The sequence below is a fragment of the Streptomyces sp. CBMA291 genome (assembly GCF_014596525.1).
In the GTDB taxonomy this organism is placed as follows: Bacteria; Actinomycetota; Actinomycetes; order Streptomycetales; family Streptomycetaceae; genus Streptomyces.
The window spans coordinates 55,151-170,493 of the sequence record NZ_MSJP01000022.1 but is presented as its reverse complement, the minus strand read 5'-3'; the positions used below and the strand labels follow the sequence as shown (position 1 = coordinate 170,493).

Here is a 115,343-nt window from a genome sequence, read left to right as displayed (position 1 = left end):
CGACGTGACCCTGCTCTACCGGGCGTCCGACGCGACGGGGCTCGTCCTGCGCGCCGAACTGGAAGACATCGCCCGGGAACGGCGGGCCGCGCTCCACTTCCTCCTGGGACCCTCGGACGGCCCCTACGACCCGCTGGCCCCGCGCGCCCTGCGCCATCTGGTGCCGGACCTCGCCGCCCACGACGTCTATCTGTGCGGGCCGCCCGCGATGGCACGGGCCGCCACCGCCGCCCTGATCCGGGCCGGGGTCCCGGCCTCCCGTATCCACAGCGAGGACTTCGACCATGCGTAGGCAACGCCGTACCCCGCCCGCTCCCGGCTCCGCCGTCGCCGTCGGGCGGGCCAGGCGGCGGCTCGCGGTCGCCCTCGCCGGTGCCGGGGCGCTCGCCGCGACCCTGCTCACCGCCTCCGTCAGCCCAGCCGCCCCACCGGCCCCGGACCGCGAAACGCACGCGACGAGCCCGGCGCCCGCGCCCTGACCCGACCCGCCCTGACCTGCCCTGATCCGGCACGGCCGGCTCGGACCTGACATGGCAAGCTCAGACCTAGCTCAACTCTCCCGAGATCGATGGACGGCGCCACAGGAGCCTCCCTAGGCTCACCGGCATGCCCGACATCTCGCTGACCGCACTCGTCCTGCTGTGCCTCGCCGCGCTGGTGGCGGGCTGGATCGACGCCGTGGTCGGCGGTGGAGGGCTGCTCCTGCTGCCCGCCCTGCTGCTCGGCCTCCCGCACGTCCCCGCCGCCCACATCCTCGGCACCAACAAGGCCGTCGCCATAGTGGGGACCACCGGCGCCGCCGTCACCTACGTCCGCAAGGCCCCGGTGCGGGTGGGCAGAGCCTTCCGCATCGGCCTCGCGGCCCTCGCGGGCTCCATGGCCGGTGCCTTCTTCGCGGCCGGGATCAGCAGTGACGTGCTGCGCCCGGTCATCATGGTGGTGCTGCTCGCGGTGGCGGGCTTCGTGGTGCTGCGGCCGTCCTTCGGGGCGCGGGCCGAGGGGGCCGAGCGGGCGCCGCTGACCCGGGCGCGGGTCGTGACCGCGATCGTCGTGGTGGGCGGCGGCATCGGTTTCTACGACGGCCTGTTCGGGCCCGGCACCGGCACCTTCCTGGTCCTCGCGCTGACCGCCGTACTCCATCTCGACCTGGTGACGGCCTCCGCGACCGCGAAGATCGTCAACGTCTGCACCAACGCGGGCGCGCTCGCCATGTTCGCCTACCAGGGCAGCGTGTTCTGGCAGCTGGCCGCCGTGATGGCCGTCTTCAACCTGGTCGGCGGGACCGTCGGGGCGCGGATGGCGCTGAGCAGGGGCGCCGAGTTCGTCCGCGGAGTGCTGCTGGTCGTGGTCCTGTCCCTGGTCGCGAAGCTCGCGTTCGACCAGTGGGGATGAGCCGCGGGGGCCGCGCCGCCGGGCGTCACCGGGCCAGGACCGGGGCCGTGCCGCGCCGCCGGGTGCCGGTCACCGCACCCCGATGAGGTGCCCGAAGGCGACCACGTTCCCCTGGTAGCCGTTCTTCTTCGAGAAGCCGCCGCCGCAGGTGATGAGCCGGATCTCGGCGCGGTCGGCCTCGTCGTACACCCGCCGGTCGGGGAAGTCCTCGTTCGCGTACACCTCGACCGCGTCGATCGTGAACACGGCCGTACGCCCGTCCCGCCGGTCCACCTCCACACGGTGCCCCTTGCGCAGCGCGCCGAGCGTGTAGAAGACGGCCGGTCCCTCGGCGTTGTCGACGTGCCCCGCGACGATCGCGGTGCCCTTGGCGCCGGGCGCCGTGCCGTCCCGGTACCAGCCGGCCAGGTTCCGGTTCCCGGCCGGTGGCACGTCGAGCGAACCGCCCGCCGAGAGCCCGAGCGGGGTCAGCGGGGTGTCCACGTCGGTCTCGGGGATGCGCAGCCGGACCGGCGGCGAAGGCGGCAGCGGGTCGGCGGCGGCGTCGGTGTGCACGCTGGGCCCGGCGGCGAAGGCCTGGGCCGCTGACGGTACGGGCGGGGTGACCTGCTCCGAGCCGTTCTGGACGAGCCAGAGCCCCACGCAGGCGGCGACGGCGAGACCCCACCCCTTGCTCCTGTTGCTCACCTGGCTCCCCTCGGTCGGCGCGTGGCTGTGGCCTGCCCCCGCCGGTCACGCACGGGGCCCGGCGGGGGCAGGGGGGCGGTCGGTCTCAGTGGCCCTGCGCGCCGCTCGCCCGGCGGCGCAGGAGCCAGACCCCGCCGACGGCGGTCGCGGCCAGCACCGCCGCACCCGCCGTGACCTGGGTGATGTCGGGGCCGACGCTGCCGCCGACTCCGGTCGGTACATGGCCGCTCGGACCCCGGCGGGCGACCTCCAGGTCACCCCGGGCCGTCTTGCCGTTGTCGCAGGCCACGCTGATGCCGTAGGTGCCGGGCCGGACGTGCTCCGGCACCCGGAACTCTCCGACCACGACTTCCTCGCGGCCGCTCGGGTGCAGCTGGAACTCGCCCGCGCCCAGCGCGTTCGCGTCGCCGACGCCGTGCCCGTGCTTGCCGCAGGCGCGGGTGTGGACGTTGACGGTGGTGCCGGGGGAGGCCGTGGCCGGGTAGATCTCCAGGGGCTCGGGACGCTCGTGCTCGTTGGCGTACGCCGTCGGGGCGGCGAACACCCCGAGCGCGACCACCGTCAGCGCGGTACCGGTGAGGAGACGGACGGGGGTGCGCATGGGGGCCTCCGGGGCGCGCGAGCGGTCATGCCGGTCGGTCCTCCCGGGCGGGACCGTCCCGGGAGCGACCTCATAGGACCGAGATAAGAGCCGCGCGCCGCGCCCCGCCTCCTGATGGAGCATCAGGAAGGGCCCGTGTGGCCCGGCCGGACCCCCGGAATTCGTGCGTTCGCGCAGGTGGGAGCCGGTACGGAGGCGGGGTGCGGGCGGCGCTGCCGAACGGGTGACCGGGGCGGGCGCGGCAGGGCGGGACGCCTGGTCTCAGACCGCCCCCACGTCCTCCGCCTCCACCCCCTCGTACGCCGCGTGCACCCGTGCCATCAGCGACTCGTCCACGGCGAAGGGGATCTCGTCGATCGCGGTCACCGGTGCGATGCCCCGCGCGTTGACGACCAGGGCGGCGCGGTAGTCCGGCAGGTCGGCCAGGGTGATCCGGCGCCGGACCGAGCCGAGGGGGCCCGCGAGGAGGGACATGGTGATCCCTTCGAGACAGGGGGCCGAAGGCCAGACCAGGGACGTGCCGTCCCAGAAGCCGATGTTGGCGACCGCGCCCTCGGAGATCTCGCCGTCCGGGAGGGTCAGCAGAGCCTCGTCGAATCCGGCCCGGTGGGCCGCCGCCCGGTGGTAGGCCTGCCCGAAGCCGCCCAAGTGCTTGAGGTGCGGTGCGGGGCGCGCGTAGTCGACGGCCGTCAGACGCTGCGGGGTGCCCGGGCCGTCGGGCGCGGGCGGGGCGACGGTCACGACGGTGCGGGCGCCCTCGTACACGTACACCCGGACCGAGGCGTCCTGTCGGCCGGTGGCCTTCAGGGCGCCCGCGACCTGTTCGCGGATCTGCTCGCCGGGCAGTTCCCGGCCGAAGAGTTCACGGGTGGCGCGGTCGAGCCGGGTGAGGTGCGCGCCGAGGCCCTTCACCCGTCCGCCCCTGACCTGCATCGCCGTGAAGTGGCCGTAGCCGCTCATGAGGGTGGCGAGCAGGGCGGGATCGGCGCTCGGGGTGCCGTCGATCGCGAGGTGTTCGGGCGGGGTCGTCATCCCCTCACCGTACGGCCGGGCCAAGGGGGCGGGAAAAGTCGTCCGGACTCGTGCTTGACCTCGACCAAGCTTGAGGTAGCACGCTTCTCTGCATGGACATCAATGACGCCAACAAGGCCTCCGCTTCCGCCTCTTCGGCCTCTCTCGCCTCTTCGACGGCTGCGGCTTCCTCCGAATCCACCGCCTCTTCCGAATCCACCGTCTCCTCCGAGTCTGCCGTCTCTTCCGAATCCGTCGTCTCTTCCGGCTCCGCCGCCGAGCCGCTTGCGCTCGCTCTCGTCGTGGGGAGCGACCGCGAGGGGCGGTTCGCCCCCGTCGTCGCGGACTGGCTCCGCTCCCGGCTCGCCGAGCGGGAGGACTTCGCCGTCACCGTCGTCGATCTCGCCGATCTCGACCTGCCCACCTCCCTCTCCTACGACCCGTCCCCGGCGGTCCGCGCCGAACTCGCCAAGGTCTCCCCGGTGCTGGCCGCCGCCGACGCCTTCGTCGTCCTCACCCCCGAGTACAACCACTCCTACCCCGCCTCCCTCAAGAACCTGATCGACCGGCACTACACGGAATGGCAGGCCAAGCCCGTCGGCTTCGTCTGCTACGGAGGCGTCTCCGGCGGTCTGCGGGCGGTCGAGCACCTGCGTCAGGTCTTCGCCGAGTTGCACGCCGTCACGGTCCGCGACACCGTCTCCTTCCACCATGCCCACGGGCAGTTCGACGAGGACGGGCGTCCCAAGGACCCGGCGGGGGCCGAGGGCGCCGCCAAGACCCTCTTCGACCAGCTGGCCTGGTGGGGCCGGGCCCTCAAGGACGCCAAGGCGGTCCGCCCGTACGGCTCGTGAGCGGCTGTCAGCCGGACTGATCCGGCGTCCGGCCGGGAGGGCTCACGGCCGGACGCCGGAGGGCAAGGCCAGTGCCTCGGTGACGCCCTCCTCGCGGGGGCCGAGGAAGTGCGGGTCGGGGCGCAGCCCGGCGTCGAGGGCGGCCTTTCCCGCGGCGAACATCTCCCGGGTGGTGCCGTAGTACCAGGTGCGGTCGTGCGGTTCGGGGACCCCGACCCCGTAGGCGTCGACGCCCGCCCGGCCGCAGAGCGCCACCGCCCGCTTGATGTGGAAGTCCTGGGTGACGAGCACGGCCCGGTCGACCCCGAAGACCTTCCGGGCGCGGACGCAGGAGTCCCAGGTGTCGAAGCCCGCGTAGTCGCTGACGATCCGCTCGTCGGGCACCCCGCGCGCGGTGAGGTAGGCGCGCATGGCGCTGGGCTCGTCGTACGAGGTCCGGCTGTTGTCCCCGGTGACGAGGAGGACCCGCACCTTGCCCGTCCGGTACAACTCGGCGGCGGCGTCGAGCCGGTGCGCGAGATACGGGGTGGGGCGCCCCTGCCACAACCCCGCGCCGAACACCACGCCGACGTCCCGGACGGGCGCGTCGGCGGTGGTACGGAGCTTCCCCGCGGCGGCGGTGTGCAGCCAGGTGACGGGGGCGAGGGCGAGGACGGCGCCCAGCATCACGGCCTGGACGGTACGGCGCTTGGCCCGGGTGGTGCGGGGGAACAGCCGGGGGAGCCGTGCCGGCATACGGGAGCCTCCTGGGGCGACGAATGGTCCGCTGTCACCCTCTCCGACGATTTTCGGCCGGATTTGGTTCACCTGTTCATTGGATTGTCCGGTTCCTTCCCTGTTCGGCTCTTTCCGTAGAGGGCCCCGGCGAGGGCGGTACCGGCCACCGCCCCGAGGAACTGCGCGAGGACGAAGGCGGGTACGGAGGAGGGGGCGATGCCGGTGAGGGAGTCGGTGAGGCTCCGGCCGAGGGTGGCCGCCGGATTGGCGAAGGAGCCGGACGAGGTGGACCAGATCGCCGCGCCGATGTACGCGCCGACCGCGACCGGGGCGAGGGAGGGGCGCCCGATGTGCCCGAGCCCCCGGACGACCAGGACGAGTCCGGCGGTGGCGACGGTCTCGCCGAGGAGCAGCGGGGGCGTCGCGAGCGGGGCGGAGCCCCAGTGACCGGGCGCCCGCCCGAACATCGCCTCGGCGAGCAGGGCGCCCGCGAGCGCCCCGGCGCACTGGGCGCCGAGATAGGCGGCGATCTCGCGCCCGCCGCCCCGGAGGTGGGCGGCGGCTTCGCGCCCGCCGCCCCGGGGACGTTCGGCCCACCACGTGGAGAGCGTCACGACGGGGTTGAGGTGGGCGCCGGAGATTGGTCCGAGGAGGGTGATGAGCAGCCCGAGCCCCAGCGCGGAGGCACCGGCGTTGGCGAGCAGCCGGACGCCGAGGTCCCGGCTCAGGGTGTCGGCGCGGATGCCGGAGCCGACGACGACGGCGACGAGGGCCCCGGTGCCGGTGAACTCGGCCAGGGCACGACGGGGGAGCGAGGGTGTTCCCTGGGGGGACGACGGCTGCAAAGGTATTCTCATGGCGGAAAAGATATTCCGCGCATCGGAAGTCTGGGGAGGGTCTTGCGCGGGAAAGGAGGGTCTCGCGCGGGAAACCGGGGAGGGTTCCGCGTGGAAACCGGAGACGGCCTCGCGCGGAGAGCCGGGGACGGTCTCGCGCGTGGAACGGGGACGCTCCCGCGCGTAAAACAGGGGGCGGGGGCGGCGCGCGGGCCCGTACGATCCGCGCGTGATCGAAGACGCCGTCCGTAACAACGCCGAGTGGTGCCAGGCGATGTGCGCCGCCCACGGGCACCCGGGCACCTTCGGGCCCCGCGCCTGGACCAGCGACCGCCGCACCCCGCCGTACTACCCGGACGCGGTGACCCTCACCGAGGACGCGACGGCCGAGGACGTCCTGACCGGCATCGACCGCGCCACCCCCGGCGCCTCGGTCAAGGACGGTCACGCCCGCCTCGACCTGGCCCCCCACGGCTTCCGCCTCCTCTTCGAGGCCACCTGGATCCACCGTCCCGCCGGGCCCCCGGCCGCCCCGGGTCCCGGGCGGTGGCGGCCCGTCCGCACCCCGGCGGAACTGGCCTCCTGGGCCCTGGCCTGGAGCGGCGGTGACCCGGCGGACGCGGCCCTGTTCCGCCCCGGGCTCCTCGCCGGCCCGACGACGACCGTGATCGCGGGGTACGGGCCCGGCGGGCGCCTCCTCGGCGGCGCCGTCCTCAGCGCGAGCGCCACCGTCACCGGCGTCTCCAACCTCTTCGCGGCGGAGGGGGCCGACCCGGCCGAGGTGTGGACCGGCTGCCTCGGCCTCGCGGACCCGACGAAACCGGTCGTCGGCTACGAGTCCGGCGACGACCTGCCCCCGGCCCTCATGGCGGGCTTCCGCACGACGGGCCCGCTCCGCGTCTGGCTGGATGCCTGAGCCCGACCGGCCCCCCGGCCCCGGGGCGAGGACCTTCCGCCGCACGAGCACGCCCACGACCGACACCGGACCCTCCCCCCTGCGAGCATGCCTGTGTCCGGACACGGGGCCTTCCCCCGTACGGGCAAGCCCGTGTCCGACCCGGGACCCTCCTCGCCCCCGAGCACGTCCACGACCGACACGGGACCTTCCCCCGTGCGGGCACGTCCACGCACACGTCCACGCACACGTCCACGTCCACGTCCGGCGGGCGGACCCCCGTCGTACGCGCGCGAGCCGTACCCCGCGCGGGAGCCCTCCTCCGTACGAGCGCTTCCGTCAGTCCCTCCGGTTACCTTCGGGGCATGGCAGGCAACGAGAACGGCACGGACCGCACCACCGGCGTCATCGGTCACGACACGGCCCCCGGCTCCACCCCCGAGGAGCCCGGTCACTACCCCGGCCACATCCCTTCGGGTGACCCCGGCCACCACCCCTCCGGCGCCCCCGGCTACGACTCCGCCGCCACCGAGCGCTGGGCCGTCGAGCCCGACAAGCGGCCGGGGCGGACCGCCTTCCAGCGCGACCGGGCCCGTGTCCTGCACTCCGCCGCGCTCCGCAGGCTCGCCGGGAAGACCCAGGTCGTCACGCCCGGCACCCGGGGCCAGGTCTGGGACGCCAGCCCCCGCACCCGGCTCACCCACTCCCTGGAGTGCGCCCAGGTCGGGCGGGAGCTGGGCGCCGCCCTCGGCTGCGACCCCGATCTCGTCGAGACCGCCTGCCTCTCCCACGACATGGGCCACCCGCCGTTCGGGCACAACGGCGAGCAGGCGCTCAACGACGTCGCCAAGGACTGCGGCGGCTTCGAGGGGAACGCCCAGTCGCTCCGCCTCCTCACCCGCATCGAGCCCAAGCGGTTCGTGAAGGACGCGGACGGCGAGCCCGTCAGCGTCGGGCTCAACCTCACCCGGGCCGCCCTCGACGCCGCCACCAAGTACCCGTGGACGCGCGGCGGACACCCCGGCGACCCCGGCTCGCCCAAGTTCGGCGTCTACGAGGACGACCTGCCGGTCTTCGACTGGATCCGGCGCGGCGCACCCGCCCACCGCAAGTGCTTCGAGGCCCAGGTCATGGACTGGGCCGACGACGTGGCCTACTCGGTGCACGACCTGGAGGACGGACTGCACGCCGGGCACATCGACCCCAACCTGCTCCTCGCCGAGCCCGAACGGGCCGACATCGCCGCCGTCGCCATCGGCCGTTACGTCCCCGAGGACACCGACCCGGCGGAGCTGGCCGAAGCCCTGGACCGGCTCCTCGACCAGGACTGGTGGCCGCACGGCTACGACGGCTCCGCCGTCGCCCAGGCCCGCCTCAAGGACGCCACCAGCCAGCTCATCGGCCGCTTCTGCCTCGCCGCAGAGACCGCCACCCGCCGCGCCTGGGGCCCCGGCCGGCTCACCCGCTACGCCGCCGAGCTGGTCGTCCCCCGCGAGACCCGCAACGAATGCGCCGTCCTCAAGGCCGTCGCCGACCGGTACGTCATGCAGCGCGCCGAGCAGGAGGCCCTCCGCGCCGACCAGCGGATCGTCGTCGCCGAACTCGCCGAGGCCATGACCCTCCGCGCCCCTGACGGGCTCGAACCCCAGTTCCGTTCCCTGTTCGACGCGGCCCCCGACGACCGGGCGCGCAAGCGGGTGATCGTCGACCAGATCGCCTCCCTCACCGACGCCTCCGCCCGCGCCCTGCACACCCGCCTGCGCCCCCACCACGGCTGAACCACCGACCGCCCCCCCGGCGCCCCCGGGCCGGGCACCGGGGGCCGATGGCCCTCTTCCGCCGCCCCTCTCCGTGCGGGACCCTCGCATGCGCACCCCCGGGGCGGTACGGCCCGAGGCCGTCGCGGGGGCGTAGGTTGGAACCGGTCGCAAAGAGGAGGAAAGACGTGGTCGACGCAGATCAGACCTTTGTCATCGTCGGCGGGGGCCTGGCAGGGGCCAAAGCGGCGGAGACCCTGCGCGCCGAAGGGTTCAACGGCCGGGTGATCCTCATCGGCGACGAACGCGAGCACCCCTACGAGCGCCCGCCCCTCTCCAAGGGCTATCTGACCGGCGGCGAGGACCGCGACAAGGTCTTCGTCCACGAAGCCGCCTGGTACGCGCGCAACGACGTCGAACTGCACCTCGGGCAGCCCGTCACCGCCGTCGACCGCGAAGCCCGCACCGTGCGGCTCGGCGACGGCACCGTCATCCGCTACGACAAGCTCCTCCTCGCCACCGGCGCCGAGCCCCGCCGCCTCGACGTCCCCGGCACCGACCTCGCGGGCGTCCACCACCTGCGCCGCCTCGCCCACGCCGACCGGCTCCGCCAGGTCCTCGCGGGACTCGGCCGGGACAACGGACACCTGGTCATCGCCGGAGCCGGGTGGATCGGCCTTGAGGTCGCCGCCGCCGCCCGCGGCTACGGCGCCGAGGTCACCGTCGTCGAATCCGACCCCACCCCGCTGCACCGGGTCCTCGGCCCCGAACTCGGCCAGATCTTCGCCGATCTGCACACCGCCCACGGCGTCCGCTTCCACTTCGGCGCCCGGCTCACCGAGATCGTCGGCCAGGACGGCATGGTCCTCGCGGTCCGCACCGACGACGGCGAGGAGCACCCGGCGCACGCGGTGCTCGCCGCGATCGGCGCCGCCCCCCGCACCGCCCTCGCCGAGAACTCCGGGCTCGCCCTCGTCGACCGGGCCGACGGCGGCGGCATCGCCGTCGACGAGTCGCTGCGCACCTCCGACCCCGACGTCTACGCCGCCGGGGACGTGGCCGCCGCCCACCACCCGCTGCTCCACACCCGCCTCCGCGTCGAGCACTGGGCCAACGCCCTCCACGGCGGACCCGCCGCCGCCCGCGCCATGCTCGGCCGGACGGTCTCCTACGACCGCGTCCCCTACTTCTTCACCGACCAGTACGACCTGGGCATGGAGTGCTCCGGCTGGGCGCCCCCGGGCTCGTACGACCAGGTCGTCGTCCGCGGCTCCACCGGCAAGCGCGAGTTCATCGCCTTCTGGCTGAAGGAAGGCCGGGTCCTCGCCGGGATGAACGTCAACGTGTGGGACGTCACAGACCCCGTCCAGCGCCTCATCCGCTCCCGTACCCCCGTGGACCCCGAGGCCCTCGGCGACTCCTCCGTCCCCCTGGAGAGCCTCGCCCGGTAGGTAGACTCTGTGCGTGGCAGGCAGGATCAACGATGACGACGTGAAGGCGGTACGGGACGCGGTCCCGATCGACGCCGTCGTGTCCGAGTACCTCCAGCTCCGCAACGCGGGCGGCGGGAACCTCAAGGGCCTCTGCCCCTTCCACGACGAGAAGTCGCCCTCCTTCCAGGTCAGCCCGAGCAAGGGCCTGTTCCACTGCTTCGGCTGCCAGGAGGGCGGCGACACCATCGCCTTCGTGATGAAGATCGACCACCTCTCCTTCTCGGAGACGGTCGAGCGCCTCGCCGCCAAGGCGGGCATCACCCTGCGGTACGAGGAAGGCGGCTACAACCCCGGCCACCAGCGCGGCGAGCGCATCCGCCTGATCGAGGCGCACCAGGCCGCCGCCCGGTTCTACATCGAACGACTCGACTCGCCCGAGGCCGAGATCGGCCGCAAGTTCCTCGCCGAGCGCGGCTTCGACCAGGCAGCCGCCGCCCACTTCGGCGTCGGCTACTCCCCGGCGGGCTGGGACCACCTCACCCGCTTCCTGCGCGGCAAGGGCTTCTCCGACAAGGAACTGATCCTCTCCGGACTCTCCCAGGACGGCCGCCGGGGCCCCATCGACCGCTTCCGGGGCCGCCTGATGTGGCCGATCAAGGACGTCGGCGGCGAGATCGTCGGCTTCGGCGCGCGCAAGCTCCGCGACGACGACAACGGCCCCAAGTACCTCAACACCCCCGAGACCCCGATCTACAAGAAGTCCCAGGTGCTCTACGGCATCGACCTGGCCAAGAAGGACATCGCCAAGGTCAGCCGCGCCGTCGTCGTCGAGGGCTACACCGACGTCATGGCCTGCCACCTCGCCGGGGTCACCACCGCCATCGCCACCTGCGGCACCGCCTTCGGCGGCGACCACATCAAGATCCTCCGCCGGCTCCTCATGGACAACGGCTCGGCCCGGGTCATCTTCACCTTCGACGGCGACGCCGCCGGACAGAAAGCCGCCCTGCGCGCCTTCGAGGACGACCAGAAGTTCGCCGCCGAGACGTACATCGCCGTCGCCCCCGACGGCATGGACCCCTGCGAACTGCGGCTCGCCAAGGGGGACGAGGCCGTCGCGGAGCTGGCGGAGCCTCGTACCCCGCTGTTCGAGTTCGCCCTCCGGCAGATCGTCAAGCGGTACGACCTGGACACCGCCGGAGGCCAGGCCGCCGCCCTGGACGAGGCCGCCCCGATCGTCGCCAAGCTCAAGAACCTGGCCGTGCGGCACGGCGTCGCGGTACAGCTCGCCGGCATGCTCGGCATCATGGACGAGCGGTTCGTGGTCCAGCGGGTGAGCCGGATCTCCCAATGGCAGCGCGACCGGGGCGGACGCGGACCGGCGTCCGCCGCACCGCGCCGCGAGATGGCGCAGATCCAGGCACCTACGGCACCCGCAGGACCCGCGCTCAACCTGCGCAGCCCCGCCCACCGCACCGAGCGGGAACTCCTCAAACTGGCCCTCCAGCGCCCCGAGTTGGTCTCGCCCTTCTTCGACGCGTACGGCATCGACGAGTTCACCGCGCCTCCGTACGCGGCCGTCCGGAAATGCGTGCAGGACGCGGGAGGGGCCGACGGGGCGCCCGCCGACTACCTCGACGCCGTCCGCGAGGCCGCGCCCGACGACACGGTCCGCTCCCTCGTCACGGAGCTGGCGGTGGAGGCCATCTTCGCCGCCAAGGCCGCCGACGAGGTCTACGCCGCCGATCAGCTCGTCGCCGTCCGGCTCCGCGCCGTCGACCGCCGCATCGACCAGCTGAACTCCGCCCTGAAGCGACTGGGCGCGGTGCCTCCGGAGCAGCAGGCGGCCGCACAGCAGGAGGTCTTCGTCCTCCAGCAGTACAAGACGGCCCTCAAGACGCACGGCGCCGCCGCCCTCTGACGCACCCGCGCACGGCCCCGCCCCCACCGCCGTACGTACCGTCACCCACCGGTCCCAAAAAGTCACCGCACGCCCCTCGTGGCGGAGATGTGTCGTACCCCACACTGGGTGACGGAGCCGTTCCGCCCCTCCCTGGAGGTCGCCCGCCGTGCAGACCCAGACCGTGTCGCAGGAACCGGCCGAACCCGAAGGGGACAGTACGGCGGAGGCGCAGGTACCGCCCCAGCGCCGCCGCACCGGAGACCTCGGCGGCAACGGGCCCTCCTCGGACCTGTTCCGCCAGTACCTCCGGGAGATCGGCCGCATCCCGCTGCTCACCGCGGCGGACGAGGTCGACCTCGCCCGCCGGATCGAGGCCGGTCTCTTCGCGGAGGAGAAACTCGCCGGGACCCCCGACCTCGATTCCCGGCTCGCGGGCGACCTGGACCGGCTCGTCGTCCTCGGCCGGATCGCCAAGCGCCGCCTCATCGAGGCCAATCTGCGGCTCGTCGTCTCCGTCGCCAAGCGGTACGTGGGCCGGGGCCTGACCATGCTGGACCTCGTCCAGGAGGGCAATCTCGGCCTCATCAGGGCCGTGGAGAAGTTCGACTACGCACGCGGCTACAAGTTCTCCACCTACGCCACCTGGTGGATCCGCCAGGCGATGTCCCGGGCCCTGGCCGACCAGGCGCGGACCATCCGGGTTCCGGTGCACGTCGTGGAGCTGATCAACCGGGTCGTCCGGGTCCAGCGCCGGATGCTCCAGGAACAGGGGCAGGAACCCACCGCCGAGGAGGTCGCCGCCCGGCTCGACCTGGCGCCCGAGCGGGTCGGCGAGGTGCTGCGGCTCGCCCAGGAACCCGTCTCGCTGCACGCCCCCGTCGGCGAGGAGGACGACGTCGCCCTCGGCGACCTCATCGAGGACGGCGACGCCGCCTCCCCGGTGGAGTCGGCCGCCTTCCTGCTGCTGCGCCGGCACCTGGAGGACGTCCTCTCCACCCTCGGCGAGCGCGAACGCAAGGTGGTCCAGCTCCGCTACGGCCTCGCCGACGGCCGCCCCCGCACCCTGGAGGAGATAGGCCGCATCTTCGGGGTCACCAGGGAACGCATCCGCCAGATCGAGTCCAAGACCCTCGCCAAGCTCCGCGACCACGCCTACGCGGACCAGTTACGCGGCTATCTCGACTAGACCGTGTCTTCTGGGTTTCCTGGGTCGCTTGGGTCGCTTGGGTCGCTTGGGTCGCTTGGGTCGCTTGGGTCGCTTGGGTCGCTTGGGTCGCTTGGGTTTCTTGGGCCGCTTGGGTCTTCCGGATCAGGCCGGGCTCGCGGCCGGACCGCTGAGCCGTGCCGTTCGGGCCCGACTCCCCCCGGCCGGTGCTACCCGGTCGGCCGGACACGCGGTCGCTCGTAAGGGCGAATTCACCTGGATCGATAGCTCAATGTGATAATGGGTCGCTCTCTGTGTCCATACCTCTGGCATGAAGAGAAGCGACTGCGGGCCTCCGGTCCCGCGTTCCCGGGCCCGCCGCCTCGTGGCCGCCGCCGCCACCCTCGGCCTGCTCGGCGCCGCCCTGACCCCGAGCGCCCTGGCCCGTGCCGCCGGTCCCGTCCCCCGCCCCGCCGCGCCCCGCGCCGGGGTCCCCCTGCTCGACGAGACCTTCACCGGAGCCACCGCCGACCCCCGGTTCACCACCGTCGGCGCCGCCTGCCTCACCGGCGCGGCCCCGGAGCCCGAAGGCCCCGGCAACCATCCGCTCGGCGGCTGCGCGACCCCCGGCACCGGCCCCGTACCCCCCATGGACGCCGCACCCCACGGCTACCTCCGGCTCACCGACTCCGGCAACGACAAGAGCGGCGCCGTCCTCTTCGACCAGGCACTCCCGGCCGGAAACGGCCTCGACGTCACCTTCGACCAGTGGCAGTACGGCAGCACCACGCCGAACACACCGGCCGACGGCATCTCCTTCTTCCTGGTCAACGGAGACGTCACCCTCACCCACCCCGGAGCCTTCGGCGGCAGCCTCGGCTACGCCCAGAAACTCCCCGACGACGATCCCGGTCTCGCGTTCCTGCCCGGCGTCGACCGCGGCTACCTCGGCGTCGGACTCGACGTCCTCGGCAACTACTTCGGAGACTGGGAGCACCGGGGCGACGGCTGCCCCACCCGCTCCCCGGCCGGTACCGGCATCCGCGTCCCGGCCCCCGGCGCCAACATGGTCACCCTGCGCGGGCCCGGCGACGGCACCGTCGGCTACTGCTTCATGACCGCCACCACTGGCAACCTCACCACCACCGGGCCCTGGCCCTCCACCCTGCCCGGCACCCTCCAGGGCCCGCTCACCCTGATGCCGCCCGGCGTCACCCCGGCCCAGGCGGAGACCCTGCTCGAACCCTCCCGGCGCCGGGTGAACGTCCACATGACCCCGGCCCCCGACCCGGTGCTCACCGTCTCCGTCGACTTCAACGACGGCCAGGGCTCGCGCCAGGTCCTCCAGACCCCGGCCCCCACCCCCGTGCCCGCCACCTACAAGTTCGGATTCGCCGGATCCACCGGCCTCTTCACCGACGTGCACCTGATCCGCAACCTCACGGTCGGCACCGACCAGCCGCTGCCCGAGCTGAACCTGGTCAAGCAGGTCCACGAGCCGAGGCCCGGCGAACTCGTCGTCGGCACCCCCGCCGCGTACGACTTCGTGGTCACCAACTCCGGCAACACCCCGGTCAACGACCTCGCCGTGCACGACCCGACGGTCGGAACCGTCGACTGCCCGGTCACCGTCCTGGCGCCGGGACAGACGGTCACCTGCACCGGCACCTACCGGATCACCGCCGCCGATGTCGCCCGGGGCCACGTCACCAACACCGCGCGCGCCACCGGCACCTCCGGCGGCGACCCGGTCGAGTCGCCCGACTCCACCGTCACCGTGCCCATCGACGCGCCCCCCGGCATCAGCGTCGTCAAGAGCGTCGACACCGAAGGACCGTTCGGCGTCGGCGACACCGTGCCCTACAGCTACCTCGTCACCAACGAGGGCGGCACCGAGATCACCGGCCTCGCCATCGTCGACGACCGCGTCACCGGCATCACCTGCGACGCCACCACCCTGGCCCCGTCCGGCAGCCCCGGCGACCACACCACCTGCCGGGGCGGCTACGTCGTGACCGCCGCCGACGCCCAGACCGGACACGTCACCAATACGGCCAAGGCCACCGGCACCTCCGGCGGCGGCCCCATCGAGTCCCCGCCGACCGACGCCACCGTCCCCATCGTCGGCACCTCCTCCCTCGGCCTCACCAAGAGCGCCGACACCCCCGGCCCGGTGAACGTCGGCCAGAGCGTCGCCTACACGTACACCGTGACCAACACCGGCCACACCACCCTCACCGGTCTCACCGTCACGGACGACCACGCCACCCACGTCACCTGCGACCCGACGACCCTGGCCCCCGGCGCGAGCGCCACCTGCCACGCGACCTACACGGTCACCCAGGCGGACCTCGCCCTCGGCCACCTCACCAACCAGGCACGCGCCACCGCCGCCGACCCGGGCGGCGAGCCCGTCCTCAGCCCCTTCGCCGAAGTCACCCTGGACGTCATCGGCACCTCCTCCCTCGGCCTCACCAAGCGGGCCGACACCCCGGGCCCGGTCAGCGTCGGCCAGAGCGTCGCCTACACGTACACCGTGACCAACACCGGCACCACGACCCTCACCGGCATCACGGTCGAGGACGACCACGCCACCGACGTCACCTGCGACCCGACGACCCTCGCTCCCGGCACGAGCGCCACCTGCCACGCGACCTACACGGTCACCGAGGCCGACGGCACCGCCGGACACGTCACCAACCAGGCACGGGCGAGCGGCACGGGACCGGGCGGCGAGGACGTCCGGAGCCCGGTCGCCGAGGTCACCCTCGACGTCACCGCCCCGACGTCCAGGCTGACCGTGACGAAGAGGGCCGACACCGCGGGACCCGTCGAACCGGGCGACCGGATCGCCTACACGTACACCGTGACCAACACCGGCACCACGACCCTCACCGGCATCACGGTCACCGACGACCGGGCCGACGACGTCGTCTGCGAGCCGACGACCCTGACTCCCGGCGCGAGCGCCACCTGCCACGCGAGCTACACGGTCACCGAAGCCGACGCAGTCGCCGGACACGTCACCAACACCGCCAAGGCCACCGGCACCGGACCCGGCGGCACCACCGTCGAAAGCCCCCCGGTCACCCTCCGCGTCCCCGCCGCCTGCCCGCCCGGGGAGTACGGCGAGGAAGGCTGCCCGAACGGCGACCACGGCTACGGCGACGGCTACGGCCACGACCGGGCCAAGAGCCCCGGCAAGGCGGCCCGCGGCTGACCTGAACCCACCCACCCGCACACAAGGAAACGGAAACGGGACCGGACCCGCCGCACACGCGGCCGGTCCGGTCCCGTCCCGTCGTACGGAAGGCCGACGCCCCCCGCCACCAGGAAGGCCGAGGCTCAGTCGACCTCCGCCACCGCCTGCGCGAACTGCGCCGCGTACAGCCGGGCGTACGCCCCGCCGGACGTCAGCAGCTCCTCGTGGGTGCCCTGCTCGACGATCGAACCGTTCTCCATCACCAGGATCACGTCCGCGTCCCGGATCGTGGAGAGCCGGTGCGCGATCACGAACGAGGTCCGCCCGTGCGCGAGCCGCGCCATCGCCTTCTGGATCAGGACCTCGGTCCGGGTGTCCACCGAACTGGTCGCCTCGTCGAGGACGAGGATCACCGGGTCGGACAGGAACGCGCGGGCGATCGTGATCAGCTGCTTCTCACCCGCGCTCACCCCCGCGCCGTCGTCGTCGATGACGGTGTCGTACCCCTCGGGCAGGGTCCGGACGAACCGGTCGGCGTGCGCCGCGCGCGCCGCCGCCTCGATCTCCTCCCGGGTCACCTCCCGGGTCGCGCCGTACGCGATGTTCTCCGCGATGGTCCCGCCGAACAGCCAGGTGTCCTGGAGGACCATGCCGATCCCGGACCGCAGCCCCTCCCTGGACATCCTCGCGATGTCCACCCCGTCCAGGGTGATCCGGCCGCCCGTCACCTCGTAGAACCGCATCAGCAGGTTCACCAGGGTCGTCTTGCCCGCACCCGTCGGGCCGACGATCGCGACCGTCTGGCCCGGCTCCACGACGAGCGACAGGTCCTCGATGAGCGGCTTGTCCTCCTCGTAGCGGAAGGACACCTTCTCCAGGGCCACCTTGCCCTTGAGGTCCACCGGCTTCTCGCTCGTCGGCGCGTCCGGCTCCTGCTCCTCGGCGTCGAGCAGCTCGAAGATCCGCTCGGCCGAGGCGACGCCCGACTGCACCAGGTTCGCCATCGAGGCGACCTGCGTCAGCGGCATCGAGAACTGGCGCGAGTACTGGATGAACGCCTGCACGTCACCGATGGAGAGCGTGCCGCTCGCCACCCGCAGACCGCCGACCACGGCCACCAGGACGTAGTTGAGGTTCGAGATGAAGAACATCACCGGCTGCATGACACCGCTGTTGAACTGGGCCTTGAACCCGGCCTCGTACAGCGCCTCGTTCTGCTCGCGGAAGTCCCGCGCGGACTCCTCCTGCCGGCCGAAGACCTTGACCAGGGCGTGTCCGCTGTACATCTCCTCCACGTGCGCGTTGAGCGTGCCCGTGGACTTCCACTGCTGGACGAAGTGCGGTTGCGAGCGCTTGCCGATCTTCGCCGCGACGAACACCGACACCGGCACCGTCACCAGGGCCACCAGGGCGAGCAGCGGCGAGATCCAGAACATCATCGCGAGGACGCCCACGATGGTGAGCAGCGAGTTGATCAGCTGCCCCATCGACTGCTGGAGCGTCTGCGAGATGTTGTCGATGTCGTTGGTCGCCCGTGAGAGCACCTCGCCGCGCTGCGCCTTGTCGAAGTACGACAGGGGGAGCCGCGCCAGCTTCGTCTGGACGTCCTCCCGCATCCGGTAGACCGTCCGGTTGATCACCTTGATCGACATGCGCGTCGAGACCAGCATGAGCAGGCCCGCCGCCACGTACACGCCGAGGACCACGAGCAGCACCGAACCGACGGCGCCGAAGTCGATCCCCTGCCCGGGGGTGAAGTCGACCCCGGACAGCATGTCCGCCATGCCGGAGTCGCCCGAAGCCCGCAGGCGTTCGATCGCCTCCGCCTTCGTGCCGCCCTGGATCTGACGTCCGAGCACCCCCGCGAAGACGAGGTCGGTCGCCTTGCCGAGCACCTTCGGACCGACCACCGAGGCGGCCACCGACAGCACACCGGCGATCAGCATCACCCAGAGCGCGCCGCGTTCGGGCGCCAGCTGCCGCAGCAGCCGCTTGCCCGACCCCTTGAAGTCCATCGACCGCTGGTCGGGGCCGCCACCGGCCATCATGCGTCCGCCAGGACCGGCCATCAGGCTGCCTCCGCCTCGGTGAGCTGGGAGAGGACGATCTCCCGGTACGTCTCGTTCTCCGCCATCAGCTCCCGGTGCCGCCCGGTGCCGACGACCCGGCCCTCGTCGAGGACGATGATCCGGTCGGCGTCACGGATGGTGGAGACCCGCTGGGCGACGATCACCACGGTCGCGTCCGCCGTCTCCTCGGAGAGCGCGGCGCGCAGCAGCGCGTCCGTCTCGTAGTCGAGGGCGGAGAACGAGTCGTCGAACAGATAGATCTCCGGCCGCTGCACCAGGGTCCGCGCGATGGCGAGGCGCTGGCGCTGGCCGCCGGAGACATTGGTGCCGCCCTGGGCGATCGGCGCGTCCAGACCGTTCTCCAGCTTCCGTACGAAGTCGGCCGCCTGGGCCACTTCGAGGGCGTGCCACAGTTCCTCGTCGGTGGCGTCCGGCTTGCCGTAGCGCAGGTTGGTGGCGACGGTCCCGGAGAAGAGGTACGGCTTCTGGGGGACGAGCCCGACGGTCCTCGCCATGAGGGCGGGGTCGAGCGAGCGGACGTCCACGCCGTCGACGAGGACCTCGCCGCCGGTCGCGTCGAAGAGCCTCGGGACGAGCCCCAGGAGGGTGGACTTGCCGCTGCCGGTGGAGCCGATCACGGCGGTGGTCTCACCGGGGCGCGCGACCAGCCCGACGTCCTTGAGGACGGACTCCTCGGCGCCGGGGTAGCGGAAGTCGGCGCCCTTGATCTCCAGATGGCCGCGCCGGTCGAGGGTGGTCACCGGCTTCGACGGCGGCACCACGCTGGACTCGGTCCCGAGGACCTCCTCGATGCGCTCGGCGCAGACCTCGGCGCGCGGCACCATCATGAACATGAAGGTGGCCATCATGACCGCCATCACGATCTGCATCAGATAGGCGAGGAACGCGGTCAGCGCGCCGATCTGCATCCCGCCGCTGTCGATGCGGTGCGCGCCGAACCAGACGACGGCGACGCTGGAGATGTTCACCACGGTCATCACCGTCGGGAACATCAGCGCCATCAGCCGGCCGGTGGCCATCGACACGTCGGTCAGCTCACCGTTGGCACCGCGGAACCGTTCCGCCTCGTAGTCGTCCCGGACGAAGGCACGGATGACCCGGTTGCCGGTGATCTGCTCGCGCAGCACCCGGTTCACCGTGTCGAGGCGCGTCTGCATGGTGCGGAACAGCGGGCGCATCCGCCGGACGATCAGGGAGACCGCGATCGCGAGCACCGGCACCACCGCGAGCAGCACGCCCGACAGCGGCACGTCCTGCCCGAGGGCCATCACGATGCCGCCGACGCACATGATCGGCGCGGAGACCATCAGCGTGAACGCCATCAGGACCAGCATCTGGACCTGCTGGACGTCGTTGGTCGTACGGGTGATCAGCGAGGGCGCGCCGAAGTTGCCCAGCTCTCGCGCGGAGAACGACTGCACCCGGTCGAAGACCGCGCCGCGTACGTCCCGCCCGAGCGCGGAGGCGGTCCGCGCGCCGTAGTACACGGCGCCGACGTTGCAGACGACCTGGACGACGGAGACGCCGATCATCAGGCCGCCGGCCCGCAGGATGTAACCGGTGTCCCCGGCGACGACGCCGTTGTCGATGATGTCCGCGTTCAGGGTCGGCAGGTAGAGGCTCGCGCAGGTCTGCAGGAATTGCAGCAGCACGAGCAGCGCTATCGGTTTTCGGTAGGGCCCGAGGTGGGTTCGGAGAAGTCTTGTGAGCACGGGTCCTACTATCGCCCGCACCGCCGGAGCGTTACGACCGGGTTTCGGGGCGGGAGCGCGACCCTGGGCAAGACTTTACGAACCGAAGGCGCCGGGGGGAGGGGGAGGCGCCCGGGTTCACCAGGGGAAGCCGGGCGGGCCCCGCGAGCCGGATCCGTCCGGTTTCCAGCGCCGATCCGTCCGGTTTCCACGCGCCGAGGCGTCCGGGGCGGCGGAGGGCGGCCGTCCGGTTCTACGAGCCGAAGGCCCCGGGGTGGAGCTGGTCGCGCGTCGCCGTGTACTGCTGCCGTACCGCGCGGCCCTCCGCCAGCTCGTCGCCGGGCTCCAGGAGCTGCGCGGCGGCGCCCTGCCAGGCCGGGGGAGCGGCCGGGGAGAGCGTGCCCCGGGCGACCCCGAGGGACCAGGCGGCCTGCCGGGCGGCGCCGAGGGCCGCGTAGTCGGCGGGCTGCGGGACGACGACCCGCACGCCGAGCAGGGCAGGCGCGAGTGCCTGTACGGCGGGGAGCGCGGCGGCGGCACCGAGCAGGAAGACCCGCCGGACCTCGACGCCCCGGCCGCGCAGGACGTCCATCGCGTCGGCGAGCGAGCAGATCATCCCCTCGAACGCGGCCCGCGCCAGGTGCTCGGGCTTCATCGAGGCCCTGCGCAGCCCGCTGAGGGTGCCGGCGGCGCCCGGCAGGTTCGGGGTCCGCTCGCCCTCCAGATAGGGCAGCAGGACGAGCCCGGAGGCACCCGGGGTGGACTTCAGGGCCAGTGCGGACAGCTCTTCGAGGGAGTCGGCGCCCAGCATCTCGGCGGTGCCGCGCAGGGCCCGCACCGCGTTGGAGGTGTGGACGACCGGCAGGTGCATGCCGGTGGCGTCGGCGAAGGCGGTGATCGTGCCGTCGGGGTCGGCGAGTGCCTCGTGGTGGACGGCCATCACGGAGCCGGAGGCGCCGAGCGAGACGACCGCGTCGCCGGGGCCGACCCCGAGGCCGAGGGCGGCGGCCATCGTCTCGCCGGTCCCGGCGGAGATGAGGAGGCCCTCGGGGGTGGTGCCGGCCGGGTCGGCGGGCCCGAGGACCTCGGGCAGCGCGGCCCGGTGCCCGAGGGCCAGTTCGACGAGGTCGGGGCGGTAGGTGCCGGTGCGGGCCGACCAGTAGCCGGTGCCGGAGGCCGCGCCCCGGTCGGTGGTGCGGCGGACGGGCCTGCCGAGGAGCTGCCAGACCAGCCAGTCGTGCGGCTGGAGGACCATGGCGATCCGGCGGGCCTGCTCGGGTTCGGTGCGGGCGAGCCAGCGGAGCTTGGCGACGGGCTGTCCGGAGGCGGGCACGGAGCCGACGGCCTCGGCCCAGGCCTGGCGCCCGCCGAGCGAGTCGACGAGGTCGGCGGCGGCGATCTGGGCTCGTTTGTCGTTGCGGACGAGCGCGGGCCGGACGAGCCCGCCCCGCGCGTCGAGCGGCACGACCCCGTGCTGCTGCGCGGAGACGCCGATGGCCTCCACGCCTTCCAGGAGGCCACCGGTGGCGGCCTCCCCGAGCGAGAGCAGCCAGTTCTGCGGGTCGACGTCCACTGCTTTCGGTTCGCCCGGATGGGGGGCGTACCCCTGTCTCAGTACGGCACCCGTGTCCGTGTCACAGACGACGATGCGTGTGAACTCCGCAGAGCTGTCGAGTCCGGCGACTATCCCCATGACATCCGATTCTGCCGCACGCCGGAAGGTTTCAGGTGTTGCTGGTGCCCCAGTCGTCGTCTTCGACCTTCCCGTTGCCCGCGCTCCGCTCGCGGAGTCCCTGGATCCGGTCGGTCACGGAGGACGGCAGCCGGTCGCCGACCTTGTCGCCCACGGCGTGCGCCGCCTTGCCCGCGACCTGCCGGCCCGTCTGGGCGGCGGACTCGGCCGCGTTGCGGACGGCCGGGTTCTGTGCCAGGTCCTTGGCGGACTTCTTCATCTGCTCGTAGCGCTCGCGTCCGGCCCGCGTGCCGATCACGTAACCGAGGGCAAGTCCCACGACGAACGTCAGCTTGTAGCGCACGGCCACCATCCTTCCTGGAGGTTCCTGATGGATCGCTGGTGCCCACGGCGATACCGATTGGCGGAGCACCCCCCTGCTTGCGCTAATGTATGTCTCGCAGCGAGCGAGCGCCCTCCCGGTTCAGCCGGACTGGGTACGATCGTTGCGACGCAGCAATCCCCTGTAGCTCAATTGGCAGAGCAGCCGGCTGTTAACCGGCAGGTTACTGGTTCGAGTCCAGTCGGGGGAGCGCGATCCCCTGTAGCTCAATTGGCAGAGCATTCGGCTGTTAACCGGAGGGTTACTGGTTCGAGTCCAGTCGGGGGAGCCAGACGGAAGAGGACCCTTCGGGGTCCTTTTTCGCGTCTACGGGAACCACGCGGGGCCCTGCGGGGTCTTCATGGGCGGCAGGGCCGATCACCCGAAGCAGTAGATCGTATGAGCGGCTATGCTGCGGCAGACGGCGCGCACACATGTACACGCTTCACCGTCCGGGGCGGTAGCTCAGCCGGTTAGAGCAGCGGACTCATAATCCGTCGGCCGTGGGTTCGAGTCCCACCCGCCCCACCGAAGAAAAACGTTCGGACCTGCGGAAACGCCCCTGGAGGGGTGTTTCCGCAGGCGACGCTCGCCCCTCATCGTCGTGGCGAAACGGACGCCTGTGGTCTGCCTCGCCGAACTCCAGCCGTCGTGACCTGGGGTTTTGGGTGGAGCGTCAGTGCGGAATCACGAAGATGATCCCACGGCGATCCCACGGCTCCCGGGTGTGACACGCCGCACATTGCGCCGAATATCCACGCCGCCCCTCGGGGTGCCGTCTCCGGCGTAGCGCTGCCGACAGGGTGGGCCGCGGAGTACACGACGTCAGCTGTTGTTCCCCCGGGCCCCTCCAGCGGCTGTCCGTGCCGGGCTTCCACGCCCCCACCAGCGCCACCTACGACTGGGCCGAGGCCGCCGACCTGTCCCTGACCGAGTTCCGCACCTACTTCGCCCTTCGGGCGCTGCGGAGCGACCCGCGAATGCGCGGGAACGACATCCGCACCATGGCAGCCGACGGGAGCGCCATCCGGGGCAACCCGACCTGCTGCCGGTGAACCAGGATCCGCTGGGCGCGGGCGGACGCAGGGTGCGCGACGACGGCAGCACCGAGGTGTTCGCCAAGCCCTGGCCGACGGCTCGGTCGCCGTGGGCCTGCTCAACAGGGGAGGGAGCATCACGACCGTCATCGCCACGGCCGCGCAGATCAGCCTCACCGGCGCGTCGTTCGCCCTCACCGACCCGTGAACCGGCGGCACATCGAGCACCTCCGGTCAGTTCTGCGCGAGCCACCGCGCGCCCGGTGCCGCCGTGTTGCGGGATCCGCGTCTACGGCGACAAGTTTCTGGAGGCCTGGCCAGGGCACCACGAAGGGCACGTCGGTCGTCATCTGGCCCTGCAACGGCCAGAAGACAACCAGAAGTGGACGCCTCGCGCCGACGGGTCGATCCGCGGCATCCACCTCGGTCCGTGCCTCGACGCGAACGGGGCCGGCACCGCCGACGGTACCCCCGCCGTACTGTGGACCTGCAACGACCGGAACAACCAGCAGTGGAACACGCTCCCGTGACGCGCCGCCCCTCCTCCACGTACGGCGACCAGCCGCGCCGATCCAGCAACCACTCGCTCAAGCAAGAGAGGGACGTCCCATGAGAAGGTCCTGGATTCGCCCCTTGGGCACGCTTGCCGCCGCCGTTCTCGCGATGACGGCGGCAGGGGCGATCCCCGCCTCCACAGCCTCCGACATGCCTTTGCGAGTCATGCCGTTGGGCGACTCGATCACCTGGGGCGTGGGAAGCAGTACGGGCAACGGCTACCGGGGGCCGCTGTGGGACAGGATCGTGGCGGATGGCCACCCGGTGGACTTCGTTGGTACGGGGCGGGCCGGCTCGATGTCCGACCCCGACAACGAAGGACACTCCGGATACCTCATCGAGCAGATCGACGCCCTCACCGACGCCTCACTCACGCGTTACCGTCCCAACGTCGTGACGCTGCACATCGGCACCAACGATCTCGACCGCTCCCACCAGGTCTCCACCGCCACCGCCCGGCTGAAGGCCTTGGTGGGGCGGATCACCGCCGCCGCCCCCGACGCCACCGTCCTCGTGGCCTCCCTGGTCGTGTCCACCAGCGCATCCGAGGAGCAGTACCGGGCGGCGTACAACCAGGCCATTCCTGGCATCGTGCGCGAGGCGCAGACCGCGGGCAAGCGTGTCGCGTACGTCGACATGAGCAGCCTGACCACGGCCGACCTGGCCGACGCCCTGCACCCCAACGACGCGGGCTACCGGAAGATGGCCGACGCCTTCCATGGCGGCATCCAGGCCGCGGACAGCGCCGGGTGGCTGAAGAACCCCGCTCCCGCCCCGGCGCGCGTACATTCCGGCATCGCCGGCAAGTGCCTGGACGTCAGCGGCGCCGGCAACGCCGACGGGACCGCCGTCCGGACGTGAAGCTGCGACGGCGGCGCCAACCAGTTCTGGTCCGCCTACACCGACGGCACCCTGCGCTCCGTGGGCAAGTGCCTCGACGCCCCGGGCCGGGGTACCGCCAACGGCACCAAGGTGCAGCTCTGGGCCTGTCACGGCGGTTCCAACCAGAAGTGGGCCGCCCAGACCGTCGGATGACCGCAGCTCCCGGGATCTGAGCGCCTTCCGGCCTCAGGTCCCGGGAGGAACTCGGTGGAGAGCAGCACGTCCCTGGTGGCGATCGTCAGCGTGTCCGCGCCGAAGCGACAGCCTCGCTACCTCGACGCAAGAGACTCAACCAGGGTCACGCGGGTTCGACGAGAAGTTGACCGCCACTGAAGTGGACCTGGGTCTTGGTACCGGTGTTGATGTTCCACTGCGGCGTGATGGTGACGCGTTCGCCGGGCTTCATACCGGTGAGCAGGTGGCGGCGGGAGGCGTAGACGCGGCTGGGGCCGTGGGCAGAGAGTCCACGGGCGGGGCTTGTGGGCGTGTATCCGCCGCTGGCCCGCCACAGCGCCCATACCGTGGCGGTGGGGCCGGCGGTGGTGTGGAGGGCCGCGGAGATGGTGACGTAGGCCGCACCGGACGACGGCACTGTGAAGGTGACAGGGGCCCAGGCGGCGGCGGGGAAGTCCACAGAGGTCTCCAGCCGGTCCAGGGCCGGGGCGGTCTGCTGGCTTGAGACCAACAGCGGGGGGCGGTGCGTTCCTTCGGTGAAGGGAGCATCGGCCTGCCGGCGCAGCTGTTCGGCGGGGTGCCCTGCGGGTATCCCGTGCACCTGGAAGCGTACGGTCGCGGGCTCGGAGTGGTTGCTCGCGACCCAGGCGACGGCTTCGATCTTGCGGGGACCGGGGGACCAGGTCTGGGGCGGGCTCCAGCTCCACTTGCCTTCGGCGTTCACCGGGGCTTCGCCGACACGGATGCCGTCGTCGAGGAGGTGGACGGCGCGCACGCCCTTCGGGGCAGTGCCGCGGAACTCGGGCCGGGGGTGTGTGTACGAGCTGTCCAACGGCGCTTCGATCACCGGGGGCTCGACGTGGGTGACCACGACGAAGGTGACGGTCGCGGTGTTGGTCAGGTCCTCGCCTCGGCCCGCGGCGACGAGCAGGGTGTTCTCACCGGCCGGCCAGCCGCTCTCGCGGCGCCAGTTCCAGACACCGTTCGGCCCGGGGCGGGTGGTGCCTATGCAGCGTGTACCGGCGAAGAAGTAGAGGGCGTCCGTGTCCGGCGGGCAGGCGCCGGACAGGGAGACGAGCGGGCCGACGATCGCCTGCGTGCGAGGGGCCGTGATCGTCACCGGCTGCTGCGGATCGGCGGGCTCCGGTTCAGGCTGGGCACGCCGCAGCCACTGCCGCTTGCGCTGCGGCACAGGCTTCTGCCCCAACCACGATCCGACCCGGACAAGGTGGGCTTCCTGCTCGGCGGCTGCGCTCTTCAGGGCGCCGACCTCGGCGTCGGTCAGGACGGCATCCAGCACTCGCTGCGGAATGTCGGCCGCGGTGAGCAGGTCGTGCTCCACGAGCTGGTTCAGCAGCCAGGCAGCAGTGGTCTCGGCGCCGCGGATGTTGAGATGGGTCCAGTCCCGTTTGCCCTGCGGGTGTTCAGAATGCTCGCCGGGTTCGAACCAGCCCAGCAGGCGTACGGCTGCAATCGGGCCGAGATCCTGCCACAGCTCCTCGGACCACCGGTTGAGGTCCACCAGCGGCACGTCCGCATCGGCGGCAGCCTTCACCATGAGGTCAGCGCGCTCGCGCAGACCGTTGGCGACCCGCCCGTCCGCGTGGAAGGTCCCACGGGCCAGCGACGTCACGAACACCGGCGACACCCCGAGCTCCTGCAGCGCCTCCGTGAACAGCTCCAGGTACGCCCGGTATTCCTCGGCACTCGTGTATTTGTCGGGCTCCATCATGTTCTGATCGTTGTGCCCGAAGGAGATGAGCGCGATGTCACCCGGCCGCGCTTCGTTGAGCACGCGAATGAAGGGATGGGTGTAGAAGCTTCGGCTTGAGGCGTTGTAGAGCGCGAAGTTGAGAACCTCGGTGTGCCCGGCGAGCACCTCGGTAAGCGCCTGACCCCATCCCTGCAAGGGACGCTGCTTGGGGTTCACCGCAGCCGTCGAGTCGCCCAGAACAAGAAGACGCGGCCTGCTCACACAGTGCGACGATGCATCACGAAGGGTTTCAGTCGCAGTAGTTGGCTCAGCGGCTTTCGCTTCAGAATTCGCCTTACTGGCAGCCGATATTCTGGAATCCTGCGCGGGGGTGGGGGCCATGACGAGAACGCTCCGATGTGAACAGGGGCATGTTGAGAACGAAACTGGCTCGACCGTTGACTTACAGGACGCGCGAACATACAGGCCGCGCTGGCGCTGAGCCGGTTCGTGCACGCTGCGACGCAGGTCACCCCGCCATGACCCGAGAATTTCAGGCTTCGACGTGGTTTCCAGAGCAGCTTCGGAGGCTCATCTGCACTGTTCCATCATCATGATTCGCCAATAGCGCCAGACCCTGGTACCGAATGGGATTCTTCTAGCTAGCGCGAGCACGTCTGAAAAAGATGCCATACCGATGTCGAATGGTCAAAGGAATCTCACAGGAATCTCGGATGCTCAATGGAGTCCAGGCCACCAATTCGAGGGAAAGGCGAAAAATGTCTTAATTTGCGCGGCACTTCACGCGAGCACAGGTGACCAAGGTCATGCCGTTGGTAGCCGCTGGCCTCAACGGAGTGGCTGCCGCGCACGCCGAGCTTCTTCGCGGAAGGCCCCATTGCCGGGAGACCGTCCTCGGCCATCTCCATTTCACGGTAGGTCGTGTCGCAATTGTGGACGAGGACGGGAGTGGCGCCCGCCAGCACATAGTGCGTGTGCTGGCTGACACATCCTCAACTGCGTATATGCAGGTGGGTGGGGGTTTGGCGTTCCGCTGGCGTCTGTCGTAGTGCGCGGGAATCCGTGGTCGTTGCCGTTGCTACTGCCGTCAGGATCCGTACGCCGCGTTGCATGTCGCGGTGCTTCCGGCGTCAGTCGCCTTCAATCGTCTCAGGCGGGTTCGGGATGTGTTTCCCACGCGATTCCGCGACCCTGAGCGCGTCGGCCAGTGCTTCGGTCAGCCGGTGGGCCAGCCAGCGGTACTCGACGGCTGACAGCTCCCGGGCTCCTGGGGCCACGGCCTTTCGGGCGTACTCCAGGAGCTCTTCGCCCATGTCGAGTTGGACCTCTTCGATGCTGTCGGCGAGGAAGGAGAGGCAGCCCCTGTCGTCGGTACTCAGGTAGCAAGGGTTCCCGTCCTGGGTGGTCCACGGCAGCGAGCGGGGTCCTGTCACCCCGGCCGCCGCGTCGTATAGATCCCTGCGACGCATGCGGTCCGCGTCCTCCTGGACGTGCTCACTGTGCACCCCCGCCTGGGTCGCCGATTGGGAACACGGAGACCGTAGGGGCCGGCGATCTGTCACTCCATCCATGGAACATGCCAGTTGGCAACGGAGGGCGTACGAACTATCGCGTTGCGTGGCAGCTATCCGACGACGGTCAGGTAGGCAGCCGTGTCGCGCATCTCGGCCGTGAGGGTCCGCTTGCGCTTCTTCAGGATCTCCTGCATGGTCTCGGCTGCCATCCGCCTGGTCCACTTCCACGCCGTGATCCGGCTCGACGGCCCAGACGGCAACACCCAGCCCCCACCGCCGTCCGCCACCGTCACCTTGCTTGCCGATGCCATCCGGGCTGCCGCCGCCCGCGTACGTGCAACCGTCGTGTCGGACGCGATCGGGGAACGCGAACTCGCCTGGGGAGAACAGCTCGACGTACGCGAGATCGCCGCCTTCGGCACCGACGACGAACTGACCGACCAGGCCGTCGCCGCCTACGTGGCCAAGTACGCCACCAAATCCGCAGACACCGGGGGCACCCTCGACCGCGCTCTGTTCTGCCGCCCCTGCCAAGGACGCGGCGCCATGCTCCTGCGTCACGGAACCCCGCTCCCGTGCACCGCCTGCAACGGCACCGGACAGGCCCGGCCCTTGCCCCGCCTCGCGGTCGCCCGGCATGTACGGCAGATGATCCGCTCCTGCTGGGAGCTCGGCAAGCTGCCAGAGTTCGCCGACCTCAAGCTGTGGAAGTGGGCGCACATGCGCGGCTTCCGCGGCCACTTCTCCACCAGGTCCCGCGCCTACTCCACCACCCTCAGCGCGCTCCGGACCGCCCGAGCCGCCTGGCATCGCCGCCACACCCCTCCGCCCTCACCGACCGCCCTCGTCCTCGCCCGCTGGGCCTACGACGGCACCGCCCTCACCCCCGACCTCGAACGCCTCGCCGCACTCATCCACGGCGGCCCGACGGGCGAACAGGAGGTAGCGACTCGTGCGTGACGACGAACTCCTCACCGTCCCCGAGGCAATGGCCCGCCTCAAGATCGGCCGCTCCGCCCTCTACGACCTCCTGCACACCCGCCGCCTGGCCTCCCTGACTATCGGTCGCGCCCGCCGCATCCCCGCCCACGCCCTCGCTGACTACGTCCAGCACCACCTGGAAGAGGCCGCCCGATGACCGCCCCCAAGCGCAAGAAGGCCCGCGCCAACGGCGAAGGCACCATCTACCAGCGCAAGGACGGCCGCTGGGAAGCCGCCGGCTACGTCCTCGCCGCCAACGGCACCCGCAAACGCGTCCGCGTCTACGGCAGCACACGGAGGGAAGCCGCCGACAAACTCGCCGAGAAGATCGCCAACAGCAACCGCGGCCTGCCCATCGCCACCGCCGACAGCACCGTCGGTGAATACCTCACCTACTGGCTCGGCAGTGTCGCCGTCCACCGGCTCCGCGAGAACACCCACACCCGCTACGCCACCTGCGTCCGTCTCCACCTCATCCCCGGCCTCGGCACCAAGAAGATCGCCCGCCTCACCGCCAAGGACGTGCGCACCTTCCTCGACCGGCTCCGCACCGCTTGCCAGTGCTGCGCCCAGGGGCTGGACATCGAACGGAAGCAGTGCTGTGCGGTCGGCGAGTGCTGCCAGAAGCATCTGTCCGCTTTGACCGTGGCCTACGTGCACTCCGTGCTCAAGTCGGCACTGGAGCACGCCGTCCGGGAGGACGAGCTGCCCCGGAACGTCGCGCGCAACGTCAAGACCACCACGCACCAGCCCAGGCGCTTCCGTCCGCTCACTGCGGCAGAGGCCCGCAAGTTCCTCGACGCGGCACGCGCCGACTGGCTCCACGCATTGTACGAACTCGCCCTCCGCACCGGACTCCGCAAAGGCGAACTCCTCGGCCTCCACTGGGAAGACCTCGACCTCACCACCGGAACGGCCAGCATCCGCCGCTCACTCCAGCGCACCCGCAGCGGCGGCCTCACCCACCTGCCCACCAAGACCCGCGCATCCGAACGCCGCATCGCCCTCCCCACCGAATGCCTCCGCTCCCTCAAGAAGCACCAGGAACGCCAGGACAAAGAGCGAGAGACAGCAGGATCGGCCTGGACAGACAGCGGCCTCGTCTTCGCCACGCCCACAGGGCGGCCTCTCGACCCGGCCAACCTCACCCGCCGCTTCCGCAGCTTCCTCGGCCGGGCCGGACTCCGCCGCATCCGCTTCCACGACCTCCGCCACTCGACCGCCACCCTGCTCCTGGAACAGGGAGTCGACCTCGTCGTCATCAAGGAACTCCTCGGCCACGCCCACATCGGCGTCACCGCCGGCGTCTACGCCCACGTACGCCTCCGCCTGCAACGCCAAGCCATCGACACCCTCGGCAACGCCCTCGGCCCCACCGAGGAAGACCCCGAAGACCCACCTGCCATGGCAGCCGTCCGCTGACGTTGCCGTCACCGTTGCCGTCAAGACGCCAAGAGGCCGCCATCGGGATTAGCCAATGGCGGCCTCTTGGCTTGCCGCACGCTTCCTACCCAAGGACTCTCTATTAATCCAGAGCCAAGGGCCGTCACCCGGAGAGGGCTAGCGCATCAGGAACGAAATTCGCGAGACCACGAATTCTCCGTAGGAAAATTCGTGACCCAGCTCTACGAATCTCGCATACAAATCATGGTCGATCTCACAAGAATACTCCATGAGGAATCTCAGGAGGACCCTAAAGGCGAGTTCTGGGCAAATATCCGAGGCGCACACCCTCAGCGCCGATACGGCGCCCGGGGTACTCGCCATTGGATTGTTTGCGATCGCCTCATCCAGAGCAGGCTCAAGCTCGTCGATTTCCGCAACAACCCTGCCCGTGAAGGCGCCGTACGCACTTTCGCCGACTTCGAGGTTTGCGTGCACGCCGGCTTGAGTGAGGCCCCTTTCGCAGATATCTGCAACTTCCCGGAACCAGCCCAATCCACTGACCGAATCACCGTTGAGGCGATGGTAGGAGCCAGTTGCACATTCCCAGAGGGTGGCAACAGTGTCAGCGTCACCGCTGGCTGCCATCCTGAGTGCATCCTCGGCGAGCGCTAGTACGAACGGGTCTGACGTTTGGGCGACGTAGCTCATGACCAACTCGCGCGCGCTCCCCGATAGCCTCCAGTCTTGATGGAACATAGAGGCTAGATGCGTGATACCGAAGTCATCCTCGGTAAATCTGATCCCCACAGAGAACACCTATCTCGGGTATGCGGTCGACACGTAATATCCCCCCGGGTGCCCAGCCGCACGCTGAAGGATTATTGTGTACGCGTTACTTGTGGGGGTAATATTTCCGCTCGCGTCAGCCCTCACTCCAATTGGGTTATTGGCGCCGAATCTCCCTTTGATTTCATGTGGCCCTACGCCACCACCTCGAAGCCAGTTGCCGATGCGCTTCTGATCTGACGCGATACCGTAGTCGACGACTTGCTGGGCAGTCTGGAGATCAGTAAAGCGAGACTTCACTTTCGAGGTTTGTGCCATCTGAATGAGTCGCTGATCACTTACATTCACATGCTCGTCGAGAACGTGCGCAGCAGGGAATCGAGCGTCATCAGCAGTCAGGTTGTTGCAGTTGTGCACCAGAACCGGCGTAGCCCCCGCCAGCACATAGTACGTGTGCAGTTTGTTGACCGTCAGGTTGTGGACCTTGGCGGTCTGGGTCCAGCGAGCTACTGACGTGACCTGGACGTACGTGCCGGCGGAGGTGCGGAGGGTGTCGCCGGGGCGGAGGTCGGTGGCGTCGGTCCAGTGGTTTGTGTTGGCCACCCAGAAGGGGTGGTTGTCCGTGGCCTTGATCTTGCCGGTCTTGTTGCCCTTGGCGCCGTCGAGGTCGATCGTGATCTCGACGAGGTGCTTCTCGCCCGTGCGGGCGATGGTGTGGGCGACTTCTTCCGACTTGGTCGTGTTGGTTTCCGGGTCGGTGGCCAGGACCTCGTCGCCATTGGCGACGTCCTCGATGGGCTTGGTCGTGCCGTCGGCCATCAGGACTGGGGTGCCTGGTGTGAAGCTGTTGTCGGTTTTGCAGGAGATGCCGTCCAAGGCGTCGTCCGAGACTTTGGCCTCGGCCGCGTCGTCGGCGAGCTTTGCTGCCTGGCGTTCCGCCGCCACCGCTTCGTCAGCTGCCGCGAAGGCCTTGCTGGCCGCCCGGACGTTGCCCCAGGCTTCGGAGAGGCGGCCCCAGGCCTTCCATGCCTTGTAGCCGGCCTGGGCGACCTTGAAGAGTTTGCCCCAGGGGACGAAACTCAGGCCGGTGTTGATGCAGGCCCATACGTCGCCCTTGGTGAAGCAGTCGCGGGCGTCGTTGTAGCCGATGAGATCGCCGATGATGTTGACGATCTCCTTCTTGATCTCCTCGACCGCCCGGTGTGCCGCTTCCTTCTGCTTGCGGGCCTTCTTCGCCTGCCGCTCTGCGTGCGTGGCGGTCGGCTTGTCGATGTCGTAGTAGTCGTAGTAGGTGTCGCTGACCTTGACGTCGAATCCGCCGTTGCCGGTGGGCTTGCAGCTGACGCCGACGAGAACGCAGTCGTCGGGCTTCAGGCCCGTCGGGTCCGAGAACGTCGCCGGGTTGTTGTTGCCGTAGCCGTAGGCGTCGCCGGTCTGGTCGAGCAGCGGGTCCACGGAGATGAAGGAGGCGATGGCCGGGTCGTAGAAGCGGGCGCCGGTGGCGATGAGGCCGGTGGAGTCGTCCTTGGGCTGTCCGAGGAAGTCCCGGTCGGTGGTGTCCTCCAGCTGGTTCTCGCCGCCGCGAGGTGCGCCGAACGGGGTGTAGCGCTGGCGCGTCACGGCCCCGGTGGACTGGTCGACGGCGACGGACGCACTGCCCTGGGCATCGCTGACCAGGATGCTGGTGGTGCTGGTTCCGGCGCCCGTGCTGATGCGGACGACGCCGCCGGCGTAGTACCGCGTGGCCTTCGTTCCGTCGGGGGAGGCGGTGACCTCCATGCCGTCGAGATACAGCGTTGAACCGGTGGGTTCGTTGCGTATGAGGCGCTGACCGTCGGGGCCGTAGACGAAGGAGGTCTCCTTGCCGTCGGCTGTGGCGACCTTGGTGAGCTGCTCGAACTCCCAGGTGAAGGTGTCCGTCTTGTTGTCGGTGGTGCGGCTGGTGAGCTGACCGGCCTTGTTGTACTGGTACGTCGCGCCGCCGACCTTGACGGGTGCGTGCGAGTGGGCCGCGGTATCGCCGGTGGCCCCGTAGGAGTGCGCGGTGGTGACGCCGTCCTTGACGGTGTTCAGGATCCGGCCGGACTCGTCGTACGTGTACTGCTCGTCGTAGGGCGCGGGTCCCCACGTGCTTGCCTGCGTGCAGCCGGTGCCGCCGGTGGGCCACATCTGGGTCCACGCTCTGGTCATCCGGTGGCCGAGGTCGTAGGCGTGGCACTGCTGCTGGGCGGTGAGGCCGTCGTTGACGGCGAGGACGTTGCCGACCTGGTCGTAGCGGTAGCTGACGTCTTGGACGAGGGCGCCGAAGGAGGCGGCGTTCATGTTGGTCAGGCGACCGGTGACTTCGTCGTACCGGTAGCCCCGGTCGACGCGGTGGTCGCCGGAGCCGGCGGTGCGGGTGGCGAGGCGGCCGAGGCCGTCGTAGGAGAGGGCCGAGGTGTAGTCGGCCAGGGGGCTGCGGACTCCGGTGACGAAGCCGAGGTCGTCGTAGCTGGTGTTGACGCGCTCTTCTGGGAGCCCTCCGGCGGCCGGGTAGACGATGGAGGTGGGTGCGCCGCCGGTGGTGTACTCGTAGGCGTAGGAGTAGGTGCCGGCGAGCGGGCCTTCCTCCGCGGGGACGACGGTCTGCTTGCCGGTGGGGCGCCCGTGCTCGTCGTAGCCGAGGATCCGTGTCGTGTACGCGCGCCCGTTGTGGAAGCGTGTGGATTCGACCGGCCTGCCCAGGCCGTTCGGCAGTGTGTCGTAGCTGAAGGAGGCGAGAGGGGTTTGGGTGCCGCCGCTGATCCGTTGGATGTCGAGCGGGCGGCCGAGTTCGTCGTAGGCGTAGACGGTCTCGCGGAGTTCAGCGTCGGTGCTGGACTTCAGCCGTCCCGCGAGGTCGTAGGAGAACCACTGTCGCCCGCGGTCGGGGTCGCTCGTTTCGAGCAGGCGGCCCTGCCAGTCGTGGGCGTACGTCGATGTGACGTTGAGGTTCTCGTCCTTCTTCGCAACCATCTCGCCGCGGATGTCGTACGCGAACGTGGTGGTGGAGGTCTTTCCGGTGTCGACCTGGCCGACCGTCTTGGTGGTCTGTCCCAGCGCGTTGACGTAAGTGGTGGCACTGCCGCCGGTCGGCGGGGTGACGGTGGCCTGGTCGGCGGCGTAGGAGCTGGTGCTCTTCCACTGGAAGACGCCCTTGGAGTACAGGGCGTTCTCGGTGGCGTTGCCGAGGGAGTCGTAGGTGGTTCGGGTCTCCGAGGGCCACTGGGCGGCGGGCGGCGAGGCCAGTCCGCTGCCGGCGGCGCCCGTCACGTAGAGCGGGCCGGAGGAGCTGATGCTGCGGCCCTGGTCGTCGGTTGCGACCGTGGTGACGATGCGTCCGCCGCGCGGTGAGGGGGACTGGGTCTCGACAGTGGTCCCGAGGGTGTCCAGATAGGCGTAGGAGGTGGCGAAGTAGGGCTGGAGGGAGCCGTCCTTCGTCTTGAGGCCAAGCAGCTGCCGTGTGGTGATGCGGGAGACCGCGTTGGCCGCCATCTGGTACTCGAACGCGTAGCTGGGCGGGTACTCGGCAGCGGTGGGGTCACCGGGGAGACGGGCCTCAGTGACTCGGCCGAGCGCGTCGTACGTGGTGGTCGTGGTGCCGCCGTTGCTGTCGACGACCTTGACGGGGCTTCCGCGCAGCGGATCCAGCTCCGTGTTGGTCGTGAAGCCCTTGGCGTTGACGACGTCGACCTGTGAGGGGTTCCCCGTGGTCGGGGTGTAGCGGGTGGAGGTCCTGCTGCCCTGGGGGTCGGTGGCGTCGAGGCTGCGGCCGTACACGTCGTAGGTGGTGTAGGCCCTGGAGGAGGTCTCGCCGTTGAACCAGACGTCGACGCGGGTCACGTCTGCCTGGGTGGCCGGCGCACCGAGGTCGGTCGGCCCGTGCTTCTTGTCGTAGTAGCTGTCGCTGCGCGAGTGGGGCGTGGTGCCACAGGTGGCGCCGGTGGCGTCCCGGAGTTCGACGCGGTACGGGGTGACGAGGAGGAACTTGGAGTTCGCGTTGTTGACGGCGAAGCTGGTCACGGTGCACTTGGCGTCGGTGCTTACGGCCAGATCGCCTTCGTCGACGACCTTCTCCGGCATGCCCCAGGTGCCGTTGTACGTGGTGGTGTTACGCGTGGTGCGGTACCCGCCTGCGGCGGTGCGCGCCTTGCTGGTGCTGGTCTGCGGGCGCACGAAGTACGCGTCGTGGTCGCCGGTGCCGTCGACGAGCCGCTTGTACCAGTGCTGTGTCTTCGTGGCCTTCAGGACGGTGGCGCCGTCGCTGGTGAGGTCCTCGGAGCTGCGGACCTGGCCTGCGAGATAGATGTAGTCGGTGAGGTCCTCGGCCGGATACAGGTCGGCGAAGAAGTCCGCCGCGACCTTGACCGACTTGGTGCCGCCCGTCGCCGTGCGGTCGCCGTTCATGCCGCGGTGGTAGCGGGAGCGGGAGAGCGCCGCGGAGCTGCCCGTGCCGGCTTTGACGAGGACCTCGGAGTAGCCGCGCCAGTCCGACCAGGACTGCTTGTCTACCGGGGTGAGCTGGTCATCACTCCAGTGCCAGGCGCCGCCGCCCAGATATTGGTAGGTGACGGGCCTCTCTCGGGTGACGCTGGCGCCGTCCTGGGTGGCGACCTTGAGGGTCAGGTACTTGTGGAACCAGCCAGTGGTCTCGGTGCCGCCATCGGGTACGTAGTGGACCTTGTAGCACAGTCGGGTGTTCGTCGACTCGTCGGTCGGCAGGGTAGTAGGGGTGCACCCCTCGGTGGCCTGGCCGTCGCCGTTGGCGTCGACGCCATACGTCACGCTTGTGCGTCCGCCGAGTTCGTTGGTGACGGTCTGGATCCGCCAGGAGTTCATCTTCGGCGTGCCGGCCGGTGGGTCCACCCTGTTGGGCAGGAGCGTGCCGTTGAAGTCCGTCGGGCGCAGCGCCAGTGTGGCGCCGTCGGCGGCGTAGCCCGTGCGTGTGACCTTCGACAGCCACAGGCTGGGGTCGAAGTTCGCCTCTTCCGTGGTCGGGAACTGGTGGACGAATGTGTACGCGTCCACCGTGCGGTGGGCCTTGCTGGGGTCGCGGTCGGCGACCTGGGCTTCGACGCGCGTCAGGAACCGGGTGTCGAAGAAGGCCGGCTGGAACTTGTCCGGGCAGGACGTGGCCGTGCAGATCAGGTCGACGGGCACGTCCGGGTACGAGGCCGCGGTGCTGCTCGCGGTAGGGGCGGCACACGTGCCGTCCAGTGCCTTGCAGCGATAGGCATAGGTGAAAGCGACACGTCCGGGAGCCTTGGCGGCCTCGCCTCCAGGGCGGTGCCCGTACTCGATCGCCTTGAGGTATCCGCCGCGGTCGTAGGGGACCGTGGAGGCGGTTCCGCTCTTCTGGTGGTAGCGGTTGGCGTCCTTGCCGTAGAAGTAGGTCGCCTCGGTGTCGTGGCGATCCTTCACCAGGGTGAGGTTCCAGCGCCATGCCTGGTTGCAGAACTGGCCCTCGCAGGGACTGCCAGGCTTCTTGCCGAAGACGGGGACCGTCCAGGTGGAGTTGGTGGCGGTGCCCGTGGTGGGCTGTGCGGCGAGACCGAAGTGGTAGCGGGACCCCTCAGGGGTGGAGACGATCCAGTACTCGCCGTTCTCGTCACCGTTGGCTTCGCCGTTCCAGCGCTCGATCTTCCAGCCCTGGTCGTTCTTGAGCCGCCAGTTGACGGCGTCGACCCTGATGAGCTCGCCCGAGACGCCGTTGAGCGAGATCGTCGCGTTGTCACTGGCCCAGCACAGGTCGCCCCAGGTGGGCTCGCCCTGCTCACTGCAGGACTGATACCGGCGCTCGATGTAACTCTGGCCGATCTCCCAGCCAGTACCGATCACGGAAGCCTGGTTGTTGCTGGCGGACGTACGGCCGTCGACGGCCTGGGACGAGTACGACAGGCCAAGCGCCGGGTCGGACCCACCAGGGACGTCCGGGAGCGTGAACGGGTAGGAATACGAGAAGTTGCCGGTGTTCCCGCCGGCCTGCCACGACCCCGAAGAGGGCAGGACAGAGGCCTTGAACGAGCCCGTGTCCCCGGAAGCCCCGGCGGAGAGCGCGTAGACCACTGGCTCGGTCGGCTTCGATGACACAGCGGACGTGGCCCCTGGGGACGAGGCAGAGGAAGTGGTGGGACCGAAGTCGACGTCGGCGACGAGTTCCCCCGCACGCCGGTCGTTGCGGGTGACCACGGGCTCGGCCTTGGCACACGTGGCGTCGTCCGGACGGGTCAGCACGCACCCGGGGTAGCGCACGAGACGGACGCGGTCGGAGAAGTTCGCTCCGGCGGCATCCTTGACGCCGTTGTAGTTCACGCGGATCCGCGCCCGCTGGTGCTCGCCGGGGTCCGCCTTCTTCACGCCGCCGACACGGGCCGACAACCCCATCGGCCCACCGGCCGCTGCGGGAACGTGGTCAGACGCCGGGGTGGCGTCAGCTTCCTGGGGGGTGAGGGTGAACGCGATGCCGCCCGCGCCGAGCCGGCGTGCTGCGGCGTGATCGAGGGTGCTGATCCGTACCTGCTCGGGTTCCGCACCTTCGGCCGGGACCACCGTCACCGGGTCGGCCGTGCTCGTCTTCTGCTCCGTTTGGGGTGCGACCGTCGTGGTGCGCGCCTTCGGCCAGACAGGAGCGGGTCTCACTGGCGAGTCGGGCAGCGCCTTGGGCGGGGCGAGCGGCTCAGGGGTTCGACCGGCGGCGATCACCTCGGTCGAACTACCGACGGCTCGCGCCTCGCCCCGAGGATCGGGCTGGAGTGCGGCCGCCGGCGTCAACGACACGGCGACGGCGAGCGCGGCGGCCCCGGCGACCACCTTGAAACGATGCTGAACTGCGCGCCCCCGGATTCGCATTCGGAGGCGGTGGCTTTTTCTTCTCACTTTTTCTCTCAATCCCCCCACGCGCCGGTTTCAGACGCAGGAAGATTGGAGGTATATCACTAATTCGATCACTTGAGAAGCTCCTTATCGAAGAATGAGTCACATAGGGGGATGTCCACTTTGCGGGCAATACACCCACCCTTTCCGTGGCCCTTGTTCGCGTACCAGGAGAATGGTGTACGAATTGGTGTGACGGGTTTCACGGTGTGGGGGATCTGGCCGGGATTTGCGCGTTGACGCACCGCTGACCTGTGGATACGGTGAGCTTGATCAATCGACTCTGCCAAGCTGGGGGGCCCACAGGAGTCGGGGGGGGATCGCCTTCACATCTATCGCCGCACCAGATTCCACGGGTGCGGCGCAATTTGGCAAGCTCATTCTTCCCTGCGTGGCACCGCCCTGCGCCTGGCTTTCAAGCTGGAGCATCGTATGGGTACAAATTCGCGCCGAAGAATAGGGCGCCGACTTATCTCAGGTTTCACTGGTGCCCTTCTCGTGGCCATCGGTGCGACCGCGACAGCAAGCCAGGCGACCGCCGACGACGGCCCCGATGTCACGCCGTACATCATCGGCGGGAACCCCACCGACATCGCCCAGGTGCCGTGGATGATGGCGGTCTACGAGAAGGTCGGCACCGGCTACGCCTTCCGGTGCGGAGGTGTCCTCGTCGGCCCGAGCCACGTTGCGACGGCGGCAAACTGCGTCGAGCTGCGAGCGGCGGGCGATCTGAAGATCGTTTCGGGACGTACCAATCTCCTGGACTCCGGGGGCCAGGAACGGTTCGTCACCAAGAAGTGGAAGCAGCCCGAGTACAAGAAGGCCGGCGACGGCTCATACGTCAACGACCTGGCCCTTCTGAGTCTGCACAAGCCCCTGCCGCAGGACGTCACTCCGCTGCCCATCGCCAGCAGCACCGCCGTCTACAGCCCGGGCACGATGGGCACCGTCTACGGCTGGGGCGGCACCTACAGCGGTGACGCCGACGGCAACAACTTCCTGCTGAGCACCCAGGTACCCATGGTCGCCGATTCCACCTGCTCTGATCAGTACCAGGCAAACGGGATCTCGCTCGACACGGCCAAGGCGGTCTGCGCGGGCCATCCGAACTCGCCCAACACCTTCTGCAGCCACGACGAAGGTGGTCCCTTGGTCGTGGGCGGTGTCCTCGCCGGCATCGCTTCCTTCAACCCCGGCTGCAAGAACTCGATCGGCTACGGCGTGTACACCCGGATGACCGAGTTCCGGACCGAGGTCAAGCACGAGACCATGGTCCGCTCCCAGGACGACCTGACGCGCGACGGCATCGCCGACCTGACGGCCGTGTGGAGCGAAGGCAGTCTGCACTCCTACCCCGGCGACGGTGCGGGCGGGCTTCTCGACGCCCGGACCAAGCTGACGGGGCTCAACTCGTGGCTCCACACCAAGCACTTGGCCAAGGGCGACTTCACCAACGACGGCATCGCCGATGTGATGTCGGTATGGGACGACGGCAGCCTCCACTACTACCGTGGCAAGGGTGACGGCACCATCGACGAGCAGAAAGCGATCGCTCTGAACGGGAAGACCTGGGGCAGCCTCCAGTACCTCACGGCCGCGGACCTCACGGGTGACGGCATCGCCGACCTCATCGCGGTCTGGCCCAACGGCACCCTGCACTACTACCGTGGCAGAGGCGACGGCACCGTCGACCCGGAGACCCCGATCGCTACCGGTGGCACCACCTGGGGCGACACCAAGCACCTGACGGCCGGCGACTACAACGGCGACGGCGTGGGGGACCTGATGGCGGTCTGGCCCAACGGCACCCTTCACTACTACCAGGGCCGCAACGACGGCACACTCAGCACGGAGGTCCCGGTCTCGACAGGTCTCGCCACATGGGGAAGCGTCCGGCATCTGGCCAGCGGCGACTACAACGGCGACGGCCTCGCGGACCTCATCGCGATCTGGGACGCGGGCAGCCTGAACAGCTACGCCAGCCAGGGCAACGGCCAACTCGACACGTACAAGCGGATCCCTCTGGGCGACCTCACCTGGAAGACCAACCTTCTGCTCGCATGAGCGATCCCAGCCCCCTCGTCACAGAGCCCGCCGGGCGCCCATGACCCGGCGCGCTTTTCCCTGGCTTCCTCACCTGCGCTCCGGCGCCGCGAAACCGGCCTCAGGCGCATGAGTACCAGCCCGCCACATCCTGACCCGCGGACACCCGGCATCGCGGTGAGAGACCCACACCACCCCTTGAAGGAAACACCGTTGAGAAGTCTCAAGGCACTCGCCGCGACCCTGGGAACAGCGACAGCGCTGCTGCTCACCACCCTCGCTTCCCCGACCCCCGCTGCCGCAGACACCGTCCCCGTCAACACCGCACAGGCGCTGCGGTTCATCAGCTACAACATGTGCGGCAACGTGTGTGCGGAAGGCAAGGGGCCGACCGGCTACAGCAACGCGGCCCGGATCAGCAGCATCGTGGCGGAGGCCAACTCCACCGGCTGGAAGGCCGACCAGCTATTCCTCCAAGAGGTGTGTCAGGACCAGTACACCGAGCTCAGCACCAAGCTTGCACCGCTGGGATTCAACGGCCGCTTCACAGCCTCCCTCACGGGACGAAGCGATGCCTGTGCCGGTGACCCCTACGGCAACGCCCTCTTCGTCAAGGGGGCCATCGTCCAGACCAAGACGCTGGACCTGACGCAGGGCACGGAGACCGAGCCGATCCGCGTTCCCTGCGTGAAGAGCTACCTCAGGGACAGGCTGAGCTGGGCCTGTTCGGTGCATCTTTTCTGGGGTGACACCGAGGGCAACAACCCCGAACGGGACGCCGAAACCGCCGACCTCCTCTGGCAGGTGGAGGCGTGGGAGCGGGCCGGCATCCCCGTCATCCTGGGCGGTGACTTCAACGGCTTCCCGAGCGACACGTTCATGGACGGGGTCTACAGCCCTGCTGCGGGAGGGAACTCGCACGGGGTCTTCACCGAGGCGGACCAGAGCGACACCGGCACCAACCCCAACGACATCCCGAACAGCGTCCTTCAGTGCCCGGAGGGATCCGTTGAGTGCCGTACCGGCGAGCCCACCTACTACAGCCAGGGCAAAGTCAACGTGCCGGGCGACGAGTACTGGTGCAAGATCGATTATCTGTTCTTCAGTACGCGTCACTTCAAGGACGTGGTCGGCGACTCACTCCCTGTCGACACCAAGGTCTCCGACCACCGCCTCCTGCGCGGAGCAGCCAACTGGGCCTCTTGAGCCCCGGTAGGTGCCGTGAGTAAGGCGACAGTGTGCGGTCTGTACGGTGGAGCAGCCCACCGCACAGACCGCATAACTGTTCGTCGGCACTGTCAATGAGGGCCCCTGGGTTCACAGGTGCAGCACTACGCAACGTAACTGCTGCCCGAGGTCGGCCACGCGCCCAGACGGGGCCGATCCGAGGCCCGATTCGCGCTTTTGGTGTGCCGAGCTTTCCTGCGCTTCGCAGCTGCGAGGAGGCCGGGCCGCAGAAAAGCCCGTGCAGCGAACGCTGCACGGTTCTCGATCGAAGGGGATCGAAGGGGGACGCAGCCGGATGGAGTCGGATGGTTTTGTCCGACCTTTCGGCATCGCCGCAGGTGAGACGCGTCACTGAAAGGGGTTCGAGTCCCACCCGCCCCACCCAGCAGCAACGTCGCAGCCAGGCGGGACACTGGTTGCACGGTAGCGCCGGAGTGGCACCCGATGCGGGGGTGCCACTCCGACACGTGACAGGTTCCCCCGGATGGCCCCGACCGGAATCGGCCACGAGTCGGGCGGGCCGGGCGATCCTGTGACCCTCGCCATATGCACGCTTCCTGACGAGGCGTCGAACGAGAGGCCACTGCGGATGACCGGGATTTTGATCGCGCAGACGACCGTCGACCACGAGAGCGCCGCGCACGCTCTGGCGAAGGGCGCGGTGGAGGCGAGGCTCGCCGCCTGCGCGCACATCGACCCGCCCGTCACCGCGGTCTACCGCTGGGAGGGCCGGATCGAGACGGCGACGGAGTGGCGGATCTCCTTCAAGACGACGGTCACACGACTGCCGGAACTCCAGGTATGGGTGCACGGGCGGCACCCGTACGAGGTCCCGGAGTGGATCACCCTGCCCGTCACCGGCGGCTCCGAGGCGTATCTGTCATGGGTGGCCGAGGAGGCGACTCCGAACACCTGAGCACCGAGGGGCGAACGCGACCTCGTAAGGTGAACCGGCATGCGATCCATAGGTGTTGCCGCCCTCGTTCTCGGTCTGGGGCTGCTGTCGTCGGCGTGTTCCGTGCCCTTGTCCGACAGGACACAGTCGTGTCTGACCGGGGAGCTTCCGGAGCGGTTGAGGGTGAAGTATTCGCTGGGTGAGCTTCCGGAGGTGACTTCCTTCAAGTTCTGCGAGAAGGAGGACAGAGATGGCTTTCTGGCGGATGTGTCGTTTGTCGCGGATACGAACGATGCTGCTTCTGCCTACATCTCTTCCATGGGGATGCATGTGGAAGATTTCGTTGCAGTCACGCCAAGGCAAATTGATCGATTCTACCACCCTAAGAGCAAGGTGTGGGAGCTGAACGATGATCAGCGCTATCTGACGAGCTCCGGCGGCCGGGACTGGAACGGGCAGTGTCTCTTGGACTACCGGGCCATCATTCCGGAGAAGAAGAAGTGGAAGGGTGAGGTCTACCTGGGGATGTATTGCATGCAGTGAGGGATAGCCGCTGGCGGGCATAGGGGTGGGGGAGTTCGATGCAGAGGTTCATGGGGTGGTCCGGCGTGCGGTTCAGGGGTGGTGTCGCCCTGCTGCTCAGCCTGGGCTTGTCGGCGTCGGCGTGTTCCGGGCTCTCGTCCGGCAGGGCGCAGTCGTGCCTGACCGGGGAGCTTCCGGAGCGGCTGAAAGTGAAGTATTCGCTGGGTGAGATTCCGGAGGTGACTTCCCTCAAGTTCTGCGAGAAAGAAGACAGGGACGGCTTCTCGGCAGAAATGTCGTTTGTCGCGGATTCGAGCGATGTCGCTGCTGCCTATCTCTCCTCGCTGGGGATGCGGTTGGAGAGGTTCGTTCAAGTCCCACCACGGCAAATCGATCAGCTCTACCACCCCAAAGGGAAGGGGTGGGATCTGAATGATAGTGATCGCTATCTGACGAGCTTTTCCGGCCGAGACTGGAACGGAGAGTGTCTCTTGACCTACCGGGCCATCATTCCGGAGGAGAAGAACTGGAAGGGCGAGGTCTACCTGGGGATGTACTGCATGCAGTGACAGGTGACCCCGGCCAAGGCGCGTCGAGCTTCTGGCCCTGACAGCCCGGCCCCCGGCAGTGGCGTGGCATCGCCATCTGCCGGGGGCCGGGGTCTGTGCCGCCCCGCGTCACCCGGGTCCCCTCACCCCGCCCCGAACACCAACGCCGCATTGTGCCCCCCGAACCCCACCGACGTGGACACCGCCAGACCGGGGCGGGTCGGGCCGGTGGCCGTCGGGATGTTCAGGGTGATGCCCTCGCCGGGTTCCGTGTGGTTCGCCGTCGGCGGGATCGTCGACTCCTCGACCGACAGGACCGTCAGGGCCGCCTCCACCGCGCCCGCCGCGCCCAGGAGATGGCCCGTCACGCCCTTCGTCGACGTCACCGGCGGGTGGTGCGGCAGCAGGGACGCCAGGACCTTCGCCTCCGCCGCGTCCCCCAGGGGCGTTCCCGTGCCGTGGGCGTTCACCAGGGTCACGTCGGACGGTGTCGCGCCCGCCTCCGACAGTGCGTTCAGGACCGCCTCCGACAGGCCCTCGCCGTCCGGGCGCGGTGCCACCAGATGGTGTGCGTCGGACGTCGCCCCGTACCCCCTGACCAGCGCCCGGACCCTCGCGCCCCGGGCCGCCGCGTCCGCCGGGCGCTCCAGGACCAGGAAGCCCGCGCCTTCCCCCATCACGAAGCCCGACCGGTCCACGTCGAACGGGCGCAGCCCGCCGCCCGGGTCGTGGAAACGGCGCGACAGCGCGCCCAGCCGGTCGAAGCCCGCGAGGTAGTACGGGCTCAACGGCGCGTCCGTACCGCCCGCGAGGACCACGTCGCAGCGGCCCAGCGTCAGCAGGTCCAGCGCCGTGCCGATCGCCGTCGCACCCGCCGCGCACGCCGTCGTCACCGTCATCGACGGGCCCCGCGCCCCGAACTCGACCGACAACTGCGCCGCCACCGCGTTCGGCAACGCCCCCGGCACCGCGTACGGCGACATCCCCCAGGGCCCGCCCCGCCCGAGCAGCCCGCGCTGCTCCTCGTACGTGAGGACGGGGCCCACCCCGATCCCGGCCACCACCCCGACCCGCGCCGGGTCCGCCGCGACACCCCACGGGCCTCCCGGGGAGCCGTGCGCGAATCCCGCGTCGGCGAGCGCCTCCCGCGCCGCGCACAGCGCGAGGCCCGCGCTGCGGTCCGGGCGTCGGGAGGCCGCGGGCCCTGCGGGGCTTCCCGGGAAGGCGGGCGCCCGGCACGTCAGGTACCGCAGCCCCTCCCACTCCTCGACCCCTGCCGTCTGCTTCCCCGCGCGGACGGTCTCCCAGGTCGTCTCCCGGTCGCCGCCCGCCGGGGTGAACAGGCCGATCCCGGTGACCGCCACCGCGCCCGCCATCAGACCGCTCCCGCGCGGGCCGCGACCCGCCGCCCGATCGGGGGCACGGTCGGCGCCGCGTACAGCTCCTCCTCGGGGACGGCCAAGCCCCGCCCCTCGCGTGGGAACAGCGGCAGGTCCGCGAGGGGCGGCGAGCCGAGCCCGGTTTCCTCCCGCGTCACGTCCGGGGTGGTCCCCTTCGGGCCCGGGGTGCTCCCTTTCGGGTCCGGGGTGCTCCCCGTCGGGTCCAGGACGAGCCGGTTCCTCACTTCCTCGAAGCTCATGACGTTCCTTGTCCGCAGGGGGTGGGCAGGGCGCGGGGCAGGGCGCGCGCGGCGGACGCGCGCGCCTGGTTCAGGCCGAGCAGGACGCAGATGTCGGTGAGCAGCGGCACGTGGTAGGCGAGCGGCCGGGGCCCCGCCTGGTCGGGACGGGAGACGAACCCGCCGTCGGGGCGCTGCCGGTCCAGCAGATGGCGTACCGCACGTTCCGCCGCGCCGACCGCCGAGGGCAGCGCGGGCGTCCGGGCGAGGACGATCAGCGCGTACGCGCTGCTGATCGGGTCGCTCGGGTCGCCGGGCACATGCCCCCACCCGCCGTCCGCGTGCTGCGTGTCGACGAGCCGCGCCACCGCCCGGGAACGGGCCCGCGCGACCCCGGCGCGTGCCGGGTGGCCGGGCGCCGCGACGGTCAGGAAGGAGTCGTAGGCGAGGACCGTACGGAAGAGCGCGTTGCTCTCGTTCAGGCTCCAGCTGCGCTCGAACGGCCCGGTCGCCTCCTGCCGCGCCACCAGGAACCCGATGGCGTCCGTCACCGCGGCGCGATGCGCGGGCTCGGGGGCCAGCGCGTTCACGGCCGCCGCCGTCATGGCGACCTCGGAGGCCGTGCCCCGCTCGAAGGTGGGGAAACCACCGTCCGCGCCCCGCCGCGCGAGCAGATACCGCTCACCCGCCGCCACCTCGGCCCCGCACCGCTCCGGAGCCGCCGTCCGCAGGAACTCCACGCAGTACGAGGTGTCGTCGACATCGCTCTGGGTGACATCCTGGTCGAAACCCCAGCCACCGTCCGTGTTCTGGTGGGTCGTCAGATCGGTGGCGAGCGCGCGGAGGGTGTGTGCGGGGGCCCCCGCGCCCGCCAGGGCCAGCCCGCCGGTCGCCGTCGCGAACACGTCCATGCCCGTGATGAACGGCAGCCCGCCGTCCGGACGCAGCCACCTCCGCAGCTCCCGCGCCCGCCCCCGTACGGCATCGGCGTACCGGGGCCGGTGCCGCAGCGCGAGCAGCGCGAGGATCCGGGCGAGATGATTGCCGTACGGGGGAGGGCCCGGCCGCGCGGAAGGGGCGAGCGTCCGCCAGTCGTCCTCGGTGACGAGCCGGGGCGAGCCGGTGCCGAAGGCGTACAGGACCTTCAGCGCGGCCATCTCCGTGACCAGCCAGCGCTGTTGGCCGTGTGCCGCGAACAGGCCGCAGGGGGAGGGGAGTTCGGGGAAGGGGTGGGCGCCGAGTTCGGCCAGGACGGTCTGGAACATCAGGTGCTTGCGCCCGGCGGTGAAGTGGTCGAAGCCGCCGAGCAGCCGGGTCAGCGCCGCCCGCCCGTCCACGTACTCGCCCATCGCCGCCCGCGCCGCCGCCTCCTGCACCGGGTCGGGCGCGCCCTCGTCCAGCGTGGTCTTGAGGAAGCGGATCAGACGTTCCTGGGCGTCCGGGTCGGTCCCGGTCACGGTGAGCAGCCGCAGGGCCAGCGCCGATTCCAGGAGACGGCTGTCGCAGGGCGCGCGGAGCAGCCCGTCGGGGCCAGTGTCCGCGAGGAGCCGGCCGGCGAGCCGGGCCCGCGCCCGGTCGAGCCGACCGGTGTCCGCCGCCGGTCCGGTCCGGGGGCCGGGGAGGGCGAGGGAGACCCCCGGTAAGGGCGGCGCGCAGTACGTCATGGTGCGGGTGTCCTTCATCAGGTGCGTGTTCAGGTGCGTGTTCAGGTGTGTCATCGGGTGGGTGTTCAGGTGCGTGGGACGGGGGAGTCGGAGGGGCGGGTGGTTCAGGGGGGGGCAGGAGAGGAAGGGGCAGGGGCAGGAGAGGAAGAGGCGGGTGGTTCAGGCGGGTCAGGAGAGGAAGAGGCGGCGTACGGCGTCGGCTCCTGCCGGGACCAGGGGGGTGTAGCCGCCCGCCGCGATCGTGAGGGGGGCGACGAAGCCGCACCAGGCGATCTCCTCCGGGTCGGGCCGGGGTGGACGGTCGGCCACCCAGCGGTGGACCGTCAGGAAGCAGGCGCCGTGAGGGTCGTCGACGCGCACCCGATAGGCCTCGACGAGCCCGGTGGCCGTCTCCCAGCCCAGTTCCTCCCGGAGTTCCCGCAGGGCGGCGGTCCGGTACTCCTCGCCGGTCCGCACCGCCCCGCCGACCAGCACGTCGTAGTGGTCCGGGTAGGTGTCGGCCAGCGGCGTACGGCGGTAGAGGAGGACCCTGCCCGCGTGGTCGGAGCAGACGGTGGCCGCGTACCGGCGGAGCAGCCCGGGAGGCAGTCCGGTGCGGCGCCCCTGGGCCACGACCCGGTCGCCGGGGTCGACGTAGTCGATCCACTCGTGCGCGTGGGCGTTCACGTCCGCTCCCGCACGCGCGCGTGCAGCGGTCCCTCCGTACGCAGGTTGACGCCGAAGACCGGCCTGCCCGCCGGGGCGGTGGTCTCGACGGTGAACCGTTCCAGGAGGGCGCCGAGCAGCGCCTCCATCTCGCGCATCGCGAACCGGGTGCCCAGACAGGCGCGCGGGCCGATGCCGAACGGCAGGTACGCGCCGGGCGGCAGCGGCGTCCCGAGGGGGAAACGCCCGGGACGGAAGGTGTCGGGCTCGGGCCACACCCGGGGGTCGCGGTGGGTCAGATAGGGGCAGACCAGGAGGTCCGTACCGGCGGGGACGAGGTGGCCGTCGAGCGGTTCGTCGGCCGGGCAGTGCCGGGGCAGCAGCCAGCCCGTCGGGTAGAGCCGTAGCGTCTCGTGGAGTACGGCCCCGACCAGCGACGGGTTCCCCGCCGCCTGCTCCATCACCTCGCGGTGCCCGTCGAGCAGGACGAAGGCCCAGGTCAGCGTGCGGGCGCTGCTCTCGTAACCGGCGACGAGCAGGGTGACAAGCTCGTCCCTGACAAGCCGGTCGGTGTACGCGGGGAGGGTGTCGGCCGCGTCGAGCAGCCGGGCGAGGACGCTCGTCCCGCCGGGGCGGTGCCGCGCCCGCGCCTCGGCGAGGGCGCGCAGTACCCGCTCGTCCAGGGCCGTCAGCGCCGCCTCCACCCGGGGCGGCAGCGTCTCGGCGCCGCCCACGTCGGCGGGGAGCGCGGCCACGATGTCCTGGACGGCCGCCAGATCGACGTAGGTCTCCCGCTCCAGCGGGCGGTCGGTCAGCACGCGCCAGATCGTGTCGACGGTGAAGAACTGCACGTCCTCCGCGATGTCCGTCGGCTCGTTCCGGCGGGCGAGCCCCGCCCAGCGGTCGACGACGGAGGCGGTCGCGCCGGTGATGTGATGATCCCAGCGCCGGATGCCCCGGCCCGTGAACATGCCCTGGAGCAGGCGCCGTTGGGAGCGCCAGGCCCCGCCGGTGGCGGTCAGCGTGCCGTCGCCGAGCAGCGGCCTCGCGCGGTGGGAGTGCTTCACGAACCGGTCGCCGCCCAGGCCCAGCACCTCGTGGACCTGCCGGGGCTCCGTGATCAGTACGGCGGGCCGCCCCGCCCGGCGGAAGCCGGTGAGCCGACCGGGGGTGCGGGCCAGGCGCAGCAGGTCGACGAGGGGGGCTCCGGAGGCGGCCCAGGTCGCCACGACGTCATCGTCGAGGAAGTCGGGAAGCGCACCGCTGATCACGCTTTGCGATTGCATGATGACGTATCGTAGTGCTCTGTGCGATCTTCAGACTCCCGCAAGACCGCCGGAGGCGGGCCCCGCGCGGTGCTCGGCAGACTCTCGCCGGGTGTGGCCGCGCCGCACTCCGAGACCTCCGCCCCGCGCCTCGGCGCGCTGGTCGTCTTCGAGGGTCAACCTCACTCCTCATCTGCGATGTTGACGCATCCGGCCCACCGGGTCGAAGCGCCGGCCGAACCGGCCCACCGGCTCGCCGGAAGCACCCGGAGGCCGAGCCGGGAACCTTGCCCTGGTTTCGACTCGAAACATCACCTGTACGAGCTAACCGGGCTCGGGGCGCTCGCGGAGACCGCCGCCGTCCTTCCCGCGTTCCGGCCGCCGCCCTGCGCCACCCGGCCGTCCGCCCTCGGCGTCCCGCCCGCAGGGACGTACGCCGCCGCCTTCGCCGACGCCGACGCCGACGCCGACACCGGGCGGCTTCGTGCCCTCGGGTGCCTGCCCGGAGCCGCCCCCGTCCGGCGTCTCGCCCCTCGCCGTCCTGCCCCTCGCCGTCTTGCCCCTCGTCTCCGCCGCGCCTTCCTCGCCGACCGCGCGCTGACGGGCGCCGACGCCGCTTCCCCACGGTGGCTCGCTACCTTGGGTGCCGCCGAACGTCGTTCCGGGGTCGGGGCGTTCGTGCGTACGGGGGTGGGCGCGTGAGGCGGGGGATCGGTTCGGGGGCGGGGCCGGAGCCGTCGGGGCCGGGGTCGGGGCTGGGGCCGGAGCCGGGACTGCCGGAGCCGGTGTCAGTGCCGGTGCCGGTGCCGGAGTCGGAGTCGGGGCCCGTCCCGGATGCCGGAGGCGGCCACGCCAGCCGGGAATCCGCCCCGGAGCGCGAGCCCGCCCCGGGCGCCGGGGGCGGGCGCGGGTGTCCGGTCGGCGCTTCAGGGGCCGAGCCCCCCCCCCCCCTCGCCACCCCTACCCCTCTCGCCCCCCTCACCACCCCCGCCCCCGTCACCACCCCCCTCACCGCCCCCGGTTCCTGGCCGTTGCTCGGGCATCTGCCGTATCTCTTCACCCGTCCCCTGGAGTTCCTCGACTCGCTGCCCGCGTACGGCGGTGTCGTCCGGGTCCGGATGGGGCCCCAGGTGCTCCATGTCGTGAGCGATCCCGCGCTCGTGCGGCGGGTCCTCACCGACCGGCGGAGTTTCGACCGGGACGGTGTCCTCTACGACAAGGTCCGGGCCGTCCTCGGCAACGGGCTCGCGACCTGCCCGCACGCCGAGCACCTCGGGCAGCGCAGGACCCTCCAGCCCGCCTTCCGCCCCGGGCTCATGGACCGCTACGCCGCCGTGATGACCGCCGAGAACCGGGCGCTCACCGAGCGCTGGCGGCCCGGAGAGGTCGTCGACGTCACCGAGGAGGCGTTCCGGCTCACCACCGCCGTTACCCTGCGCACCCTCTTCTCCGCCGGGCTCGACCCCGTCGCGGGCGAGGAACTGCGCGCCGCCCTCGACGTGCTGCTGCGCGGGGTCTACACCCGGGTCGTCGTCCCCGGCGTCGACCGGGTGCCGTCCCCGGCCCGCCGCCGCTACCGGCGCGCCCTCGCCGCCTGGCGGACCGGCGTCGGCGCGCTCGTCGCCGCCCACAGGGCCTCCGGCGCCGACCACGGCGACGCCCTCTCCCTGCTGCTCGCCGCCCGCGACGACCGGGGACGCCCGCTCCCGGACGGGGAACTGGGCGACCAGGCGGCGACGCTCGTCCTGGCGGGCGCCGAGACCACCTCCTCGGTCGTCGCCTGGGCCCTGCGGCTCCTCGCCGATCACCCCGGGGCCCTCGCCCGGCTGCACGCGGAGGTCGACACGGTCCTCGGCGGGCGCCCGCCCACCGGAGCCGACCTGCCCCGGCTGCCGTACACCGGGGACGTCGTCCGCGAGGTGCTCCGGCTCTACCCGCCCGCCTGGGCCGTCACCAGGACCGCCACCCGCCGGGCGGAACTCGCCCCCGGGCTCGCCGTCCCCGAGGGCGCCATGGTCGTCTGCTGCCTCTATCTGGTCCACCGGCGGCCCGACCTCCACCGGGACCCGGCGCGCTTCGACCCGGACCGGTGGGGCGCGGGCGAGGTGCCCCGCGAGGCCTTCCTGCCGTTCGGGCTCGGCGCCACCAAGTGCCTCGGCGACGTCTTCGGCACGATGGAGGCCACCCTCGCGCTCGCCGCCGTCGCCGCCCGCTGGCGGCTGACCCCGCTCTCCGCCCGCCCGCCCCGCCCCGTCCCGCGTATCGTGCTCTCCCCCGGCCCCCAGCGGATGCTGCTCGCCGCCCGGCAGGGCCCCGGGGGCGCCAGAAAAACGTAAGGACCGAGCAGGGCGGTCGCCCCTAGACTCGTCCCTATGTCCGAGTTCACCGTCCGGCGCGCCACCGCCGAAGACTCCCCCCGGCTCACCCGGCTCGTCCGCCGCTCCGGCGCCTACCGGGGCGACTACGCCGCCATGGTCGAGGGCTACCAGGTCGGCGGCGCCTACATCGAACACCACCCCGTCCACGTCGCCACCGACGCCGAAGGACGGGTGCTCGGCTTCTACGCGCTGCTCGTCGAGGACGCCGAACTCGACCTCGCGTTCGTCGCCGACAGCGCCCAGGGCCGAGGAATCGGACGGCTCCTCATGGAGCACATGACCGGACAGGCCAGGGCCGCCGGACTCCGCACCGTACGGGTCGTCTCCCACCCGCCCGCCGAGGAGTTCTATCTGCGTACCGGCGCCGTCCGCACCGGGACCGTCCAGCCCGCCGGGCACGTCCACTGGGCCCGCCCCGAGCTGCGGTACGACATCGCGTGACCGCCACCCAGCCACCCCCGCGCCCCGAAGGAGCCGTCACCCCCGAACCCCCCGAGGCCCCCGAGGAGGTTCCCGAACGCCGCAGGGTCTTCGCCGACCTCACCCCGCTGCGGACCTCCGCCGACTACCGGCGGCTCTGGTTCGGCGGCACCGTCTCCTGGGTCGGCCAGGGCATGACCGCCCTCGCCATCTCCCTCCAGGTCTACGACATCACCGGCTCGACGCTCTCCGTCGGGCTCGTCGGACTCTTCTCGCTCGTCCCGCTGATCGTCTTCGGGCTGTACGGCGGTGCCATCGCCGACACCGTCGACCGCCGCAAGCTCGGTCTGTACAGCTCCCTCGGCTCCGCCGTGCTCTCCATAGCCCTGGCCGTCGCCGCGTTCGCGGGCTACCACCGCGTCTGGTTCCTCTACGGCATCGTCGCCCTCCAAGCGGTCTGCGGCGCGCTCAACGGGCCCGCCCGCAGCTCGATGATCCCCCGGCTCCTGCCGCCCGAGCAGCTGCGCGCCGCCAGCGCCCTCAACTCGATGACCACCACCTTCGGCACCCTCGTAGGCCCCAGCCTCGGCGGTCTGATCGTCGGATTCGCCGGTTACCAGACCGCGTATCTCGTCGACGCCCTCGCCTTCACCGCGAGCCTCTACGCGATGTGGCGGCTGCCGTCGATGCTCCCCGAGCGGACCGGCGGCAAGCGTGCCTCCGTCCTCGACGGACTCCGCTTCCTCGCCACCCGCCCCAATCTGCGCATGACGTTCCTCTCCGACTTCTGCGCGATGATCCTCGCCCACCCCCGCGCCCTGTTCCCCGCCGTCGCCGTCCTCTGGTACGGCGGCGACGCGAAGACCACCGGACTCCTCGTCGCCGCGCCCGCGTTCGGCGCACTGCTCGGCGCGGTCCTCTCCGGCTGGCAGGGCCGCGTCCGCCACCACGGACAGGCGATCCTCCTCGCCGTCGCCTGCTGGGGCACCGCCATCGCCGTCTTCGGACTCACCCGGAACCTCTGGCTCGGGCTGCTCATGCTCACTCTCGCCGGATACTCCGACACCGTCTCGATGATCTTCCGCAACACGATGATGCAGGTCGCGGCGCCGGACGAGATGCGCGGACGGCTCCAAGGCGTCTTCATCGTGGTCGTCGCGGGCGGGCCCCGGCTCGGCGACTTCCTCGCCGGCTCCGTCGCCGACCTCACCTCGCCCACCGTGGCCGTCACCGGCGGCGGCATCGCCTGCGTCCTCGGGATCGGCGCCCTCGCCCTTCGCGGACGCTCCTTCCGCCGGTACGACGCACTCGACCCGACCCCCTGATATCCACCCCAACCACCCTTCACGGCATGGCGGTTGACCGCCACGGCGCATAACCGCCAGGGGCAACGGGAATCACTCCCGTCCCCCCGGCCAAGACTCCTCGCGGCACTCGGAAACATCCCGACCCCGTATCCCGCGAGGAGTTCGAAACGATGACGTCGAGGACCACCCCCTTCGGCAGAGGGAGGGCCGCCCTGCTCGCCGCCGGCGCCTCCCTCGCGATGCTCTCGGCCGGGCAGACCGCCGCCGCCGACACCCCGCCGCCCACCGGCCCGGCCGCCCCCGGGCCCACGGCCGCGCGGAGCACCACCACCCCCGGTCCCGCAGCCGCGAAAAGCCCCGCCACTCCCGCCGCGACCGGCACCACCAGCACCACCAGCACCACCGTCACCCTCGTCACCGGCGACCGCGTCACCCTCACCGACCTCGGGGGCGGGCAGCGGACCGTCACCGTCGACCGGGCCCGGGGCGCCACCGGAGCGGTCCGCAGCCGGACGACCGACGGCCGGGTCACCGTCGTCCCCGACGAGGCCCGCCCCTACCTCGCCTCCGGCGCGCTCGACCCGCGCCTCTTCGACGTCACCGGGCTCGTCGCCCAGGGCGTCACCGGCGACCTGCCCCTGATCGTCACCTACGGCAAGGGCGCCCGTACCCCCGCCCCGCGCGGCACCGCGACCGTCCGCCCGCTGCCCAGCATCGACGGCGCCGCCGTCACCGCCACCGACCCCGCCGCCTTCTGGCAGGACTTCACCCACCGCGCCGGAGCCCGGACCGCGACCCCCGGCAAGGTCTGGCTCGACGGCCGGGTCAAGGCCGCCCTGGCCGAGTCCAACGCCCAGATCGGCACCCCGAAGGCCTGGGAGGCCGGGATCACCGGCAAGGGCGTCAAGGTCGCCGTCCTCGACAGCGGCGCCGACCTCGGCCACCCCGACCTCGCGGGCCGGATCGCCGAGACCCGCTCCTTCATCGCGGGCGAGGAGGTCGCCGACCGCAACGGCCACGGCACCCACGTCACCTCCACCGTCGGCGGCAGCGGCAACGGCTCCGACGGACAGGAGAAGGGCGTCGCCCCCGGCGCCGACCTCGCCGTCGGCAAGGTCCTCAGCGACGAGGGCTCCGGCTCCGAGTCGGAGATCATCGCCGGGATGGAATGGGCCGCCCGGGACGTCGGCGCCCGCATCGTCTCCATGAGCCTCGGCTCCGAGGCACCCAGCGACGGCACCGACCCCATGGCCCAGGCCGTCGACGCGCTCTCCGCCGAGACCGGCGCCCTCTTCGTCATCGCCGCGGGGAACTCCGGCTACCCCGGCTCCATCGGCTCGCCCGGCGCCGCCGACTCCGCGCTCACCGTCGGCGCCGTCGACTCCGCCGACGAGGCCGCGTACTTCACCAGCCAGGGCCCCCGCTTCGGCGACCAGGCACTCAAGCCCGACCTCTCGGCCCCCGGCGTCGACATCCTCGCCGCCCGCTCCCGACTCCTCCCCGGCAGCGGCCTCTACACCACGATGAGCGGCACCTCCATGGCCACCCCGCACATCGCGGGCGCCGCCGCCCTCCTCGCCGAGCGGCACCCCGACTGGACCGGCGCCCGCCTCAAGGACGCGCTGATGTCCTCGTCGAAGACGCTCGACGCCTCCCCGTACGCCCTCGGCGCCGGGCGCGTCGACGTGGCCGCCGCGATCGCCGCGAACGTCACCGCGACCGGCTCCGCCGACCTCGGCTTCCTCGCCTGGCCCTACGAGGACGCCAAGCCGGTCGTCAAGACCGTCACCTACGCCAACGACTCGGCCGCGCCCGTCGTCCTCGACCTCGCCGTCGAGGGCATGCCCGCCGGGACCGCCACCCTCGCCGACACCACGCTCACCGTGCCCGCCCACGGCTCCGCGAGTACCACCGTCACCGGCGACGGCACCCGGGCCCCCGTCGGCCGGTCATCCGGCCGGATCACCGCGACCACGGCCGGAACCCCCGTCGCCCACACCGCCCTCGGCCTGGTCAAGGAAGAGGAACGCCACACCCTCACCGTCCACGTCAAGGACCGCGACGGCGCCCCCGCCACCACCACCCTCGGCGTCCAGGAGCTTGCCCCCGGCGTCGACCCCTTCCCGGCCGCCGTCGGCGACTCCGGCACCCTGCGCCTGCGCCTGAAGCCCGGCACGTACGCCGTCGACACCTTCCTCGACGTACGCGGCTCCCACGGCGCGGACTCCCTCGGCCTCGGCTTCCTCGCCGAACCGGAGATCACCCTCGACCGGGACCGCGAGATCACCCTTGACGCCCGGCGGCTGCACGAGATCCGCGCCGAGGTCCCCCGGAGCGCCGAGACCCGTCAGCTCCTCATGGAGTTCGCCCGGAACGCCAACGGAGCCTCGTACGGCGGAGCCGTCCAGGTCCCCGCCACCTACGACTCGGTCTTCGCCGCGCCCACCCGCAGGCCCGCCTCCGGCACCTTCGAGTACCGGACCGTCTGGCGCCTCGGCAAGCCGCTCCTGGAGGCGGGCGTCGACGGCGTCCGGCTCTCCGGCGCCACCCCGCAGGCGGGCACCGCCCTCCTGGAGGGCGAGCGGCGGCTCGGGCTCGTCGACGCGGGCACCGGCACCCCCGCCGAGTACACCGGGAAGAACGTCAAGGGGAAGGCCGTCCTCGTCCGGCTGGCCGGGGGCGCGGAGCCCACCGTCCTCGCCCAGACCGCGCAGGACGCGGGCGCCGCGATCCTCCTCGTCACCGACGACCGGCCCGGCCGGCTCATGGGCTGGTTCGGCACCGACGCCTACGAGGACCGGCCGCTTCCCGTCGCCACCGTCCCCGCCGCCGACGCCCGGCGGCTCGCGGCGGGCGCGACCCGGGGCAAGCGCGTCGACCTCACCGGCACCCGCTTCACCCCGTACACCTACGACCTCTCCGACGGGCACCCCGGCGCCATCGGCACCGACCTGGTCTTCCGCCCCCGCGCGGACGAACTCGCCACCATCAGCTCGACGTTCCGCATGCCGACCAAGCGGAAGGAACTGGGCGGCGAGTTCCGCTACTCGCTCACCGACGCCTTCCCCGTCGGCTTCGGCTTCAAGGAGTGGATCGCCTTCCCGACCCGCCGCACCGAGTACGTCTCCACCGGCACGGGACAGCGCTGGCACGAGTCCGTCGACCTCGGCGAGTCCCTTGAGGAACGCGGCGGCACCCCGTCCTACCGGGGCGGCGACAAGGTGGACCTCGACTGGTTCGGGCCGGTCTGGCACCCCTGGCTGGGCTCCGGTCTCGGCTGGGGCCAGGAGCGCACCGGCAACGACCTGCGGTTCAACACCCCCGGCTGGGGCGACTCGGGCACCGACCACACCGGCTTCGGCGATGTGTGGAACGACGACACGATGAGCCAGTTCACCGAGGTGTACGTGAACGGCGTCCGCGTCGACCGCAAGACCAGCTCCGGCGCCTACGCGTGGGACGCCCCGGCGGAGGAGGCCGCCTACAAGGTGGTCACCGACACCGCGCTCGACCCGGCGCGCTGGCGGCTCGCGGGCAAGGGCCACAGCGAGTGGACCTTCCGCTCCGCCGAGACCCCCGCCGACCGGAGCACGTACCTCCCGCTGATCAACCTCGGCTTCGACGTCGACACCGACCTGAACGGCGACGTCCGCGCCGGAAGCGGGCTGCCCGTCGGGATCTCCGCCGCGTACGTGAAGGGCGCCACCGGCACCGGCACGCTCGGCGGCGGCACCCTGGAGGTCTCCTACGACGAGGGCGTGACCTGGACCAAGGTGACCCTCAAGCCCGCCAAGCCCGCCAAGCCCGTCGCGGGGGCCGCCGTCGCCTGGACCGGCGAGCTGCGCGTCCCGTCCGGGGCGGGCTCCGTCTCGCTGCGGGCGGGGGCCACGGACGACCGGGGCGGCTCGGTGAAGCAGGAACTCATCCGGGCGGTCGGCGTGAAGTAGCGCCGCTCCACCGCCTGTTCGGGCCGGGCCCCTCCGTTGCGCCGGGGGCCCGGCTTCGTCCGTTCGGGGCGGGCGCGGGGGAGGGGCCCCGGCTCCTTCAGCCCCCGCCCGGAGCCTCGACCACCCCCGCCCGGAGTCTCAACCGGCCCGGCCCGGAGTCTCAACCGGCCCCGGGAAGTGCCTTCTTCAGGATCTTGCCCATGTCGTTGCGGGGGAGCGCGCTGAGGTGACGCACCACCCGGGGGCGCTTGTGCGGGGAGAGCAGCCTCGCCACATGGGCGGCGAGTTCCGCCTCCGTCGGCGGGCGCCCGGGGTCCGAGGGCACCACCCAGGCCACGATCCGCTCGCCCAGATCCGGGTCGGGCTCGCCGGTGACGGCGGCCTCCCGCACCCCGGGATGGTCGAGCAACGCGTTCTCGATCTCACCCGCCCCGATCTTGTAGCCGCCGCTCTTGATCAGGTCGGTGGCCCTGCGGCCCACCAGACGCACCGACCCGTCCGCCTCCAGGACCGCCATGTCCCCGGTGCGGAACCAGTCGCCGTCGAAGGCGTCCGCCGTCGCCTCCGGCCTGCCGAGGTACCCGGAGAACAGGTTCGGGCCGCGCACCTGCACCTCGCCCACCCCCTCCCCGTCGTCCCCGGCGAGCACCGAGCCGTCGTCGTCGACGAGGCGCAGCTCCACGCCCGCGAGCGGCACCCCCACGGTCCCGGGGCGCGGCTCGCCGCCCGGCAGGACGCTGGTGTTCATCAGCGTCTCCGTCATCCCGTACCGCTCCACGACCGTCCGGCCCGTCGCGGCGGTGATCCGCCGGTGGTCGTGGACCGGCAGCGCCGCCGACCCCGACACCAGGAGCCGGGCCCCCGACAGGGCCCCGGCCAGCTCCGGATCCGTGTCGAGCGCCTCCGCGAGCCGGTGGTACATGGTCGGTACGCCGAACAGCATCGTGCCGCCCCCGGCGCCCAGCTCCCGCCGCACGCCCTCGACGGAGAACGTGCCCAGGTGCCGCACCTCGCCGCCGCGCCGCAGCGGACCGAGGACGCCCAGGACGAGCCCGTGCACATGGAACAGCGGCAGGGCGTGCACGAGGACGTCGTCCGCCGTCCACGACCAGGCCCCGGCGAGCGCGTCGAGGGAGGCGGCGAGGGCCCGGTGGGAGAGCAGGACGCCCTTCGGGGGGCCGGTGGTCCCGGAGGTGTAGACGACGAGGGCGACGGCCTCGGGGTCGACGGGCGGTCCGGCCACCGGGACCGGGGACATCGGGCCCGGAGCGACCGGGCCGGCGGCGAGGGGGTCGCCTTCGGCGCCCGGCTCCTCGGCGCCCGGCTCCCCGTCGTCCGTGCGCACGTCGATCCGGGGCAGTCCGTCGAGCCCGGCGGGCAGGGGGTCGGCGGGACCGGCGAGGACGGCAGAGGGGCGGCTGTCGCCCAGGATGTGGGCGAGTTCCCGCTCTCCGGTGCGCGGATTGAGCGGTACGGCGGGCACGCCCGCGAGCAGCGCCGCGACCACCGCGACCACCGTGCGCGCGCTCGGCGTCGCCCAGACCGCGACCCGCTCGGCGCCGTCGAGCCGGGCGGCCAGGTTCCCGGCGGCCCGCGCGAGCCCGCCGTACGTCAGGGTGTCGGGACCGCACCGCACGGCGGTCCTGTCCGCATCGGCTCCGGCCGTCAGGGCGGGGAAGAAAGCACTCACCGTTCGCACTCCTCGGGGTCGTCGAGGCGAGGATCGCCGGGAGGCATTCTGCCGGTCGGACGGTCCCGGGGCGGGGCGGGGCGGGGCGAGGAGAGGAGGGGAGGAGAGGGGAGGAGAGGGGAGGAGAGGGGCAGGCCCCGGTCAGGTGCGGCCGGGCGGCGTGGGCGTGGGGGCCGCCGGGGGCTCCTCGCTCTCCGGGCGGATTCCGCGCATCCGCCCGTACGCGTACACACAGCCCGCGAGCGCCAGATCGGAGAGGAGCATGAAGCCGATCGAGTACGAGCCCTTGGCGCTGTAGATCGCGCCCATCACCAGCGGCGGCAGGAAGCCGCCGAGCCCGCCCATCGCACCCACGATGCCGGTCACGGAGCCCACCTTGGCCTGCGGGGTGACCTGGGAGACAAGGGCGAAGACCGAGCCGCTGGACGTGCCGAGTCCGGCCGCCATGATCAGCAGGGCGATCGTGCCGCCCGGGTTCAGCGGCGGGTCGAAGGCCTGGACGATGGCGAGCAGCGCGACCACGGCGAGCGCGACGGCCGTCACGAGCGCCGGGTGGAACCGGTCCGAAAGCCAGCCGCCGATCGGCCGGAAGACGACGGTGGCCAGCGCGAACCCGGCGGCCTTGGTGCCCGCGTCGGTGGGGTCCAGCTCGTACCAGGTCTTCAGATACGTCGGCAGGTAGACGCCGAAGGCGACGATGCCGCCGAAGCCGATCGCGTACAGCGCCGACAGCTCCCAGGTCACCCGCAGCCGTCCCGCCGCGCCCAGCCTGCTGCCCAGGGAAGCGGTGGGCACCGGACGGTCGGGCCGGTCGGTGACGAGGAACACGGCGAGGACGGCGTACACGGCGAGCGCGAGGGCCACCACGAAGAACGGCAGGTTCTCGCCGTGCTTGGCGATCCTGGGCGTGAAGTAGCCGGAGAGCGCGACCCCGCCCATGCCCATGCCGAACACCCCGAGCGCCAGGCCGCGTTTCGCGGGCGGGAACCAGGAGTTGACCAGTGGGATGCCGATGGCGAACGTGGTGCCGCCCAGGCCCAGGAGGAAGCCGACGACCAGCATCAGGGCGTAGTTGTCCTTGACCACGGTGAGCAGCAGGACGGGCACGATCGTCAGCGCCGACACCAGCGGGAACATCAGCTTGGCACCGTAGCGGTCGGTCAGCGCGCCCACCGGCACCCGGCCGAGCGAGCCGACGAGCACGGGGACCGCGACCAGCAGCGACTGCTGGAAGGAGCTGAGCGACAGCCGGTCGCCGTACCAGCTCGCCAGGGGCGCGATCAGGTTCCACGCCCAGAAGGTGAGCGCGAAGCCGAGGGTGGCCATCACCAGGTTGCGATAGGCCGCCGGGGACGCGGTCGGGGGCTTGGCTTCGGTGTCCATGGGTCCAGTCAAGGCCGGGAGCGGGGGAGGGGCGTGCGGGACTGCTCCGTCGGGGTGAGGCGCGTCGGGGTGAAGGCGCGCTCTCGTATGGTGACCGGGGCGGGGGTTCAGCGGAAGGCGCCGGCGTGCTCCTCGGCCCACTGCCGAAACGTTCTGGCGGGGGCGCCGGTGACCCGGGTCACCGTGTCGCGTACCGCGAGGAGTTCGGCGTTGACGTCGCCGCCCGTGACGTCGCCGCCCGTGACGTCAACGCCCGTGACGTCGAGCACCGCGTCGGCGGCGGCCTCCCCGAAGACGGCCGCCGACCGGTCGCGCGCCTCGGGGCGGCCGGTCTCGGCGAACGGCACCTCCCGCCGGAGGACCGTCGCGATGCCCGCGACCTGCTGCCGGGCGGACACCGGCGCCGGACCGGTCAGGGCCTACGTACGCCCCCCCGGCGGCCGGGCTCGGCGAGCGCCCCCCCGCGCCACCGCCGCGATGTCCGCGGGGTGGACCGTGGGCAGCGCGGTGTCGGCGTACGGAGCGAGCACCGACTCGCCCGTCGGAACACGCCGGGATCCCGACCGGACCTCAGGTCAACGCGCGGGCGTCCGCCGGGGCAGCCGTCGGCCAGGTCACCGTCGTCGGGGGCGCGCCGTCGTCCGTGACGCGGAGCCGGGCGCCCCCGGGGCCCGTCGAGACCTCGACCGTGATCGCGCCGATCCCGGGCCTCCGGTGCGCGGTGGCGAGCGCCCCGCGCAGCGCGGCGAGGAGTTTCCCCGCCTCCTCCTCGTCGATGAGCGTGTCCACCGCGCCCGAGAAGTGCACCGACGGCTTGAAGCCGAGCAGGGCGGCGGCCCCGCCGGTCTCCCGCAGCACCTTGCCCCGGAAGGAGGCCGGGGCGTCGGCGGGCGGCTGCTGGAGCGCGAAAATGGTCGTACGGACCTCCTGGATGGTCGAGTCCAGCTCGTCCACCGCCCGCCCGAGCAGTGCGTCGTCCTCGGCGGAGCCCGCCGCCCGCCGCCGGGTGGACTCCAGCATCATCTCGGTGGCGAAGAGCCGCTGCACCACCAGATCGTGCAGGTCACGGGCGATCCGGTCGCGGTCCTCGAAGACCGCGAGACGCTCCCGGTCCTGCCGCGCCCCCGCGAGGACGAGCGCGAGCGCCGCCTGCGAGGCGAACTGCGAGGCGAGGAGCCGGTCCACGGACGAGTACGCCGGGCCGCCGCGCCGCCGGGGGAGGGCGAGGGTGCCGATGAGCTTTCCGCCGCTCTGCAACGGCAGCATCATCGAGGGGCCGAACCGGGACCGTACGGGGGTGGTCATCCGGGGGTCCGTCGCCGAGTCCTCGATGAAGACGGGCTCCCCGCCGAGCAGTTGGACGAGGACGGGCGAGCCGGGCGCGATCGTGGTGCCGACCAGCTCCCCCGGGTCGTCCCGGGTGGAGGCGGCGACGATCTCCATGCCGCCGCCGGGGGTGGGCTGGAGGACCACTCCGGCCGAGGCGCCGGAGAGGATGCGGGCCTGTTCGGCGACGGTGGTCAGCGCCTCCTCGGCGGACTGGCCGGTCAGCAGGGCCGTGGTCACCGCCGCGGCGCCCTCGATCCAGCGCTCCCGCTGCCGGGCCGCCTCGTACACGCGCGCGTTGTCGATGGCGATGCCCGCCTGGGAGGCGAGGAGGCGCAGCAGGACGACGTCCTCCTCCGTGAAGCCGCCCGCCCGCTTCTCGGTGAGGTACAGATTGCCGAAGACCCGCTCCTGGACCCGGATCGGGACACCGAGGAAGGAACGCATCCCGGGATGCCCCTCGGGGACGCCCGAGGAACGCGGATCGGCGGTCAGATCGTCGAGGCGCAACGGCCGGGGGTCCTCGACGAGAACCCCGAGCAGCCCGCTGTGACTGTCGGGGAACCGCTCGATACGGCCGCGCTGCTCCTCCGTCAGACCGGAGGTGAAGAGTTCGGTGAGGCGGGGGTGCTCGGAGTCGACGACGCCGAGCGCCGCGTAGCGCGCCCCGGTCAGCTCGGCGGCGGAGTCCACGATGTGCTGGAGCGTGGCCCGCAGTTCGAGGTCCGTGCCGACGCTGAGGACGGCGTCGAGCAGGACGGGCAGACGGGGCTCGCCCGTTTCCGTACCCGTGTCCTCATCCGTGATCGTCATGCCCTCATTGTCGTATGAATCATGGTTTCTCGCCGAGGGAATCCCGGGGGGAGGACGCCGGGGAGCCGCTGGTCGGGGAGCCGCCGGCCGGGGAGCCGCCGGTTCGGGAGTCGCCGGTTCGAGGCCCGGTGGTGTCGTCCGTGTCGTCCGTGCCGTGCGGGTCGCCCGTGCCGTACGCGTGGAAGCCGTCCGCCGGGGTGTCGTGCTTCGTCGGCGGGTCGTCGTCGGCGAGCGGGTCCCGTACGGCCAGCGGGTCGAGGATCATCGGCTGGACCTTGCCCTCCAGCATCGCGCCGAGCCCGAGGACCGCGCAGACGTCGGGGCGTTCGGCGATGTGCACCGGCATGCCCGTCGCCTCGCGCAGCATCTGGTCGAGACCGGGCAGCAGGGCGCTGCCGCCGACCATCATGATGCCCCGGTCCGCGAGGTCGGCCACCAGATCGGGCGGGCAGTCCCGAAGGATCTTCCCGATGCCGTCGAGCACCGCCGTCAGCGGGGTGTGGATGGCCTCCCGTACGGCGGCGGTGTCGACCGTCACCGAGCGGGCGAGCCCGGTGGCGACGTCCCGGCCGTGGATCTCGGTGCGCGCCGGTCCGTGCGGGGTCAGACCGTTGCCGCTGAGGGCCAGTTGGAGCGGGCGGACCGACTGGCTCGGCAGCATCAGCTCGTGGTGGTGGCGCAGGTGCTGGATGACCGCGTGGTCGATGGCGTCGCCGCCGACCGGCAGCCGTACCGCCGTGACGATCGCGCCGAGCGAGAGCACCGCGACCTGTGTGGTCGCCGCCCCGCACACCATGATCATGGTGGCGGTGGGCTGCTCGACCGGCAGTCCGCAGCCCACCGCCGCCGCGATCAGGGTGTCGACCAGCTCGACCCGGCGCGCGCCGAGACCGACGAGGGTCTCCACGGCGGCGCGCTGGGCCAGTGGATCGCTGTCGTGCGGGGTGCAGGCGGCGGCCCGCAGCCGGGGCTTGCGGCGCAACTGCCGGCGCAGCTTCTCGCCGAGGAGGTGGCGGAGCATCCGCTGGGCCATCTCGATGTCGACGACCGTGCCGCCCGAGACGGGGCGGACGACCCGGATGTAGTCGGGGGTGCGGCCGGTCATCTTCTCGGCCAGCGCGCCGACGGCGATCAGCCCTCCGGTGCGGGTGTTGACGGCGGCGACGCTCGGCTCGTCGACGACGAGCCCGGCGCCCTTGACGAAGACCCGGGTGCGGGCGGCACCCAGATCGACGGCGACATGGCAGCGGCGCAGCTGTTCCAGGCTGACGGTCACGGCGGATCCTCCGGGGGCGGTGCTGGCACGGACCAGGTGCCGCGCGGTACGCGGTCTTGTTGGCATCGTCCGGCCGTCCGTGACGCGGCGCGCGCTGGGCTGAGCCGCCCGGGGGCCCGGTGCGCACGGGCCCGGTCCCCGTCGGGTCAGCGCGGACCCGGCTCCGGGACCTCGCCCAGCATCCGCTTCAGGAGGTCTCTCAGCAGGGCCCGCTCGACCTCCGTGAGGTCGCCGAGGGGCTCGCGGGCGAAGTGGAGGGATTCGCGGAGGTGGTGGGCGGTGGCCCGGCCCTCCTCCGTGGGGGCGGCCAGCTTCACGCGCCGGTCGGCCGGGTCGGGGCGGCGCTCGACCAGGCCGCGGGCCTCCAGACGGTCCACTATCCCGGTGATGTTGGACGGCTCGCACTTCAGCTTCTGGGCGATGCGGCGCATCGGCAGCGGGTCGATCGAGAGCAGACCGAGGACGCGAGCCTGGGCGCCGGTCAGCGAGTGCCGAGCGGCGGCCCGCTCGTACTCCTCGTAGTAGCGCGCGACGACCGTGCCGATCAGCTCGACGACTTCGAGGGTCAGGGGGTCCGTCCGTGGGGTGGGCATGGCTCCAGTCTACCCAGATACTTGACAACATGAAATATAGAGGCTCATGATTGTTTCAGTAAGTGAAACACCTGTGATCCGGAGCTTCCCCCGAAGCTTCGCCCTGGAGGCCGTGCCCATGTCCGTTCTTCCCGCGTCCAGCCGTGAGTGGCACCTCGTCGCCCGTCCGCACGGCTGGCCAGTGCCGTCGGACTTCGCCCTCCGCGAGACGCCGGTCGCCGAGCCCGCCGAGGGCCACGTCCTCGTGCGCAACCTGCACTTCTCCGTCGATCCGTACATGCGCGGCCGGATGAACGACGTGAAGTCCTACATGCCGCCCTTCGTGCTCGACCGCCCCATGGACGGCGGCGCCGTCGGCGAGGTCGTCGCCTCCCGCGCCGAGGGCTTCGCCGTCGGCGACCACGTCCTGCACGGTCTCGGCTGGCGCGAGTACGCGGAGGTCCCGGCGCGGCAGGCGGCCAAGGTCGATCCGGCGCTCGCGCCCCTCTCCGCCTATCTCGGCGTGCTCGGCATGACCGGTCTCACGGCCTACGCGGGCCTCTTCGAGGTCGCCTCCTTCAAGGAGGGCGACGCGGTCTTCGTCTCCGGCGCGGCGGGCGCCGTCGGCAGCCAGGTCGGCCAGATGGCGCGGCTCAAGGGCGCCTCCCGGGTCATCGGCTCGGCCGGCTCCGACGAGAAGGTGAAGTTCCTCGTCGAGGAACTCGGCTTCGACGCCGCGTTCAACTACCGGAACGGCCCGGTCGAGGAGCAGTTGCGCGCGGCCGCTCCCGACGGCATCGACGTCTACTTCGACAATGTGGGCGGCGAGCACCTCGAAGCGGCGATCTCCCTGCTGAACGTGCATGGCCGCGCCACCATCTGCGGCATGATCGCCCAGTACAACGTCACCGAGCCGACGCCGGGGCCGCGCAATATGGCGATGCTCATCGGCAAGCGGCTGCGGCTCCAGGGTGTCCTGGTCAGCGACCACTACGACCTGCGGCCCCGCTTCGTCGAGGAGGTCGGCGGCTGGCTCGCCTCGGGCGAGCTGAAGCACCGCGAGACCTTCGTCGAGGGCATCGAGAACGGGGTGGACGCCTTCCTCGGCATGCTGCGCGGGGAGAACACCGGAAAGATGATCGTCTCGCTGACCCGCTAGTCTTCCCCCAGCCGTCGCGGTCGTGGGCGCGAGTCGCGGCGAACTCCCGAAAGAAGCAACCGGCCATGCCGATCCAGCGTTCCGAAGTCCTCTACACCGCCGTCGCCACCGCCGAGAACGGGCGGGACGGCCGCGTCTCCACCGACGACGGCAAGATCGACGTCATCGTCAACCCGCCCAAGGCCATGGGTGGTTCCGGTACGGGCACCAACCCCGAGCAGCTCTTCGCGGCGGGCTACAGCGCCTGCTTCCAGGGCGCGCTCGGAGTCGTCGCCCGCAACGAGAAGGCCGACATCACCGGCTCGACGGTCACCGCCGAGGTCGGCATCGGCAAGAACGACGAGGGCTTCGGCATCATCGTCAGAATCACCGCGCGCATCCCCGGGATGGACCCGGAGAGGGCCCGAAACCTCGTCGAGAAGGCCCACCTGGTCTGCCCGTACTCCAAGGCGACCCGGGGCAACATCACGGTCGATCTGGCCGTCTGATCACGGCCCCGACGCACCTGGCGAGGACCGTACCCCCGCGCGGGGGTGCGGCCCCCGCCGCCCCGTCGCCTCCGGGCCCCAAGGGCCCGATCCCCGCCCGTCGGACGCCCCCCGACACCCCTGACCTCCACCGATACAGTGGCCCCCATGCGTGATCTCGGGGTGGGTTTCGGTTATCTGCTGCAAGGCCAGAAGTGGGTGGCGCGGCGCGGACGGTGGCTGGGAATCGGGCTGCTGCCCGGCCTCGTGACGCTGGTGCTGTACGCGGGGGCGCTCGTCGGTCTCGGCTACGGCGCCGACGACCTCACCATCTGGGCCACCCCGTTCGCCGACGACTGGTCCTCGCCCTGGCTCGGGATCTTCCGGGGCACCCTGACCGCCCTCGTCTTCGCCTTCGGTCTCTTCCTCGCGGTCATCACCTTCACCGCCGTGACCCTCCTCGTCGGCCAGCCCTTCTACGACGCGCTCTCCCAGGAAGTCGACCGGGGCGAGGGCGGCGAGGTCCCCGAGTCGGGGCTGCCGCTCTGGCGCGAGCTGTGGATCTCCGCCCGCGACAGCCTCCGCATCCTGCTGCGGGTGGCGCTCTACGGAGTCCTCCTCTTCGCCTGCGGGTTCATCCCGGTCGTCGGCCAGACCGTCGTGCCCGCCCTCGGCTTCTGCGTCTCCGGCTTCTTCCTCACCGAGGAGCTGACCGCCGTCGCCCTCCAGCGCAGGGACGTCGAACTGAAGGAGCGGCTGCGGCTGCTGAGGAGCCGCCGGGGGGCCGCGCTGGGCTTCGGCGTACCGCTGACCCTCGCCTTCCTGGTGCCCTTCGTCGCCGTCTTCCTGATGCCCGGCGCGGTCGCCGGAGCCACCCTGATGGCCCGAGACCTGCGAGGCGAGGCCTCCGCCGACGACCGGGAAAACCGCGCCGACGCCGACCGGACGACCGCTGCCGGGCCCACCGGCTCTACTGGGCCCACCGGCTCTACTGGGCTCACCGACTCCGTAGGCCCCACCTCGGCCTGACCGGAGCCCCTTCTCCAAGCCCCAGCCCCAAGCCCGGCCCCGCCGCCGACCCGGCAGGCACGGCCGACCCGGCCGACCCGGCGGTCCTCCCCGGCCCGCATCCCCTCCAGTCTCAGCCGCCCCGGCCCGAGTCGCCCCCGGCCTCACCCCCCCCGGACCCCCCCGGCCCCCCGGCCCCAGGCCGGGTCAGAATTCCAGCACCGGGTGGAGTTCCGGGCGGGCGTCCCACCAAGCCCGGTAGAAGGCGTTGTTGTCGACGTTCGCCAGGTAGGCGTGCACCGCCGCCCGGTACAGCAGCTCCGCGTGCCGGGCGGAGACCGCCGCCTTGTTCCAGGCCACCCGGATGCGGCCCAGGACCGGATCGCCCTCCAGTGGCCGCAGGACCGTGCCCTCGGCGTGCGGGGCCGTCGGCTGGGTCAGTGAGATGGCCCGGCCCGAGGCGATCAGGGCGTAGTGCATCTTCCGGTCGGGCACCCGGTGGCGCAGCGACGGGGTGAACCCGACCCGGGCGCACGCGGCGATCAGCGCCTCCGGCCCGCCGTCGTCCTCCTCCACGAGGCACATCCAGGACTCCCCGGCCAGGTCGGCGAGGTCGATCCGGTCCCGGCCCGCCAGCGGGTGCGCCTGCGAAAGGCGCACGCAGAACGGTTCCTTGGCGACCACGGTCCGCGCGGCGGTGCCCTCCGGCAGGGTCACCTCGTGCTCGTTGACCTCGCCGTACAGCACGGCGTCGTACCGTCCCGCGCCCAGCTGCCGGGTCAGCGTCGTCGCCGAGTGCTCCACGGTCACCGAGATGTCCTGCCCCGCCATGATCCGTTCCAGCTGTCCGAGAAGTCCGTCGACGAGGACCAGCAGGATGCACCCGAGGCGCAGCGCGGTGCCCGGATCGGCGGCTCGGGCACCGGCGGCGAGCGCGTCCATCTCGCCGAGCACGAGCCGCGCCTTCGACAGGACGAACTCGCCCAGCGGGGTGGGCTCCACGCCGTGCCTGCTGCGCAGGAACAGCTCGCCGCCCGCGACCCGTTCGATGCGCCGGAGCTGCGCGGACAGTGCGGGCTGCGAGACCCCGAGGCGCCCGGCGGCGCGCCCCAGACTGCCCGCTTCCGCTATCCGGCAGACGGCCTCCAGATGCCTCAACTCCAGCTGCATTTCAGCAGCGTAAGGGGCGCCGCGCGACCGCACCATAACCCGCGTCTTATGCCGCGTGAGATGTCCCGAACTAGCCATGTCCACGCCCATACTCGGCGCGACGATCCGTCTTCCCCCACCACGATCCCCACCCCGATCGGAGCAGACGTGCACCCCACCAGACTCACGGCGACCGTGGCCGCCCTGGCGCTGTCGGCGAGCCTCGCCACCGCCTTCGCCGGCACCGCCCACGCGGTCCCGCAGTCGCAGCCCGTGCCCCCGGGCCACGGCAAGTCCCTCGCCCTCGCCGCCGCCGACGACGCCGCCGCCAGCGGTCTCGACGAGCTGCGGCACGGCGCCGACGAGGAGCTGGTCCGCACGTCGGTCACCCCGTGGGCGAACGGCCTGTACTACGCCTCGTACGAGCGCACCTACCGGGGTCTGCCGGTCGTCGGCGGCGACGCGGTCGTCGTCTCGGACAGCTCGGGCAAGGTCCGCGAGGTCACCGGAGCCCCGGCGCCCGCGCTGCGGCTCTCCACCAAGGCGAAGGTGACCTCCGCCGCCGCCCTCGCCACCGCCCGCGCGCAGCTGGCGGCGGTGGAGAGCGCGAGCGCCCCCGAGCTGACCGTGCTGCTGAAGGGCGGCAAGGCGGTGCTGACCTGGCACACCCGGGTCGTGGGCCGGACCGCGAAGGACCTGCCGAGCGCGCTCGACACCTATGTGGACGCGCGGACCGGGGCCGTAGCCCAGGCCGTCGACAAGGTCCTGCACGCCGACGGACGCGGCTACCACAACGGCAATGTCACCATCGACACCGCCGCGAGCTCCATGACCGACACCACGCGCGGTTCCTTCAAGTGCGGCGGCCAGAACGGCAGCGCGTACACGGGCTCCTCGCCGTGGGGCAACAGCGGCGCCAACGACCTCGTGACCGCCTGCGTCGACATCATGTACGCGGCGCAGAAGGAACACTCCATGCTGAAGGAGTGGTTCGGCTACAACGGCCAGAACGGGCAGGGCGGTCTCGTCCCGGCGCGCGCCGGTCTGAGCGAGGTCAACGCGTACTACGACGGCACGAAGACCACGTACGGCCGCAACCAGAACGGCACGATGCAGCTCACCGGCATCGACGTGGTGGCGCACGAGTACGGTCACGAGATCTTCGACAAGACGCCGGGCAGCGCGGGCTCGTCCAACGAGAACGGCGGCATGAACGAGTCGACGGGCGACATCTTCGGCGCGCTCACCGAGCACTACGCCAACAACCCGAACGACACCCCGGACTACACCGTCGGCGAGAAGCTCAACTTCCTCGGCGACAACAAGCCGATCCGGTACATGTACAACCCGTCGCTCGCCGACAACGCCCCCAACTGTTACACCCAGTTGAGCTCCAACACCGAGGTGCACGCGGCGGCCGGCCCGCAGAACCACTGGTTCTACCTGCTGGCCGAGGGCTCCAACCCGGGCGGCGGCAAGCCCAACAGCCCCATATGCTCCGGCGGTCCGTCCTCGGTGACCGGTGTCGGCATCCAGAAGGCGGGCAAGATCTTCATGGGCGCGCTGCTCATGAAGACCTCCTCGTGGAACCACCTGGCGGCCCGCAAGGCGACCCTGACCAGCGCCAAGAACACCTACGGCAGCGTCGAGTGCAACGCGGTGAAGGCCGCCTGGAACGCGATCGGCGTACCGGCCCAGTCCGGTGAGACCGACTGCGGCGGCACCAGCACGCCGGACTTCTCGCTCGCCCTGAACCCGTCCTCGGGCTCGGTCCAGGCGGGTGCCTCCCTCACCTCCACGGTGAGCACCTCCACCACCGGCGGCAGCGCGCAGACCGTCCAGCTCTCCGCGAGCGGCGCCCCGAGCGGGGTCACGGTCTCCTTCAGCCCCTCCTCGGTGACCTCGGGCGCCTCGTCCACGATGACCGTCCAGGTCGCGGCGGGCACCGCCAACGGCACATACCCGATCACCGTCACCGGTACGGGCTCCGCCACCCACACCGTCACCTACCAGCTGTCGGTCGGCACCTCGAACCCGCCCACGGGCTGCAACAACACGCAGAACACCTACCAGGGTTCGCTGACCGCCGGTCAGGCCGTGGCGCAGCCGGACGGTTCGTACTACTACTCGGCGACCTCGGGCACCCACGTGGGCTGCCTGCGCGGCCCGGCCGGTGCGGACTTCGACCTGTACCTCCAGAAGTGGAACGGCGCGAGCTGGGTGGACGTGGCCGTGGGCGGCACGGCGACCGCCGACGAGAACACCAGCTACTACGGCACCGCGGGCTACTACCGGTACGTGGTCCACGCGTACAGCGGCTCCGGCGCCTACACGCTGGGTCTGACCGCCCCGTAACGGGGGCGGGACGGTGTCGCGGACCGGGGGTTCCGTGACACCTTCCCCGGAGCCGGGCGGCCGTATGTCCCACGGCCGCCCGGCTCCACCCGAAGCGCCCCGGGGCCGCCCCACACGGCCCCGGGGCGCTTCGCCGTACCGTGACCCGCCCCCGGGGGGACCCGATTCCAGGGGTACGACCTCCGGGGGCACGGGCCCGGCCTCGGGAGGCTCAGCCGATCCGGGCCAGCGCGAAGCCCACGTCCACGCCCCCCGCGTCCGCGAGGCGGGTGCCGTCCGGGCCCCAGACTCCGGAGAAGCCGATGCCCTCGCCCTCCTCGTTGGACCCCAGGGTGTTGCCGAGGACCACGTGCAGGCCGAAGTCCCGGGCGCGCACCGGGTAGACGTTCTCCAGGGAGTCGTTCCCGGTGACCAGGACGGAGCTGGCCAGATAGACGGCGCAGCCGTCGGCCGCGGCCCGCTCGGCCAGTGCGGGGAACCGGTTGTCGTAGCAGGTGGCGGTCGCGAACCGGAGGCCGTCGAGAGCGAACCGGCCGTCCTCGGAGCCCGCGACGAAGACCTCCCGCTCGGTGCCGTGGAGGTGCTGCTTGTCGTAGCGGGCGAGGAGCGAGCCGTCCGGGCCGATCACCAGGGTGGTGAGGGCCGGGCGCCCGTCGTCCGTCCGTACGGGCCCGTTGACGACCGCCGCCGCCGAGACCGCGCGGCAGGCCTCCCGTACGGGGTCGAGCCGGGGATCGTCCTCGTCGAGGACCAGGGCGGGGGTCTCCCGGATGAGGGAGGGCTCGTAGCCGGTGAGGCAGAGTTCGGCGAAGACGACGAGGCGGGCGCCCTCGGCTCCGGCGGAGCGGACCAGCTCCGCGACCGTCCGTACGTTGGCTTCGAGATCCCCGGCGGCCGGGGCGAACTGGGAGGCGGCGACGATCATGCCGCCATTGTCCCGCACCGCCCCGCCCCGCCGTCCTCGGCGTCCGTCGCCCCGCCCCGGCCGAGCAGGGCCAGGAAGTCGCGGAAGGCGCCCGGCATGTCGACCGCCGAGGGGTCCAGGAGCCACTGGTACTGAAGGCCGTCCATCACCGCCGTGAGCAGCGGCGCCGCCCGCTCGGGGGTGAGGCCGCCGGGCAGCAGGTCGCCGAACTCCAGGCGCAGGATCCGCGCCAGATCGCCCCGCACCTGCGTGTACCGGTCGGTGAAGAACTCCCGGGCCGGATGCCCCTCCGTCACGCTCTCGCCGAGCAGCGCGGAGAAGGTCTGCACGATGCCGGGCCGCATCGCGTTGTACTCGACGAGGGAGTCGAGCAGGTCGAGCCGCCAGTTCTCGCGGTCCCGGCCGCCACTGGTGTCCCAGCGGTCGCGCTCCTCCAGGACGGCGACGAGCAGGGCCTCCTTCGTCGGGTAGTAGTGGAGGAGACCCTGCTGGGTCAGGCCGACGCGCTCGGCGACCGCGCCCAGGGCGGCACCCCGGTAGCCGCGCTCGGCGATCACCTCCAGGGCGGCGAGCAGGATCTCCGCCCGCCGTTCCTCACTCCGCGCCCGTGCCATCGGCCCGGCTCCTTTCGCAGCTTCCGTCCCCAGGACCGTACGCCATCGACAAGGTAACGAAAAGATCACATTGCCTACCGGATTACAGAAGTTCGGGTTCATGATGATCGCACCAGCACTTCGACACGGAGGTACGGACGTGACGGACACAGCGGACAGGACGGCCGGGGCGGACCCGGTGGGCTCGGTGGACCCGGTGGGCATCGCGGACCCGGACCCGGACGTGAACGGGGACGCCCTGCGCGAGGCGGTCGTCGAGGCGGCCCTCGCCCGGCTCGACCTCGACACCAAGACGAGGCTGCTCGCGGGCCAGGACATGTGGACCCTGCCCGCCCTGCCGGAGATCGGCCTCGCCTCCCTCGTCATGTCCGACGGTCCCATCGGCGTCCGGGGCGTCCGCTGGACCGCCGACGACCCCTCCGTCGCCCTGCCCTCCCCGACCGCGCTCGCCGCCACCTGGGACCCCGCCCTCGCCCGCCGGGCCGGCCGCCTCCTCGCCCAGGAGGCCCGCCGCAAGGGCGTCCACGTCGCCCTCGCCCCCACCGTCAACCTGCACCGCTCCCCCCTCGGCGGCCGCCACTTCGAGGCGTACAGCGAGGACCCGCTGCTCACCGGGGCCATCGGCACCGGCTACGTCCAAGGCGTCCAGGACGGCGGCGTCGGCACCACCGTCAAGCACTTCGTCGCCAACGACGCCGAGACCGACCGCTTCACCGTCGACAACCGGGTCGCCCCCCGCCCGCTCCGCGAGCTGTACCTCGCCCCCTTCGAGGCGATCGTCGAGAACGCGCGCCCCTGGGGCATCATGACCGCCTACAACCAGGTCAACGGCGTGACCATGACCGAACACCACCACCTCGTCAACGAGGTCCTGCGCGGCGAGTGGGGCTTCGACGGCTTCAACGTCTCCGACTGGATGGCCGCCCGCTCCACCACCGGAGGCATCGAGGGCGGCCTCGACGTCGCCATGCCCGGCCCCGTCACCGTCTACGGCGAAGCCCTCGCCACCGCCGTCCGCGCCGGAGAGGCGGAGGAGTCCGCCGTCGACACCGCCGTCCGCAACGTCCTGCGGCTCGCCGCCCGCGTCGGCGCCCTCGAAGGCGCCCCGCCCGCCGTCGCCACCCCGCCCGCCGCCCTCGACGGCTCCGCCCTCGCCCGCGAGATCGCCCACCGGGGCTTCGTCCTCGTCCGCAACGAGAACGGAGCGCTGCCCCTGCGCCCCGGCACCGTCGCCCTCTCCGGCGCCGCCGCCCGCGACGCCCGGATCCTCGGCGGCGGCTCCGCCCAGGTCTTCCCCGAGCACGTCGTCTCCCCGCTCGACGGCCTCGCCGCCGCCCTCCCCGAAGGAACCCTCTCCTACGCGGTCGGCGCCGACCCCAGCGACGAACTCACCCCCGCCGACCGGGGCTTCACCCTCCGCGCCCGCTGCCGCGACGCCGAGGGACGGCTCCTCGGCGAGGGCTCCCTGCCCAGCGGACAGGTCCAGTGGATCGGCGGCGACCTCCCCGACGGCGTCACCCACGAGCACCTCGCCTCCGTCGAGATCGTCGGCACCTTCACCCCGCGCGAGTCCGGCGCGCACTCCTTCGGCACCCGGGGACTCGGCGCCTTCACCCTCACCGTCGCGGGCACCACCGTCTTCGACGGCGTCCAGGCCATGGGCCCCGAGACCGACCCCTTCGAAGCCTTCTTCGGCGCCCCCGTCGAGCGCGCCAAGGTCGTGCTCACCGAGGGCGAGACCGTCGAGGTCTCCCTCCGGCACGTCCTGGACAAGGGCTTCGCCTCCCCGCTCCCGGCCGTCATGTTCTCCTTCGTCCACCTCGGCCCCCGCCGCGACCCCGACGAACTGATCGCCGAGGCCGCCGAGGCCGCCCGCGCCGCCGACACCGCCGTCGTGGTCGTCGCCACCACCGAACGCGTCGAGTCCGAGGGCTTCGACCGCACCGGCCTCGCCCTCCCCGGCCGCCAGAACGACCTGGTCCGGGCCGTCGCCGCCGCCAACCCGAACACCGTCGTCATCGTCAACGCGGGCTCCCCGGTCGAACTGCCCTGGCGCGAGGACGTGGCCGCCGTCCTCCTCGGCTGGTTCCCCGGCCAGGAAGGCGGCGCCGCCCTCGCCGACGTCCTCACCGGCGCCGAGGAACCCGCCGGCCGCCTCCCCACCACCTGGCCCGCCGTCCTCGCCGACGCCCCCGTCACCCGGGTCGCCCCCGTCGACGGCCGACTGGAGTACGAGGAGGGCCTCTTCATCGGCTACCGTGCCTGGGACCGCGCCCCGGCCGCCCCCGCGTACCCCTTCGGCCACGGCCTCGGCTACACCACCTGGACGTACGACACGCTGGCCACCGGCCCCGGCACCGCGACCGTCCGCCTCACCAACACCGGCGACCGGCCCGGACGCGAGGTCGTCCAGATCTACCTCGCCCCCGTGGACGACCCCGCCGAGCGCCCGGCCCGCTGGCTCGCCGGCTTCGCGAGCGTCGAGGCGGGCCCCGGGGAGAGCGTCGAGACCGAGATCACGCTGCCCCGCCGCGCCTTCGAGATCTGGGACGAGGAGACGCACGGCTGGACCCCCGTCCCCGGCGACTACGAGATCCTCGCCGCGCACTCCCTGCACGACGTCAGGCTCGGCGCACGCCTGACGATCTGACACCGGGACGGCGGCACCCGGAGCCCGCGCACCAGGGCTCCGGGTGCCGGGGGCCGGGTGCCGGGTGCCGGGGGAGTACCCGGGGTCTCCGGGGGAGCGGCCTCAGGCCGTCGTGATCCGCCGGTACGCCAGCTCCGCGAGCCGCGCCTGGCCTTCCTTGCTCGGGTGGAACCAGTCCCAGGGGCTCAGCTGCTCGCCGCCGAAGTGGAAACCGAAGACCGCCCCGTCGTCGTACCGGCAGCGGAGATCCTTCGCGCACACCTCCGCGAGCACCCGGTTGTACGCCACCACCCGGTCCCGCACCTCGGCCCGCCGCCGCTCCGCCGCCGGTCCCAGGTCCTGGGAGTCCGCGAGCATCGCGCCGCAGATCCCCAGCTTCCACACCTGCCGCCCCACCGGATCGACCCGCCCCGTCGACCACAGGCGCATCAGATCCGGCACGCTCGCCACGTACACCTGGGCCTTCGGGGCGCCCTTCCGCAGCCGGAACAGGGCCGTCTCGAAGGACGCCCGGAAATCCTCGACCGGCGTCATGAGGTCCGGCGTCGGACGGCAGGCGTCGTTGGCGCCCATCATCACCGTCACCAGCTCCGGGCGCTGGGCCGCCGCCTCCGCCATCTGCGCCGGAAGCTCCGCCATCCGGGCGCCCGTCTTCGCCAGGTTCCAGCTGTGGCCGGCCACCTTCGAGGGGCCGAGCAGCCGCATCGCCAGGCTGTTCACCTCGGCGTCCGTGCCGGTCGCCCAGGACACCTCGGGGCAGTCCGAAAGGACCGTACAGGCGTCGAAGGCGCGGGTCACGGAGTCCCCGACGGCGGCGACGGAGGACGGCGAGACGTTCCACACGGGGGCCGGGACCGGCGTCGCGCGCGGGGCGCTCCGCACCCCCGGTTCCCCGGCGGTGCAGCCCGCGAGCACCCCCGTGCACAGCAGCGCGGCCGTGGCGGCGGCGACCGCCGTACGGAATCGGCGTCCCACACGCATCCCCCGGCCTTCCCTCGGCGTCCTGGCGGGTGAAAGCTTCGTGTTCACCCGCACACGGACCGACCGTACGCCACCCCGGGGGCGGTGCGGCACGGTAGCTTTTCCCCCGTCGAACCAGAGGCACCCTTCGCCGAGCGGCTCCGGTAAATTACATCACGTCACATGCTGTCCCCTTTTTGAGGGTTTGCGATGCTCTGATCCTGATGCTGTTTACTGTGGCCGCTGGAGAAAGGCGACCCTCGTCCCACACTGGAGGTCCCGGTGACGACACGTGGAGTCCTGTACGTACACTCCGCGCCGCGCGCGCTGTGCCCGCACGTCGAATGGGCGGTCGCGGGTGTCCTCGGCGCGAGGGTCCAGCTCGACTGGATCCGCCAGCCGGCGTCCCCCGGCACCTGGAGAGCGGAGTTCTCCTGGCGGGGCCGCACCGGCACCGCGTCCGAACTCGCCTCCGCACTGCGCGGCTGGCAGATGCTCCGCTTCGAGGTCACCGCCGAGCCCTGCGCCACCGCCGAGGGCGAGCGCTACAGCGCCACCCCCGACCTGGGCATCTTTCACGCCGTCACCGGGCCGCACGGCGACATCCTGGTCCCCGAGGACCGGCTGAGAGCCGCCCTCGCCCGCTCCGTGCAGGGCGAGACACGGCTGGAGTCCGAGATCGCCAAGCTCCTCGGCAAGCCCTGGGACGACGAACTCGAACCCTTCCGGTACGCGGGCGAGGGCGCCCCCGTCCGCTGGCTCCACCAGGTGGTCTGACCCCGGCACCGGACCCGCTGACCCGGGCCGGACCCGCGTACGCACGGCGAAGGCCCGGGGTCCGCGTACGCACGGCGACAGCCCGGGGTCCGCGTACGTACGGCGAAGGCCCGCCCCCGGTGCCGGGGGCGGGCCTTGAGCGGGTCGGACGACGCCCGGGGGCGGATCAGACCGTGCGGAACGCCAGGACGACGTTGTGGCCGCCGAAGCCGAAGCTGTTGTTGATCGCGGCGATCGTGCCCTGCGGCAGCTCGCGGGGCTCGTCGCGGACGATGTCCGCGTCCACGGCCGGGTCGAGGTCGTCGATGTTGATCGTCGGCGGGGCCAGCCGGTTGTGCAGCGCCAGGACCGTCGCGACGGTCTCGATGCCGCCCGCGCCGCCGAGGAGGTGGCCGGTCATCGACTTCGTCGCGGAGATCGCGACATGGTCGAGGTCGTCGCCCAGGACGTCGCGCAGCGCCTTGATCTCGGCGACGTCGCCCTGCGGGGTCGACGTGGCGTGCGCGTTGAGGTGCACGACCTCGGAGGGCTTCAGGTCGGTGGAGTCGAGCAGGTGCCGCATCGCGGCGGCGATGCCCCGGCCGGTCGGCTCGGGCTGCGCGATGTGGTGGCTGTCGGCCGACAGGCCCTGGCCGAGGACCTCGCAGTAGATCCGAGCGCCACGCGCCTTCGCGTGCTCCTCGGACTCCAGGACGACGACGCCCGCGCCCTCGCCGAGCACGAAGCCGTCACGGCCCGTGTCGTACGGGCGGGAGGCCTTCGTCGGGTCGCCCTCGCTCTTGGACATCGCCATCATGTTGGCGAAGGCGGCGATCGGCAGCGGGTGGATCGCGGCCTCGGTGCCACCGGCGACGACCACGTCGGCACGGCCGGTGCGGATCATCTCGACGGCGTAGCCGATCGCCTCGGCGCCCGAGGCGCACGCGGAGACCGGGGTGTGGACACCCGCTCGCGCGTTGACTTCGAGGCCCACGTTGGCGGAGGGGCCGTTGGGCATGAGCATGGGCACGGTGTGCGGGGAGACGCGGCGGACGCCCTTCTCCTTGAGCACGTCGTACTGGTCGAGCAGGGTGGTCACGCCGCCGATGCCGGAGGCGATGACGGAACCGAGCCGTTCGGGGGCGATCTTCTCGTCCTCGCCGGCGGGCGCGGTGTATCCCGCGTCGGCCCAGGCCTCGCGGGCGGCGATCAGCGCGAACTGCGCCGAACGGTCCAGTTTGCGGGCGAGCGGACGGGGCAGGACGTCACCGGGGTCGACGGCGGCCGTCGCGGCGATCTTGACGGGCAGCTCCGCGAAGCGCTCGCCCACCAGGGGCTTGACGCCGGAGCGCCCCGCGAGAAGACCTTCCCAGGTCGACGCGGAGTCGCCACCCAGCGGTGTGGTTGCGCCGATACCGGTAACGACCACGGTGCGATTGGTCGAGCTCACAGGAATTCGTTCTCCATGTGTGTGTTGGTCGGAGTTCGGCGCCACCGCCGGGTGGCGGGCCGGGTCAGCGGAGGCCGAATCAGGCCTGGTGCTTCAGGATGTAGTCGGCAGCGTCACCGACGGTCTTGAGGTTCTTGACGTCCTCGTCCGGGATCTTGACGTCGAAGCGCTCTTCGGCGGCGACGACGACCTCGACCATGGACAGCGAGTCGACGTCCAGGTCGTCGGTGAAGGACTTGTCCAGCTGGACGTCCTCGGTGGGGATGCCGGCGATCTCGTTGACGATCTCGGCGAGACCCTCGACGACCTGCTCCTGGGTGAAGGCCATGGTGGCGCTCCTTCTTGTGATTGCTGGTAAACGGTGTGCCGGAGAGATCCGGTGTGCCTAGGGGAGGGTAACGACCGACGCGGCGAAGACGAGACCCGCCCCGAAGCCGATGATGAGCGCCGTGTCGCCGCTCTTGGCCTGGCCGGTCGCCAGGAGCCGTTCCATCGCGAGCGGAATGGAGGCGGCGGAGGTGTTGCCGGTGGTCTCGACGTCACGGGCGACCGTGACGTGCTCGGGCAGCTTGAGCGTCTTCACCATCGAGTCGATGATCCGCATGTTCGCCTGGTGCGGGATGAAGACGTCCAGATCGTCCGGGGAGATCCCGGCGGCGTCCAGAGCCTGCTGCGCGACCTTCGCCATCTCGAAGACGGCCCAGCGGAAGACCGCCTGGCCCTCCTGCGTGATGGCGGGGAACTTGATGTCGCCCTGGCTGTCGAGGGGGAGCTTGGAGACGTCGCCCACGTGGAACTCGTTCCACGGCACGGTCTGCTTGATGGTCTCGGACTTGTCGCCCTCGGAGCCCCAGACGGTGGGGCCGATGTGCGGCTCGTCGGAGGGGCCGACGACGACCGCTCCGGCGCCGTCGCCGAACAGGAAGGCCGTCGCGCGGTCCTCAAGGTCGGTCAGGTCGCTGAGCCGCTCGACGCCGATGACGAGCACGTACTCCGCCGAACCCTCGACGATCATGCCCTTGGCGAGGGTCAGGCCGTAGCCGAAGCCCGCGCAGCCGGCGGAGATGTCGAACGCGGCCGGCTTCCCGGCGCCGATCCGGTCGGCGATCTCGGTGGCGATGGCGGGGGTCTGCTTGAAGTGCGAGACCGTGGAGACGACGACGGCGCCGATCTGCTCGGGAGAGATCCCGGCGGCGGCGATGGCCTTGCCCGAGGCCTCCACCGACATGGCGGCGACGGTCTCCTCGGGCGAGGCCCAGTGCCGGGTGGCGATCCCGGAGCGCGAGCGGATCCACTCGTCGGACGAATCGATCTTCTCGAGGATCACCTCGTTCGGCACGACCCGGGTGGGGCGGTAGCCGCCGACACCGAGAATGCGCGCGTACGGGGCACCCTTGCTGGGCTTGATCTTCGACATGCTTCTCGACACTCCTTGTCAGACGGCCGGGTGCTCGGCGATGAGCGTACGGGCCGCGTCCAGGTCGTCGGGGGTCTTGAGGGCGACCGTGGCCACCCCCGGCAGAGCACGCTTGGCGATGCCGGTCAGGGTGCCGCCGGGGCACACCTCGACCAGGGCGGTCGCGCCGAGCGCCTGGAAGGTCTCCATGCACAGGTCCCAGCGGACCGGGTTGGCGACCTGGCCGACCAGACGGGCGACGACCTCGGCGCCGTCGGAGACGACCTGCCCGTCCTTGTTGGAGACGTAGCGGACGGCGGGGGCGGCGGGGGACAGCGCGCGGGCCGCCTCCTCCAGCTTCGCCACGGCCGGGGCCATGTGGTGGGTGTGGAACGCTCCGGCGACCTTCAGCGCGACGACCCGGCGGACGCCCTCGGGCTTGTCGGCCTCCAGGGCGGCCAGCTGCTCCAGGGTGCCGGCCGCGACGATCTGCCCGGCGCCGTTCACGTTGGCGGGGGTCAGACCGAGCTTCTCCAGATGCGCGACGGTCACCTCGGGGTCCCCGCCGAGCAGCGCGGACATGCCGGTCGGGGTGATTCCGGCGGCCTCGGCCATCGCCAGGCCCCGGGTCCGGACCAGACGCAGCGCGGAGGCCTCGTCGAGGACACCGGCGAGCGCGGCGGCGGTGAACTCGCCGACGCTGTGACCGGCGACGACGCCGGGGGAGACGTCACCGAGCGCGGCGGCCGAGAGCAGGCCGGCGGCGACCAGGAGCGGCTGCGCCACGGCGGTGTCGCGGATCTCGTCCGCGTCCGCCTTCGTGCCGTAGTGGGCGAGGTCGAGCCCGATGGCGTCGGACCAGGCCGCGATGCGGTCGGCGGCACCGGGGAGTTCGAGCCAGGGGGTCAGGAAGCCGGGCGTCTGGGCGCCTTGGCCGGGAGCGACGAGTACGAGCACCCTCACACTCTCTCTTGGGGACGGCTCCGAGCGCCCGTGGGGACAAGGACGAAGAACCGTCGGGGGAATTGTTGGTGTTCGACAAAAGTCTAGGACTGCGAATCTCCGTCGGCCAAGCGCCCGAGGATCAGCGCGATCCGCAGGGTGAACGCGGAGCGGACGTCGGAGGGCGACCAGCCGGTGACGTCGGTCACACGTCGGAGCCGGTAGCGCACGGTGTTCGGGTGGACGAAGAGCATCCGGGCCGCGCCTTCCAGGCTACTGGCCTGCTCCAGATAGACACTGAGAGTTTCGAGGAGAGCCGATCCCGCTTCCTCCAGCGGTCTGTAGATCTCCTCCACCAGCTGCTCGCGTGCGGAAGGATCGGATGCGATGGCGCGCTCCGGGAGCAGGTCGTCGGCGAGGACCGGCCGGGGCGCGTCCTGCCAGGCGGAGCAGGCCTTGAGCCCGGCCGCCGCCGCCTGCGCGGAGCGGGTCGCGGCCAGCAGGTCGGGGACGACGGGCCCGGCGACGACGGGCCCGGCCGCGTAGGGGCCGATCAGGGACTTCGCGACGGAGAGCGGATTGTCGTTGCCGCCCGCGATGACGACGAGCCGGTCGCCGAGGACCCCGGTGAGGACCTGGAGCTTGGCGTGCCGGGCGGCCCGCCGGATCGCCTCCACGGTCAGCTCGCTGTCGCCGTCGGGGGCGGTGCCGAGGATGACGCAGACGTGGTCGGGGGAGTTCCAGCCGAGGGCCGCCGCGCGGGAGACGGCGCCCTCGTCGGCCTCGCCGGACAGGACGGCGTTGACCACGAGCGATTCCAGGCGCGCGTCCCAGGCGCCCCGGGCCTCCGCGGCCTGCGCGTAGACCTGGGCGGTGGCGAAGGCGATCTCCCGGGCGTAGACGAGGAGCGCCTCGCGCAGCACGGACTCGTCGCCGGGGGCGGCGACCTCCTCGATCGCCGACTCCATGACCTCGATCGTCGTACGGACCATCTCCACGGTCTGGCGCAGGGTGATCGCCCGGGTCAGCTCGCGGGGGGCGGTGCCGAAGACGTCCGTCGAGATCGCCTGCGGGGTCTCGGGGTGCCGGAACCACTCGGTGAACGCGGCGATGCCGGCCTGGGCGACCAGCCCGATCCACGACCGGTTCTCTGGCGGCATCGCCCGGTACCACGGCAGCGTCTCGTCCATGCGGGCGATGGCACCGGCGGCGAGGCGCCCGGAGGACTGCTCCAGGCGCTTCAGGGTGGCGGCGTGCGGGTGGGCGGCGTTCGTGGGTTCTGGCACGGGGACAAGACTGCCTTATCCGGGCGGCGGCGTGCGGGGTCGGGGCGGCTTCGCCTCGGACGGACGCCTTCGGGCTCGCGCCGCGGACACCTTCGGGCTCGCGCCGCGGGCGCCCGGAAGGACACCCCGGGGGCTGTACGAAGGGTGCCGCCGCCCCCGCTTCCCGACCGCACTACGGTAGGGCCGTGACACGCATCCAGCGCGCGGACGAGCGGTACCCCGGCGGGGACCCGGCGGTCGGGATCGAGACCCGGCACGCCCTGTCGTTCGGCCCGCACTACGACCCCGACAACCTCCGTTTCGGCGCCCTGCTCGCCTGCAACGAGGAGCGGCTCGCGCCCGGTGCGGGCTTCGACGAGCATCCGCACAGCCACACCGAGATCGTCACCTGGGTCGTCGAGGGTGAGCTGACCCACCACGACTCGGCGGGCCACACCACGGTGGTGCGCCCCGGCGACCTCCAGCGGCTGAGTTCGGCCGGGGGCGTCCGGCACGTGGAGCGCAACGACGGGGACGTGCCGCTGGTCTTCGTGCAGATGTGGCTGGCCCCGCTCGCACCGGGCGGGGAGCCTTCGTACGAGGTGGTGCGGGGGGTCGGCGACGCGTACGGCCTCCCGGCGGCGGACGCGGTCCTGCACGTCCGCCGTCTGGGCGCCGGGGAGCGGACCGGGGTGCCCGCCGCCGACTTCGCGTACGTCCACGTCGTCCGGGGCACCGTCCGCATCGAGGCCCCGGACCCCACCCCTGCCACGAACGTCACCTCCGCCCCGGGCTCAACCCCTGCCACGGACGCCACCCCCGCCACGGGCTCAACCTCCGCCCCGGGCTCCACCCCCGCCACGGACGCCACCCCCGCCGGGAGTCCCGACCTCGCTCCCGGTGACGCCGTGCGGCTCATCGACGCCACGGGGCGCACGCTCGTCGCCACGGCGGACGCGGAGGTGCTCGTCTGGGAGATGCGGGACTGGCGCAAGGCGTCGGCGTGACCCTTCAGGCCAGCGCGCTCTTCTTCTTCCACTGGTCCCAGTCCAGGTTCCACGCCCCGTAGCCGTTGCCCTCGGCGACCACGCCCTTGGTCTCCGCGCCGGTGATCTCGAACGGGTCGCCCACGTTCACCTGACCGTAGAAGGAGGCGGCGTCGGCGTCGCTCATGCCGATGCATCCCGAGCTGTGGTTGGCGCGCCCGAAGTAGTCCGCGTTCCAGGGGGCCGCGTGCGCGTACATGCCCGACCAGGTCAGCCGCATCGAGTAGTCGACCATCTTGTCGTAGGCGTCGCCGAGGCCGACCGTCTCCGAGTTCATGTTGATGGTGCCCTCCTTCGCCATGAGGACGGCCGTGCCCCGCCAGGACCGCTTGTCGCCGCCCGGGGTGCCGCCGGAGACCGGGATCGTGCGGACGGCGCGTCCCTCGCGGGTGAGCGTCAGCTGCTTCCGGTCCAGGTCGACCTTGACGATCTGGGCGGTGCCGACGGTGAAGCCGGTGCGGTAGTCGCGGACGAACCAGCCGCCGCCGGAGTCCGTCCCGTTCAGATCGGCCTCCAGGGTGACCTTGGTGCCGGGCTTCCAGTACTCCCGGGGCCGCCAGTCGGCCCGGTCCCGGCCCGAGTGGTCCTTGATCCAGCCCCAGGAGCCCTCGGTCCCGTTCGACGTGGTGACCTTCAGCTGCCGCTCCACGTCCGCCTTCCGGGTCACCGGCAGGTCGAAGACGACCGACAGCGGGTGCGCGACGCCCACGGTGGTGTTCTTGCCGGGGGCCAGGGTGAGCTTGTTGACCTTCCCGGGCGCCGGGGTGCTGAAGGAGGACGTCCGCGTCGCCTCCCGGCCGTCGCTCGCGCGCGAGGTCACCTTCACCGTGTACGTGGTTCCCGGCGCCGCCCTGCGGTCCGAGGTCCAGCTGGTCCCGGCCGAGCCCGTACGGCCGGTGAGGGCGGCGCCGTCCGCCGCGGCGACCGTCACCTCGGTGAGCGTGCCGCCCGTGGCGGTCACGATCACCGGGCTGCCTGCCTTCTGGGCCGCCACCGTCACCCGCGCCGGGGCGGCGGGCGTACCGTCACCCGCCCCGGGAGCCGACGGCCCGCCGTCCGCCGCCTGCGCCGTGCAGGCGGTGAGGGAGGCCGTCAGGGCCGCCGCCACGAGGACGGGGCGGGATATGCGTATGCGCGACACGGAAGACCTCCGCGGGAGGGAAAGGGCTGGGATGCTCCGGACTGTAAGCCGCGCGGGCCGTCGGGCGGGGGCTGCCGGGCCCGTGTGACGAGGGCTGCGGCACAACGGTTACCGTCCGGTCATAAACGCCGCGCGGCTCCGTCGCACAGGGCTGTGAACCTGCTCTCCGCCCCACCACCGAGGGGCGGAAACAGGAGGCTCCCCGTTGTGTCTGCGCTGCTCGTGACGCCCGCACACGCCGACCGCCGCACCCCCACAGGGCCGCTCCGCCTCGGCCCGGTCACCCCCGAGGCGTACCGCGCGTTCCTCGCCTCCCGCTCGGGGGCGGCGGGCCCCAGCTTCCTCCAGGTGCCCGCCTGGGCCCGCCTGAAGGACGGCTGGTGCCACCAACTCCTCGGCTGGGGACCCGAGTCGGGCGACCTCCGGGGCGTCGCCCTGGTGCTCCTGCGGGCCTTCCCCGGCACCCGGAAGTACTTCGCCTATCTGCCCGAGGGACCCGTCGCCGACTGGGCCGACCCGGCGCTCGACGACTGGCTCGACCCACTGCTGCGGCATCTGCGCGCGTCCGGCGCCTTCGCCGTACGCCTGGGCCCCGCCCCCGCCTACCGGCGCTGGAGCGCGGCCACCGTCAAGGCGGGCACGGGCCCGGGGCGGCGGCTCTCCGACGTCCTCGCCGACGAGGTCGACCCGCTCGGCGCCCTCGTCGCCGACCGGCTCAGGGCGCGCGGCTGGCGGCGCTGCGGCGGCGAGTCCGAGGACGGCGCCGACGCCCAGCCCCGGCACGTCTTCCAGGTCCCCCTCGCCGGGCGCACCCCCGACGACCTGTGGACCGGCCTCAACCAGGAGTGGCGGCGCAATGTCCGCAAGGCCCGCAAGCACGGCGTCGAGGTCACCGTGGGCTCCGCCGCCGACCTGCCCGATTTCCACCGGCTGCTGCGGATCACCGAGGACCGCGACGGCTTCCGCCTCGGCCGCTCCCTCGCCTACTACGAGCGCCAGTACGCCGTCCTCAACGCCGAGAGCCCCGGCCGCATGCGGCTCTATCTCGCCCGCCACGAAGGCGAGATCCTCGCCGCCCACACCATGATCACCGTCGGCGGCCGGGTCTGGTACCAGACCGGCGCCTCCGCCGACCACCGGCGCGAGGTCCGCCCCTCCAACGCCCTCCAGTGGCGCATGCTGCTCGACGCCCACGCCCTCGGCGCCGACGTCTACGACCTGCGCGGGGTACCCTCCACCCTCGATCCGGGCGACCGCGCCCACGGGCTGCTCCGCTGGAAGCTCGGCACGGGCGGAGAGGTCGTCGAGACGCTGGGGGAGTGGGAGATGCCGATGCCGGGCACGGCCAACCAGGCGCTGTACCGCGCCTTCCAGGCCTATCTGGCCCGCCGATGACGGCCACCCTCGCCACCGGCAGGACCGGCGGCGACCAGCCGGGCACCCCGACCGCCGGACGGACCGAGCGGAAGGCGCCCACCGCACTGCGCAGCGGCGCCCTCATGGCCGCCGGATCGCTCGTCTCCCGCGCCACCGGCTTCGTCCGCGCCGCCGTGGTCGCCGCCGCCCTCGGCGCGGGATACGTCGCCGACGGCTACGCGGTCGGCAACTCCGTCCCCACCATCGTCTACACCCTCCTCCTCGGCGGCGCCCTCAACGCCGTCTTCGTCCCCGAACTGGTCAAGGCGGCCAAGGAACACGCCGACGGCGGCGTCGCCTACACCGACCGGCTCCTCACCCTGTGCGCCCTCGCCCTCACCGCGCTCACCGCCGCCGCCGTCCTCGCCGCGCCCCTGATCGTCGACCTGTACACCGACTACAGCGGCGCCCAGCGGGAGACGACCGTCGTCTTCGCCCGCACCTGTCTGCCGCAGATCCTCTTCCTCGGCCTCTTCACCCTCCTCGGCCAGGTCCTCAACGCCCGGGGCAGGTTCGGCGCCATGATGTGGACGCCCGTCCTCAACAACGTGGTCGTCGTCGCCGTCTTCGGCCTCTTCCTGGTGGTGAGCGACGGCGGCACCCTCACCCCCGGCGAGACCGCGCTCCTCGGCTGGGGCACCACCGCGGGCATCGCCCTCCAGGCCCTCGCCCTGGTACCCGCGCTGCGCGCCGCCGGCTTCCGCTGGCGGCCCCGCTTCGACTGGCGGGGCAGCGGGCTCGCCGCCCCGCTCCGCTCGGCCGGCTGGCTGGTGCTGCTCGTCCTCACCAACCAGGGCGCGTACTGGGTGACCACCCTGCTCGCCACCTCGGCGGGCGGCACGGTCTCCGGCGGCGGACTCGCCGCCTACAACAACGCCTATCTGCTGTGGACCGTCCCGCACGGCATCGTCACCGTCTCCCTGGTGACCGCCCTGCTGCCCCGGATGAGCGGCGCGGCGGCCGACGGCGATCTCGCGGGCGTCCGCAGGGACGTCGGCTACGCCCTGCGGACCAGCGCGGCGGCCGTGGTCCCCGCCGCCTGCGCCCTCTTCGCGCTCGCCGTGCCCCTCCTGACGGTGGTCTTCCGGTACGGGGCGACCAGCGCCGACGACATCCGTGCCATGTCCTGGATCCTGATGGCCTTCGCGCCCGGACTCGTCGCCCTCTCCGGGCAGTACGTGTGCACCCGGGCCTTCTACGCGCTGCGCGACACCCGCACCCCGTTCCTGCTGAACCTGGTGATCGCGGGCCTGGGCGCGCTCCTCTCGCTCACCGCCCACCACCTCCTGCCGACCCGCTGGGCCGTCACCGGCATGGCCGCCGGATACTCCCTCGCCCTGTGGACCGGCTGGGCCCTCACGGCGTACGTCCTGCGCCGCCGCCTCCACACAACCGGGCCCCGCGCAGCCGGTCCCCGCACCACCGACGGCCCCCGCACCGACCCCGGCACCGACCCCGGCCCCCGCACCGGTGACGGTTCCGCCGTCTCGCTCGCGCGGCTGCTGCTCGCCGCCGTCCCCGCCGCCGGATACGGGCTCCTCGTCACCGGGCTCACCGGTCCCGCAGGAGCCGTGCCCTCCGGGCTCGCGGGCGCGCTCACCGTCCTCGGCACCTTCGCCGTCCTCGCCCGGCCCTTCCGCCTCACCGAGGTGTCGGCCCTGCTCACCGCCGGTTCCGGCCGCCTCCGCGTCCTCGCCCGCCGCCGGTGAACCCGTACCGCACCACCCGCCGCCCCCGGCCCACGGGGGCTCCGACGACCTTGGGATACTCCACAGATGCCCCGCGTGCTGCTCATCGAAGACGACCCCTCCGTCCGCGAGGGGGTCGAACTCGGGCTGCGGCGACGCGGCCACGAGGTGCGCACCGCGGCCACCGGTGAGGCGGGACTCGCCGCCCTCGGGGAGTTCCGCCCTGACCTGCTGCTGCTCGATCTGATGCTGCCCGGCATGAACGGCGTCCAGGTCTGCCGTACGGTCCGCGAGAGCAGCCAGCTGCCGATCATCATGCTGACCGCCAGGGGCGACGACTTCGACGTCGTCGTCGGACTGGAGGCGGGCGCCGACGACTACATCGTCAAACCGGCCCGCACCGAGGTCATCGAGGCCCGGATACGGGCCGTGCTCCGCCGCATCGAGGAGCCGGGCTCCGGCCGCTCCGCCGTCGAGTTCCACGGGGAACTCGCCATCGACCGGGCCGGTCTCACCGTCGCCAAGTCCGGCGAGCGCATCGGCCTCGCCCCCTCCGAGCTGAAGCTGCTCCTGCACCTGACGGCCGCCCCCGAGCAGGTCTTCAGCCGTCAGCAGCTCCTCGAACACGTCTGGGAGCACAGCTACCACGGCGACGCCCGACTGGTCGACGCCTGCGTCCGCCGCCTCCGCAACAAGATCGAGGACACCCCGGGCGAACCCCGCTACATCCAGACCCTGCGGGGCTTCGGCTACCGCTTCGGCCCGCTGTGAGAACCCGCGCGGCGAAGGAACAGGGCCGAAGAGCCCGCACGGTCGAGGAACCGCGGACCCGGGCCCACCGGGGCCCCCGGATGCGCGCGCACCCCTTCGGACTGCGCACCCGGCTCGTCCTCGCCTTCCTGCTCGTCGCCGCCGTCGGCTGCGGCACCACCGCCGCCCTCACCTACCGCGCCGCCCGCAACGCGATCCTGGAGCAGACCCAGAACACCGCCGTCTCCGCCTTCCGCGAGCAGGTCTCCGGCCACAGCATCGAGCTGCCCGTCAGTGCCGAGGCGCTGCGCGACCAGCTCCTGCCGATCGCCCGTCAGGGCAAGCCGCGTTCCTGGCGGGTCTACGCCGAGTACGGCACCCTCCGGGTCTCCTCCACCGACCGCCCCACGTCCTCCGTCATCACCCGGGAGCTGCGCGACCGCGCCCTCGGGCAAACCGTCCCGCACGGCAGCTTCCAGCGGGTGGTCAAGAACGGCACCCCGTATCTCACGATCGCCGTCCCCGCCGTCTTCATGGCCCACTCGCCCGGAGCGGCGCCCCAGCGCACCGGACTCGTCTTCTACGCGGTGATGGAGCTGGACGAGGAGGAGGCGAACATCGAGGCCATGGTCACCGCCGCCCGCGACGGGGCCTTGCCCGCGCTCGCCATCGCCCTCATCCCCGCCCTGATCGCCGCGCGGGGCGTCCTGCGGCCGGTACGGGAGCTGCGCCACGCGGCCCACAGCATGGGGCGCGGCCGTCTCGACACCCGTATCCACGCCAAGGGCAGCGACGAACTCGCCGATCTGGCCCGTACGTTCAACGAGTCGGCGGCCGAGCTGGAACGTTCCGTCACCGAGCTGCGGGAGGCCGAGGCGCGGGCCCGCCGCTTCGCCTCCGACGTCTCGCACGAGCTACGCACCCCGCTCGCCGGGATGCTCGCGGTCACCGAGGTCCTCGACGAGGACGCCGGGAGCCTGGACAGCGACACGGCCCGCGCGGTGCGGCTGATCAGCGCGGAGACCGGGAAGCTCGCCGTGCTCGTCGAGGACCTGATGGAGATCTCCCGCTTCGACGCCCGCGCCGCCGAGCTGCACACCGACGAGGTCGACGCCGCCGACTGCGTACGCAAGACTCTCCAGCACCGGCGCTGGACCGATCCGGCGCGGGTCGCCCCGGATCTCGCCGAGGGCATCAGGGCCCGGCTCGACCCGCGCCGCTTCGACGTCGTCGTCGCCAACCTGGTGGGCAACGCGCTGCGGCACGGCGGGACACCCGTCACGGTCCGGCTCTACGCGGAGGGGGAGGAACTGGTGACGGAGGTCGCCGACCGGGGTCCGGGCATCCACCCGGACGTCCTGCCGCATGTCTTCGACCGCTTCTACAAGGCGGACCAGGCCAGGACCCGCTCGGAGGGCAGCGGTCTCGGTCTGGCGATCACGCTGGAGAACGTACGGCTGCACGGTGGCACCGTCACCGCCGCCAACCGACCGGAGGGCGGGGCGGTCTTCACCGTGCGGATGCCACTGTGAGGCGGGGGGCCGAGGTGAGCCGGGATGCCGAGGGGAGCCGGGTGAATCCAGGGGCGGTGGCGGTGGAGCCGGGGCCGGGCGGGGAAGCGAGGTTGGGCGCCGTGGGGATGCCGGGCGTCACAGCGGTGCCGGGTGTCACAGTGGCGCCGGGTGTCTCGGCGGTCCCGGGTGTCACGAGGAGGCCCGTTGCCGCCGTCCGTCGCGCCGCCGGGGTCCTGTTCACCCTGGCGGCGCTCGGCGGCTGCGGCATCCAGGAGAGCGACGTCGTCGAGGCGGGCGGCGCGGCGACCGTCTTCGTCAGGCCCGGTCCCGAAGAGCGGGCGGTGCTCTACTTCCTCGGCCCGGACGGGCGCTCGATGCCGGTGGCCCGGGACATCCACGCGCCGGGGGCCCCGGCAGGCGCCTACGCCGACACCGACGGGTTTCCCGCGTCGGACCCCGGCCGCTCGCCGATACGGGCCGACACCGACAAGCTGCTCGCCGCGCTCCTCTCCGGTCCGCTGCCGAGCGAGGCCGCGCGGGGCATCACCACCGACCTGCCGGACACCTCCACCGGCTTCCCGCACGTCCAGCGGGACCCGAAGGGGGCGGAGGACACGGAGTCGGGCCGCCGGCGGATCAACATCGTGGTCAAGCTCCACGTACGGAAGCTGTCCGAGGCCGCCGTCCGGCAGCTGGTCTGCACGGTGGCCTACGCGGAACACCCGGCCGGTCTCGTCGACGTCACCCTCCTCGGCATCGACGGTCCCCGGTCCATCCGGAGCTGCGAGGAATCGTTCTAGGCCGGGTCCTCCGGATCAGGAGGCCGTGTCTTTCGGGTCAGGCCGGATCCCGTCACGTGTCTTCCGGGTCAGCCCGGACCAGCCCGGACCAGCCTGGACCAGCCCGGACCAGCCCGGATCGGCCCGGACCCCGCCGGGCCCGGGTCGCACCGCCCGGCCCGGGTCGCACCGCCCGGTCGTCCCCGCTGGGGCAGGGGGGTGGAACGGCGCGACCATTGGGGTTATTTGTCGGATTATCGGCCTGTCGTTTCCGGGGTGACTGGTACCCATCCCGACCATGAGGAGAAAACGCCCCCCGTCCCTGCCCGGCCGCCCCGCGCCGCCCGGCCGCGCCTCCCGACTCGCCACCGCGGCCCTGGCCCTCCTGGTCGGCGCGGGAACACCCCTGGCCCTCGACACCGGCGCCCGCGCCGACACCGCGCCCCGCCCCCGGGCCACCGGCTCCCCCCTCGTCGACGAGACCTTCAGCCGCGCCACCGCCCCCGAGTTCACCGGAGTCGGCGCCTCCTGTCTCACCGGCGCGCCCACCGGAGGCGCACCGCCGCCCAGCGGCAGCCACCCCCTGGGCGGCTGCGCCCCCAGCGCGGTCGGACCCGTACCACCCAACAGCGCCGACCCCTACGGCTTCCTGCGGCTGACCGACTCCAACCACTTCCAGAGTTCGGCCGTCCTCTACAACCACGCCATCCCGGCCGGACAGGGACTGGACGTCACCTTCGACCAGTACCAGTACGGCAGCACCACCCCGGCCCGCCCCGCCGACGGCATCTCCTTCTTCCTCGTCGACGGCGCCGCCTCGCTGACCCACCCGGGCGCCTTCGGCGGCAGCCTCGGCTACGCCCAGATCCGCGAGGGCGACAACCCGAACGTCCCGATGCAGCCCGGTGTCGACCACGGCTACATCGGCGTCGGACTCGACGTCTACGGCAACTACTTCGGCGACGGCGAGTCGCGCGGCAACGGCTGCGCCCACCGCTCGCCGACCATGGAGTCCTGGCCGCCGCCCGCCCCCAACATGATCACCCTGCGCGGGCCGGGCGACGGCACCATCGGCTACTGCTTCATGACCGCCACCACCGACAACCTCACCACCACGGGCCCCTGGCCCTCCACCCTGCCGGGGCAGCTCCAGGGCCCGACGACCGTCATGCCCGGCGGCATCACCCCGCAGGACGCGGCGGAACTCCTCGAAGTGGACCGCCGCCGGGTCAACGTGCACATCACGTCGGGCGCCGCCCCGCTGCTCACCGTCTCCGTCGACTTCAACGACGGCACAGGCCCGCACCAGGTCCTCTCGACCCCCGCGCCGCTGCCGCTGCCCTCGACGTACAAGTTCGGCTTCGCCTCCTCGACCGGCGCGAACACCGACGTCCACCTCGTCCGCAACGTCGTCGTCCACAGCGCCGACCCGCTGCCCGAGCTGAACCTGGTCAAGCAGGCGCGCAAGCCGCTTCCGGCCGATCTGGCCCCCGGCGACCAGGTGCCGTACGACTTCGTGGTGACCAACTCGGGCACCACCAACATCACCGAACTCGTCGTCACCGACCCGAAGATCGGCGCGGTGACCTGCCCGACGACGATGCTCTCGGTCGGCCAGACCATCACCTGTACCGCCACCTACACCGTGACCGCCGCCGACGCGGCCGCCGGTTCCATCGTCAACACCGCCGTCGCGACCGGTAGTTCCGACGGCGACACGGTCACCTCGCCACCGTCGTCGGAGACCGTGCCGCTCCAGCGCCCGGCGGCCATCGAGGTCGAGAAGAGGGTGGCGACGGAAGGCCCCTACTCGGTCGGCCAGACGGTCACCTACCTCTACACCGTCCGCAACACGGGCGGGGCGCGGCTGGATTCGGTCGCGGTCCAGGACGACCACGTCACCGGCATCACCTGCGAGGCGACCTCGCTCGCCCCCGCAGGGGAGACCGGGGACAGCACCACCTGCACGGGTACGTACACGATCACCGCGGCGGACGGCACGGCCGGTTCGGTCACCAACACCGCCACGGCGACGGGCCAGGACGACGGCCGGACGGTCACCTCGCCGCAGACCGAGCTGACCCTCCCCATCGGGACGCCCCACGTCACCCTGACGAAGCGGGTCACCTCCACCGGCCCGTACCAGGTCGGCTCGCGGGTCGACTACGCGTACACCGTCACCAACACCGGCTCCACCACCCTGACCGGCGTACGGGTCCTCGACGACCACGCCACCGGCGTCACCTGCGAGGCGACCACGCTCGCCGCCGGCGCCTCCACCACCTGCCACGCCTCCTACACGATCACCCAGGCGGACATCGACCTCTGCCGGGAGAGCGGTGAGGCGCAGAACTGCGTCATCACCAACGTGGCCCAGGCCGGTGGCACCGACCCGCAGGGCCAGGAGATCGTCAGCGACCCCGCGCAGGCGGAGGTCACCGTTCCCCTCGGGGAGTCGGCCGTGACCCTGGCGAAGCGGGTGGTCTCGCCCGGCCCGTTCGAGGTCGGTTCGACGGTCGAGTACGCGTACACCGTCACCAACAGCGGCAGCAACGCGCTGACCGGCGTGACCGTGGACGACGACCGGATCGAGAACGTCACCTGTGAGGCGACCACCCTCGCTCCCGGCGCCTCCACCACCTGCCACGGCACCTACACCGTCACCGAGGCCAGTCTGGAAGGCTGCGACCGGGGCGGCGACGAGGGCTACGGAGGCGGCGGCACGGAGTGCGTGATCACCAACGTGGCCCGTGCGACCGGAACGGACCCCGAGGGCGCGAGCGTCGTCAGCGACCCGGCCCAGGCCAGCATCACGGTCAACGGCGGCCACGAGCCGTGCGGTTACGGCTGTGACGACCGCAGGAAGAAGAAGCCCGCGAGCCACTGAGCCCGCGGGCAGCACACCCCTCCGGCGCCGCCCCACGGGACGGCGCCGGAGGCGTGCGCGAGGAGAAACCCCGTGGCCTCAGGCCCCGGCCGTCCGCAGCTCCGCGAGCACCGCGTCCGTGAACGGCGGCCACGCCTCGATCGCCCACGGCCCGAAAGGCCGGTCGGTGAGGGCCACGCACGCGGCCCGCGCGTCCGGGTCGACCCACAGGAAGGTCCCCGACTGCCCGAAGTGGCCGAACGTACGCGGCGAGGAGGTCGACCCCGTCCAGTGCGGGACCTTCCCGTCGCGGATCTCGAAGCCGAGCCCCCAGTCGTTCGGCCGCTGGTGCCCGTAACCGGGCAGGATGCCCGTCACCCCGGGATACGTCACGGTCATCGCCTCCAGGACGGTGCGCGGGTCGAGCAGCCGGGGCGCCTGCACCTCGGCGGCGAACCGCACCAGATCGTCCACGGTCGACACGCCGTCCTTCGCGGGCGAACCCTCCAGGGACGTCGACGTCATCCCCAGGGGCTCCAGGACCGCCTGGCGCAGATAGTCGGCGAACGGGATGTCGGCGACCTTCGCGAGATGGTCGCCCAGCACCTCGAAACCGGTGTTGGAGTAGATCCTTCGGGCGCCGGGCGCCGCCATGACCCGGTCCTCGTCGAAGGCGAGCCCCGAGGTGTGGGCGAGCAGGTGCCGCACGGTCGCGCCCTCGGGCCCGGCCGGCTCGTCGAGGTCGAGCGCCCCCTCCTCGTACGCGACGAGAACGGCGTACGCCGCCAGCGGCTTCGTCACGGAGGCCAGCGGGAACCTCTTCCCGGTGGGCCCGTGGGACCCGGCCAGGGTGCCGTCCGCGCGGACCACGGCCGCGGCGGCGGTGGGGACGGGCCAGTTCTCGATCGACGCCAGGCTGGGCACGCTGCTCTGCATGGCCCCGAGCCTACTTGCTTCGAGTGCACTCCAACGTTTTAGCGTGGGGGTCATGAGCGTGATGGCGAGCACGAGCCCGACCCCCACCCGTACCCGGACGCACTACAGCATCAGCGAGGTCGCGGAGCTGACCGGTCTCACCGCCCACACCCTGCGCTGGTACGAGCGGATCGGCCTCATGCCCCACGTGGACCGTTCGCACACCGGGCAGCGCCGCTTCACGGAGAAGGACCTCGGCTGGCTGGAATTCGTCGGCAAGCTGCGGCTCACCGGGATGCCGGTCGCCGACATGGTCCGGTACGCCGAACTGGTCCGCGAGGGCGACCACACCCGCGACCAGCGCAAGGAACTCCTGGAGACCACCCGGCGCGACGTGCTCGCCCGGATCACCGAACTCAAGGACACGCTCGCCGTGCTCGACATCAAGATCAGCCACTACGGGACCGCAAGCGGAGGGACACCCACATGAGCAGCGAGACCAGGATCGACACCGTACGACTCGGCCAGGACGGGCCGGAGATCGGCGTCCAGGGCTTCGGCGCCATGGGCATCAGCGAGTTCTACGGCGACACCGACGAGGCGGCGGCCCGCGACACCCTCGACGCGGCCCTGGAGACCGGCGTCACCCTCATCGACACCGCCGACATGTACGGCAGCGGGGCCAACGAGGAGTTCCTCGCCCCCTTCCTCGCCGCCCACCGCGACGAGATCACCATCGCCACCAAGTTCGCCATCGAACGCGACCCGGTCGACAACACCCGCCGGGGCGTGCGCAACGACCCCGCCTACATCCGCAAGGCGGTCGAGGGCAGCCTGCGCCGCCTCGGCATCGACACCATCGACCTCTACTACATGCACCGCCGCGACCCGGAGGTCCCCTTCGCCGACTCCGTCGGCACGATGGCCGAACTCGTCAAGGAAGGCAAGGTCAGGTACCTGGGCCTGAGCGAGGTCACCGGCGCCGAACTGCACGAGGCCCACGCCGTGCACCCGATCACCGCCCTCCAGTCGGAATGGTCGCTCTTCTCCCGGGACGTGGAGCGGAGCGCCGTCGGCGCCGCCGCCGAACTCGGCGTGACCTTCGTGCCGTACTCGCCGCTCGGCCGGGGCTTCCTCACCGGCTCGTTCGCCGACGCCGCCAAGGACCTCGCGGGCAACGACTTCCGCCGCCACCAGCCCCGCTTCTCCGGCGAGAACGCGGAACGCAACGCGGCCCTCCTCGCCCCGGTCCGCGAGATCGCCGCCGCCCACGGGGCCACCCCCGCGCAGATCGCCCTGGCCTGGGTCCAGCAGCGGTCCGCCGTGCACGGACTGACCGTCGTCCCCATCCCCGGCACCCGCAAGCGCTCCCGGCTCCTGGAGAACGCGGCCGCCACCCGGATCACCCTCACCGACGCGGAACTGGCCGCCCTTGAGCCCATCGCCGCCCAGGTGGCGGGCGACCGCTACCCGGACATGCGGGGCACGTCGGCGAGCCGGGAACAGTAACCCCGGCCGGAAGCCAGGGGGCTGGGGACCGTCACCCCAGCCCCAGGGCGAAGACCGCGAACCCCGCCGCGAGAAGCCCCGCCAGGACCCGAGGGGCCGGGCCCGTCCGGGTCCACGGCGACTCGAAGCCGCGCGCGTACCGCCCGATCAAGGCCAGCAGCCCGGCGAAGACCGGCATCCACGCCAGCCGGGCGAGGATCCAGCCCGCCGAGTCCGGCGCACCGACCAGACCGGGCACCTCCCCGAGGTACGAGCCCGGCACCGCCGCCGCCAGCATCGCCGTCTGGTGCCAGCACAGCACCGTCATCGCCGACAGGTTGACGACCACGACCGGCGCCCACAGCGCGGGCCGGGCCAGCAGCCGGCCGATCCGGTCCCTGAGCAGGATCGCGGCGCCGCTCTGCGCGGCGGCCAGGGCCAGGACGAGCAGCGACGGCGGATGCGAGTTGGTGCGGGCCTCACCGGGGACGCCCACCATCGACGCCGGGTAGCCGAAGACCAGAAGCAGCGCCGCGAACAGCACGGCCCCGCCGAGCAGCAGCCACCGGGCGTGGACCCGGGTGACCCGGCCCTCGCCCCAGGAGACGCCCAGCTGATAGGCGAACAGCCAGCCGGGCAGGATGTTGAGCAGCGAGAGCCACGACGGGACGAAGTCCGCGCCGGGCCCGTACCGCAGGAAGTCGACGACGGCGACCGAACCGAGCAGCGGGGCCGCCGCCCACACCCCGAGCCGCCGGGCGGCCCGTACGCACAGCGGGGTGAGCGCGGTGACGACCGTGTACACACCGACGAACCAGAGCGGCTGGATCACCAGCGTGGACGCCGTCCGCAAGGTGTCCAGGGGCACCCCGGCGCCGTAGTGCAGCAGCGGCAGGAGCACCGCCCACACGGCGGTGACGCCGAGCACCGGACGGCCGAGCCGGGCGAGCCGGCCCCTCAGCCAGTCGCCCGCGGAGCCCTTGCGGCGCCGGTACGACAGGACGGAGGCATAGCCGCCGACGAGGAAGAAGATCCCCAGCATCTGGAGGACCCAGCTGACCGGGGCGAGCCCCGCGAAGGTGGCGAGGGGACTGGCGTTGTGGAGCGCGCCATCGCCCGAAAGGGTGAAGCCACCGAGCAGCCAGTGCCCGGTCGGCACGGCGAGCAGCGCCAGGGCGCGCAACCCGTCGACGGCCCGGTCGCGGTGGGCGGGCGTGCCCGACTCGATCGTCCGGGCCAGGGTGGCGAGCGCGCTCATCGGACGTCCCCCTCGGCGATCGCGGCGAAGGCGCGCAGCGAGGAGGTCCCGGCGGCGAAGTAGCCGCCGTGGCCGTCGGCGTCGGCGGCGGGTATCCGGCGGGCGCCGAAATCCGGGTCCGTGGGGTCGGGGCCGTGCCCGAGCCCGGCCAGCTCGACGTGGGGAACCCGGTCGATCCAGTCGGTGGGGTCCTTCGCCGCCCAGACACGGGCGGAGGTGCCCAGGTCGGCGACGTTGTCGGCGCGCATCCCCGGCGAGCCGAGGACGACCAGGTCCTTGGCCTTGAGGGCATGGGCGGCGAGCCCGCAGACGACGGAGCCGTAACTGTGGCAGAAGACGGCGGGCTCGGCCGCGCCGACGGCCGCGAGACCGTCCGCGAACCGGGTGAGCCGGGCCGCCCCGGCCTCCGCGAGCCGCCCGGTGGCCGCGTCGACGCCGACCCCGACCGGGGTGGTGTACCCGACCCAGGCGATCACCGCCGTCCGGCCGCCGGTCGCCTCCCGCAGGGACCGCGCCATGGCGGCCACCGACCGGACGTGCCCGGCGTCGACGTCCGAACCGGGCACGATCACCGCCACGTGCTCGGCCCGCGCCGGATCCCCGTAGACCAGGGTCACCTGCCCGCGCCCCCGAGGGTCGTACGCGAGGACCCGCGCCCCCTCGAACTCCCCGCGCGTGGTCCGGGCGTTGGCCGCGTACCGAAGCTCCAGGGGCGCCCCGTCCAGGTTCCCGACGACCGTCGGATGGGCGAGCGCAAGAGCCTTTCTCTGTACGGGCTTGAGCCCGGCGAAGAACCGCGCGACCCCGGCCGGGTCCATCCCCTCGGGGTCCGGCAGCCCCGCACTCCGCCACCCCTCCGTCCCGACCGGAGGCCCGGTCACGATCTCCTGGCCGCGCCCGGACGCCCAGCCGGCCGTCCCCGCGATCACGGCGGTCACCAGAGCCGTCGTGATCAAGGTCCTCGTCAAGCGGCGCATGGGACGCCCTCCCTCTCCGGTACTCGCTCGTCCGCTGGCGAGAGGAAGGTAGGAAGACGACGGGTGGCGGCACGTCACCCCGGGGAGCCAACTCGGGCCCGATACCGGGGTAGGGGGTGGAGGAGCAGCCAACTCCAGGCCGGGGGTGGGGTTTACCCCCGGGGGAGAACGGGAGGGGACACCCGGGGGCGAGCACCGGACCCGAGGTCAGGGCGGGTCCGGAGGCCGGGCCGTGGCCGTCCCGGAGAGCCCCGCCACCCGGGCGGGGCAATCTCCGGGACGCGGACGCGGATGGACCGGGGCACACCGGGGTATGCCCCGGCCCCGGAAACGGCGCGGGACCCGGGCCCGGGTCGGGCCGGGCCCGGCGGGTCCGCACCCGGGGTCCGGGTCGGGACGTGCCTGGGGTGTCCGCACCCGGGGTCCGGGTCGGGCCGGGTCTGATGTGTCCGCACCCGGGGTCCGGGCCGGGACGTGCCCGGTGTCCGGGGCAGGGCGTGCCCGGTGTGTCCGTACCCCGGGTCCGGGGCAGGACCTGCCCGGTGCCCGTACCCGGGGTCCGGGTCAGGACGTGCCCGGTGTCACCAGGCCCGACTCGTACGCGAAGACGACCGCCTGGGCCCGGTCGCGCAGGTCCAGTTTGGCCAGGACCCGGCCGATGTGGGTCTTCACCGTCTGCTCGGCGAGGACGAGCCGGTCCGCGATCTCCTGGTTCGACAGACCCCGCGCGATGAGTTCGAGGACCTCCGTCTCGCGCGGGGTGAGGCCGTTCAGCCGCAGCGCCGTGGTGTCCCGGCGCGGCGCCGGGCGCGAGGCCGCGAAGTCGGCGATGAGCCGCCGGGTCACGGAGGGCGCGAGCAGCGCCTCGCCCGCCGCCACCACCCGCACCGCCGCGATCAGGTCGGCGGGCGGGGCGTCCTTCAGGAGGAAGCCGGACGCGCCCGCGCGCAGCGCCTCGTACACGTAGTCGTCGACGTCGAAGGTGGTCAGCATCAGGACCTTCGGCAGCCGGGTGACACCGGGCGGCGGGGTCAGGATCTCCCGGGCGGCGGCGAGTCCGTCGAGTTCGGGCATGCGAACGTCCATGAGCACCACGTCCGGGTGGGCCGAGCGGGCCACCTCGACGCCCTGCCGCCCGTCGGGAGCCTCGCCCACCACGTCGATGTCGGGCTGCGCGGAGAGCAGGGCGGCGAAACCGGCCCGCACCATGGCCTGGTCGTCGACGATGATCACACGGATGGTCACTCGGGTTCCTCGGCGGTCGGGGCGGCGCTCGGCGCCGGGGACGGGACGGCGACCGGACCCGGGTCCGGGGTCAGCGGAAGCCGCGCCGCCACCCGGAACCCCCCGTCCGGCAGCGGCCCCGTGTCGAGCGAGCCGCCCGTCAACCGTACGCGCTCCCGCATGCCGACGAGCCCGTGCCCGGTGCCGGGAACACCCCGCTCGACCGGGGAACCGTCCTGGGTGGCGGGCCCGTTGACGACGAGGACGGTGAGCACGCCGTCGTCCGCGCGGACCGAGACCCGGGTGACCGCGCCGGGCGCGTGCCGGACGACGTTGGCCAGGGCTTCCTGGACGATCCGGTACGCGGAGAGGTCCACCGCCTGCGGCACCTCCCCGAGATCGGCGGCGAGCCGCAGCTCCGCCGGGACCCCGGCCCGCACGGTGGCCTCCACCAGCTGCTGGATCCGGTCGAGGCCCGGCTGCGGCGCCCGCTCGCCCTCGCCGCCGTCACTGCGCAGCACCGACAGCAGCCGGCGCATCTCGGCCAGCGACTCGCGCGCGCTCGTCGCGATCGAGGCGAACTCCTCCCGGGCCGCCTCGGGAAGACCGGGGACGCGGTACGGCGCCGAGTCCGCCTGCACGGTGATCACCGACATGTGGTGGGCCACCACGTCGTGCAGCTCGCGCGCGATCCTGGCCCGCTCCTCCAGAAGCGTCCGGCGGGACCGCTCGGCCTCGCTGATGTGCTCCTGCTCGGCCAGCCGCCGCTGGACGTCGCCCCGCGCGCGGATCGCCGAGGTCAGCATCAGCAGCACCCCGCTGAGGACGAGCACCAGGGTGTGGACGCTGGTGTACCCGGCGGGCCGGAGTGTCTCCAGGGCGTATCCGGCGGTGCCGGTGGCGAGCCACACCCCGAACAGGGCGAGCCGGGACTCGCGGAGCCCGAGCGCCACCATCAGCGCGCAGTAGCCGACGACGGCGGGCGGCGTCCAGGGCCACAGATGGGCGCGGGGCCCGTCCGCCGGGAGGAGGGCGAGCGCGCCCAGGACATGGGCGGCGAAGACGATCCACCAGGCCTGGAGGGGCCGGGAGACGGCGAGCAGCAGCGGCGCCGCCTGCGCGGTGGCGAGGGCCCCGGCGAGACCGCCGTCGAGTCCGTAGTCCCCGGAGAGCAGGACGACCGAGGAGGGCAGCAGCGCGGACACGAAGGCGGCGGCCAGAACGTACGGCAGCAGCCGCACCCACCGGGAGGAGGCCTCGGAGAGCAGCGGCGCCCCGGGCGCGGCGGGCGTGGTGAGCGCGGTCCCGAGCCCCTGGAGCATCTCCTGGACCCGTTTCCCGCCCCGCCGGAAACTGAACGGCTCACGCCGCTGTTCGATAACCATGACCCGTTCAGAGTAGGGACGTGACCCGGCACCCGGCGTCATACCGGGGAGGGGCGTGGGGGTGGTACCGGGGTAGGGGGTGCGGGTGGGGCGGGTGAGGCGGGGCATGCCGGGGCGAGGACCGGGGCCCGGGGCGAGGGCCGGGGCTCCGGGGGCGGGGCCCCGGGGCGAGGGCCGGGGCTCCGGGGCGGGGCCCGGGTTTCGGCCCCGTGACCCCGCCGCCCCAGGCCTCACAGCTCCGCCAGCAGCTCCGCCTTCTTCGCCGAGAATTCCTCGTCCGTCACCAGCCCCGCCTGGTGCAGTTCGCCCAGATGCCGAATCCTTTCGGCGACGACCCCCGGCGCGGCCACGCGCGCGGGGGTGCGGTCCGTGGTGCGGATCGCCGAGAGGACCGCCGCCGCGAACGGCAGCGACTCGTGCACCGGCCCGTAGCCGAGCCCGAAGACGACCGCGTCGGGGTCCCGGTCGGGCCGCGCCGAGCGGGGGTCGCCGCCCCGGCGCACCATCCGCAGATGCCCGCCGAGGACGTCCGGCGAACGCCATTCGACCCCGCACAGATCCCGTACCGAGAAGAACTGGTCACCCGCCTTCCACTTCTCGGAGGACGCCCCCGTGGACGACCAGCGGAAGGCGACCTCGGACGTCCCGTCGAACGTCGCCCTTCCGTCGTACGCCTTGAAGGAGAGCGCGCCCCTCGGCGGCTCCACGAGGAACCGCTCGGCGGGCACCACCCCTCCAGGCTCCACGCCGAACGAGAAGTCCGCACCCGGCGCCGCCGCCTCGATCCGGCTCAGCAACTCGGCGTGGTGGAACACGGCAAGGGCCTCCCGCTCCGCCGGGACGACCAGGCGGTACGGATCGTATTCCTCCTTCAGTTGCCCCGCGGCCGCCTCCACCAGTGGATCGGCGCCCGGTCTCGGGGCGGCGCGCAGCACGACGGTGCCCCGCTTGCCGGGCGCGAGCGTCACGGACGCCAGCGCCTCGTGCGGTACACGTCGTTCGCGCAGCGCCTGGAAGAGCTTCGGCGTGCGGATCCCCCGTTCGAAGCGGATGACGAGGGCGTCGCTCTCGAACTCCCAGGTGGCATGAATTCCGGCCAGCACATCACCCATACGCCTCATCGTAAGGCGGCGCATGCCCTCGCGTCGCCCCTGTGAAAGGTCCGGAAATCACGTGATCTACGCGCGTCAGAGCCCTTCAGGGCCCTTCCGTACCGGAGATTCCGTCGTGGCAGGAGCCATCGGCATGTGCGCACACCAGACTCGGATAGGAGCCGACGCCTATCGCGGCGAAGTTGCCCAGGCTCTCGGTCCCCGGCTCGAAGTACCCGCTGTGACCGAGCGCGCCCCGCGCCGAGAGCAGCCGCGCGCCGAACGCCGGGTCCACCGGGTCCGCGCCGTGCCCGAGCCCGCCCCACTCCAGATGCGGCACGTCCGCTATCCAGTCGTCGGTGCCCCGCAGGGCCCAGACACGCGCGCGTGTGCCGAGGTCGGCGGCCTTCTCCGCCCGCATGCCGGGGCTGCCCGCCACCACCACGTCGGTCACCCGGCCGGGCAGCCGGGGCGCGGCGACCCCGCAGAGCACGGAGCCGTAGCTGTGGCAGAACAGCGCCACGCGCGCGGTGCCGGGCAGCGCCCCGGTCAGCTCCACGAGCCGCCCGGCGCCGCTCTCGGCGAGCCGCCCGGTGGCCGCGTCGACGCCGACCCCGGCGGGCGCGGTGTAGTCGGCCCAGGCGATCACGGCGATCCGGGCCCCGGGGGAGGCGCGGCGCTCGGCCGCGTAGAGGGATTCGGCCATTCCGGCGGGAGCCGCGTACCGGCCCCTGGTCTTCTGGAAGGTGAGCAGATTGGTGTCGACGCCGGGCACTATCACCGAGACGCGCCGGGCCCGTTCCAGATCGCCGAGGACCTCCGCCGTACGGCCCGTGCCGGTCGGGTCGAAGGCCAGGATCCGCCGGTCCGGCCGCATCAGCGAGCCGAAGCGGTCGTACCGGCGCAGGGCCTCGTGACGGCCCTCGGGGGAGAGCCGGGCGTCGTGGAGCCGCCCCCGCTCGATGTCGCGCGCCCTGCCGAGGACGATCCGGTTGGCGCGGTAGCGCAGATCGACGGGGACGCCGTCGAGGTTGCCGACGACGAACGGGTGCCGCTCGGCGAGCCCGACCCCGCGCGCGTGCCCCAGCCGGGCGAAGAACGCGGCGACGGCGGGGGCGGGGGCGTCCGGCGACGGCAGCGGGCGGTGGTCGATCCGGTCACGGGCCCAGGCGGCGAGCGCCGCCTCACGCGAGGGTCCGGGCACGGGCCGGTGCCGGATCGTGGTCCAGCCGGTCGTCGCGAGGAGGACGAACACGACGGCGAGGGCGGTCAGGGCGCGCACCGCCACGAGAACGGGCGGAGCGGCATCGGCTGAGGTCACGGACGGTCACCCTACGGGGCGCCCTCGGACCCCCCTGCCCCGGTCCCGGCCCACGCCCGGTTCGCCTCGTTCGTACGGAGTCCCAGGTCGGAGCCCCGTACGCCGCCCTCCACTCAGGTCTCGGCTCAGGTCTCCGCTCCGGGCTCGTACGCCGGTCTCGTACGCCGGATCCGGACCCGGTCTCGTACGCCGGGCCCGGGCCCGGGCTCGTACGCCGGGCCGGTCCGGTCTCAGGTCCAGCGGGGTGCGAGCGCCGGACCGACTTGGTCGAAGTACTTCTCGGTGAGGTCGCGGATGGCGGGCAGGCTCTGGTCGGTGCCCTGGCCCCACAGCCGGCAGCTCACCCGCATCACCCCGCTGAAGACCGCCACGGCGATCCGGGGGCGCGGGTCCGAGTCCACGTCCAGGCCCTCGCGGTCGGCGAGGATCCGCGCCAGGGTGTCCTCCATCTCCGTGGAGCGGCGCAGATGGACGGCGAGCAGCGCGGGCGTCGACTCGATCATCAGGAAGGTGCGCAGATACAGCTCGACGGGGACGACTTCGAGGATGGCCTCGCCGATGGTGTCCCAGGCGCCGAGGGCCGCGTTGCGCATCGCGTCGAGGGGTCCTTCCTCGGCGGGCCGGTTCCGCAGGCTCCGGATGAACCGCTCCTCCACCATGTGCTGGACGGCGAAGGCGACGTCCTCCTTGGAGCCGAAGTACCGGAAGAAGGTGCGCTGGGAGACCTCGACGGCGTCGACGATCTCGTCGACGGTGGTCTGCTCGTAGCCGCTGGTGGTGAACCGCTCCAGGGCCACCCGGATCAGCGCCTCGCGCGTGCGTTGTTTCTTGCGCTCGCGCAGGCCGGGCAAGGTCACGTCGGTCCTCATTTCCAGGCAATTCGTCCAGCTCAGCCTACCTGTGAGCTACATGACAGTTACCGACGCATGAATCGCTTTGTCAATTGTCAGTGACTGTCACTAGCTTGTTCTTATGACTAGTCAGACCACAGTGGAAAAGACCCCGCAGGGTCAGGGGGGCGCCCGGGAACCCGAACCGGGCCCGGCGAAGGGACTGCGCGGTCACCCGTGGTTGACCCTGTTCGCTGTCGCGGTGGGCGTCATGATGGTCGCCCTCGACGGCACCATCGTCGCCATCGCCAACCCTGCCATCAAGACCGACCTCGGCGCCTCGCTCGCCCAGGTCCAGTGGATCACCAACGGCTATCTGCTCGCGCTCGCCGTCGCCCTCGTCACCGCCGGAAAGCTCGGTGACCGCTTCGGCCACCGGCAGACCTTCCTCATCGGCATCGCGGGCTTCGCCCTCGCCTCCGGTGCCATCGGCCTCTCCCACTCCATCGGGGCCGTGATCGCCTTCCGTGTCCTCCAGGGCCTCTTCGGCGCCCTGCTGATGCCGGCCGCCCTCGGCCTGCTGCGCGCCACCTTCCCCGCCGAGAAGCTGAACATGGCCATCGGCATCTGGGGCATGGTCATCGGCGCCTCCACGGCCGGTGGCCCGATCGTCGGCGGTCTGCTCGTCGAGCACGTCAGCTGGCAGTCCGTCTTCTTCATCAACGTGCCGGTCGGCGCCCTCGCCCTCGTCCTGGGTCTGGTGATCCTCAAGGACCACCGCGCGGAGAACGCGCCGCGCTCCTTCGACATCCTCGGCATCGTGCTGCTCTCCGGCGCCATGGCCTCCCTCGTCTGGAGCCTCATCAAGGCGGGCGAGTCCTGGGGCTGGTCGAGCGGCAAGACCTGGGGCTGTCTGCTCGGCGCGGTGCTGCTCTTCGTGCTCTTCGCCTTCTGGGAGACCAAGGTCAAGGAGCCGCTCGTCCCGCTGGGCATGTTCCGCTCCATACCGCTCTCGGCCGGTGTGGTGCTGATGGTCCTGATGGCCTTCGCTTTCATGGGCGGCCTGTTCTTCGTGACCTTCTACCTCCAGGGCGTCATGGGGCTCAGCCCGGTCGACAGCGGACTGCACCTGCTGCCGCTGACCGCGATGATGATCGTCTCCTCGCCGCTGGCGGGCGCCCTGATCACCAAGTTCGGCCCGCGCGTGCCGCTGGTCGGCGGCATGGTCTGCACGGCCGTCGCCATGTTCGGCATGATCACGCTCTCCTCCGACACCGGCACCTTCACGATGTCCCTCTGGTTCGCCCTCCTCGGCCTGGGTCTGGCCCCGGTCATGGTCGGCGCCACCGAGGTCATCGTCGGCAACGCGCCGCTGGAGCTGTCCGGCGTGGCGGGCGGTCTCCAGCAGGCCGCCATGCAGGTCGGCGGCGCGCTCGGCACGGCGGTGCTCGGCGCCGTCATGTCCTCCAAGGTCTCCGACTCCTTCGCGGGCAACTGGAAGGCGGCCGGCATCCCGGTCCCGGCCGACCCGCAGCTGGAGCAGGCCGCCGAGTTCGGCATGGCCCCGCCGGAGCTGGCCCAGGCGCCGGGGGTGACGCCCGAGCTGTTCCAGACGATCACCAAGGTCATCCACGACACCTTCCTCGACGGCATGGGCCTCGCCTTCACCGTCGCCGGTGGCGTGGCCGTCGTCGCGGCCCTCGTCGCCACCCTCACCAAGCGCGGCGAGAACGCGGAAGCGGGCGGAGGCATGGGCGGTCACATCTGACGCCCATCAGGGTTCCCTTAAGGGGCCGTCACCCGTTCGCGTGAACGGGGGCGGCCCCTCTTCCGTCCGTACGGAACCTCCGCCATGCTCTTGATTACAGAGAGTGACGAAACGGGGGTTCCTTCGCATGAAGACGAACGCACTGAAGACGGCCATGCCGAAACCGACTGAGCTGAAGACGGCCACAAGGCAAGCGCCCGCACGGAAAGCGAGCGCACGGACGCCCGCATGGACAGCCGCTCGGAAGACCAATGCGCTGACCAGGACCGCACTGATGATCACGGCGCTGCTGGCCGCACTGCTCGCGGCGACCACCCCACCGGCAGGCGCCGCACCCACGGGCGGCAAGGGGGCCAAGACCACCACCCTGGGCCCCTGCGGCCCAGGCCGCCTCTGCCTCTGGCCCAAGCCCGACTTCAAAGGCCGAGCGGCGAGCCACGAACTGTCCACCACCGACATCGACAGCTGCATCGCCCTGCCGACAGGCACCACGGCCCAATCCCTCGCCAACCGCACAGGCCGCCCCGTCACCACCTACCAGTCCGCCGAATGCGCGGAAACAGGCGAATTCGAAACCTACCCGGGCCGAGGCACATGGGTACCCCAGACACCTTACGAGGTGAGGGCGTTCAAGCTCTGGGAGCGATAGACGGGGGGAGAGGCTGACTACGACGGGGGGAGGGGAGGGGCTGGGGGGGAGGGGGGGGAAGCCCCCCCCGGGGACTAGGAACGGCGAAGGGCGGCAGGACCGAAGTCCCACCGCCCTTCACCAGGCGTTACGCGCCCCAGGCTGCCAAGGCATCCCTGCCCGGCCAAGGCCCAGAGGCCCCGTCCCGGCCCAGGCCGTCCCCCGCCTCAGGTCGTCCCCCGCCCCCAGCCTCAGGCGTCCCCGCCCGCCGCGCCCGGGTCGGCGGCTGTGACGTCGAGGAGCTGGTAGCGGTCCACGGCCTGTTTCAGGGCCGAGCGGTCGATCTTGCCTTCGCGGGCGAGTTCGGTGAGGACGGCGAGCACGATCGAGGGGGCGTCGATGTGGAAGTAGCGGCGGGCCGCGCCTCGGGTGTCGGCGAAGCCGAAGCCGTCGGCGCCGAGCGAGCCGTAGGTGCCCGGTACCCAGCGGGAGATCTGGTCCGGTACTGCCCGCATCCAGTCGGAGACGGCCACGAACGGGCCTTCGGAGCCACGGAGCTTGCGTGTCACGTACGGCACGCGCTGTTCTTCGTCGGGGTGGAGCAGGTTGTGCTCTTCGACGGCCACGGCCTCGCGGCGCAGTTCGGTCCAGGAGGTCGCGGACCAGACGTCGGCCCGGACGTTCCATTCCTCGGCGAGGATCCGCTGTGCCTCGATCGCCCACGGCACGGCGACGCCGGAGGCCATGATCTGTGCGGGGATGGTGCCCGCTTCGGCCGGCTTGAGCCGGTGGATGCCCTGGAGGATGCCGTCCACGTCCACGTCCGCCGGTTCGGCCGGGTGCTGGATCGGCTCGTTGTAGACGGTCAGGTAGTAGAAGACGTCCTCGGCTTCGGGGCCGTACATGCGGCGCAGGCCGTCCTTGACGATGTGCGCGATCTCGAAGCCGTACGCGGGGTCGTAGGCGATGCAGGCGGGGTTGGTGGAGGCGAGGAGGTGCGAGTGGCCGTCGGCGTGCTGGAGGCCCTCGCCGGTCAGTGTGGTCCGGCCGGCGGTGGCGCCGAGCACGAAGCCGCGCGCCAGCTGGTCGGCCATCTGCCAGAACTGGTCGCCGGTCCGCTGGAAGCCGAACATCGAGTAGAAGACGTAGACCGGGATCAGCGGCTCGCCGTGGGTGGCGTAGGCGGAACCGGCGGCGATCAGCGAGGCGGTGCATCCGGCCTCGGAGATGCCGTCGTGCAGCATCTGGCCGGTGGGGGACTCCTTGTAGGCGAGGAGGAGTTCGCGGTCCACGGCCTCGTACTGCTGGCCCAGCGGGTTGTAGATCTTGGCGCTCGGGAAGAACGCGTCCATGCCGAAGGTGCGGTACTCGTCGGGGGCGATCAGCACGAAGCGCTTGCCGATCTCCTTGTCCCGCATGAGGTCCTTCAGGATGCGGACGAAGGCCATGGTGGTGGCGATCGACTGCTGTCCGGAGCCCTTGCGGGCCGCCGCGTAGGTCTTGTCCTCGGGGAGGGGCAGCGGCTTCGCGCGGACGACTCGTGTGGGGACGTACCCGCCGAGCGCCTCGCGGCGGTCGTGCATGTACTGGATCTCCTCGGAGTCCCGGCCCGGGTGGTAGTACGGCGGCAGGCCGTCCTCCAGCTGCCGGTCGGTCACCGGGATGTGCAGCCGGTCGCGGAAGCGCTTGAGGTCGTCGACCGTCAGCTTCTTCATCTGGTGGGTCGCGTTGCGGCCCTCGAAGTTCGGGCCGAGGGTCCAGCCCTTGACGGTCTGCGCGAGGATCACGGTCGGCTGGCCCTTGTGGGCCTTCGCCGCCGCGTACGCCGCGTAGATCTTGCGGTGGTCGTGGCCGCCGCGGCCCAGGTGCAGGACCTGCTGGTCCGTCATGCCCTCGACCATCGACCGCAGCCGGTGGTCGCCGCCGAAGAAGTGGTCCCGGATGTAGTCGCCGGTCTCGGTGGCGTACGTCTGGAACTGCCCGTCCGGGGTGGTGTTCAGCTTGTTGACCAGGATGCCGTCGCGGTCCTGTGCGAGCAGCGGGTCCCAGGAGCGGTCCCAGATCAGCTTGATGACGTTCCAGCCGTTGCCCCGGAAGATCGACTCCAGCTCCTGGATGATCTTGCCGTTGCCGCGTACCGGGCCGTCGAGCCGCTGGAGGTTGCAGTTGACGACGAAGGTCAGGTTGTCCAGACCCTCGCGGGCGGCGATGGAGAGCTGGCCGAGCGACTCGACCTCGTCCATCTCGCCGTCGCCGAGGAAGGCCCAGACGTGCGACTTGGAGGTGTCGGCGATGCCGCGCGCCTCCAGGTAGCGGTTCATCCGTGCCTGGTAGATCGCGCCGAGCGGGCCGAGGCCCATCGACACGGTCGGGAACTCCCAGAAGTCCGGCATCAGCCGGGGGTGCGGGTACGAGGAGAGCCCGTCCGGGTACTTCGACTTCTCCTGGCGGAAGCCGTCGAGCTGGGCGTCGCTCAGCCGGTCGAGGAGGTAGGCGCGGGCGTAGATGCCGGGGGAGGCGTGGCCCTGGAAGTAGATCTGGTCGCCGCCGTCGCCCTCGTCCTTGCCGCGGAAGAAGTGGTTGAAGCCCACGTCGTAGAGCGAGGCGGAGGAGGCGAAGGTGGCGATGTGGCCGCCGACGCCGATCCCGGGGCGCTGGGCGCGCGAGACCATCACGGCCGCGTTCCACCGGGTGGCGTTGAGGACCTTGCGCTCGATCTCCTCGTTGCCGGGGAAGAACGGCTCGTCCTTGGTGGCGATGGTGTTGACGTAGTCGGTGCTGCGCATCTCGGGCACGGCCACGCGCCGCTCGCGGGCCCTCTCGATCAGCCGGAGCATGAGGTAGCGGGCCCGCTCGCGTCCCCGCTCGTCCACCGCGGCGTCGAGGGAGTCGAGCCATTCCTGGGTCTCCTCCGGATCGAAGTCCGGGACCTGGCTGGGAAGGCCGCCAATGATGATCGGGTTGCGATCGGATCCGGGAGCCACGCTCTTCCTTCGCTGTTCGGTGGTGCCCACGGGGCCACGAAGTGGCCGGGATGTCCATCGTGTACCCCGCCGGCACCAGACGTCACACTTACCCGGGGGTAACCCTCAGGGGTGTCCTCTCTGCGTCTGGGTGCACTCAAATCGCAACCTTACGCCCAACCCGCACATGCGTTCCGTCCGGACGTTCGGCAGACTGAAGCCTCAGAAGTCTGCAAACCAGGGTGAATCATGTGTGCCTGGTCACGGAGCAGGGTCGTCAGGCGCCGGAAGTTGCGGCGAGACGGCCCCAAACGTCACCGTTTCGGCGGTCTCCGCGGCCGGGTACTTGCGCGATCCGCCCTGGCACGTGTGGACTACGGCCAGCGCCGCGCGCATACGCGTGGCCCACAGCATTTTCCGAATGAGCAGGAGGCAAGCCGTGAGCGCGACCGCGGACCACGCGGAGGAGCGGACCAACCCGGCCGGCAGGCTGGGGTTCGAGCCCGGACAGGTGGTCCAGGAGATCGGCTACGACGACGACGTCGACCAGGATCTCCGTGAAGGCATCGAGTCCATCATCGGCCAGGACCTCGTGGACGAGGACTACGACGACGTCGCCGACGCCGTCGTGCTCTGGTTCCGTGACGAGGACGGCGACCTCACCGACGCCCTGGTGGACGCCATCGGTCTTCTGGAGGACGGCGGCACCATCTGGCTGCTGACACCGAAGACCGGCCGAGATGGCTACATCGAGCCGAGCGACATCAACGACGCCGCGCAGACAGCTGGTCTCTCCCAGACCAAGAGCATCAGTGTCGCCAAGGACTGGACGGGCACCCGCCTGACCGCTCCCAAGCGCTGATCAGCACGCTGCGAGAAGCCCCCGCCGGCCTGCCGGCGGGGGCTTTGACGCATAGGCCGTAGGGTGGTGCTCACCGGTTCGGCCCAAGGTCAGGGCCCCGCAGAAGGGACGCGTACGCGATGGCGATCGAGGTCGGCAGCCAGGCCCCGGACTTCGTACTGAAGGACAACCACGGGCGTACGGTGCGGCTCGCGGACTTCCGCGGCGCGAAGAACGTCCTCCTGGTCTTCTACCCCTTCGCCTTCACCAGCGTCTGCGCGGGTGAACTCGGCGAGCTGCGGGACAACCTCGACACCTTCGTCGACGACGACACCCAGCTCCTCGCGGTCTCCGCCGACTCCATGCACACCCTGCGCGTCTTCGGAGAGCAGGAGTCCCTGGAGTACCCGCTGCTCTCCGACTTCTGGCCGCACGGCGAGGTCTCCCGCGCCTACGGCGTCTTCGACGAGGAGAAGGGCTGCGCGGTACGCGGCAGCTTCGTCGTCGACAAGACGGGCGTGGTCCGCTGGAGCGTCGTCAACGCCCTGCCGGATGCCCGTGACCTGGGCGCGTACACCAAGGCCCTCGCGGCTCTCTGAACCACCTGTCGGAGCCTTCCGGCGCCGACACCTCGGGAATCGCGGGCGAATCGACTGTTTCGGCCGGGAACCCGTCACTAGGATCCAGACGTTGATCCGATACCAACGCACGACGGGGGCGCTGCCCCTGGAAACCTATGGAGGGACTCGTGGGAGTCAGCCTCAGCAAGGGCGGCAACGTCTCGCTGACCAAGGAGGCCCCTGGCCTCACCGCCGTGACCGTGGGTCTGGGCTGGGACGTCCGCACCACCACCGGTACGGACTTCGACCTGGACGCCAGCGCCATCCTGGTGAGCGAGGCGGGCAAGGTCCGCAACGACCAGGACTTCGTCTTCTTCAACAACCTGAAGAGCGCGGACGGCTCGGTCGAGCACACCGGTGACAACCTGACCGGCGAGGGCGAGGGCGACGACGAGCAGGTCAAGGTCGACCTGGCCGCCGTCCCGGCCGACGTGGCGAAGATCGTCTTCCCGGTCTCGATCTACGACGCCGAGAACCGCCAGCAGTCCTTCGGCCAGGTGCGCAACGCGTTCATCCGCGTCGTGAACCAGGCCGGTGGCGCCGAGATCGCCCGGTACGACCTCTCCGAGGACGCCTCGACCGAGACCGCCATGGTCTTCGGCGAGCTGTACCGTCACGGTGCGGAGTGGAAGTTCCGCGCTGTCGGCCAGGGTTACGCCTCGGGTCTGCGCGGCATCGCGCAGGACTTCGGCGTCAACGTCTGAGCCACACCGCTTCGACCGTCCGGCGCCGCACACTCCGTGCGGCGCCGGTCGTGCCTCATCACCACCGGGGAGGACCCCTCGCCGGTCGTGCCTCATCATCACCGGGGAGGAACCGGAACATGGGCGTCACGCTCGCCAAGGGAGGCAATGTCTCCCTCTCCAAGGCCGCACCCAACCTCACCCAGGTCCTCGTGGGGCTCGGCTGGGACGCGCGCTCCACCACGGGAGCCGCCTTCGACCTCGACGCCAGCGCCCTGCTGTGTCAGGCCGGAAGGGTGCTCGGGGACGAGTACTTCGTCTTCTACAACCAGCTGCGCAGCCCCGAGGGCTCCGTCGAGCACACCGGTGACAACCTCACCGGCGAGGGTGACGGCGACGACGAGTCCCTCATCGTCGACCTCACCAAGGTCCCGGCCCACTGCGACAAGATCGTCTTTCCGGTGTCGATCCACGACGCCGACAATCGCGGCCAGAGCTTCGGTCAGGTCTCCAACGCGTTCATCCGCGTGGTGAACCAGACGGACGGTCAGGAACTCGCCCGCTACGACCTCTCCGAGGACGCTTCCACGGAGACCGCGATGATCTTCGGCGAGCTGTACCGGTACAACGGCGAATGGAAGTTCCGCGCGGTGGGGCAGGGGTACGCGTCCGGACTTCGTGGGATCGCTCTAGACTTCGGGGTCAACGTTTCGTAAAGCCATGTAATTTCACGATGGGGTAGACAGTGATTCTGAAAACCTTCGGCTGGTCGTTCGCGATCACTGCGCTGGGGCTGGCCGCCGCCGTGCTCTACGGGGGATGGGAGGCCTTCGGGATCGTCGCCATCCTCTGCGTCCTCGAGATCTCGCTGTCCTTCGACAACGCGGTGGTCAACGCCGGGATCCTGACGAAGATGAATGCCTTCTGGCAGAAGATCTTCCTCACGGTCGGCGTGCTCATCGCGGTCTTCGGCATGCGTCTCGTGTTCCCCGTCGTGATCGTCGCGATCAGCGCGAAGCTCGGCCCGATCGAGGCCGTCGACCTCGCGCTGAACGACGCCGACAAGTACCAGGAACTGGTGACCGACGCGCATCCGTCGATCGCCGCCTTCGGTGGCATGTTCCTGCTGATGATCTTCCTCGATTTCATTTTCGAGGAGCGTGACATCCAGTGGCTGCGCTGGATCGAGCGCCCGCTGGCCAAGCTCGGCAAGGTCGACATGCTGTCGGTCTGCATCGCCCTCGTCGTCCTGCTCGTCAGCGCGATGACCTTCGCGACCCATGCCCACCAGCACGGCGGTCTGCACGTCGACAAGGCCCAGACGGTGCTGATCTCCGGCATCGCCGGTCTCATCACGTACCTGGTCGTCGGCGGTCTCTCCGGCTACTTCGAGAACAAGCTGGAGGAGGACGAGGAGCGGGAGCACGAGGCCGAGGAGGAGGCCAAGCGCAGCGGCAAGAAGGTCTCCGCGGTCCGGCTCGCCGGCAAGGCCGCGTTCTTCATGTTCCTCTACCTGGAAGTCCTCGACGCCTCCTTCTCCTTCGACGGCGTCATCGGCGCCTTCGCCATCACCAACGACATCGTCCTGATGGCGCTCGGACTCGGAGTCGGCGCCATGTACGTGCGTTCGCTGACGGTCTATCTGGTCCGTCAGGGCACCCTCGACGACTACGTCTTCCTGGAGCACGGCGCGCACTACGCGATCGGCGCGCTGGCCGTGATCCTCATGATCACCATCCAGTACGAGATCCACGAGCTGATCACCGGTCTCGTCGGCATCGTCCTGATCGGCTGGTCCTTCTGGTCCTCCGTCCGGCGCAACAAGGCGTTGGCGGCGGCCGAGGGCGGATCCGGTTCCTCGGAGGACAAGACAGAGGTTCCGTCCGGGGTGTGACACCCCCCACAATGAGGAACGCTTCACTGCGGGGCGGCCGGTGCACCCGGCCGCCCCGTCGGCATGCGCGGGTGATCACGAGCAGTAGGGGGTGAGGGCGGGATGGCCTTCTGGGACAACCTGTTTCCTGGACGGACGGCGCAATTCGACATGGGCGGCGCCGGGGCGGACGCGATCGATCTCACGAGACGGCGTCCGACCGTCTCCCTGACCAAACAGGGCGCGGCGGGCGGCAACCTCCGGGTGAACCTCTCCTGGCGGATGCGGACCTCGGACTTCGACGCGCGCCCCCGCCAGAGCGGGCAGCTGCTGCGGCACCCTTCCCGGCTCTTCAAGCCGGAGATCGTCCAGGGACACACCCAGGGCATGGTCAACGTCGACCTGGACCTCGGCTGCCTCTACGAGCTGACCGACGGCAGCAAGGGCGTGGTGCAGCCGCTCGGCGACCTCCTGGGCGACCTGAACAGCGCCCCGTACGTGAAGCTCAGCGGGGACGACCGCTTCGGCGGCTCCTCCGGGGAGACGATCTTCGTCAACCTGGACCACAAGGACGAGATCAAGCGCCTGCTGTTCTTCGCGTACATCTACGACCAGACCCCGGCCTTCGACCGTACGCAGGCCAAGGTCACGCTCTACCCCAGCAACGGCCCGCGGATAGAGATCGACCTCGACGAGCGCGCCCCGCAGGCCAGGTCCTGCGCGGTCTTCGCCCTGGAGAACGTCAAGGGCGAGCTGACGGTCCGCCGTGAGGTGCGTTTCGTGTACGGCTTCCAGGCGGAGCTGGACCGGCTGTACGGCTGGGGACTCCAGTGGGGGCGCGGCTACAAGTCCAAGGCGTAGGCCCCGCCCCGGCCCCCGCCCCCGGCCGGTCCGGGGTTCAGGAGCGGGCGAACTGGGGCCCCATCGGCGGCATCCGGAACTCCGGCGCGTGCTGCGGCTCGGGCACGGCACCGACGGGCTGCGGATAGCCGTACGCCGGAGCCGGAGCCGGAGCCGGAGCCGGAGCCGGAGCCGGAGCCGGGGCAGGGGCGTGTGGCGGCTGCGGGTAGCCGTAGCCGTAGGAGGGCGCCCGGTCGGGCATCGGCGGCACGGCGGGCTGCGGGGGCACGGCGGGACGGACCAGGGTCGTGTCCGCGTCGGGGAAGCTCCCGAAGGACCCCGGCCCGGCCCCGTGCGGGGCCGCGACGAAGTCCCCGGCAGGGTGCCCGTCGCCCGTGCCGACCCCGTCCTGGCCGGTCTGGCCGACCTGGCCGGCCTGCCCGTCTTGGTCGTCCTGCGCGTCCTCGTCGACCGAGATGCCGAAGTCCGTCGCCAGGCCCACCAGACCGGTCGGATAGCCCTGGCCGACCGCGCGGAACTTCCAGCCGTCCCCGCGCCGGTACAGCTCGCCGCAGATGACGGCCGTCTCCTCGCCCGTCTCCGCCGTCACGGGGAACAGAGCCAGGGGCTCGTGCCCGGCCCCCGGAGCCGCGTCGTACAGGAGTATGCGGAGGTCGGTGACCGAGCGGAACGTGCCGCCGTCGGAGGAGGCCGCGATCACCACCCGGTCGACCGAGACGTCGAGACCCCCGAGGTCGGCCTCCACGGTGTCCGTGAGGCCCTCGGAGTCCCGTTTCTTCGGCAGCCGCCGCACCAGGCCCGAGGGGTGGCGCGGCTGGTTGTAGAAGACGAAGTCGGCGTCGGACCGCACGCGCCCGGAGGGCCCGAGCAGCAGGGCCGACGCGTCCACGTCGGGGACCCCGGGGCCCGGGGTCCAGCGGAGCACGGCCCGTACGGCCGCGGTGTCGAGAGGGACGTTGGAGCCCTTCAGCATCGCGTGCGTCATGACCGCAATCCTGCCCTCCCGGCCGACCCCCGGACAACGCGGGGGCGGCATGAATGCCCGGCACGGTGTGACGGACGTGGACGGGTTACCTGGATTTCACGAGGGGCGGGAACTAAGGACACCCGTACCTACGTACTATTACCGGCCACATGTCGTCAGGGTCCAGAAAGGCAGCCGGGGAGTCACATGCATCATTTCGGGCATATCCCATCGGCGACGAGGGCCCGGCTCTTCCATCGCGAACCGGCCGACTTCACGTCCGACTCGCCCGCCCGGATCCTCGCCGCGGCCCTGGGCGCCACCCTCTACAGCCCGGCCACCCGGCTCCGGCTCGCCGACGACATCCGCAAGCAGGCGGCCCGAGGCGTGGTTTCCATGGTCCTCTGCCTGGAGGACTCCATCGGAGACGCCGACGTCGAGGCGGGCGAGGAGAACCTCGTCCGGCAGTTCGCCGACCTCGCCGCCGGGCCCTCCCCTGACGCCGGACCGGCCCACGACCTGCCCCTGCTCTTCATCAGGGTCCGCGAACCGGGACAGATCACCGGGCTCGTCGACCGCCTCGGCGACACCGTCCGTCTGCTGTCCGGATTCGTACTGCCCAAATTCACCGAAAACCGTGGCCACGCCTTCCTCGAAGCGCTCGCGCGGGCCGAGTGGACCAGCGGACGGCGCCTCTTCGCCATGCCCGTCCTGGAGTCCCCCGAACTCCTCCACCTGGAGACCCGGGCCGAGACCCTCGCCGGCATCGCCTCGGTCACCGGGAAGTACCGCGACCGGATACTCGCCCTCCGCCTCGGCGTCACCGACTTCTGCTCCGCCTACGGACTGCGCCGCTCGCCCGACATGACCGCCTACGACGTCAAGATCGTCGCGAACGTCATCGCCGACGTCGTCAACGTCCTCGGCCGCTCCGACGGCACCGGCTTCACCGTCACGGGACCCGTCTGGGAGTACTTCCGGCCCGGCGAGCGCATGTTCAAGCCCCAACTGCGCCGCAGCCCCTTCCTGGAGGGCCGCGCCGAGGACCTGCGCACCGCGCTCATCGAGCACGACCTCGACGGACTGCTCCGCGAGATCGAACTGGACCGCGCCAACGGACTGCTCGGCAAGACCTGCATCCACCCCACCCACGTGGCCCCCGTGCACGCCCTCTCCGTGGTCAGCCACGAGGAGTGGAGCGACGCCCGGGACATCCTCCGCCCCGAACAGGGCGGCGGCGGAGTCCTCCGCTCCGCCTACACGAACAAGATGAACGAAGTGAAGCCGCACCGCGCCTGGGCCGAGCGGGTCCTGCTGCGCGCCGAGGTCTTCGGCGTCGCCCACGAGGACGTCGGCTTCGTGGAACTGCTCACCGCCGGCCTGGCCGGCTGACGAAGGGACGTCGACGACGTGGTGTGGACCGGAACGTGGGTCGCGGAGCGACTGGGCGTCGAGCTGATCGGCGGCGGCGACCTGCCCGACCTGTTGGGCCTCGCACTGCGCCGCAACCCCAGACGCGCGCATCTGCTGGTCTCCAGCGTGCTCGGCAAGCACGTGCCCCAGCGGCCCTCCGTCGTCCACGGCGCCGGTCTCGACCTCGGGCGCCGGGTCCTGGACCTCCTCGGCGAGAC

Annotated in this window: 88 protein-coding genes, 3 tRNA genes and 5 pseudogenes (2 of these 96 running past the window's edge); 52 read left to right on the top strand and 44 right to left on the bottom strand. The window is 71.7% G+C overall.

The window, feature by feature from the left end:
• From BU197_RS06480 to BU197_RS06470, 3 genes are all read left to right on the top strand, one after another.
• A protein-coding gene (locus BU197_RS06480; RefSeq protein WP_317452202.1) for a ferric reductase-like transmembrane domain-containing protein crosses the window boundary here: on the top strand, positions 1 to 292 show its 3' portion. It extends 1,265 nt beyond the left edge of the window; the window shows 292 of its 1,557 coding nt (coding positions 1,266-1,557); its start codon lies off the left edge, out of view; it ends in the stop codon at positions 290 to 292.
• Positions 285 to 479 (top strand): hypothetical protein, encoded by a 195-nt coding sequence (locus tag BU197_RS06475; protein ID WP_188267231.1) that lies wholly within the window; start codon positions 285 to 287, stop codon positions 477 to 479. Before BU197_RS06480 ends, BU197_RS06475 begins: the two co-directional genes overlap by 8 nt.
• Positions 480 to 606: 127 nt before the next feature.
• Positions 607 to 1,392: a sulfite exporter TauE/SafE family protein gene (locus BU197_RS06470; RefSeq protein WP_188267230.1), complete on the top strand. Its 786-nt coding sequence runs from the start codon at positions 607 to 609 to the stop codon at positions 1,390 to 1,392.
• A gap of 69 nt (positions 1,393 to 1,461) precedes the next feature.
• Here BU197_RS06470 and BU197_RS06465 read toward each other — a convergent pair whose 3' ends face one another.
• The 3 genes from BU197_RS06465 to BU197_RS06455 form a co-directional block, all read right to left on the bottom strand.
• Positions 1,462 to 2,079: a class F sortase gene (locus tag BU197_RS06465; protein ID WP_188267229.1), complete on the bottom strand. Its 618-nt coding sequence runs from the start codon at positions 2,077 to 2,079 to the stop codon at positions 1,462 to 1,464.
• A gap of 85 nt (positions 2,080 to 2,164) precedes the next feature.
• Positions 2,165 to 2,680: a hypothetical protein gene (locus tag BU197_RS06460; protein WP_188267228.1), complete on the bottom strand. Its 516-nt coding sequence runs from the start codon at positions 2,678 to 2,680 to the stop codon at positions 2,165 to 2,167.
• Between the two features lie 261 nt (positions 2,681 to 2,941).
• Positions 2,942 to 3,712: an aminotransferase class IV gene (locus BU197_RS06455; RefSeq protein WP_188267227.1), complete on the bottom strand. Its 771-nt coding sequence runs from the start codon at positions 3,710 to 3,712 to the stop codon at positions 2,942 to 2,944.
• 92 nt (positions 3,713 to 3,804) lie between these two features.
• Between BU197_RS06455 and BU197_RS06450 the strand changes: the two genes are divergently transcribed.
• Positions 3,805 to 4,545 (top strand): NADPH-dependent FMN reductase, encoded by a 741-nt coding sequence (locus BU197_RS06450; RefSeq protein ID WP_188267226.1) that lies wholly within the window; start codon positions 3,805 to 3,807, stop codon positions 4,543 to 4,545.
• A 42-nt stretch (positions 4,546 to 4,587) separates the two neighbouring features.
• On the opposite strand, the gene BU197_RS06445 is transcribed toward BU197_RS06450, so the two are convergent.
• A complete protein-coding gene (locus tag BU197_RS06445) occupies positions 4,588 to 5,280 on the bottom strand; it encodes a vancomycin high temperature exclusion protein (protein WP_188267225.1) in 693 nt (230 codons plus the stop codon).
• A 68-nt stretch (positions 5,281 to 5,348) separates the two neighbouring features.
• On the bottom strand, positions 5,349 to 6,119 hold the full coding sequence (locus BU197_RS06440) for an aquaporin (protein WP_188267224.1): 771 nt from the start codon (positions 6,117 to 6,119) through the stop codon (positions 5,349 to 5,351).
• A gap of 208 nt (positions 6,120 to 6,327) precedes the next feature.
• Between BU197_RS06440 and BU197_RS06435 the strand changes: the two genes are divergently transcribed.
• From BU197_RS06435 to BU197_RS06410, 6 genes are all read left to right on the top strand, one after another.
• Positions 6,328 to 7,014, top strand: coding sequence for a hypothetical protein (locus BU197_RS06435; RefSeq protein WP_188267223.1), 687 nt, complete (start codon positions 6,328 to 6,330; stop codon positions 7,012 to 7,014).
• A 344-nt stretch (positions 7,015 to 7,358) separates the two neighbouring features.
• Complete coding sequence (locus tag BU197_RS06430) at positions 7,359 to 8,771, top strand: deoxyguanosinetriphosphate triphosphohydrolase (RefSeq protein ID WP_223183334.1); 1,413 nt, start codon at positions 7,359 to 7,361, stop codon at positions 8,769 to 8,771.
• 167 nt (positions 8,772 to 8,938) lie between these two features.
• On the top strand, positions 8,939 to 10,201 hold the full coding sequence (locus tag BU197_RS06425; RefSeq protein ID WP_188267222.1) for an NAD(P)/FAD-dependent oxidoreductase: 1,263 nt from the start codon (positions 8,939 to 8,941) through the stop codon (positions 10,199 to 10,201).
• Between the two features lie 13 nt (positions 10,202 to 10,214).
• Positions 10,215 to 12,104, top strand: coding sequence for a DNA primase (gene dnaG, locus BU197_RS06420; RefSeq protein ID WP_188267221.1), 1,890 nt, complete (start codon positions 10,215 to 10,217; stop codon positions 12,102 to 12,104).
• Between the two features lie 148 nt (positions 12,105 to 12,252).
• Positions 12,253 to 13,272, top strand: coding sequence for an RNA polymerase sigma factor (locus tag BU197_RS06415; protein WP_411158451.1), 1,020 nt, complete (start codon positions 12,253 to 12,255; stop codon positions 13,270 to 13,272).
• 289 nt (positions 13,273 to 13,561) lie between these two features.
• Positions 13,562 to 16,450 (top strand): DUF11 domain-containing protein, encoded by a 2,889-nt coding sequence (locus tag BU197_RS06410; protein WP_188267220.1) that lies wholly within the window; start codon positions 13,562 to 13,564, stop codon positions 16,448 to 16,450.
• Positions 16,451 to 16,575: 125 nt separating this feature from the next.
• Here BU197_RS06410 and BU197_RS06405 read toward each other — a convergent pair whose 3' ends face one another.
• The 4 genes from BU197_RS06405 to BU197_RS06390 form a co-directional block, all read right to left on the bottom strand.
• Positions 16,576 to 18,501, bottom strand: a complete 1,926-nt coding sequence (locus BU197_RS06405) for an ABC transporter ATP-binding protein (RefSeq protein ID WP_188267219.1) — start codon at positions 18,499 to 18,501, stop codon at positions 16,576 to 16,578.
• On the bottom strand, positions 18,501 to 20,234 hold the full coding sequence (locus tag BU197_RS06400; protein ID WP_188267218.1) for an ABC transporter ATP-binding protein: 1,734 nt from the start codon (positions 20,232 to 20,234) through the stop codon (positions 18,501 to 18,503). Before BU197_RS06400 ends, BU197_RS06405 begins: the two co-directional genes overlap by 1 nt.
• Before the next feature lie 232 nt (positions 20,235 to 20,466).
• Positions 20,467 to 21,906 carry a xylulokinase gene (locus BU197_RS06395; RefSeq protein ID WP_188267217.1) on the bottom strand — a complete coding sequence of 480 codons (1,440 nt, stop codon included), beginning with the start codon at positions 21,904 to 21,906 and terminating at the stop codon, positions 20,467 to 20,469.
• Between the two features lie 31 nt (positions 21,907 to 21,937).
• Positions 21,938 to 22,249, bottom strand: a complete 312-nt coding sequence (locus tag BU197_RS06390) for a YtxH domain-containing protein (protein WP_188267216.1) — start codon at positions 22,247 to 22,249, stop codon at positions 21,938 to 21,940.
• 156 nt (positions 22,250 to 22,405) lie between these two features.
• On the opposite strand from BU197_RS06390, the gene BU197_RS06385 reads away from it, so the two are divergent.
• The 5 genes and pseudogenes from BU197_RS06385 to BU197_RS06365 all read left to right on the top strand — a co-directional run.
• Positions 22,406 to 22,478: transfer RNA gene (locus BU197_RS06385), tRNA-Asn, on the top strand.
• 5 nt (positions 22,479 to 22,483) lie between these two features.
• A tRNA-Asn gene (locus BU197_RS06380) sits at positions 22,484 to 22,559 on the top strand.
• Between the two features lie 162 nt (positions 22,560 to 22,721).
• Positions 22,722 to 22,795: transfer RNA gene (locus BU197_RS06375), tRNA-Ile, on the top strand.
• Positions 22,796 to 23,187: 392 nt separating this feature from the next.
• Positions 23,188 to 23,834: pseudogene (locus tag BU197_RS06370) on the top strand (ricin-type beta-trefoil lectin domain protein); the annotation flags it as partial.
• Between the two features lie 79 nt (positions 23,835 to 23,913).
• A pseudogene (locus tag BU197_RS06365) lies at positions 23,914 to 24,873 on the top strand (GDSL-type esterase/lipase family protein); the annotation flags it as partial.
• Between the two features lie 166 nt (positions 24,874 to 25,039).
• On the opposite strand, the gene BU197_RS06360 reads toward BU197_RS06365, so the two are convergent.
• Together BU197_RS06360 and BU197_RS06355 are read right to left on the bottom strand one after the other, a co-directional pair.
• A complete protein-coding gene (locus tag BU197_RS06360; protein WP_188267215.1) occupies positions 25,040 to 26,890 on the bottom strand; it encodes a GDSL-type esterase/lipase family protein in 1,851 nt (616 codons plus the stop codon).
• An 869-nt stretch (positions 26,891 to 27,759) separates the two neighbouring features.
• A complete protein-coding gene (locus tag BU197_RS06355; RefSeq protein ID WP_188267273.1) occupies positions 27,760 to 28,098 on the bottom strand; it encodes a hypothetical protein in 339 nt (112 codons plus the stop codon).
• Positions 28,099 to 28,335: 237 nt separating this feature from the next.
• Between BU197_RS06355 and BU197_RS06350 the strand changes: the two genes are divergently transcribed.
• Genes BU197_RS06350 through BU197_RS06340 form a run of 3 tightly spaced genes read left to right on the top strand, consistent with a single transcriptional unit; the run spans position 28,336 to position 30,546 of the window.
• A complete protein-coding gene (locus tag BU197_RS06350; protein ID WP_411158450.1) occupies positions 28,336 to 29,103 on the top strand; it encodes a replication initiator in 768 nt (255 codons plus the stop codon).
• A complete protein-coding gene (locus tag BU197_RS06345; RefSeq protein WP_188267214.1) occupies positions 29,096 to 29,281 on the top strand; it encodes a helix-turn-helix domain-containing protein in 186 nt (61 codons plus the stop codon). The genes BU197_RS06350 and BU197_RS06345 overlap by 8 nt, the downstream gene beginning before the upstream one ends.
• Positions 29,278 to 30,546: a tyrosine-type recombinase/integrase gene (locus BU197_RS06340; protein WP_188267213.1), complete on the top strand. Its 1,269-nt coding sequence runs from the start codon at positions 29,278 to 29,280 to the stop codon at positions 30,544 to 30,546. The genes BU197_RS06345 and BU197_RS06340 overlap by 4 nt, the downstream gene beginning before the upstream one ends.
• A 138-nt stretch (positions 30,547 to 30,684) precedes the next feature.
• Here BU197_RS06340 and BU197_RS06335 read toward each other — a convergent pair whose 3' ends face one another.
• Both BU197_RS06335 and BU197_RS31255 read right to left on the bottom strand, forming a co-directional pair.
• On the bottom strand, positions 30,685 to 31,326 hold the full coding sequence (locus tag BU197_RS06335; RefSeq protein ID WP_188267212.1) for a hypothetical protein: 642 nt from the start codon (positions 31,324 to 31,326) through the stop codon (positions 30,685 to 30,687).
• The gene (locus BU197_RS31255) at positions 31,327 to 38,124 is read right to left on the bottom strand and encodes a polymorphic toxin-type HINT domain-containing protein (protein ID WP_188267211.1); all 6,798 of its coding nucleotides are present in this window, start codon (positions 38,122 to 38,124) and stop codon (positions 31,327 to 31,329) included.
• 561 nt (positions 38,125 to 38,685) lie between these two features.
• Here BU197_RS31255 and BU197_RS06325 point away from each other — a divergent pair.
• From BU197_RS06325 to BU197_RS06305, 5 genes are all read left to right on the top strand, one after another.
• Positions 38,686 to 40,251 carry a trypsin-like serine protease gene (locus BU197_RS06325; RefSeq protein ID WP_188267210.1) on the top strand — a complete coding sequence of 522 codons (1,566 nt, stop codon included), beginning with the start codon at positions 38,686 to 38,688 and terminating at the stop codon, positions 40,249 to 40,251.
• 192 nt (positions 40,252 to 40,443) lie between these two features.
• Positions 40,444 to 41,436: an endonuclease/exonuclease/phosphatase family protein gene (locus BU197_RS06320; RefSeq protein WP_188267209.1), complete on the top strand. Its 993-nt coding sequence runs from the start codon at positions 40,444 to 40,446 to the stop codon at positions 41,434 to 41,436.
• A 610-nt stretch (positions 41,437 to 42,046) separates the two neighbouring features.
• On the top strand, positions 42,047 to 42,373 hold the full coding sequence (cutA, locus tag BU197_RS06315) for a divalent-cation tolerance protein CutA (protein WP_188267208.1): 327 nt from the start codon (positions 42,047 to 42,049) through the stop codon (positions 42,371 to 42,373).
• 39 nt (positions 42,374 to 42,412) lie between these two features.
• The gene (locus tag BU197_RS06310) at positions 42,413 to 42,895 is read left to right on the top strand and encodes a hypothetical protein (protein WP_188267207.1); all 483 of its coding nucleotides are present in this window, start codon (positions 42,413 to 42,415) and stop codon (positions 42,893 to 42,895) included.
• 38 nt (positions 42,896 to 42,933) lie between these two features.
• A complete protein-coding gene (locus BU197_RS06305) occupies positions 42,934 to 43,443 on the top strand; it encodes a hypothetical protein (RefSeq protein ID WP_188267206.1) in 510 nt (169 codons plus the stop codon).
• A gap of 122 nt (positions 43,444 to 43,565) precedes the next feature.
• On the opposite strand, the gene BU197_RS06300 is transcribed toward BU197_RS06305, so the two are convergent.
• The 5 genes from BU197_RS06300 to BU197_RS06280 all read right to left on the bottom strand — a co-directional run bounded on the left by BU197_RS06300 (position 43,566) and on the right by BU197_RS06280 (position 48,635).
• A complete protein-coding gene (locus tag BU197_RS06300) occupies positions 43,566 to 44,798 on the bottom strand; it encodes a beta-ketoacyl-[acyl-carrier-protein] synthase family protein (protein ID WP_223183338.1) in 1,233 nt (410 codons plus the stop codon).
• Positions 44,798 to 45,061, bottom strand: coding sequence for a hypothetical protein (locus BU197_RS06295; RefSeq protein ID WP_188267205.1), 264 nt, complete (start codon positions 45,059 to 45,061; stop codon positions 44,798 to 44,800). The genes BU197_RS06300 and BU197_RS06295 overlap by 1 nt, the downstream gene beginning before the upstream one ends.
• On the bottom strand, positions 45,058 to 46,758 hold the full coding sequence (locus BU197_RS06290; RefSeq protein ID WP_223183339.1) for a prenyltransferase/squalene oxidase repeat-containing protein: 1,701 nt from the start codon (positions 46,756 to 46,758) through the stop codon (positions 45,058 to 45,060). Before BU197_RS06290 ends, BU197_RS06295 begins: the two co-directional genes overlap by 4 nt.
• Before the next feature lie 114 nt (positions 46,759 to 46,872).
• Positions 46,873 to 47,370 carry an NUDIX domain-containing protein gene (locus tag BU197_RS06285; RefSeq protein ID WP_188267204.1) on the bottom strand — a complete coding sequence of 166 codons (498 nt, stop codon included), beginning with the start codon at positions 47,368 to 47,370 and terminating at the stop codon, positions 46,873 to 46,875.
• Positions 47,367 to 48,635: a cytochrome P450 gene (locus tag BU197_RS06280; RefSeq protein WP_188267203.1), complete on the bottom strand. Its 1,269-nt coding sequence runs from the start codon at positions 48,633 to 48,635 to the stop codon at positions 47,367 to 47,369. The genes BU197_RS06285 and BU197_RS06280 overlap by 4 nt, the downstream gene beginning before the upstream one ends.
• Positions 48,636 to 48,649: 14 nt before the next feature.
• Between BU197_RS06280 and BU197_RS30935 the strand changes: the two genes are divergently transcribed.
• The 4 genes from BU197_RS30935 (at position 48,650) to BU197_RS06260 (ending at position 56,666) form a co-directional block, all read left to right on the top strand.
• A complete protein-coding gene (locus tag BU197_RS30935; protein WP_317453377.1) occupies positions 48,650 to 50,950 on the top strand; it encodes a cytochrome P450 in 2,301 nt (766 codons plus the stop codon).
• A gap of 36 nt (positions 50,951 to 50,986) precedes the next feature.
• Positions 50,987 to 51,433, top strand: coding sequence for a GNAT family N-acetyltransferase (locus tag BU197_RS06270; protein ID WP_188267201.1), 447 nt, complete (start codon positions 50,987 to 50,989; stop codon positions 51,431 to 51,433).
• On the top strand, positions 51,430 to 52,737 hold the full coding sequence (locus tag BU197_RS06265; protein WP_411158449.1) for an MFS transporter: 1,308 nt from the start codon (positions 51,430 to 51,432) through the stop codon (positions 52,735 to 52,737). Before BU197_RS06270 ends, BU197_RS06265 begins: the two co-directional genes overlap by 4 nt.
• Before the next feature lie 152 nt (positions 52,738 to 52,889).
• Entirely contained in the window at positions 52,890 to 56,666 is a 3,777-nt protein-coding gene (locus BU197_RS06260; RefSeq protein WP_188267200.1) for a S8 family serine peptidase, read from the top strand.
• A gap of 160 nt (positions 56,667 to 56,826) precedes the next feature.
• Here BU197_RS06260 and BU197_RS06255 read toward each other — a convergent pair whose 3' ends face one another.
• From BU197_RS06255 to BU197_RS06230, 6 genes and pseudogenes are all read right to left on the bottom strand, one after another.
• Positions 56,827 to 58,356: an acyl-CoA synthetase gene (locus tag BU197_RS06255; RefSeq protein ID WP_188267199.1), complete on the bottom strand. Its 1,530-nt coding sequence runs from the start codon at positions 58,354 to 58,356 to the stop codon at positions 56,827 to 56,829.
• 141 nt (positions 58,357 to 58,497) lie between these two features.
• Positions 58,498 to 59,739 (bottom strand): nitrate/nitrite transporter, encoded by a 1,242-nt coding sequence (locus BU197_RS06250; protein ID WP_188267198.1) that lies wholly within the window; start codon positions 59,737 to 59,739, stop codon positions 58,498 to 58,500.
• A gap of 107 nt (positions 59,740 to 59,846) precedes the next feature.
• Positions 59,847 to 60,278 (bottom strand): annotated as a pseudogene (locus BU197_RS06245) (capsule biosynthesis protein CapD); the annotation flags it as partial.
• Positions 60,279 to 60,309: 31 nt separating this feature from the next.
• A complete protein-coding gene (locus tag BU197_RS06240) occupies positions 60,310 to 61,878 on the bottom strand; it encodes a GAF domain-containing protein (RefSeq protein ID WP_188267196.1) in 1,569 nt (522 codons plus the stop codon).
• A gap of 244 nt (positions 61,879 to 62,122) precedes the next feature.
• Positions 62,123 to 63,154: pseudogene (locus BU197_RS06235) on the bottom strand (rod shape-determining protein); the annotation flags it as partial.
• A gap of 146 nt (positions 63,155 to 63,300) precedes the next feature.
• Positions 63,301 to 63,747, bottom strand: coding sequence for a MarR family winged helix-turn-helix transcriptional regulator (locus BU197_RS06230; protein ID WP_188267195.1), 447 nt, complete (start codon positions 63,745 to 63,747; stop codon positions 63,301 to 63,303).
• A 118-nt stretch (positions 63,748 to 63,865) separates the two neighbouring features.
• Here BU197_RS06230 and BU197_RS06225 point away from each other — a divergent pair, with 118 nt between their 5' ends.
• The 3 genes from BU197_RS06225 (at position 63,866) to BU197_RS06215 (ending at position 66,381) form a co-directional block, all read left to right on the top strand.
• Positions 63,866 to 64,885, top strand: a complete 1,020-nt coding sequence (locus BU197_RS06225; RefSeq protein WP_188267194.1) for an NADP-dependent oxidoreductase — start codon at positions 63,866 to 63,868, stop codon at positions 64,883 to 64,885.
• 65 nt (positions 64,886 to 64,950) lie between these two features.
• Entirely contained in the window at positions 64,951 to 65,373 is a 423-nt protein-coding gene (locus BU197_RS06220; protein ID WP_188267193.1) for an organic hydroperoxide resistance protein, read from the top strand.
• A gap of 147 nt (positions 65,374 to 65,520) precedes the next feature.
• Positions 65,521 to 66,381 (top strand): EI24 domain-containing protein, encoded by an 861-nt coding sequence (locus BU197_RS06215; protein ID WP_188267192.1) that lies wholly within the window; start codon positions 65,521 to 65,523, stop codon positions 66,379 to 66,381.
• A gap of 186 nt (positions 66,382 to 66,567) precedes the next feature.
• Here the strand turns inward: BU197_RS06215 and BU197_RS06210 are convergent, their stop codons facing one another.
• Entirely contained in the window at positions 66,568 to 67,530 is a 963-nt protein-coding gene (locus tag BU197_RS06210; protein WP_188267191.1) for a LysR family transcriptional regulator, read from the bottom strand.
• Between the two features lie 147 nt (positions 67,531 to 67,677).
• Between BU197_RS06210 and BU197_RS06205 the strand changes: the two genes are divergently transcribed.
• Positions 67,678 to 69,864 carry a M4 family metallopeptidase gene (locus tag BU197_RS06205; RefSeq protein ID WP_317452203.1) on the top strand — a complete coding sequence of 729 codons (2,187 nt, stop codon included), beginning with the start codon at positions 67,678 to 67,680 and terminating at the stop codon, positions 69,862 to 69,864.
• Between the two features lie 211 nt (positions 69,865 to 70,075).
• Here the strand turns inward: BU197_RS06205 and BU197_RS06200 are convergent, their stop codons facing one another.
• Together BU197_RS06200 and BU197_RS06195 are read right to left on the bottom strand one after the other, a co-directional pair.
• Complete coding sequence (locus BU197_RS06200) at positions 70,076 to 70,789, bottom strand: carbon-nitrogen hydrolase family protein (protein WP_188267190.1); 714 nt, start codon at positions 70,787 to 70,789, stop codon at positions 70,076 to 70,078.
• A complete protein-coding gene (locus BU197_RS06195) occupies positions 70,786 to 71,403 on the bottom strand; it encodes a TetR/AcrR family transcriptional regulator (RefSeq protein ID WP_188267189.1) in 618 nt (205 codons plus the stop codon). The genes BU197_RS06200 and BU197_RS06195 overlap by 4 nt, the downstream gene beginning before the upstream one ends.
• A 103-nt stretch (positions 71,404 to 71,506) precedes the next feature.
• On the opposite strand from BU197_RS06195, the gene BU197_RS06190 reads away from it, so the two are divergent.
• Positions 71,507 to 74,053: a beta-glucosidase family protein gene (locus BU197_RS06190; RefSeq protein WP_188267268.1), complete on the top strand. Its 2,547-nt coding sequence runs from the start codon at positions 71,507 to 71,509 to the stop codon at positions 74,051 to 74,053.
• A 102-nt stretch (positions 74,054 to 74,155) separates the two neighbouring features.
• On the opposite strand, the gene BU197_RS06185 is transcribed toward BU197_RS06190, so the two are convergent.
• Positions 74,156 to 75,034: an SGNH/GDSL hydrolase family protein gene (locus tag BU197_RS06185; RefSeq protein ID WP_188267188.1), complete on the bottom strand. Its 879-nt coding sequence runs from the start codon at positions 75,032 to 75,034 to the stop codon at positions 74,156 to 74,158.
• Between the two features lie 261 nt (positions 75,035 to 75,295).
• Here BU197_RS06185 and BU197_RS06180 point away from each other — a divergent pair, with 261 nt between their 5' ends.
• Entirely contained in the window at positions 75,296 to 75,790 is a 495-nt protein-coding gene (locus BU197_RS06180) for a DUF3145 domain-containing protein (RefSeq protein ID WP_188267187.1), read from the top strand.
• 166 nt (positions 75,791 to 75,956) lie between these two features.
• On the opposite strand, the gene fabF is transcribed toward BU197_RS06180, so the two are convergent.
• The 5 genes from fabF to fasR form a co-directional block, all read right to left on the bottom strand.
• Entirely contained in the window at positions 75,957 to 77,219 is a 1,263-nt protein-coding gene (gene fabF, locus BU197_RS06175) for a beta-ketoacyl-ACP synthase II (RefSeq protein WP_188267186.1), read from the bottom strand.
• A gap of 79 nt (positions 77,220 to 77,298) precedes the next feature.
• Entirely contained in the window at positions 77,299 to 77,547 is a 249-nt protein-coding gene (locus BU197_RS06170) for an acyl carrier protein (RefSeq protein ID WP_188267185.1), read from the bottom strand.
• Positions 77,548 to 77,604: 57 nt separating this feature from the next.
• Positions 77,605 to 78,636, bottom strand: a complete 1,032-nt coding sequence (locus BU197_RS06165; protein ID WP_188267184.1) for a ketoacyl-ACP synthase III — start codon at positions 78,634 to 78,636, stop codon at positions 77,605 to 77,607.
• Between the two features lie 18 nt (positions 78,637 to 78,654).
• Positions 78,655 to 79,572 carry an ACP S-malonyltransferase gene (locus tag BU197_RS06160; RefSeq protein WP_188267183.1) on the bottom strand — a complete coding sequence of 306 codons (918 nt, stop codon included), beginning with the start codon at positions 79,570 to 79,572 and terminating at the stop codon, positions 78,655 to 78,657.
• Between the two features lie 89 nt (positions 79,573 to 79,661).
• A complete protein-coding gene (gene fasR, locus BU197_RS06155) occupies positions 79,662 to 80,843 on the bottom strand; it encodes a fatty acid biosynthesis transcriptional regulator FasR (RefSeq protein ID WP_188267182.1) in 1,182 nt (393 codons plus the stop codon).
• 185 nt (positions 80,844 to 81,028) lie between these two features.
• Here fasR and BU197_RS30930 point away from each other — a divergent pair, with 185 nt between their 5' ends.
• Positions 81,029 to 81,829 (top strand): pirin family protein, encoded by an 801-nt coding sequence (locus BU197_RS30930; protein WP_188267181.1) that lies wholly within the window; start codon positions 81,029 to 81,031, stop codon positions 81,827 to 81,829.
• Positions 81,830 to 81,833: 4 nt separating this feature from the next.
• Here BU197_RS30930 and BU197_RS06145 read toward each other — a convergent pair whose 3' ends face one another.
• Positions 81,834 to 83,009 carry an Ig-like domain-containing protein gene (locus BU197_RS06145; RefSeq protein ID WP_188267180.1) on the bottom strand — a complete coding sequence of 392 codons (1,176 nt, stop codon included), beginning with the start codon at positions 83,007 to 83,009 and terminating at the stop codon, positions 81,834 to 81,836.
• Positions 83,010 to 83,216: 207 nt separating this feature from the next.
• On the opposite strand from BU197_RS06145, the gene BU197_RS06140 reads away from it, so the two are divergent.
• The 6 genes from BU197_RS06140 to BU197_RS06115 all read left to right on the top strand — a co-directional run bounded on the left by BU197_RS06140 (position 83,217) and on the right by BU197_RS06115 (position 92,043).
• Entirely contained in the window at positions 83,217 to 84,404 is a 1,188-nt protein-coding gene (locus BU197_RS06140; protein ID WP_188267179.1) for a peptidoglycan bridge formation glycyltransferase FemA/FemB family protein, read from the top strand.
• A complete protein-coding gene (gene murJ, locus BU197_RS06135; RefSeq protein ID WP_188267178.1) occupies positions 84,401 to 86,134 on the top strand; it encodes a murein biosynthesis integral membrane protein MurJ in 1,734 nt (577 codons plus the stop codon). Before BU197_RS06140 ends, murJ begins: the two co-directional genes overlap by 4 nt.
• Positions 86,135 to 86,200: 66 nt before the next feature.
• The gene (locus BU197_RS06130; protein WP_188267177.1) at positions 86,201 to 86,884 is read left to right on the top strand and encodes a response regulator transcription factor; all 684 of its coding nucleotides are present in this window, start codon (positions 86,201 to 86,203) and stop codon (positions 86,882 to 86,884) included.
• Between the two features lie 80 nt (positions 86,885 to 86,964).
• Positions 86,965 to 88,395, top strand: a complete 1,431-nt coding sequence (locus BU197_RS06125; RefSeq protein ID WP_188267176.1) for a sensor histidine kinase — start codon at positions 86,965 to 86,967, stop codon at positions 88,393 to 88,395.
• Positions 88,396 to 88,502: 107 nt separating this feature from the next.
• On the top strand, positions 88,503 to 89,177 hold the full coding sequence (locus tag BU197_RS06120) for a hypothetical protein (RefSeq protein ID WP_188267175.1): 675 nt from the start codon (positions 88,503 to 88,505) through the stop codon (positions 89,175 to 89,177).
• 277 nt (positions 89,178 to 89,454) lie between these two features.
• Positions 89,455 to 92,043 carry a DUF11 domain-containing protein gene (locus BU197_RS06115; protein ID WP_188267174.1) on the top strand — a complete coding sequence of 863 codons (2,589 nt, stop codon included), beginning with the start codon at positions 89,455 to 89,457 and terminating at the stop codon, positions 92,041 to 92,043.
• A 78-nt stretch (positions 92,044 to 92,121) separates the two neighbouring features.
• Here BU197_RS06115 and BU197_RS06110 read toward each other — a convergent pair whose 3' ends face one another.
• The gene (locus tag BU197_RS06110) at positions 92,122 to 92,958 is read right to left on the bottom strand and encodes a serine hydrolase domain-containing protein (protein ID WP_188267173.1); all 837 of its coding nucleotides are present in this window, start codon (positions 92,956 to 92,958) and stop codon (positions 92,122 to 92,124) included.
• A 52-nt stretch (positions 92,959 to 93,010) separates the two neighbouring features.
• Between BU197_RS06110 and BU197_RS06105 the strand changes: the two genes are divergently transcribed.
• Entirely contained in the window at positions 93,011 to 93,427 is a 417-nt protein-coding gene (locus tag BU197_RS06105; protein ID WP_411158448.1) for a MerR family transcriptional regulator, read from the top strand.
• Positions 93,424 to 94,446: an aldo/keto reductase gene (locus tag BU197_RS06100; protein WP_188267172.1), complete on the top strand. Its 1,023-nt coding sequence runs from the start codon at positions 93,424 to 93,426 to the stop codon at positions 94,444 to 94,446. Before BU197_RS06105 ends, BU197_RS06100 begins: the two co-directional genes overlap by 4 nt.
• A 31-nt stretch (positions 94,447 to 94,477) precedes the next feature.
• Here the strand turns inward: BU197_RS06100 and BU197_RS06095 are convergent, their stop codons facing one another.
• The 7 genes from BU197_RS06095 to BU197_RS06065 form a co-directional block, all read right to left on the bottom strand.
• The gene (locus BU197_RS06095) at positions 94,478 to 95,683 is read right to left on the bottom strand and encodes an acyltransferase family protein (RefSeq protein ID WP_188267171.1); all 1,206 of its coding nucleotides are present in this window, start codon (positions 95,681 to 95,683) and stop codon (positions 94,478 to 94,480) included.
• Entirely contained in the window at positions 95,680 to 96,660 is a 981-nt protein-coding gene (locus BU197_RS06090) for an alpha/beta hydrolase (RefSeq protein WP_188267170.1), read from the bottom strand. The genes BU197_RS06095 and BU197_RS06090 overlap by 4 nt, the downstream gene beginning before the upstream one ends.
• 564 nt (positions 96,661 to 97,224) lie before the next feature.
• Positions 97,225 to 97,905 carry a response regulator gene (locus BU197_RS06085; protein ID WP_188267169.1) on the bottom strand — a complete coding sequence of 227 codons (681 nt, stop codon included), beginning with the start codon at positions 97,903 to 97,905 and terminating at the stop codon, positions 97,225 to 97,227.
• Positions 97,902 to 99,311, bottom strand: coding sequence for a sensor histidine kinase (locus BU197_RS06080; RefSeq protein ID WP_188267168.1), 1,410 nt, complete (start codon positions 99,309 to 99,311; stop codon positions 97,902 to 97,904). The genes BU197_RS06085 and BU197_RS06080 overlap by 4 nt, the downstream gene beginning before the upstream one ends.
• Before the next feature lie 188 nt (positions 99,312 to 99,499).
• Positions 99,500 to 100,381, bottom strand: coding sequence for a DUF4429 domain-containing protein (locus BU197_RS06075; RefSeq protein WP_188267167.1), 882 nt, complete (start codon positions 100,379 to 100,381; stop codon positions 99,500 to 99,502).
• Positions 100,382 to 100,466: 85 nt separating this feature from the next.
• Positions 100,467 to 101,681, bottom strand: coding sequence for an alpha/beta hydrolase (locus tag BU197_RS06070; protein ID WP_188267166.1), 1,215 nt, complete (start codon positions 101,679 to 101,681; stop codon positions 100,467 to 100,469).
• Positions 101,682 to 101,911: 230 nt separating this feature from the next.
• Positions 101,912 to 102,538, bottom strand: coding sequence for a TetR/AcrR family transcriptional regulator (locus BU197_RS06065; RefSeq protein ID WP_317452204.1), 627 nt, complete (start codon positions 102,536 to 102,538; stop codon positions 101,912 to 101,914).
• A gap of 115 nt (positions 102,539 to 102,653) precedes the next feature.
• Here BU197_RS06065 and BU197_RS06060 point away from each other — a divergent pair, with 115 nt between their 5' ends.
• The gene (locus tag BU197_RS06060; RefSeq protein WP_188267164.1) at positions 102,654 to 104,279 is read left to right on the top strand and encodes an MFS transporter; all 1,626 of its coding nucleotides are present in this window, start codon (positions 102,654 to 102,656) and stop codon (positions 104,277 to 104,279) included.
• 274 nt (positions 104,280 to 104,553) lie between these two features.
• The gene (locus tag BU197_RS06055) at positions 104,554 to 104,928 is read left to right on the top strand and encodes a peptidase inhibitor family I36 protein (protein WP_188267266.1); all 375 of its coding nucleotides are present in this window, start codon (positions 104,554 to 104,556) and stop codon (positions 104,926 to 104,928) included.
• A 230-nt stretch (positions 104,929 to 105,158) separates the two neighbouring features.
• Here BU197_RS06055 and aceE read toward each other — a convergent pair whose 3' ends face one another.
• Positions 105,159 to 107,891 carry a pyruvate dehydrogenase (acetyl-transferring), homodimeric type gene (aceE, locus tag BU197_RS06050; protein WP_188267163.1) on the bottom strand — a complete coding sequence of 911 codons (2,733 nt, stop codon included), beginning with the start codon at positions 107,889 to 107,891 and terminating at the stop codon, positions 105,159 to 105,161.
• Positions 107,892 to 108,309: 418 nt separating this feature from the next.
• Between aceE and BU197_RS06045 the strand changes: the two genes are divergently transcribed.
• From BU197_RS06045 to BU197_RS06020, 6 genes are all read left to right on the top strand, one after another.
• A complete protein-coding gene (locus BU197_RS06045) occupies positions 108,310 to 108,732 on the top strand; it encodes a DUF3052 domain-containing protein (protein ID WP_188267162.1) in 423 nt (140 codons plus the stop codon).
• A gap of 119 nt (positions 108,733 to 108,851) precedes the next feature.
• Positions 108,852 to 109,310, top strand: a complete 459-nt coding sequence (locus BU197_RS06040; RefSeq protein ID WP_188267161.1) for a peroxiredoxin — start codon at positions 108,852 to 108,854, stop codon at positions 109,308 to 109,310.
• A 149-nt stretch (positions 109,311 to 109,459) separates the two neighbouring features.
• Positions 109,460 to 110,035 carry a TerD family protein gene (locus tag BU197_RS06035; RefSeq protein ID WP_188267160.1) on the top strand — a complete coding sequence of 192 codons (576 nt, stop codon included), beginning with the start codon at positions 109,460 to 109,462 and terminating at the stop codon, positions 110,033 to 110,035.
• A 119-nt stretch (positions 110,036 to 110,154) separates the two neighbouring features.
• Positions 110,155 to 110,730 (top strand): TerD family protein, encoded by a 576-nt coding sequence (locus tag BU197_RS06030; protein WP_188267159.1) that lies wholly within the window; start codon positions 110,155 to 110,157, stop codon positions 110,728 to 110,730.
• Between the two features lie 29 nt (positions 110,731 to 110,759).
• Positions 110,760 to 111,908 (top strand): DUF475 domain-containing protein, encoded by a 1,149-nt coding sequence (locus tag BU197_RS06025; protein WP_188267158.1) that lies wholly within the window; start codon positions 110,760 to 110,762, stop codon positions 111,906 to 111,908.
• 102 nt (positions 111,909 to 112,010) lie between these two features.
• Entirely contained in the window at positions 112,011 to 112,748 is a 738-nt protein-coding gene (locus tag BU197_RS06020) for a Tellurium resistance (RefSeq protein ID WP_188267157.1), read from the top strand.
• A gap of 37 nt (positions 112,749 to 112,785) precedes the next feature.
• Here the strand turns inward: BU197_RS06020 and BU197_RS06015 are convergent, their stop codons facing one another.
• A complete protein-coding gene (locus BU197_RS06015; RefSeq protein WP_188267156.1) occupies positions 112,786 to 113,733 on the bottom strand; it encodes a TerD family protein in 948 nt (315 codons plus the stop codon).
• 186 nt (positions 113,734 to 113,919) lie between these two features.
• Here BU197_RS06015 and BU197_RS06010 point away from each other — a divergent pair, with 186 nt between their 5' ends.
• Together BU197_RS06010 and BU197_RS30265 are read left to right on the top strand one after the other, a co-directional pair.
• Entirely contained in the window at positions 113,920 to 115,104 is a 1,185-nt protein-coding gene (locus BU197_RS06010; protein ID WP_188267155.1) for an HpcH/HpaI aldolase/citrate lyase family protein, read from the top strand.
• 18 nt (positions 115,105 to 115,122) lie between these two features.
• Positions 115,123 to 115,343, top strand: a pseudogene (locus BU197_RS30265) (phosphoribosyltransferase domain-containing protein) (it continues 2,618 nt past the right edge of the window).

Bases quoted from the DNA above. Each gene is read 5' to 3' on its own strand.
- BU197_RS06475 (WP_188267231.1), top strand. From the start codon at position 285: ATGCGTAGGCAACGCCGTACCCCGCCCGCTCCCGGCTCCGCCGTCGCC.
- BU197_RS06470 (WP_188267230.1), top strand. From the start codon at position 607: ATGCCCGACATCTCGCTGACCGCACTCGTCCTGCTGTGCCTCGCCGCG.
- BU197_RS06460 (WP_188267228.1), bottom strand. From the start codon at position 2,680: ATGCGCACCCCCGTCCGTCTCCTCACCGGTACCGCGCTGACGGTGGTC.
- BU197_RS06455 (WP_188267227.1), bottom strand. From the start codon at position 3,712: ATGACGACCCCGCCCGAACACCTCGCGATCGACGGCACCCCGAGCGCC.
- BU197_RS06450 (WP_188267226.1), top strand. From the start codon at position 3,805: ATGGACATCAATGACGCCAACAAGGCCTCCGCTTCCGCCTCTTCGGCC.
- BU197_RS06445 (WP_188267225.1), bottom strand. From the start codon at position 5,280: ATGCCGGCACGGCTCCCCCGGCTGTTCCCCCGCACCACCCGGGCCAAG.
- BU197_RS06440 (WP_188267224.1), bottom strand. From the start codon at position 6,119: ATGAGAATACCTTTGCAGCCGTCGTCCCCCCAGGGAACACCCTCGCTC.
- BU197_RS06430 (WP_223183334.1), top strand. From the start codon at position 7,359: ATGGCAGGCAACGAGAACGGCACGGACCGCACCACCGGCGTCATCGGT.
- BU197_RS06410 (WP_188267220.1), top strand. From the start codon at position 13,562: ATGAAGAGAAGCGACTGCGGGCCTCCGGTCCCGCGTTCCCGGGCCCGC.
- BU197_RS06405 (WP_188267219.1), bottom strand. From the start codon at position 18,501: ATGGCCGGTCCTGGCGGACGCATGATGGCCGGTGGCGGCCCCGACCAG.
- BU197_RS06395 (WP_188267217.1), bottom strand. From the start codon at position 21,906: ATGGGGATAGTCGCCGGACTCGACAGCTCTGCGGAGTTCACACGCATC.
- BU197_RS06355 (WP_188267273.1), bottom strand. From the start codon at position 28,098: ATGCGTCGCAGGGATCTATACGACGCGGCGGCCGGGGTGACAGGACCC.
- BU197_RS06350 (WP_411158450.1), top strand. From the start codon at position 28,336: ATGGTCTCGGCTGCCATCCGCCTGGTCCACTTCCACGCCGTGATCCGG.
- BU197_RS06340 (WP_188267213.1), top strand. From the start codon at position 29,278: ATGACCGCCCCCAAGCGCAAGAAGGCCCGCGCCAACGGCGAAGGCACC.
- cutA (WP_188267208.1), top strand. From the start codon at position 42,047: ATGACCGGGATTTTGATCGCGCAGACGACCGTCGACCACGAGAGCGCC.
- BU197_RS06310 (WP_188267207.1), top strand. From the start codon at position 42,413: ATGCGATCCATAGGTGTTGCCGCCCTCGTTCTCGGTCTGGGGCTGCTG.
- BU197_RS06305 (WP_188267206.1), top strand. From the start codon at position 42,934: ATGCAGAGGTTCATGGGGTGGTCCGGCGTGCGGTTCAGGGGTGGTGTC.
- BU197_RS06300 (WP_223183338.1), bottom strand. From the start codon at position 44,798: ATGGCGGGCGCGGTGGCGGTCACCGGGATCGGCCTGTTCACCCCGGCG.
- BU197_RS06295 (WP_188267205.1), bottom strand. From the start codon at position 45,061: ATGAGCTTCGAGGAAGTGAGGAACCGGCTCGTCCTGGACCCGACGGGG.
- BU197_RS06290 (WP_223183339.1), bottom strand. From the start codon at position 46,758: ATGACACACCTGAACACGCACCTGAACACGCACCTGATGAAGGACACC.
- BU197_RS06280 (WP_188267203.1), bottom strand. From the start codon at position 48,635: ATGCAATCGCAAAGCGTGATCAGCGGTGCGCTTCCCGACTTCCTCGAC.
- BU197_RS06270 (WP_188267201.1), top strand. From the start codon at position 50,987: ATGTCCGAGTTCACCGTCCGGCGCGCCACCGCCGAAGACTCCCCCCGG.
- BU197_RS06260 (WP_188267200.1), top strand. From the start codon at position 52,890: ATGACGTCGAGGACCACCCCCTTCGGCAGAGGGAGGGCCGCCCTGCTC.
- BU197_RS06250 (WP_188267198.1), bottom strand. From the start codon at position 59,739: ATGGACACCGAAGCCAAGCCCCCGACCGCGTCCCCGGCGGCCTATCGC.
- BU197_RS06240 (WP_188267196.1), bottom strand. From the start codon at position 61,878: ATGACGATCACGGATGAGGACACGGGTACGGAAACGGGCGAGCCCCGT.
- BU197_RS06230 (WP_188267195.1), bottom strand. From the start codon at position 63,747: ATGCCCACCCCACGGACGGACCCCCTGACCCTCGAAGTCGTCGAGCTG.
- BU197_RS06225 (WP_188267194.1), top strand. From the start codon at position 63,866: ATGTCCGTTCTTCCCGCGTCCAGCCGTGAGTGGCACCTCGTCGCCCGT.
- BU197_RS06220 (WP_188267193.1), top strand. From the start codon at position 64,951: ATGCCGATCCAGCGTTCCGAAGTCCTCTACACCGCCGTCGCCACCGCC.
- BU197_RS06215 (WP_188267192.1), top strand. From the start codon at position 65,521: ATGCGTGATCTCGGGGTGGGTTTCGGTTATCTGCTGCAAGGCCAGAAG.
- BU197_RS06210 (WP_188267191.1), bottom strand. From the start codon at position 67,530: ATGCAGCTGGAGTTGAGGCATCTGGAGGCCGTCTGCCGGATAGCGGAA.
- BU197_RS06200 (WP_188267190.1), bottom strand. From the start codon at position 70,789: ATGATCGTCGCCGCCTCCCAGTTCGCCCCGGCCGCCGGGGATCTCGAA.
- BU197_RS06195 (WP_188267189.1), bottom strand. From the start codon at position 71,403: ATGGCACGGGCGCGGAGTGAGGAACGGCGGGCGGAGATCCTGCTCGCC.
- BU197_RS06190 (WP_188267268.1), top strand. From the start codon at position 71,507: ATGATCGCACCAGCACTTCGACACGGAGGTACGGACGTGACGGACACA.
- BU197_RS06185 (WP_188267188.1), bottom strand. From the start codon at position 75,034: ATGCGTGTGGGACGCCGATTCCGTACGGCGGTCGCCGCCGCCACGGCC.
- BU197_RS06170 (WP_188267185.1), bottom strand. From the start codon at position 77,547: ATGGCCTTCACCCAGGAGCAGGTCGTCGAGGGTCTCGCCGAGATCGTC.
- BU197_RS06165 (WP_188267184.1), bottom strand. From the start codon at position 78,636: ATGTCGAAGATCAAGCCCAGCAAGGGTGCCCCGTACGCGCGCATTCTC.
- murJ (WP_188267178.1), top strand. From the start codon at position 84,401: ATGACGGCCACCCTCGCCACCGGCAGGACCGGCGGCGACCAGCCGGGC.
- BU197_RS06130 (WP_188267177.1), top strand. From the start codon at position 86,201: ATGCCCCGCGTGCTGCTCATCGAAGACGACCCCTCCGTCCGCGAGGGG.
- BU197_RS06125 (WP_188267176.1), top strand. From the start codon at position 86,965: ATGCGCGCGCACCCCTTCGGACTGCGCACCCGGCTCGTCCTCGCCTTC.
- BU197_RS06120 (WP_188267175.1), top strand. From the start codon at position 88,503: ATGCCGGGCGTCACAGCGGTGCCGGGTGTCACAGTGGCGCCGGGTGTC.
- BU197_RS06115 (WP_188267174.1), top strand. From the start codon at position 89,455: ATGAGGAGAAAACGCCCCCCGTCCCTGCCCGGCCGCCCCGCGCCGCCC.
- BU197_RS06110 (WP_188267173.1), bottom strand. From the start codon at position 92,958: ATGCAGAGCAGCGTGCCCAGCCTGGCGTCGATCGAGAACTGGCCCGTC.
- BU197_RS06105 (WP_411158448.1), top strand. From the start codon at position 93,011: ATGAGCGTGATGGCGAGCACGAGCCCGACCCCCACCCGTACCCGGACG.
- BU197_RS06100 (WP_188267172.1), top strand. From the start codon at position 93,424: ATGAGCAGCGAGACCAGGATCGACACCGTACGACTCGGCCAGGACGGG.
- BU197_RS06095 (WP_188267171.1), bottom strand. From the start codon at position 95,683: ATGAGCGCGCTCGCCACCCTGGCCCGGACGATCGAGTCGGGCACGCCC.
- BU197_RS06090 (WP_188267170.1), bottom strand. From the start codon at position 96,660: ATGCGCCGCTTGACGAGGACCTTGATCACGACGGCTCTGGTGACCGCC.
- BU197_RS06080 (WP_188267168.1), bottom strand. From the start codon at position 99,311: ATGACGCCGGGTGCCGGGTCACGTCCCTACTCTGAACGGGTCATGGTT.
- BU197_RS06075 (WP_188267167.1), bottom strand. From the start codon at position 100,381: ATGGGTGATGTGCTGGCCGGAATTCATGCCACCTGGGAGTTCGAGAGC.
- BU197_RS06060 (WP_188267164.1), top strand. From the start codon at position 102,654: ATGACTAGTCAGACCACAGTGGAAAAGACCCCGCAGGGTCAGGGGGGC.
- BU197_RS06055 (WP_188267266.1), top strand. From the start codon at position 104,554: ATGATCACGGCGCTGCTGGCCGCACTGCTCGCGGCGACCACCCCACCG.
- BU197_RS06040 (WP_188267161.1), top strand. From the start codon at position 108,852: ATGGCGATCGAGGTCGGCAGCCAGGCCCCGGACTTCGTACTGAAGGAC.
- BU197_RS06030 (WP_188267159.1), top strand. From the start codon at position 110,155: ATGGGCGTCACGCTCGCCAAGGGAGGCAATGTCTCCCTCTCCAAGGCC.
- BU197_RS06020 (WP_188267157.1), top strand. From the start codon at position 112,011: ATGGCCTTCTGGGACAACCTGTTTCCTGGACGGACGGCGCAATTCGAC.
- BU197_RS06015 (WP_188267156.1), bottom strand. From the start codon at position 113,733: ATGACGCACGCGATGCTGAAGGGCTCCAACGTCCCTCTCGACACCGCG.
- BU197_RS06010 (WP_188267155.1), top strand. From the start codon at position 113,920: ATGCATCATTTCGGGCATATCCCATCGGCGACGAGGGCCCGGCTCTTC.